This window comes from Pantoea latae (assembly GCF_002077695.1).
Classification (GTDB): domain Bacteria; phylum Pseudomonadota; class Gammaproteobacteria; order Enterobacterales; family Enterobacteriaceae; genus Pantoea; species Pantoea latae.
This window is the reverse complement of the sequence record NZ_MWUE01000008.1, coordinates 226,192-308,139: the sequence shown is the minus strand read 5'-3', so window position 1 is coordinate 308,139 and position 81,948 is coordinate 226,192. Positions and strand designations below refer to the sequence as shown.

The window sequence follows — 81,948 nt, the reverse complement described above, 5'->3', positions numbered from 1 at the left end:
CTCAGGGGCGGGCATTTCGCAGCGCTGAACAGAATGAGTCTGCCAGGAGAGCCCGCAGGGAAGCGGGCGAAAGGTGGGGCTGGAACAGGGATGTTCCATCCCCACCGGTCCGTCAGGCAGACGAATGATGTGAAGGTACCGCGTCAGCGGCGCGAGGACCGTCCGCCCCTGAGCGGCCCCAGACTGCGTTATCACCACATGCCTAACTGGCAAGAATGACAGCCAGTTGGCCGCCCTTATTGCTCATGAACTCAATACGAGGGTGACATGGCTCGAAGAGCAAAGCGGCCCGCGCAAGGGACTGCGCGGGCCGAGCTGTCAGGGATGACGCTTTTTGCGTCTTTGCGCTCGGGCCTTGTCACCCTCGTCAGCACATGTCATCGATATCGGGGCGGCCAACTGGCCGTCCTTACTCTTATTCGTCATCATCCTCTTCGTCGTCGTCCAGCGTAACGGGCGACTTAAAGTCATCAGGCTTAATCGCCAGCAGATCGCAGCGCAGATGATCGATCACCTGTTCCGCCGTATTGCCGAGAAACGCCGCCGACAGGCCGGTGCGGCCAATGGTGCCTAACACCACGATACCGGCGCTCAGCTGGCCGGCGATATCGGGGATCACCTCTTCAGGCAACCCTTTAGCGACGTGGGTGAACTCTTCACGGATAGAGAATTTCTGCCGCAGCGCCTTCATCGCCACCAGATGCTGGCCGCGGATGGCGTCGTTGTAGACGCTGGGATCGAAGTCGGGCAGCTCAATAGCGATATTGATGGGCGTGATCGGATAGGCGCCGACCAGATGCACTTCGGTATGATTCACCATTTCCGCCAGCAGGGTGGTTTCACGGATCAGCTTTTGGTTCAGCTCGTCATGATGCGGCTCCTCGCTGGCGAGGTTAACCGCCACGATGGCTTTACCGCCTTCCGGCCAAGGCTGATCTTTCACCATCCACACCGCGCAGGGGCACTTGCGCAGCAGATGCCAGTCGGTGGGCGTGAAAATCACCGCCTCAAGGCGATCGTGCTGATGCGCCATCTTCAGCACCAGATCGTGTCCTTGCGTCATCACCTCCTGAATAATCGCCTCATAGGGGCGATTGTGCCACACCACTTTGATTTCAATCTCAACGCCCGCTTCGAGGTAGGCGCGCGCCTGCTCGCGGATCCACTCGGTGCGCTGGCTGATCACCCCCTGGCGCATCGACGAACGTTCATCAGGCGACAGCAGCGTGGTCATCTCATAGGAGAAGTCGTAGATCGGCAGAAAGGCTTTAATCTTGCCGCCGATACGCTGATTAAGATAAACCGCGCGCCGCAGCGCAGGTTGATCGTCTTGCTGCGCATCAATGGCGACCAGAATATTTTGGTAGCGGGACATAGCGGAAAACTCCTTAAACCTAGGCGAACTGGTTTAAAGATAGCCTAACTTAACGGCGGGAAGAAGCGGAAAAGTTGCAGTGGGATCAATAAACTAACAAATAGTGAGCCGCAATTAGCGTTGCAGGCGCATGACGCTGATGCCTGCAACGCTAATCATTAGGCAGCCAATTAATTAAGCAGCCTGAACGCTCTGGCCCGCCAGTTCGGCAAGCAGGTCGTGATTTTCAATAGTGATATATTTGCCTTTCACCGCCAGCATGCCCGATTTCTGAAAGCGGCCCAGCAGACGGCTGATGGTTTCGACGGTCAGCCCCAGATAGTTGCCGATATCGCCGCGCGTCATGGTGAGACGGAATTCACGCTGGGAGAAGCCGCGCTGGCCAAAACGACGGGAAAGATTCCAGATAAAAGCGGCCAGCCGCTCTTCGGCGTTTTTCTTCGACAGCAGCAGGATCATATCCTGATCGCCTTTGATTTCGCCGCTCATCAGACGCATCATCTGCTGACGCAGCGCCGGCATTTTGCCCGACAGATCGTCCAGCGTTTCGAAGGGAATTTCGCACACCATCGCCGTTTCCAGCGCCTGAGCGAAGCTGGGATGGTTGCCGCTCATAATGGCGTCGAAGCCTACCAGATCGCCCGCCAGGTGGAAGCCGGTGATCTGCTCATCGCCCTGTTCGGTGATGGTGTAGCTTTTAATGGTGCCGGAGCGGATAGCATAAAGCGACTTGAGATCGTCGCCCGCTTTAAACAGCGTCTGGCCTTTTTGAATCGGTTTTTTGCGCTCGATAATGTTGTCGAGCTGATCCAGCTCATGCTCGTTCAGGGTGAACGGAATACACAGCTGACTAATGCTGCAGTCCTGACAGTGGATGGCACAGCCACCTGACTGAATACGGCGAATGGTGCGTTTTTCAGTGATCATAATGTACGCTCGACGATTATTGACTGGGGTCAATTTTAACATTTTTCGCGCTGAAGGGAACTCGTCCGAGCAGTTTTAGGCCTATAAAGTGTAGGGATGTCAGGCGTGGCGCGGAACCGCGCTGTAGCAAGCCCTGCGCGTCACAGTTTTGCAAACTGGCACGAAAACTTTCCATTTTTTTGATGTGGATGCGGTTTTTTTCACCAGCTTATCGCGACGATTCAACAGTGGCGCACGGTTTTTTCTCTTTGCTACTATTGCTTCTACAGAGACGAAAATGATCTCTGTTCCTTATTTATCTGGCGTGAGAAAAGTCCATGAACCTAGACGATGATGACCTGTTTCGGGATGCCATGGGTGACGTCACACCATTAAAAGATTCGGCCAGCACCTTATGGCTGAAATCGCCCTCAACCAAAGCGCCGCGTCGCGCCGACGCAGACGCCGTCGAAGAGAACTTTCTGACGCGTGGCTATCTCGACATTATTCCCCTGACTACGCCGCTGGAGTATAAAGCTGACGGCATTCAGCAGGGGGTACTGGATAAGCTGCGCAAAGGGGAATATAAGCTCGACGCCAGCCTTAATCTGCTGCGTCAGCCGGTAGAGACCTGCCGTCAGGCGTTGTTCAGCTTTATGCAGCAGGCGCGCAAGGACGGGCTGCGCAACCTGCTTATCATTCACGGCAAAGGGCGTGATGATGAATCCCATGCCAATATCGTGCGAAGCTATCTGGCACGCTGGCTGCGTCAGTTCGATGATGTGCAGACCTTTTGTGCCTCGCAGCCGCAGCACGGCGGAGCCGGCGCGCTCTATGTCGGCCTGCGTAAAACGGACAAGGCGCGGCTGGACAACCGTGAGCGGCATGCAAAGCGCAGCCGTTAAGCGGGCGATTTACGTATGGTCGCCATCAGAATTTCAGCGCTCAGGCTGAGCGGATAGCCGGTGCGGGTAATAATGCCCACCGGCTCGCCAGGGCCTGAAGAGCTAATGGGCAGCGCGCACAGGGCGTTATGGCTCAAATCCTCTTTAATCGCGCCGGAAGGCACAAACCAGACATAGTCATAGCGCAGCGCCAGCTGACGCGCCAGCGAGGTTGATGAGGTTTCGACGCAGGTGCTGGGCAGGGCGCAACCCTGTTCATCCAGCATCTGCTGGGCGATGCGGCGCGGCGCGGTGCCTTCAGGGGAAATCACCACCGGCCACTGCATCGCCCGCGAAAGGGTGACGTTGTCACTTAGCAGTGGATGCTCCGGCCGCACTACCAGCTTTAGCGACTCGAGAAACAGCAGCTCGTAGGTTAAGCCCGTCATCATTTCGCTGTCCGCCATGCGGCCGATGCCGATTTCAAACTCGCCCGCGCGCAGTCCCGCCAGCAGCACGTTGTTATGCAGCGTGGCGACCTGAACGGTGGTGTGCGGCTGCTGCTGATGAAAGCGATCGAGGATGTGCGGCAGCATCCCCATTGCCGCCGTGGTCAGCGCGCCGAGACGGATAATCGCCGGCCGCGTCGACGCCGGTAAGTTGAAGCTCTGACCGGCGTGATTCAGCGCATCCAGCACCTTCACCGCGTGAATGAGAAACTGCTCGCCCATGGTGGTCAGCTGCGCGCCCAGCCGACCGCGCTCGAACAGCCGCACGCCGGTGAGTTCCTCTAGCTCGTTAAGGGTCTTTGACAGCGCAGGCTGGCTCAGGCTAAGGGTTTCCGCGGCGCGGCCCAGCGTACCCTGTTGCGCAACCGCCACAAAGGTATGAAGATGGCGCAAGCGAATGCGCTGATTGAAAAGGATATTTTTGTCCATATCACAAACTTAATGAGTTTTGGGCAGGGTCATCAACTAGTAAAGCTGGGTTTTGTTAACTTTGCTGCAAAATATAATTAACAAACAGGTGCGGGCAAGGGGTGTTATTGATTATCCAGCAAAAAGCGTTTTGCCTGACTTGGTTGCTGTCAGCAAGCGGATGAACCCGCCACGTCAAATCAAAAGGTTACTCAATAGATGTTGAATAATTCTCAATATCATATAAAAATTCCCCCTCTTATTGTTAACGATCGGCTATCATAGCTGCCGTTTTTTTTACCAAAACTGATGTCTCATGCGGTGAGCGCAGTGAGGAGTTCGCAGTGACCAGCGTCGAGGCGGTAGACGTTCGCCAGTTAATCAACCAGTCAGAGCTGAGCCGTTGGCAAAAGCGGCTGATTGCACTCTGCTTTATCGTGGTCGCCCTTGACGGCATGGATATCGCGCTGATGGGCTTTATCGCGCCGACCCTCAAGGCGAGCTGGGGCGTCACCAATCATCAGCTGGGTCTGGTGATCAGCGCCGCGCTGGTCGGGCTGGCGCTGGGTGCTATGCTGGCGGGGCCGCTGGCGGATCGCTACGGGCGCCGCATGATGATTATCCTCAGCGTCTTCTTTTTCGGCCTCTGGACCCTTGCCACCGCGCTGGCGCACAACATCGAACAGATGATGCTGTTTCGCTTTCTGACCGGGCTAGGGCTGGGCGCGGCAATGCCCAATGTTGGCACGCTGGTGGCCGAGTATGCGCCGGAGCGCCGCCGCGCCTTTATTATCACCGTGGTGTTCTGCGGCTTCACCTTCGGCGCCGCCAGCGGCGGTTTCGCCGCCTCCTGGCTGCTGCCGCGCTACGGCTGGCACGCGGTGATGCTGCTGGGCGGCATCCTGCCGCTGGTGATTTTACCGCTGCTGGTGCGCGGACTGCCGGAGTCGGTGCGTTTTCTCATCAGCCGCCGCGCGCCCGCGTCGCGCATCCACGCCATTCTTGAGCGCATGCTGCCCGGTGCCACCCAGCCCGACAGCGCCTTTCACGCTCAGGAATCGCTGCCGCCGACCCAGGGCGCAATCGGTACCGTGGTGTCGCGTCGCTACCTGTTTGGCAGCCTGATGCTGTGGGGCGGCTATTTTATGGGGCTGTTTCTGGTCTATCTGATTGGCAGCTGGCTGCCATCGCTGATCAACACGCTGGGCATGTCGGTGACCGAAGCGGCCATTATTACCGCCATGTACCAGGCGGGCGGCACGCTGGGATCGCTGTTCGCCGGCTGGCTGATGGATCGCTTTAACGCCAATCTGGCGCTGGCGGGGATCTACTTCTGCGGCGGGCTGGCGATCGTCGCGCTCGGCTTCTCGCCAGCGGAAGCAGGAATAATGAGTGGCATCGCCTTCTGCAGCGGCTTCTGCTTCAACGGCGCTAATACCGGGATGAACGCGCTGTCGGCCAGCTACTATCCTACCCACGCGCGCGCGACCGGCTCCAGCTGGATGCACGGCGTCGGCCGGGTTGGCGCGATACTCAGCGCCTTTGTCGGCGCGGAGATGCTGTCGCTCGGCTGGTCGTTTAGCCTGATCTTCGTGCTGCTGGCGATACCGGCGCTGCTCACCACCCTGATGCTGGCGCTGAAAAACCGCTTCGGCTTTAAGCCGATCACAAATCCATAACTTTTTCGCCTGCCGACATCGGGTTGCTCTACAGTAGCAGCAACCCGAACGATGTCAGGAGGCACCATGGATCACTTCCTCAGCGCGGACGCTATTCGTACGCGCTTCTCTCAGGCAATGTCCGCTATGTATCAGCAGGAGGTGCCACAGTACGGTACGCTGATGGAGCTGGTGCAGCAGGTCAATGCGCGCTGCCTGGCGGACAACCCGGCGCTGCACGCCCGACTGGAAGCGGCAGACGAACTCAGCCGCCTCAACCTGGAGCGGCACGGCGCGATACGCGTTGGCACCGCGCAGGAGCTGGCGACGCTGCGGCAGATGTTCGCGGTGATGGGCATGGCGCCGGTGGGTTATTACGACCTCTCGCAGGCGGGCGTGCCGGTGCACTCCACCGCCTTTCGCCCGGTAAGCGACGAGGCGCTGCGCCGTAATCCCTTTCGCATTTTCACCTCGCTGCTGCGGCTGGAGCTGATCGACGATATTCCTCTGCGTGAAAAAGCGGCGGCGATTCTGGCGCAGCGCGACATCTTTACCCCGCGCTGCCGGGCGCTAATGGCGCAGCATCAGCAGCAGGGCGGACTCAGCGAGGCCGATGCCGACGCCTTTGTTCACGAGGCGCTGGAGACCTTTCGCTGGCACGCCCTGAGCACCGTCGACAGCGCCGACTATCAGGCGCTCAGCCAGCAGCATCGCCTGATCGCCGACGTGGTCTGTTTTCCCGGCTGCCATATCAATCACCTGACGCCGCGCACGCTCGATATCGACCGCGTGCAGGCGCTGATGCCTGACTACGGCATCGATCCCAAAGCGGTTATTGAGGGGCCGCCGCGGCGCGAGGTGCCGATCCTGCTGCGCCAGACCAGCTTCAAGGCGCTGGAGGAGCCGGTGATTTTTCAGCAGGGCGAAACCGGCACCCACACCGCGCGCTTCGGCGAAATTGAGCAGCGCGGCGCGGCGCTGACGCCGAAAGGGCGCGCGCTCTACGATCGTTTGCTGGCGGAAGCCGGCACCGGCACCGACAACCAGCAGCATCAGCGGCGGCTGAGCGAGGTGTTCCGCGCCTTTCCCGACGACGAGCGCAGCCTGCGCGAGCAGCAGCTCGCCTGGTTCAGCTATCGCCTGAGCGAACAGGGCGCGGCGCAGCCGCCGCAGTCGGGCGAATCGGCTGGTGCGCTGGTTGAACAGGGACGACTAATCGCCGATCCGATTATTTATGAAGATTTTTTGCCGGTCAGCGCCGCGGGCATTTTCCAGTCGAACCTGGGCGACAAGGCGCAGGCGCGCTCGGCAGGCAACGCCAGTCGGGCCGATTTTGAAGCGGCGCTGGGCGCACCGGTGCAGGATGAAATGGCGCTGTATGAGGCGCGTCAGCGGCAGTCGCTGGCGCGCTGCGGTGTCAGCGAGGCATAGCGGCGACGATTCAGCATATTCTGCAAATGCACCAGACACATGGACAATATCTTAACCGCCTGTAGATAATGCCTTAACGCTTTATCAGGGAACAGGTAATGAAAAACAGACGACCTCTGCGCCTCAGGACTGCGGAAGGTGAGCTAAGAGGAAGTATGGATGAGGATCTCTTTGTGTTTAAGGGGATCCCCTATGCCGCCGCGCCGGTGGGCGCGCTACGCTGGCGCGCGCCGCAGCCGGTAGCGCCGTGGCGGGACGTGCGCGACGCTACGGCGTTTGGCGCCGCCAGCTGGCAGAACCGCGAACTCTGCGTCGTGGCTGGCGGCGGCGATCCCGGCGTGCTCAGCGAAGATTGCCTTTATCTCAACGTCTGGACACCCGACGTCGAGCCGTCACGGCCGCTGCCGGTAATGGTGTGGCTGCACGGCGGCGGCTTCGCCATGGGCTCCGGCGGTCTGCCGCCCTATAGCGGCAAGCCGCTGGCGGCGCGCGGCGCGGTGGTGGTGACGATAAACTATCGGCTCGGCCACCTCGGATTCTTTGCGCATCCCGCGCTGGACGCGGAGTATCGCGCCGGCGGCGTGGTGAATAACTTCGCCTTGCTCGATCAGATTGCCGCACTGCAGTGGGTGCAGCGCAATATTCCCGCCTTTGGCGGCGATCGTGACAACGTCACGCTATTCGGCGAATCCTCCGGCGCGCGCAGCGTGCTGTCGCTCTGCTGCTCGCCGCTGGCGGAGGGTTTGTTTCACAAAGGCATTGTGCAAAGCGCCTACAGCCTGCCGGACAAGCCGCGCAAAGCGGCGCTGCAGCAGGGCGAGCAGGTCGCCGCCCACTTTGGACTGCGCAACGCCACCGCACAGCAGCTGCGCGAGCTGCCTGCCGAGGCGTTCTGGCGGCTGGATCGCTCTCTGTCGCCAGGGCCGGTGCCGATTGCCGGCGACGCCGTGTTGCCGCAGCCGATGCTGACCACCTTTATGGCGGCGCGCCAGCATCGCATTCCGCTGATGGCGGGCAGCAATAGCGACGAGGCCAGCGTGCTCACATACTTTGATGTCGATACGGCCGAGATGATGCGCCAGCTGCGCGTAGGCAAGCCTCTCAGCTATCGGCTGCTGAAGTGGCTCTACGACATTCATGACGATCGTCTGCTGGGTCGGGCGGCGGCGCGCGATATGGCGTTCAGCGTCATGCCGTGGATCCTGATGCGCGCCCAGCACAATGTCGGCATGCCCGGCTGGCGCTACTGGTTTGACTATGTTTCCGAGCAGTCGCGCGATCTCTATCCGCACGGCGCCTGGCACGGCAACGAGGTGCCCTACGCCTTCAACACCCTGGCAACGATGCAGCCCGGCGACGGCGATCGTCCCTACAGCGCAGGCGATCACATCTTTTCGCAGCGCATGGCGGACTACTGGTTTACCTTTGCGCGCGACGCAGGAGAGTTCAGCCATCGGCTGGAGGGCGCGGTAAGCTGGCCCGCCTGGCATCCTGGAGAGGATATGACGCTGGCGTTCGGCGACGGCGGCAAAGCGGCATTGCTGCTGAAGCGCAACTTTATGCGCGCGCGCCTGCGGCTGTTTCGTCTGATGATGAAAAGCATGGTTAAGCTTTGACAGCTAATTATCAAGGCGGCTGAAGGGATTTCACACGCGCGCCAGCGCGTGAAATCCCGTTAAATGAACACCCTGGCCTAAAACAGCCCGTGCGGATTCAGCAATTTTTTTGCTAACTAAAGCGCTGCACCTTCCTGAAATCCTGCCGATAACGCCTGTATGCCCGACTTTTTCGGGCCCCTCTCGGTTTTCACCGTCAAGGATTTGGCTATGGGTATGTTAAAAAATTTTACGATTCGCGCCGTTATGCTGTGGATCCTCGGCCTGTTTTGCCTGCTGTGGTGCGCAGTGGGCTGGTTCAGCGTGCATTCGCTCGGCGCCCTCAGCGCGGGCAATGATGTCGATCGTCACCTGGTCGCGCAGATGACCATTCTGAGCAAAGGCAACGATCAATATTTTCGCGTCATTACGCGGCTGTCGCGCGTTATGGAGAGCAAAGCCAGCGGCGCCCAGCCTGCGGAGCAGGAGTGGAAGCCGGTGCAGCAGGCGCTGGATAATATGACGCAGCAGCTGGCGCAGTTTAAGCAGATGGCGCCAGGCCCGATGGACCCGCAGATCGTCGACCAGACCATCGCCAGCTGGCAAAAGCTGCTGGATGAGGGCGTCGCGCCGCAGGTGCAGAAAGCGCGTCAGGAGACGCTGGAGGCCTATCGCCAGCATGCCAACGGCGTGACGCCAGCGCTGAGCCGCGCCTTTGGCGCCAGCGCCGAAACCTTCAATCAGGCGGCGGCCGTCAAGCTGGATCAAACCCGGGTTAACGTCGATCGTCTGACCGCGCTGACCAAAATCACGCTGGTAGCGGCGGTGGTGATCGGTCTGCTGATCCTGCTGTTCACCGATCGCTATCTGGTGACGATGCTGGTGAAGCCGCTGGATCGCATCCGCGCGCATTTCGCCGTGATCGCCACCGGCGATCTCAGCCAGCCGGTCGAACCTTTCGGGCGCAACTGCGTCGGCAAGCTGGTGCCGCTGCTGAGCGCCATGCAGGAGAGCCTGCGCGAGGCGGTCAGCGCCATTCGCGGCGGCACCGAGAATATTTCGCGCGGAGCGGCGGAAATTTCAGCAGGCAATAACGATCTCTCGTCGCGCACCGAAGAGCAGGCGGCGGCGCTGGAGCAGACCGCCGCCAGTATGGAGCAGCTCACCGCCACGGTGAAGCTGAACGCCGACAACGCGCGTCAGGCGAGTCAGCTGGCGGAGACCGCGTCCTCAACCGCGCAGCAGGGCGGTCAGCTGGTGAGCGACGTCGTCACCACCATGCAGGGCATCTCCGGCAGTTCGAAAAAGATCGCCGAGATCACCAGCGTCATCAACGGCATCGCCTTCCAGACCAATATTCTGGCGCTGAACGCGGCCGTCGAGGCGGCGCGCGCCGGTGAACAGGGGCGTGGATTCGCCGTGGTCGCCAGCGAGGTGCGCAACCTGGCGCAGCGCAGCGCGGCCGCCGCGAAAGAGATTGCCGCGCTGATTGAAGATTCGGTGCAGCGCGTAGATAAAGGCGCGGCGCTGGTCAGCAACACCGGCACCACCATGCACCACATTTTGAAGTCGGTGCAGGACGTCGACGCCATTATGAAGCAGATCGCCTCGGCGTCAGAGGAGCAGAGCAAAGGCATCTCGCAGGTGGGTGTCGCCGTAACAGAAATGGACAGCGTCACCCAGCAAAACGCCTCGCTGGTGGAAGAGGTCTCCGCCGCCGCCGCTGCGCTGGCGCGTCAGACCGAATCGCTGGAGGCGTCGGTGGCCCGCTTCCGTTTGTCGTCGCAGGAGACGCCGCACAGCGCGCCGCGCGCCGCCGCCACGCCAGCCGCAGGCGGCACGCCTCGCCGCACGGCCGACAGCAGCGGCGACTGGGTCACCTTTTAGTCACGCGACAGCCACGCCGCCAGTTCCAGCAGGAAGGGCGGCGCATCCTGCGGCGAACGCTGCAGCAGACTGTAGCTCGCCCCGGTTTTCACCCGGCTGGCGAACGGCGCAATCAGGCGGCCGTTCGCCAGATCGCTCTCTACCAGATTAATATCCGCCACCGTCACGCCAAACCCCTGTATCGCCGCGCTGATTGCCAAATCCATGGTGCTGAAATGCTGATTGCGCGCCATCGTCAGCGTGCTGTTTTGTGCCCCGAGCCACAGCAGCCAGTCGCGGTTGTCGGCGGTGGGATGCAGAAAAGTCATGCCGGCCAGCGCCGCTGGCGCGGCGGGCGGCGTCATCCCGGCGGCCATCACCGGCGTAATCGCCTCGTCGAACAGGTGCACCGCGCCGGCGGGCGGCGTGCCGTAGACGATGGCGGCATCAAACCCCTCGAGCTGCGTGTTATGCTCCAGCGTGGTGGTGAGTGCGACATGCAGTTCCGGCTGGCACTGTTCCAGCGCCACCAGCCGCGGCACCAGCCAGCGCATCGCGCAGGTCGGCGCCTTCAGCCGTATCGCGCCGTTGTGGCGCCACGCCTTATCCGTCGCGCTGATCATCTGCTCAAACCCGAGCCGCAGCTCCGGCAGCAGCGCGGCGCCCTGTGGCGTCAGACGCAGCCCGCGCGCATGCCGTTCAAACAGCGCAAACCCCAGATAGTGTTCAAAGGCGGCGATTTTGCGGCTAACCGCGCCCTGGGTAATACAGAGTTCGCCCGCCGCGCGCGTCAGGTTGAGATGACGCGCGGTCACCAGAAAGGCGTGTATGGCGTTGAGCGGCAAAGTACGCGACATCGTGACTCCAGCTATGCATTTTCGTCATGGCTATTATGACAACATTTCGCTTGTCGGCTCAAGCAGAGGGTCGTTGAATAGAATCCAGCAAAATTTACATTTTTATGCACGCGTGCAGGAGCCAGTCGCCATGAAAAGCAGCGTTAACGTCGCGTCAAAATTGCCTGACGTCGGCACCACGATATTTAGCGTAATCGGACAGCTCTCCGCGCGCCATAACGCCATTAACCTGTCGCAGGGCGCGCCAAACTTCCCATGCGATCCGGCGCTGGTGGAGTCGGTGAGCCGCGCCATGCGCGAGGGGCATAATCAGTACGCGCCGATGACCGGCTTACCCGCGCTCAGAGAGGCGCTGGCGGCCAAGGTCGCGGCGCTCTACGGGCAGCATTACGATCCCGCTAGCGAGGTGCTGATCAGCGGCAGCGCCAGCCAGGGCATCTATATGGCGATTACCGCGCTGGTGAACCGCGGCGATGAGGTGATCTTCTTCGAACCCGCCTTCGACAGCTATGCGCCGGTGGTGCGTCTGCAGGGCGGCACGCCGATCGGCCTGAAGCTGGCGTTCCCGGACTATGCCATTGACTGGACGGCGCTGCGCGCTGCGCTGACGCCGCGCACCCGCATGATCATCATCAACACGCCGCACAACCCGAGCGCGCAGGTACTGACGCCCGATGACCTGACGCAGCTGGCGTCGCTGACGCGCAACACCGACATTGTGGTGCTCTCCGACGAAGTCTATGAGCATATTGTGTTCGACGGTCGCGCCCACTGCGGCATGGCGACGCATCCTGAGCTGGCGCAGCGCAGCATCATCGTCTCGTCGTTCGGCAAAACCTTTCACGTCACCGGCTGGCGCGTCGGCTACTGCCTGGCGCCCGCCGAGCTGATGGCGGAGCTGGTGAAGGTGCATCAGTTTATGATGTATGCCGCCGATACGCCGATGCAGGTCGGGTTTGCGCACTATCTGCAGCAGGCGGAAAACTATCTCTCGCTGTCGGCGTTCTATCAGCAGAAGCGCGATCGTCTGGTAACGCTGCTGCAGGATTCGCCGTTTGAACTTCTGCCGTGCGCCGGTTCGTTTTTTGTTTTAGCCCGCTACAGACATTTCAGTGACGAACCTGACAGCGAGATGGTAAAACGTCTTATCGTTGAACACGGCGTGGCCACCATTCCGCTTTCGGCGTTTTATATGGACGGCACCGATAACAACGTGATTCGTCTCTCTTTTGCAAAAGACGACGCCACCCTGCAGCGCGGCGCAGAAGCGCTCTGTCGGGTTAAGGGTTAATCTCAGGGGAAAACAACATGAAAAAACTGAATGCGCTCTTTCTTGCTCTGGGCATGATGAGTTCGGTACAGGCACTGGCGGCGGAGACGCTGCGCTACGGTCTGGAGTCGCAGTATGCGCCGTTTGAGAGCCGCAACGCGCAGGGCGAGCTGGAAGGATTCGATATCGAGCTGGGCAAGGCGATCTGCGCCACCGGCAATTTTAGCTGTCAGTGGGTGGAGAGCAGCTTCGACGCGCTGATCCCGGCGCTGCAGGCGAAGAAGTTCGACGCCATTAACTCGGCGATGAACATCACCGAGGCGCGGGCGAAAAGCATCGACTTCACGAAGCCGATCTACCGCATTCCCAGCATGCTGATTGTCAAAGAGGGCGAGAAGCTGCAGCCGACCGCCGAGGCGCTGAAAGGCAAGAACATCGGCGTGCTGCAGGGCTCGATTCAGGAGACCTACGCCAAGAAGCACTGGGAAACCCAGGGCGTGACCGTCACCTCCTATCAGGATCAGAACCAGGTCTATAACGATATGGTTGCTGGCCGTCTCGACGGCACGCTGGTGATGTCCGCCGCCGGTCAGTCGGGCTTCCTCGATAAACCGCAGGGCAAAGGCTTCGTCTTCGCCGGCAAAGCGGTTGAGGATGACGCTATCCTCGGCTCCGGCATCGGTTTCGGTCTGCGCAAGGGCGACGCGAAGCTGAAGCAGGAGCTGGATGCGGCGATCACCAAGATTCAGGATGACGGCACGGTGAAAAAGCTGGCGGCGAAATATTTCCCCGGCATTGACGTAAGCGCGACGAAATAAAAGAAAGGCGGCGAAAGCCTGATGCTTGTCAGTTAAGCTCGGGGTGATCACGCAGTCTGGGGCCGCTCAGGGGCGGGCGGTCCTCGCGCCGCTGACGCGGTACCTTCACGCCATTCGCCTGCCTGACGGACCGGTGGGGATGGAAGAACCTCCCTGTTCCAGCCCCACCTTTCGCCCGCTTCCCTGCGGGCTCTCCTGGCAGCCTCATTCTGTTCAGCGCTGCGAAATGCCCGCCCCTGAGCGGCCCCAGCCTGCTGGCCAGCTTCCGTGTGCGCGGCTGGAAAGGGCCGCGGCCCGTCAGCATTCGCAGGTAAACCTGATTAAACGCGGCATGACGACGCCCTCTTTTGGCTGAATGCCGGCTGATTGTGTGAAGCGTCAGAGAGCTGGTACAGTGGCAGCTCCGATAATAACCGGTAGTTTTCCGCCAATGTTGAATCAAGCAGGGTTAGTGGCCGTTCTGGCCTATGAAGGGCTGTGCACCTTTGAGTTTGGTATTGCCGTCGAGATTTTTGGTCTGCCTCGCCCTGAGTTTGATTTTCCCTGGTATCAGCACCGGATCGTTTCTGTCGACGCGTCGCCGATGCAGGTAGCGGAAGGGATCCAGATTGTCTCCTCCTTTGGGCTGGACTCCCTCAGCGAGGCGCAAACCATTATTATCCCCGGCTGGCGTAATCGCGACGAAAGGCCGCCGCAGGCGTTGCTGGACGCGCTGTGCGCGGCCCACCAGCGCGGCGCGCGGCTGGTGTCGATCTGTTCCGGCGTGTTTGTTCTCGCGGCGGCGGGCTTACTCAACGGGCTGCGCGCCACCACCCACTGGCGCTACACCGATGAGCTGGCGAGCCGCTATCCCGCTATCGAGGTGGACCCGAACGTGCTCTATGTCGACAGCGGTCAAATCATCACTTCAGCGGGTAGCGCGGCGGGCATTGATGCCTGTTTGCATCTAGTGAGTCGGGATTACGGCACGCAGATTGCTAATATCGTCGCCCGACGGTTAGTCATCGCTCCCCAGCGCGGCGGCGGGCAAACGCAGTTTATCCCTGCGCCGGTGGCGCAAAAGCCGCGGGATGAGATTGCGCCGGTGCTGGAGTGGGCGCTGCAAAATTTACACCGCAATGTCTCTGTCAGGCAGATGGCGCAGCAGGCGTTGATGTCAGAGCGCACCTTCCTGCGTCGATTCAGCGACGCGTCAGGCACCACGCCCAAAGCCTGGCTGCTGCAGGCGCGAATGAACCTGGCGCGCGAGCTGCTGGAAAATAACCAGCTGCTGAACGAGCAAATCATGACGCGCTGTGGGTTTGGATCGATGGAGAGTTTTCGCGCCGCCTTTCGTAAATCCGCGGGGATTTCACTCTCCACCTATCGCAAAACCTTTGGCGGAATCAACCGCGCTGAGCTGAGTTAGCTCTGCGCCGCCAGCAAACAGAGCCGCTCCGCCACCTGATAGGACTTCACAAACGAAGAGATGGGCAGAAACTCAAAGCGTGAGTGGAAATTATGCGCGCCGGTAAAGAAGTTTGGCGTCAGCAGCCCCTTCGCCGACAGCGCCGCGCCGTCAGTGCCGCCGCGCATCGGGATCACCTTCGGTTCAATATCGAGATCTGCCAGCGCGGTGAAGATCAGATCGATCGCGCGGCGATCCCCGCCCACGGCATTGCTGATATTGCTGTAGATGTCGCTGATGCTGATAGCGACGCCGCCGGTGGGGTAGCGCTGGGCGATGGTCGTCACGGCCTGCTGCAGCTGGGTTTTGCGCGCCGCAAACTGCGCCAGATCGAAATCGCGGATCGAGGCCTTCAGCGTCGCCTGGCTGGCGCCCGCCTGCAGCTCGTTAAACCAGATATAGCCTTCGCGGCCCTCGGTATGCTCCGGCGTCGCCTGACGATCGAACAGGCTGATAAAGTCGTGCGCCATCAGCAGCGGGTTGACCAGCACCCCTTTGGCCGACATCGGGTGCGCCGGCACGCCGGTAAAGGTGATTTCCGCCGACGCGCCGTTGAAGTTTTCATACACCACTTCGCCCAGTTCGCAGCAGTCGATGGTCCAGGCGAAATCGACGTTGAAGCGCGTTTCCAGATCCAGCGCCTTCGCGCCGCGCAGGCCAATCTCTTCGTCGGGCACAAAGGCCACCACGATATCGCCGTGATCCCCTTGTAGATTCTCCATCAGCGTCATCACCACCGTCACCGCCGCTTTGTTATCCGCGCCGAGCACGCTGGTGCCGTCGCTAAAGATAATCTCCTCGCCGAGATAGGGCGCGATCTCGGGATGTTGGTCGCGACGCAGCCAGATATCTTCGCGCGCGTTGAGCAGCAGGTCTTCGCCCTGCCAGGTGAGGATCTGCGGATGGATGTCAGGCGACAGGCCGACGTCTACGGTGTCGATATGGGTGATAAAACCGATGCGCGGCGCATCCTGCCGGCTGCCGCGCTTCACGGCGGTCACCGTGGCGCTGCTGTCGATGATCACCTCATCCAGCCCGAGAGCGGTCAGCTCCTGCGCCAGCAGCTGCGCCATGGCGTGCTGGCTCGGCGTGCTCGGCAAGGTAGCGGATTTAGCGTCGCTCTGGCTGCTGACCGCCAGATAGCGGAAAAAACGTTGAGTTAACTGATTTGCAAGGGCTGTCATCACTGATCCTTATTTGTCTGCCAACAGCAGCATTCGCTATGTTACGAAAACGTGGTATCCATAAAGCGCCTGGATCATTTAGGGAATCTGACCAACGGAAGTCAATAAAAAGTGAGGAAATGATGAAAGTGAAGATAGCGATGCTGGCGTTGCTGACCGCAACCCTGGCGCATAACGCCGGCGCGAAGACGCTGGTTTACTGTGCGGAAGGATCGCCGGAGAACTTCAATCCGCAGCTTTATACCTCGGGAACCAGCGTGGACGCCAGCGCGGTGCCGGTGTTCAACCGGCTGGTGGATTTTAAATATGGCACCACGGAGCTGGTGCCGAGCCTGGCCGAAAGCTGGGAGATCAGCCCGGACGGCAAGGTCTACACCTTCCATCTGCGTAAAAACGTCGCTTTTCAGGAGAATAAAGCCTTCAAACCCAGCCGCAATTTTAACGCCGACGATGTCATTTTCTCTTTTATGCGGCAGATGGATGTGAAAAATCCCTATCACAACGTCTCGGGCGGCACCTACGCCAACTTCGACAGCCTGGAGCTGGCGACGCTGATTAAAAGCATCGATCGCGTTGACGACTACACCGTACGCTTTACCCTGAGCCACGCGGAGTCGCCGTTCCTGGCCGATCTTGCCTGGTACTTCGCCTCGATTCACTCCGCCGAATACGCCGACAAAATGCTGAAAGCGGGCACGCCGGAAAAAGTCGATATGGACCCAATCGGCACCGGCCCGTTCCAGCTGGTGCAGTATCAGAAAGACTCGCGCATTCTCTACAAGGCGTTTCCGCACTACTGGGCGGGCAAGGCGAAGCTGGATCGCATCGTGTTCAGCATCACGCCGGACGCCTCGGTTCGGCTGGCCAAGCTGGAGAAGGGCGAGTGTCAGGTGATGCCGTTCCCCAATCCCGCCGACCTGGAGAAGATGCGCAGCAACCCGGCGATCAACCTGATGCAAAAAGCGGGGCTAAATACCGGCTTCCTGGCGTTCAACACCACCAAAGCGCCGCTGGATAAGGTCGAGGTGCGCCAGGCGCTGGCGATGGCGATTAACAAGCCCGCCATTATCGACGCCATCTTTAAAGGCACCGGCAGCGCGGCGAAGAATATCCTGCCGCCGGGCGTCTGGAGCGCAAACAAAGACCTGAAAGATTACGACTACGATCCCGAGAAAGCCAAAGCGCTGCTGCAGCAGGCGGGCATCAAGCCCGGCACCGAAATTGCGCTCTGGGCGATGCCGGTGTCGCGTCCCTATAACCCCAACGCGCGCCGCATGGCGGAGATGATCCAGGCGGACTGGGCGAAAATCGGCATCAAGGCGACCATCGTCACCTATGAGTGGGGCGAATATCTCAAGCGGGTGCGCAGCGGCGAACATCAGGCGGCGCTGATGGGATGGACCACCGCCACCGGCGATCCGGATAACTTCTTCGGGCCGCTCTACAGCTGTAAATCGACCCAGGGTGGATCAAACTCGTCGAAGTGGTGCTATCAGCCGTTTGAAAAGCTGATCACCGAGGCGCGCGCCGAGCCGGATCAGGGCAAACGCACCGCGCTCTATCTGCAGGCGCAGCAGATCATGCACGATCAGATGCCAGCGGTGATGATCGCGCACTCGACCATCTTCGAGCCGGTACGTAAAGAGGTAGACGGCTACCAGATCGATCCGTTCGGCAAGCACATCTTCTATCCGGTCGATATCAAAGAGTAGCTACGCCAGACCGGCGGCGATGGCGTTCAGGCGCTGCTGAAGAAAGGCGAGAAAGGGCGACAGCGCCGCGTTGCGCTGTCGCCCCGACACGCGCTGCAGCTGCAGCGTGCGCTGGCTGAGCTGATCGACACCCATCTCGCGCAGCACCAGATCCCGGCTCTGGGTTTCGTTAAGCAGGGTGAAGGCGCTGCTGATGGTTATCGCCTCGGGCGTATTAAGCAGAAACTGGTAGAGCGTGGCGAAATAGTCGCAGGTCAGCACCGGCTCAATCACGCAGCCGCGCATCTGACAGGCGAGGTCAAACAGCTGCCGCACCGTGGTGTTCTGCTCCGGTAGCGCCATGGGGTAGTGTGAGAGCGCCTCCAGCGTCACCGGACGTTGCGCCAGCGGATGCTCCCGATGCATCGCCAGCAGCACCGGCGCGGGCCAGGAGCCCATTACCTCCACACCGCGCTCCGGGTGCAGGCTGAACTGTAGCGCCACGTCGCACTCGCCGGCGCGCACCCGCTCCGCCACCATCTGCGCGCTCTCTACCTTCAGCGCGAAGTAGACGCCGGGATTGAGCGCGCGAAATTCCGCCAGCAGACCGGGCAGCAGGCTGAATGCCATTCCGTCGGTGCAGGCGATGCGGATCAGCGTGCGGCGGATCGCCTTCAGTCCTTTGATCTCCGCCAGCGCGTAGTCCATATCCAGCATGCTTTGCCGCACCTGACGGGCAAAGATTTCACCCGCCTCGTTCAGCACCATGCCGCGCGCGTGGCGCTCAAACAGCGGCGCGCCTACCTGCGCCTCCAGCCGCTGGATCTGCCGGCTGATGGCGGAGACCGCCACAAACAGCTGTTCACTGGCGGCGCTTAGCGAGCCGCTGTTGGCCACGGCAAGAAAATAGCGGATTTCACTGCTCTGCATCGTTTCGCCTCTGCACCGCCTCGGGGCGTGCTTCTTTTTTGGGCATTGTAGCCTTGCTTTAAAAGCAAAGGTAGCTCGATAAATTGATAATTGTGGCAATGCCGGCCTTCTGGCAAAGATAGGTGACAGCACAATAAAAAAGACAGGGCAAACATGACGGAACAACAGGCAGTTGATCAGGCGATGCGCTACTTCGACAGCGGGGAATTTCAACAGCTTCTGGCGCGTCGCATCGCGTGCGTGACCGAAAGCCAGCGAGGCGATCGCGACAGCGAGCTGAGGCACTATTTACACGGCGAAATTGGCCCGCAGCTGGCGGCGCTCGGCTTTAGGCTGCACTTTATCGATAATCCCGTGACGGCGCAGCGCCCGTTTCTGGTGGCGACGCGTATCGAAGCGGAAAACCTGCCGACGCTGCTGGTTTACGGCCACGGCGACGTGGTGTTCGGCGATGATGAAAACTGGCGCGACGGGCTGGATCCGTGGCGGCTGACCGAAGAGGGCGATCGCTGGTATGGCCGCGGCAGCGCCGACAACAAGGGCCAGCACTGCGTTAATCTGGCGGCGCTGGAGCAGGTCTACCACGCGCGCGGCGGCCGCCTTGGCTTTAACTGCAAAATTTTGTTCGAGATGGGCGAAGAGATCAGCTCGCCGGGCCTCGCCGAACTCTGCCAGCAGCAGCAGGCGCTGCTGCGCGCCGATCTCTTTATCGCCTCTGACGGCCCGCGCGTCAGCGCGCCGCGACCGACGCTGTTTCTGGGATCGCGCGGCGCGGTTAACTTCCGCCTCACCATTAACGCGCGCGATAACGCCTATCATTCCGGCAACTGGGGCGGGCTGTTGAGCAATCCCGGCACCCGGCTGGCAAGCGCTATCGCCTCGCTGGTCAACGCGCAGGGCGTGCTGCAGGTCGAGGCACTGAAGCCCGACTCGCTGAGCGCGGCGGTGCGCGCCATTCTCAGCGATATTGAGGTGGGCGGCATGCCGGGCGATCCGGCGCTCGACGCTAACTGGGGCGAACCAGGCCTGACGGCGGCGGAACGCCTCTATGGCTGGAACACGCTGGAGGTGCTGGCGTTCGAAACCGGCAACCCAGCGCGTCCAATGAACGCCATCCCCGGCACGGCGACCGCCGTATGCCAGCTGCGCTTCGTGGTCGGCACCGACTGGGAAAACCTGGTGGCGCACGTGCAGGCGCGTTTGCACGCGAGCGGATTCGATGATGTACAGGTCGACTTCCTGCGCGGCTCCCCGGCCACGCGCCTCGACCCGCAAAGCCCGCTGGTCGCCTGGGCGCTGGAGAGCCTGGCCGTCAGCAGCCACAAAAAACCGGCGCTGCTGCCCAACCTCGGCGGCTCGCTGCCCAACGAGGTCTTTTCCGACATCCTGGGCCTGCCGACGCTGTGGGTGCCGCACTCCTATCCCGCCTGCGGTCAGCACGGCGTCAACGAGCATATGCTGAAGTCCGTGGCGCGCGAAGGGTTGCAGATCATGACCCGGCTGCTCTGGCAGCTGGGTGAAGAGGGCGAGGCGCTGCTGGCGCGGCAGCAGGCGTATCAGGAGGCGCGCGCATGAGCAGCCTGACGCAAACGGCGCCGCAGGTTCACCCCAGACCGAGCCTGCATAAAACCCTGTTCGCCACCTGTATCGGCAACGCGCTGGAGTGGTTCGATATTGCGGTCTACGGCTTTTTCGCCAGCTATATCGCGCACGCCTTCTTTCCCACCAGCGACGCCTCGGTTTCGCTGCTGCTGACCTTCGGCAGCTTTGGCGTCTCATTCCTGATCCGTCCGCTCGGTGCGGTGGTGCTGGGCAACTACGCCGATCGCCACGGCCGTAAAAAGGCGCTGCTGCTCTCTATCAACCTGATGATGCTCGGCGGCGCGATGATCACCTTTATGCCGGAGTACGGCACCATTGGGCTGGCCGCGCCGCTGCTGATTATGCTGGCGCGCCTGATCCAGGGCTTTTCGGCGGGCGGCGAGTTCGGCAGCTCCACGGCGTTTCTGGTGGAGCACTTTCCCGAGCGTAAGGCGTTTATCGCCAGCTGGCAGTTTGCCACGCAGGGCGCGAGCACGCTGATGGCTTCCGCCTTTGGGCTGGGGCTGACGCAGATCCTCAGCGAGGCGGAGATTCAGTCGTGGGGCTGGCGCATCCCGTTTGCCTTCGGTCTGCTGATTGGCCCGCTGGGGATCTACATTCGCCGCCACGTGCATGAGCCGGCCAGCTTCACGCAGCAGGAGAAAAGCGCGGCGCCGTTGAAACAGCTGTTTGGCCGCCAGAAAGAGCTGATGCTGCTGGCAGTCGGCCTGATGGTGATTTCGACAGCGGTGAACTACATGCTCAACTACGTGCCGACCTACGCCACGAAAACGCTGCATCTGCCGGGAAGCGTCGCTTTTAGCGCCACGCTGCTGGCGGGAGTGATCCTCACCGTGGTGACGCCGCTGATGGGGCTGTGCGCCGAGCGCGTAGGGCGGGTGCCGCTGATGTGGGGATCGCTGCTGCTGCTGCTGGTGACCATCTATCCCGCGTTCAGCTATATGGTGAATCACACCTCGCCGCTGACGTTGATGCTGCTGGTGGGCTGGATGGCGCTGCTGAAGTCCATCTACTTCTCTACCGTGCCGTCGGTAATGGCGGATCTCTTTCCGCTCGGCACGCGCGCCAGCGGTATGGCGATCAGCTACAACGTCGCGGTGACCATCTTTGGCGGCTTCGCGCCGCTGATCTGCACGCTGTTGATCAACGCCACCGGCACCAGCCTTGCGCCGGGTTACTATCTGATGGCGGTGTCGCTGCTGAGCGCCGCGGCGCTGCTGCGCAGCCGGTCGCGCATCGCGTAAAAAAAAGCCGCCTGTTACAGGCGGCTTATTCATTACAGCGAAAACTGCAGATAGGCAACGTGCGTCTGCAGATACTCCTCCAGGCCATGACGCCCGTCGGCGCCGCCGATGCCCGATTTACGCCAGCCGGCGTGGAAGCCCTGCATCGCTTCAAAGTTCTCGCGGTTAACGTAGGTTTCGCCAAACTTCAGCCTGCGCAGCGCCGCCATGGTGGTGTTTAAATCTTGCGTGTAGAGCGAAGAGGTCAGACCATATTCGCAGTCGTTGGCCAGCTCAATCGCCTCGTCCAGCGTCTTAAAGGTCATCACCGGCAGCACCGGCCCAAAGATCTCCTCGCGCATAATCTCCATATCCTGACGCACGTCGGCGATAATAGTCGGCTCGAAAAAGAAGCCTTTATCGCCGGCGCGTTTGCCGCCCAGCACCACCTTGCCGCCCGCCGCCACGGCGTCCGCCACTTTTTTCTCCACGCGCGCCAGCGCGGCGGCGGTGATCAGCGGTCCCATATCAATGTCGCGCTGCTCCGCCGGATCGCCAAATTTCACCTGCTTAAACGCCTCGGTCAGCGCCGTCATAAAGCGGTCGTAGATGCCTTCCTGCACATAAACGCGCTCTGCGCAGTTGCACACCTGCCCGCTGTTGATCACGCGCGAGCTGACAATCGCCTTTACCGCCACATCGACGTCGGCATCGTTCATCACGATGGCGGGCGCTTTGCCGCCCAGCTCCAGCGACACCTTAGTGACGTTCTTCGCCGCGGCCGCCATCGTGGCGACGCCTGCGCCGACGCTACCGGTCAGGCTCACCAGACCCACTTTCGCATTAGCGGCCAGCTCCTGGCCAATCTCCGGGCCGTAGCCGTAGACAATGTTAATCACGCCCTGCGGCAGGCCAATCTGATGCAGGATCTCAGCGAAGATGCCGGCGTTAAGCGGCGTCAGTTCGCTCGGCTTGATGACGATGGTATTGCCGGTAATCAGCGCGGGCGCGGCTTTACGCGCGATTAGAAAGAAGGGGAAGTTCCACGGCAGGATGCCGGTGGTGACGCCGATTGCCTTTTTAAATACGAAGATATTCTCGTTGGGACGATCGCTGTTGACGATCTCGCCTTCATAGCGGCGCGCCCATTCGGCCATATAGTCCAGGTAGTCGGCTGTAAACAGCACCTCGGTCTGCGCCAGGCCTTGCGTTTTGCCGCCCTCGGCGACGATAGTGGCGGTCAGCTCAGGCTCGCGCTGGCGGATGGCGTTCGCCAGCTTGCGCAGCCAGCCGCCGCGCGCGACGGCGGGCAACGCCTCCCAGGCGGGCTGGGCGGCTTCGGCGGCGTCAATCGCGCGGCTGGCCTCTTGTGCGCAGCCTTCGGGGATACGCGCCAGCAGCGTTTCGGTGGCGGGATTAATCACCTCAATCCACGCGTCACGGCTGTGCGCGACAAATTCACCGTTAATATAATGTTTGAGTTCTGTTGTCATCTGCTGCATCTCCGATGTCGAGTACGTTAATAAAATGTTTTATAAATGCAGCGTGAAACAAAACCCCTGACGCCACCTTAGCCTGATTGCCATTTACAGCGCGGCGCTGGCAAACAAACGCAGAACAGGGCGCTGACGACGACAAAAGCTTGCATTGGGTATGCATGACCCCCATATCTTCTCTACGTTGCGCAAAACGGAATTTGGGCCAACACTTTCAGTAATGAGGAGGATGTTATGGCGAGCGGATGGGCGTCAGATGGCGCCGTGCAGGAACAGATTGAAAGTACCGTTAATGATGAAATCGCCCGCGTGCGCGGCAGCATGAACAAGGGCGAAAGCGCGGAGTATTGCGACGAATGCGGCGAGCCAATCCCGCAGGCGCGCCGTGAGGCGGTGCCCGGCGTGCGTTTCTGCCTGGCCTGCCAGCAGGCGCACGACAAAGAACTCAAAGGCAGCGCCCTCTATAACCGACGCGGCAGCAAAGACAGCCAGCTGCGTTAGCTCAGGAACCTGGCATGGCGAGTCCGCTGCCGATAAACCATGCCAGAAAACCGACGCCCGCCACGATAATGGCGATCGGAAACAGAATACCCACTCTCATAGAAACCTCGTTATCTTCCTGTCAGGCGACCTGCATCACCGCGCGGTGCGTTTTTAGCATGCTGAAAAGCTGAAACTGGCTGGCGTCGCTGACGTCGCGCACCACCTCGCCTTTTTTATACGTAATGCGGTGAACATGGCCCAGCTGGCGCCATACCACCATCGCCGAGGCGATCAGCGCGCAGCTCTCTTCCGCCTGCTGACACTCCAACGTCGCATAGCGCGCCTCTTCCAGTTCGTTGGTAAAAATCTTTACCGCGCTGGCGGGCAGAATGGCGCGCAGGTCATCCAGCATGACGCGGCTTACCGCACGCGATAAAAACAGCGTTAACCATTTTCCCGTCATCTCATTTCCTGCCGTGGATGCGTTTCATCGTTTTATACGGGCTTAATCGCCAATAGGGAAGCATCTTTGTTTTTTTGCCAGGCGCGCTGAAAAAACGGCAGCCAGCGGGAAAATGTGCTGCGCGGCACAGCATTTTATTAAAAAAACCTGAATAATGAGTAGGTTAAGGGATTTCTCCGCTGCAGATCCAACAAAATCGAAACTGTGATCCCGGTAGGGAGTAACCGGCTGATATTGCCATTCCGGCTTTGTGATCGGCAGCCATTCAAAGGCTGGAGGCGTCAGGCGCACCGTAGACTGCCTGCTGACCAGGAACCGGGTTTCCTGTAGGCCTCAACCTTATGCAAGGAATAACAATGAACAGTGCCATTATTGCAGGTATCTTCTGGCATCTCGTCGGTGCTGCCAGTGCCGCGTGTTTCTACGCGCCGTTTAAACAGGTGAAAAAGTGGTCATGGGAAACGATGTGGTCGGTCGGCGGCTTTATGTCCTGGCTGATCCTGCCGTGGGCGGTCAGCGCGGCGCTGCTGCCAAACTTCTGGGCCTACTACAGCAGCTTTAGCTTCTCTCAGCTGCTGCCGGTCTTTCTGTTCGGCGCGATGTGGGGCATCGGCAACATCAACTACGGCCTGACGATGCGCTATCTTGGCATGTCGATGGGCATCGGCATCGCTATCGGCATCACGCTGGTGGTCGGCACCCTGATGACGCCGCTGATCCAGGGACGGTTCGGCGAGCTGTTTGCCTCAACCGGCGGCCGGTTAACCCTGCTCGGCGTCGCCGTGGCGCTGGTGGGCGTTGCGATCGTCTCGCGCGCCGGCCTGCTGAAAGAGCGCGCGCTGGGGATCAACGCGGAAGAGTTCAATCTCAAGAAGGGACTGGTGCTGGCGGTGCTGTGCGGTATCTTCTCGGCGGGCATGTCGTTCGCTATGGACGCGGCGAAACCGATGCATGAAGCGGCGGCGGCACTGGGCATCGATCCGCTCTACGTCGCGCTGCCAAGCTATGTGGTGATTATGGGCGGCGGGGCGCTGGTCAACCTGGCGTTCTGTTTTATCCGCCTGGCGATGAAGCCGGAGCTGTCGCTGCGTCGCGATCTCTCCGTGGCGAAGCCGCTGCTGCTTGCCAATATCGCCTTCGCGGTGCTGGGCGGCACCATGTGGTATCTGCAATTCTTCTTTTACGCCTGGGGTCACGCCAAAATCCCGCCGCAGTATGACTACGTCAGCTGGATGCTGCACATGAGCCTCTACGTGCTGTGCGGTGGCCTGGTCGGGCTACTGATGAAAGAGTGGAAATCGGCTGGACGCCGTCCGGTCAGCGTGCTTTCGCTCGGCTGCGTGGTGATTATTATTGCCGCTAACATTGTGGGCCTTGGGCTGGCGGCGTAAGTACCGATACCAGAGAGTAATCAGCGTGAAATGTAAGATAAAGCGCCCGCGACACGCCTGTCACGGGCGCTTTGCTTTTCGGGCCATCTCACCTGCGCAGGATTGTGGCCACCTTTCTGCCAGCGGCCGCAGGTTTAAGACGGCGCTCTGTCCTGCGCCGCACTTCCCGACCGCTGCGGCACAAACCGTTGCCGCCAGGCGCTGGGCGTCAGGCCGGTTTCGCGCGTAAACACCACTGAGAAATAGTTGCTGTCGTCAAATCCGCAGCGCGCCGCCACTTCGCCTATCAAACAATCCTGCGTGCGCAGCAGATGCTTTGCCTGACAGAGCTGCAGCTGACGCAAATAGTGGCCGACCGTCATCCCGGTCTGCTGGCGGAACAGCTGCTTCAGAGCGCGCTCGTTCAGCGCGTTCTGCTGGCAAAAGGTCGCCAGATCGAAGGGGCGCGCCACCGCGCCCTGCAGCGCCGACATCAGCAGGTCGAGCTGTTCGCCTTCGGGCAGCGCCCAGGGCCGGTCCGCCGCATAGCCGTGGCGGCGCAGGATCAACGCCAGCTGCAAAAACAGCGCTTCTGACAGCTGAATAGAGAGAGGATCGCTCTTATGGCTTTCGCGCTCCAGCTGGCTGATGACGCCGCGCGCCAGCGCCATGCCGCGCGTAGTCAGACGCCAGCAGCCCGGCGCATCTTCGCCCTGCGGCGGCAGCAGCTGCGCCCAGTCGAGCCCCAGGCCGAAACGATCGCGACAGTAGAGGATGTTGTCGAGCACCAGGTCATTAACGCTGTCGTAGCTGTGGCAATCCTGATCGCGAATATAGAAGACGTCGCCGCAGGTAATCAGCCAGGGGCGATCGTTAAGAATATGCAGGCCATTACCGCGCCAGACGATAACAATTTCGCTGAACTCATGCCGATGCGCGGGAAAAGAGGGCTGCGGCATACGTTCAGCCACGGTGACCGGCAGGTTAGGGGCAGGGAAATAGTCCTCCCGACTCAGGATCAGCGACATCGATAGCTCCTTTTACATCATCTGCTGGCGCTCCGCTCGCGGGGCGCAGCCAAATTCACGCCGAAACAGGGTAGAAAAGTGATTGCTGTCGCCGAAGCCGCACTGAAAGGCGATATCGGTAATGCGCAAATCGCTGTGGCGCAGCAGATGGCGCGCCTGCAGCAGCCGCAGCCGGTTGAGATAGCGCTGCGGCGTGCTGCCGGTTTGCTGCTTCATCTGGCGATGCAGCGTGCGCAGCGACAGCGAGAAACGGTCGGCCAGCGCCTCCCACACGATCTCTTCGCTGTAGTGATCGTTGAGCCAGTCCAGCAGGCGATGCAGCCTGGCCTCTTGATCCTGCGCCTGTTCATTGCGGCACGCCTCGCGCAGCAGCACCAGCAGCTGCAAAAAGAGCTGCTCCTGCCGCGCCTGTTTCTCCAGCGACCAGCAGTCATCCTGCCGCATCTTCGCCACCACATCCAGCGCCTGCGTCATGACTTTGTTATTTATGCGCCAGTGCGAGGCGTACTGGCCCTCGCTTTCATTCGGCAGCAGCGCCTGCAGCCCAGAGAGAAAGCGAAAGGCGCTCGGGCTGCGGTAGAGCACGTTGGTGAGGCAGAGATTGTCGGTCTGCTCATAAAGGTGACGGTCGTGATCGCGCACGAAGCAGACGCAGCCGGCGCACAGGGTTTGCGGCTGGCCGTTAAACACATGAATGCCCGACCCCTGTTCCACCAGCACGATTTCGTGGAAATCGTGGTGGTGCTCCGGGAAGGCCGGCTGAGGCACACGCGGTTCGATAGCGATGGCGTAATCGCCCTCAGGAAAGAAGTCGGCGCTGTGTAAAATCGTCATGATGGCCTCGTCTGTTTAACAAAAACGTAACCGAGTCTACCTGGCCGCGCGGCGGCTTACCTTGAATTTTGCACCGCCAGCCGCAGGAATTTTGCTTTTTATTCAAGATATTCCCACCAGTTAAAAGATTTGCGGCGAAGCTCACATACGATGCCCTTACGCCTCTGTGATCTCCCTCACGAACATCTTTGCAAACCTGCCAGCGAGCGAGAGGCGCTGGCAGTACGGGGAAGGTGGCGCGCCTGTAACGTTTTTACTCTGTCAGCATCACATCAGAGGAAGAACGGGCCATGAGTAAGCGAAATATCGTTGCGGTTGATTTGGGCGCATCCAGCGGACGCGTGATGCTCGCCCAGTGGGACGCCGCATCTCAGCACATCGACCTGCGCGAGGTGCGCCGTTTCGCCAGCCTTCGCGAACGTCGGGCGGGCTATGACTGCTGGGATCTCGATCATCTTGAGCGTGAAATCCGCGCCGGGCTGGCGCAGCTGGATGCCGAAAACATCGTGCCGGACAGCATCGGCATCGACACCTGGGGGGTCGATATGGTGCTGCTGGACAAGGCAGGCAACCGGGTCGGTGAAGCGGTGAGCTATCGCGATAAACGCACCCACGGCGTGATGGAGCAGGCGCTGCGCGAGCTGGGCAAAGAGACCATCTACGCCCGCACCGGCATTCAGTTTCTGCCCTTTAATACGCTCTATCAGTTCCGCGCCCTCAGCCAGCAGCAGCCGGAGTGGAAAGCGCAGGTCGCCCATGCGCTGATGATCCCTGACTATCTGCACTATCGCCTGACCGGCAAGCTGAACTGGGAATATACCAACGCCACCACCACGCAGCTGCTGAATATTGAAAGCGGCGAGTGGGACGCGGAACTGCTCGCCTGGGCGGGCGCGTCGCCGTCGTGGTTCGGCAAGCCGACCTCGCCGGGCAATCTGATCGGCCACTGGCGAAACGCCAACGGCGCCGAAATTCCGGTTATCGCGGTTACCACGCACGACACCGCCAGCGCCGTGCTCGCCACGCCGCTGACGCAGGAGAATGCAGCCTATCTCAGCTCCGGCACCTGGTCGCTAATGGGCTTCGAAAGTTTGCTGCCTTACGCCTCCGCCGAGGCGCTGCGCGCCAACATCACCAACGAGGGCGGCGCGGAAGGCTATCGCGTGCTGAAAAACATCATGGGGCTGTGGCTGCTGCAGCGCATCTGCACCGAGCTACGCATCGACGACCTCTGCGCGCTGATCGCGGAAACGGAGAAAGAGCCGGCCTGCCGCGCGCTGATCAACCCCAACGACACGCGCTTTATCAATCCCGACAGCATGGTGAACGAAATTCAGAACGCCTGCGCCGAACAGCATATGCCGGTGCCGCAGTCGGCCGCCGCGCTAGCGCGCTGCATCTTTGACAGTCTGGCGCTGCTCTATCGCGAGGTGATTCAGGATCTTGCGACGCTGCGCGGCAGCGCCTTTCGCCAGCTGCACGTGGTGGGCGGCGGCAGCCAGAATCAATTCCTCAACCAGCTCTGCGCCGACGCCTGTCAGATCCCGGTGCTGGCCGGGCCTGTTGAAGCCTCCACGCTGGGCAACGTCGGCTGTCAGCTGATTGCGCTGGGTGAACTCACCGACGTGGCGGATTTCCGCCGCTGCGTCGCAACCAATTTCCCTCTTAAGACATTTGAACCGCTGAACAACAGCGCCTTTCGTGCCAGTGAGGCACGCTTCGCGGCGTTGAGTCAGCCTGCTAAGGAACTCGCATATGACAAAGCTGATTGAGCAAGCCTTTGAACTGGCTAAACAACGTTATGCCGATATCGGCGTGGATGTCGACCAGGCGATGGCGCGACTGGATAGCGTGCCCATCTCCATGCACTGCTGGCAGGGTGACGACGTGCGCGGTTTTGAAAACCCGCAGGGCGCGCTAACCGGCGGCATCCAGGCGACCGGCAACTACCCGGGCAAAGCGCGCAGCGCAGCGGAGCTGCGCGCCGATCTGGAAAAGGCGATGTCGCTGATCCCCGGACCGAAACGCCTGAACCTGCACGCTATCTATCTGGAAAGCGAGTCGCCGGTGGATCGCGACGCCATTGAGCCAAAGCACTTCGCCAACTGGGTGGAGTGGGCGAAGCAGCAAAAACTGGGCCTGGATTTCAACCCGAGCTGCTTTTCCCATCCGCTGAGCGCCGACGGATTTACCCTGTCGCACGCCGACCCGGCGATCCGCCAGTTCTGGATTGACCACTGCAAAGCGAGCCGCCGCGTCTCGGCCTGGTTTGGCGAACAGCTCGGCACGCCTTCCGTGATGAACATCTGGGTGCCGGACGGCATGAAAGATCTCACCGTCGATCGTCTCGCGCCGCGTCAGCGTCTGCTTAGCGCGCTGGATGAGGTGATCGCCGAGAAGCTCAATCCGCAGCACCATATCGACGCGGTAGAGAGCAAGCTGTTCGGCATCGGCGCAGAAAGTTATACCGTCGGATCCAACGAATTCTTTATGGGTTACGCCACCAGCCGCCAGACCGCGCTGACCCTTGACGCTGGCCATTTCCATCCGACCGAAGTGATCTCTGACAAGATCTCCACCGCCATGCTCTATGTGCCGCGTCTGCTGCTACACGTCAGCCGCCCGGTGCGCTGGGACAGCGACCATGTGGTGCTGCTCGACGATGAAACCCAGGCGATCGCCAGCGAAATTGTGCGCCACCAGCTGTTTGACAAGGTGCACATCGGGCTCGACTTCTTCGACGCCTCTATCAACCGCATCGCAGCCTGGGTGATCGGCACGCGCAACACCAAAAAAGCGCTGCTGCGCGCGCTGCTGGAACCCACCGAGCGCCTGCGTCAAACAGAAGCGGCGGGAGATTACACCGCGCGTCTGGCCCTGCTGGAAGAGCAAAAATCGCTGCCGTGGCAGGCGGTATGGGAAGCCTGGTGCCTGCGCCACGACGTGCCCGCCGACGCCAGCTGGTTAAGCGATGTGCGTCATTACGAACAACAAATTCTGAATCAACGTTAAGGGTTCACTATGCAAAGCATTCTTTCTTCCTGGTTTGTACAGGGAATGGTCAAAGCCACCAGCGACATGTGGCTGAAGGGCTGGGACGAACGTAACGGCGGCAACGTGTCGCTGCGTCTGCTGGAGGAGGAGGTTGAGCCTTTTGCAAGCGATTTTTACGCCGCGCCGCGCTGCGTCGAACTGACTCAGCCCGCGCCGCAGCTGGCGAACTGCTGGTTCCTTGTCACCGGATCCGGCAAGTTTTTCCGCAACGTGCAGCTCGATCCCGCCGACAGCCTGGCGCTGCTGAAGGTCGATGAGCAAGGGCTGTCATACAAAATTTACTGGGGACTGAGTAACGGCGGGCTGCCCACCTCCGAGCTGGCGTCGCATTTCCAGTCGCACAGCGTGCGCAAACAGGTGTCGAACGGCGTCGACCGCGTGATCATGCACTGCCATGCCACCAACTTTATGTCGCTAAGCTACGTGGTGGAGCTGGATTCGGCGCGCTTTACGCGCCTGCTGTGGGAAGGCAGCACCGAGTGTCTGGTGGTGTTCCCCGACGGCGTCGGCATTCTGCCGTGGATGGTGCCGGGCACCGACGAGATCGGCCAGGCGACCGCCGATAAGATGGCGTCCCACAGCCTGGTGATGTGGCCGTTCCACGGCATCTTCGGCGCTGGCCCGACGCTGGACGAAACCTTCGGCCTGATCGACACCGCCGAGAAATCGTCGGAAGTGATCGTTAAGGTGCTGTCGATGGGCGGCATTCGCCAGAGCATTACTACCGAGCAGCTGGTGGCGCTGGGCAAGCGCTTTAACGTCACGCCATGGCAGGCGGCGCTGGACGTGGGGCCAGCCAATGCTTCGTAAAGCCTTTATCATGCAGGTGAATGCGGAGTGCCACGCGGAATATGAGCGTCGCCATTCGCCCATCTGGCCGGAACTGGCGGAAACGTTGAAGGCGCATGGCGCGCATAACTACGCCATCTGGCTCGATGCCGAACGCCATTTACTCTTTGCCAGCGTGGAGATCGAGTCGGAAGAGCGCTGGAACGCCGTGGCGCAAACGGAGGTGTGCCAGCGCTGGTGGGCGTCGATGAAAGATCTGATGCCCAGTAATCAGGACAACAGCCCCATTAGCCAGCCGTTAAAGCCAGTCTTCTTCCTCGAATAAGCGGCCATAACAACCAGGGCGGGATATTTCCCGCCCTGGTTTTACTTCATAGCGCAAAAATATTTATTTCTGCTTCACACAGTGACCCGTCAGTACCGGCCACATCGCCATCAGCGTATCAATAATATTGTCGAGATCCGCCTGCGCCGCACCTTCACGCGCGCGCACCGACATGCCCTGCAGCAGACACGCCAGATAGCGTGCCAGGGAGATGATATCCACCTGTTGCGGGATATCCCCGCGCTGCTGACGCGCGGAGAGAAAGTCGAGCAGCGTCTGCTGCTGCGCCTCATGCTGCTGATGTAGCATCTGGGCGATTTCACCCGATGAGGATGAGAGCGCGGTCGAGGTGCAGATAAAAAAGCAGCCAGACGGCGTATCGCAGTCGGTAAAGCAGGCCGCAGTGGCGCGGAACCAGCCCTCAATCGCGTCGGCAACCGTTTTGCTTTCGTCATGCAAAGCCGCGTTGCGGTAAGCGCTGAAACGCTCGATATAACGCTCCATCGCCGCGCGGAACAGACCTTCCTTATTCACGAACTCAGCATAGAGTGTGGGCGCTTTGGCGCCGGTGGCCGCAACCAGATCGGAAAGGGAAGTGCCTTCATAACCGTGGGTCCAGAACAGCGTCAGCGCTTTATCCAGCGCCGCGTCTCGATCGAACGTTTTTGGTCGACCACGGCATTTTTTAACCGCTTCATCATGTTGCTGGCTCATACAACCTCGCGTCTGAAAAACACCCCATTAAATTACCGATCATTAATAAAATATGCAAGCCGTCCGGCGCTCTGGCGTCGCCGGGTTGTCACTTTGTGCTCTGGCAGCCGCTTTTCACCCTAATGGTTAAGTGAAAAAGGGTGGCAAAGCCCATAATCACGCCACTTCCGCATTAAAATAACGATCGATAAATAAACATTGACGTTCAGGCACGCAATGCACTACCATTAATTTAACGATCGTTAATTAATTTAACGACACCTGTACAAACACCGAATATGAGAGCCGATATCATGAAAACCACCAAACTGACCCTGGCCGCTCTGGCCTTTACCACCCTTTCTTTTGGCGCAATGGCCGCCGATCAGGTTGCCAGCGATCCGCTGCACCAGACTGCAGTCGGTACCATCTCTGCACAGGGTGGTTCAAACCTGGATTCACTCGAAGCGCAGCTCAACGCGAAAGCGGATGCCGCAGGCGCTAAATCGTTCCGCATCACCTCGACCTCAGGCCAGAACAACCTGCACGGCACGGCGGTGATTTACCAGTAAGTCAGCAGCGTCGGAGAAGAGGAGAAGAGAGGATGAAAAGCGTCACATTCGCCGTACTGGCAGCGCTGCTCGGCACGGCTTCATTGGCCAGCGCGGCGGCGCAGCATATTGAGGTCGCGCCTTATGCGCAGACCAGCGCCGCAGCGGTAAACGTCAGCGGCAGCAGCAGCTTTATTTCTCTGGAGCAGCAGCTGGCGGGAAAGCAGGACAACAGTCGCGTCCAGCCTTTCCGCATCACTTCGACCTCTGGCGCGAGCGGGCTGTCTGGCACAGCCGCCAGCCTTAACTAACGAAAAGGGCTTCAGCAACGCAATGCTGAAGCCCTTTTTTTTTATCCGTTGCTGCGCAGCTGCGGATATTTTCGGAAAATCGCAATACACCAGAACAGCGCGACCAGCCCCAGCAGCCCGCCGATATTGCCGACGTCCGCCATGCTCAGATGCTTGCTGACCTGGTTGCCGAGCAGCGCACCTGCGCCAATGCCGATATTATAAATCCCTGACATCAGCGACATCGCCACGTCGGTGGCATCCGGCGCCAGCGACAGCACGCGCACCTGCATCGCCAGCCCGATCATCATCATCGCCATTCCCCACAGCACGCAGAGCGTGGCAATCGCGGCCGGACGCACCGCGGCGAAAATCAGCAGCCCCATACAGAGCGTGATGATGGCGATAGCGGCGATCAGCAGCGCAGACGGGAACTTATTGCCCAGCGAGCTAAACAGTACGCTGCCCAGAATCCCGGCGGAGCCGAACAGCAACAGCAGCAGGGTGGTGAAGTTCTCATCCGCATTCGCCACGAACTGCATAAAGGGCTCGATATAGCTGTAGGCGGTATAGTGCGCCGTCACCACCACCGTCACCAGCAGATACATGCTGACCAGCGCGGGCCGGCGAAACAGCATCGGCACGCTGCTGAGCGAGCCGGTGTGCTCGCTCGGGAGACGCGGCAGAATGCGCGTCAGCAGTACCATCAGCACCAGCGCGGAGAGGCCGATCATGCCGAAGGTGGTGCGCCAGCCCAGATATTGTCCCACCACGCGGCCGATCGGCACGCCCAGCACCATCGCCAGCGCGGTGCCGGTCGCCAGCATGCTTAACGCCTGAGTTTTTTTACCGGCCGGCGCGACGCGTATCGCCAGCGACGCGGTGATCGACCAGAAGACCGCATGCGCCAGCGCAATACCGATGCGCGACATCACCAGCGAGGCAAAACTCCAGGCGAAGGTTGAAAGCAGGTGGCTGGCGATAAAGATCAGAAACAGCACCGCCAGCAGAATGCGCCGCTCGATATTGCGCGTCAGCAGCATCAGCGGCAGCGAAAGCAGCGCCACCACCCAGGCGTAGATGGTGAGCATGATGCCGACATCTGCGCTGGTCATGTCGAAGCTGGCGCCGATATCCGACAGCAGGCCGACGGGCACGAACTCGGTGGTATTGAAGACAAAGGCGGCGATGGCCAGCAGCACCACGCGTAGCCACGCCGTTTTACGAGAAACAGTAGTTGATTGCATGTAGATAAAATCAGTCCGGGCAACAGCAAACGGATGCGACCAGCACACCCACGAAAGTGACTTGCGTCACAAATTATTAGCTATTGTGAGGGAATTGCACGGTAAGGGGAACGCTGAAACGCGGTTTTATTCCTGAAAATTTTTTATCGCCCGACCCGCGGGCGATAAAAGGCGGTTATCAATGGGGCGATTTACCGGGCATCATGCGTCTGAGGGTGTTGTCCTTAAGAAAGTAGTGATGAAACAGCGCGCCTACGGCATGCAGGCCGATCAGCCAGTAGCCCAGCGGCGCCAGGGTTTCATGCCAGTCAATCAGGGTATCAGAGAGATCGAAGTTCGGCTCGCTCGCCACCGGCATGGGAATGCCGAACAGCCACCAGTCACGCCCGCGCAGATAGCGCGAGGTCAGGCCGAGAACGGGCAGCGTAATAAACAGGGCGTAAATCAGCGTGTGCACCAGATGCGCCAGACCCGTCTGCCAGCGCGCGATGGGCGGCACGATGGCTGGTGAGCGATGACGCTGGCGTAAAAACAGGCGCGCCAGCATCAGTATCAGCACGCTAAAGCCGGCGCTAAAGTGCGTCACGATCATGGCGTAGCCTTGCCAGGAGCCGCGCTGGGCAAAGCCGCGCAGCTCGATAGTGGCGTAAGCCAGCGCCACCAACAGAAAGGTCAGCCAGTGTAGGGTAATTTGGGAAGCGGCATATTTTTCACGCATAGTCTGCTCATGCACAGGAGAGGAAACCTCTACCTTACCGCAAAACAGGGCGAAATCTTAACAAACTGGCGCAACGGCGGCGGCCCCATTTTCCTCGCGCCGTCAGGCCAGCATAATCAGAGTGTGGCGATATGCTTTAGTGCCACGCTATTCTGCTGAGTCAGGTTTTTTTTTACCGGTAACGGACAGCAGGCCTCGCATCCGAGTGAGCCAGGATAATATTTGCGCGCCTGCTGGATCGCCGCATTGGCGGTGTAAAAGGTGCCAAGAAACAGTCTGGCATCAAGCGGAGGAAGATACTGGCAGCCTGCGGCATGCACCACGTGGTTATTGTTGTAGCCTGAGTGTTTAGAAACGTAATAGTAATGGCCCATGGGGACATCCTCATTGCTGAAAATAAAAGTACATTTATTGTTGGAGTGAAGGGGATTATAGCGGGGAATGAGGGCTTTGTTTTAGCTGGTACTAATTAGTAAGCAGGCTCAGGATTAGCAGGCTAAAAAGGGCGTCGCGGCGCCCTTCAGGGAGAGTGAGGAACTACAATTTTTTCTGCTGTAAACGCCATCCCACCAGCAGGGCGAGAAGCAGAAGCGCCGAGATAAACGCGGTTATGCCCGTCCAGCCAAAGCGGTGCCAGAAAAGACCGCCCAGCGTGCCGGCCACGCTGGAGCCGACATAATAGCTGAAGAGATAGAGCGACGACGCCTGGCCTTTGGCGCGACGCGCGCGCGGGCCTATCCAGCCGCTGGCGACCGAATGGGCGGCGAAAAAACCGGCGGTGAACAGCATCATGCCGAGGAAGATCCACCACACCGCGCTGAGAGCGGTGATCAGCAGCCCCGTCAGCATCAGGGCAGTGGCACCCAGCAGCACCGGGCCGCGTCCCAGACGCGTCGTCAGCGCGCCGGCTTTCGGCGAACTCCAGGAGCCCGTCAGATAGACCACCGACAGCAGGCCGACAATCGCCTGGCTAAGGTGGTAGGGCGCGCCGAGCAGGCGATAGCCAATATAGTTAAACAGCGTGACAAAGGCGCCCATCAGCAGAAAGCCTTCGGCGAACAGCAGCGGCAGTCCGGCATCGCGCCAGTGCAGGCGAAAGTTAATCATCAGGCTGCGCGGCCTGAGCGACGCCGGGCGGAAATGTCGCGAAGGCGGCAGGATACGCCAGAACATCAGTGCCGAGGCGAGGGCGCAGCAGCCGATGGCGGCGATGGCGACGCGCCACGAAAAGAAATCGGTGAGCACGCCGCTCAGCAAACGGCCGCTCATGCCGCCGATTGAGTTGCCGCTGATATAGAGCCCCATCGAAAAGGCGATAACGCTGGGATGGATCTCCTCGCTCAGATAGGTCATGCCCACGGCCGCGACGCCGCTGAGCGACAGTCCCGTCAGGGCGCGCATCAGTAAAATCCCCTGCCAGCTGTTCATGGTGGCGGAGATCAGGGTGCAGAGCGCCGCCAGCATCAGCGCCGTCACCATAACATTTTTGCGGCCGATAGCGTCGGAGAGCGGCCCCGTCACCAGCAGGCCTAGCGCCATCAGCCCGGTGGCCACCGAAAGCGAAATGCTGCTCTCGGCGGGCGAAACGCCGAACTGCGCCGACAGCACCGGCAGAATCGGCTGCACGCAGTAGAGCAGCGCAAAGGTGGCCAGACCGGCAGAGAACAACGCCAGCGTCACGCGCATAAACTGCGGCGTGCCGCGCTTAATCCAGACGGCAGAGGGCGCCGTCGCCACTGTGGGAGAGTCGGGTAACGCGTTATCGTCGAGCGTAACGGCGTGAGAAGAGCGACGCACGGTAATTCCTCACCTGAAAACAATAGGCTTACTCTAGGAAAGGGGTAATAGGTTGTCTAATATATTAATCCTCTCAACTGATACGTTTAGAATATGAATATTGAACTGCGCCATCTGCGTTACTTTCTGGCGGTGGCGGAAGAGCTGCACTTTGGCCGCGCCGCGCAACGGCTTAACATCTCTCAGCCGCCGCTGAGTCAGCAGATTATGCAGCTGGAGCAGGAGATCGGCGCAAGGCTGCTGACGCGCACCAACCGCAGCGTGCAGCTTACGCCAGCGGGTCATCAGTTTCTGCTCGATGCGCGCGCCATTCTGCTGCAGGTCGAACAGGCCGCCAGCCGCGCGGCGCGGCTTCAGCGCGGCGAAGAGGGCGAGCTGCGCATCGGCTTCACCTCGTCCGCCCCTTTTACCGGGCTGGTGTCAGACGCGCTCTATCAGTTTCGTCAGCGCTGGCCGCAGGTGCATATCCAGATGCAGGAGATCAACACCCGCCAGCAGCTGGCGCCGCTGCACGACGGCCAGCTCGACCTGGGCGTGATGCGCAACACCGTGCTGCCGGCCGATCTGCGCCATCAGCTGCTGCTGCGCGAACCGCTGCGCGCGGTGGTGCACTGGGCCCATCCGTTGGCCGATGCGGAAACCATTTCGGTCAGCGCGCTGGCCAACGAGCCGTTTATCTTCTTCGATCCTCAGGGCGGCACCGCGCTGCACGGCGAAATCCTTGGCCTGCTGCGCCGCTACCATATTCAACCCTACATTATGCAGGAAGTGGGCGAGGCGATGACCATTCTCGGCCTGGTGGCGACCGGCCTCGGGGTGTCGATTTTGCCCGCCTCTTTCGCGCGCGCGCGTCTTGCCGATGTGGTCTGGCTGCCGCTGCGCGAAGAGGATGCGCTGTCGGAGGTATGGCTGGTCTGGTCCGGCGAGCGGGAGCCCTCGATGCAGATGCGCAATATGATGCAGCTGCTGCAGCCTGCCGCGGCGAAATAAGCGCCTGACCCTGGGTAAAGTCCGGTTTTTATGTGCTGTAAATCACATTTCAAATCAAATATTTGACGCCAGCGCAGATTCTGCCTCACCATAGTCGCTGTTTATTTAGAAGCGCGAAAATAACCGGGAGCAGGGCGTGAATCTGGAGAGTCAGCCTGGCCATATTGACCAGATCAAACAGACTAATGCAGGCGTGGTTTATCGCCTGATCGACCTTCACGGCCCGGTGTCGCGTATCGAACTTTCCCGACTGGCGCAGCTGGCACCCGCCAGTATCACCAAAATCGTGCGTGAGATGCTGGATGCCCACCTGGTGCAGGAGACTGAGTTTCAGGAGCCGGGATCGCGCGGCCGCCCGGCCATAGGGCTGATACTCGACACCCTGGCCTGGCACTATCTTGCGGTGCGCCTGCATCACGGCGCGCTAACCCTCACGCTGCGCGATCTCAGCAGCCGCGCGCTGGTGGAGGAGTCGTTGCCGCTGCCTGACGAAGCGCAGCAGCCGCTGCTCACCTCGCTGATTGAAGAGGTCGACGCCTTTTTTATGCGCCATCAGCGCAAACTGGAGCGGCTGACGGCGATCGCTGTCACCTTGCCCGGCCTGATTAACGCCGCCTCCGGCGTGGTGCATCGCCTGCCGGGCTATAACGTGCAGGAGATGCCGCTGGGTGATACTCTGGCGCAGCGCACCGGCGTGCCGGTTTTCGTGCAGCACGATATCTCCGCCTGGACGCTGGCAGAGTCGCTGTTCGGCGCGTCGCGCGGCGTGCAGAACGTGATCCAGATTGTTATCGACGATACCGTCGGCGCGGGCGTGATCAGCGGCGGCCAGCTGCTGCACAAAAGCGGCCGCGCGCTGGTGGAGATCGGCCACACCCAGATCGACCCCTACGGCCAGCAGTGCTACTGCGGCAATCACGGCTGTCTGGAAACGGTCGCCAGCACCGGCAGCCTGCTGGCGCTGGCGGCGCAGCGTCTGCCCGCGCAGCCGGAAAGCGTGCTGCACCAGCAGCCGCTGTCGCTGGAGACGCTCTGTCAGGCGGCGCAGCAGGGCGATCGGCTGGCGCGCGACGCTATCGCCGGCGTTGGGCATCACGTTGGCCGGATGCTGGCGATGATGGTCAACATCTTTAATCCGCAGCATATTCTCATCGGTTCGCCGCTTAACGACGCCGCTGACGTGCTTTTTCCCGCGGTGTTCAGCACCATTCGCCAGCAGGCGCTGCCCGCCTACAGCGAGGCGATCCAGCTGACGCCCACCGAATTTCGCGAGCCCGGCACCCTGGGCGCGGCGGCGCTGATCAAAGACGCCCTCTACAGCGGCTATCTGTTAGTGAAATTGTTGCAAGGTTAAGTGCGACTGAACTTTGCGCTAACGCAAGCCCCGCGCCTCCTGCATTCCTTACAATGCGTTTTGCTTTTTTGTAAAACAAAACCGTAACGTTAAGGAGGAGTGGGGTGAAAAACCTGTTTATTACCGGCACTGACACCGCTGTAGGAAAGACCGTGGTTTCGCGCGCGCTTCTGCAGTATTTCGCTCGTGCTGGCCTGAGCGCCGTCGGTTTCAAACCGGTCGCCAGAAATGCGGTGCAGAGCGCGGAAGGCCTGCGCAGTAAAGATGCGCTGGTGTTACAAAGCAGCTCGACGCTCGCCTTGCCCTACGACGCCATTAATCCGTTAATTTATGAAGAGGACGAGGTCAGCACGCGTCCGCGCGAGCCGGTGGACTATGCCCTGCTAAGCCGCGGCCTGCAGCAGCTGGAGCAGCAGGCGGAGTGCGTTATCGTGGAGGGCACGGGCGGCTGGCGCAGCCTGATGCATGACGCAAAACCGCTCTCCGGCTGGGTGGCGCAGCATCAGATCCCGGTGGTGCTGGTGGTGGGTATCAAGCAGGGCTGTCTGAGCCATGCGCTGCTGACCGCCGAAGCCATTAAGCGCGACGGCCTGCCGCTGGCGGGCTGGGTGGCGAATCGCATCAACCCCGGGCTGGCGCACTACGCGGAGCTGATTGCCGTGCTGAGCGACAGCGTCGACGCGCCGCTGCTTGGCGAGCTGCCCTATTTACCGCGCGCCGAGCAGCGCGAGCTGTCCGGCTACCTCGATCTGTCGCCGCTCGGCGTAGCCGCCGTGCCCAGTTCAGGTGCAAAGATCGCCTGATGGTGAAACATTTCCCCTCAAAGCGCCTGTGGCTGAACCGATAGTTTCAGGGTTCGGCGCAGCGCTTTACCCATTTTATCCTGCGCTAAAACAATGGATTACCCTTTTCTGAACCGGCTGCGCGCGCGCATGGCGTGATTAATGCATTAACAACCTTAATCACAGGTCTGCCGGAGCACGATTATGTCGCATTCAGAAGAGAAAGCATTACTCTACGGGCTGGAGGAGCGCATTCGCCCGGCGCCCGCTTTTTTCGCCGCGCTGCAGCACGTGCTGGCCAGCGTCGTCGGCATTATCACGCCGCCGCTGATTATCGGCTCCGTGCTGGGGCTGCAGGCGTATATCCCCTATCTGATCAGCATGTCGCTGCTGGTTTCCGGCCTGGGCACCTTTCTGCAGGCGCGGCGTGTGGCGGGCATCGGCGCGGGCATGATCTGCCTGCAGGGCACCAGCTTCGCCTTTCTCGGCGTGATCCTTTCCGGCGGCATGATGGTCAAAGGCCGCGGCGGCTCGCCGGAGGATATCCTGGCGATGATTTTCGGCTGCACGCTGGTCGCCGCGCTGATCCCGCTGCTGATCAGCCGCTGCGTCGCTCAGCTGCGTCGTGTGCTGACGCCGGTGGTCACCGGCACCGTTATCACGCTGATTGGCATCAGCCTGATCAAAGTCAGCATCACCGACTGGGCGGGCGGACATAACGCCGCCGACTTCGGCGCGCCCGGCAATCTGGCGCTCGGCGCACTGACCCTGCTGGTGATTATCGCGCTGAACCGCATGCGCAACCGCTGGGCGCGGCTGGTGGCGGTGATCGCCGGTATCGCCGTCGGCTGCGTCGCCGCGGCGCTGAGCGGCATGCTGACGCTAAAACCGCTGCCGGACAGCGGCTGGCTGGCGCTGCCGGGCTTTTTCCGCTTTGGCTTCGCCTTTGACTGGACGATCTTTTTACCCATTGCGCTGGTCTCGGTGATTTCCGTTATCGAAGCGGTAGGCGACCTGACCGCAAACTGCATGTTGTCGCAGCAGCCGATTAGCGGGCCGCAGTTTCAGCGTCGTCTGCAGGGCGGCATCTGCGCCGACGGCGTCAGCTGCGTGCTGGCGGCGATGTTTTCCGCCTTTCCCAATACCACCTTTGCGCAGAATAACGGCGTAATACAGATGACCGGCGTGGCGAGTCGCTATGTGGGCATGGTGATGGGCGTGATGCTGGCGCTGCTCGGGCTGTTTCCCGCCGTGGGCGCGGTGATGCAGCAGATCCCGGCGCCGGTGCTGGGCGGCGCGACGCTGGTAATGTTCGGCAGCGTGGTGGCGGCGGGCATCCGCGTGATGACGCAGACCCCGCTGGGACGTCGGGAAATGCTGATCGTCGCGGTGTCGTTTGGGCTGGGGCTGGGCGTCGAAGCGGTGCCGGAGGTGCTGAAGCAGTTCCCGCCGCTGGTGAGCCAGCTGTTCGGCCATGCGGTGACCACCGGCGGCGTGCTGGCGATCCTGCTCAATCTGGTGCTGCCGAGCGAACCGCGCGCCGTGGCGCTGCCACAGGGCGAGACCGCGGGTGGCCAGTAAGGGTTAGATAGTCGGCACGGGCGCTGCTGGCCCGTGCCGCGCGGGATACCTAAGGATTCAGGCGACGGCGCGTGCGGCCGGAGCTGAGATAGTCGGCGATATAGTCCTGCGAAATCTCGCCGCTGTAGCGACCCTCCTCGTCAACGATCGGCATCCAGACGGTGTTGTGCTCATAGAGCTTAGAGAGCACCACGCGCAGATTCTCTTCCGCCTTACCGGTCACGCGGAAGGTGTGCAGCAAGGCGTCGCAGTTGCCGCTGGCGTGGCGCGCCTCGCGACGCTTCACAAAACCGAGCGGTTTGCCGTCGTTATCCACCACGGTCACCGAGCGCATGTCGTTTTCGTCCATCAGGGCGAACGCCTCCGCCAGCGGCGTGGCGCGCTTAACGGTAATGGTCGGCTGCTGATCGGTGACGTCGCCCGCCTGCACCAGCAGCAGACGCTTCAGGGTGCGGTCCTGGCCGACAAAAGAGCCGACGAAGTCGTTTTTCGGGCTGGCCAGCAGCTCGTCCGGGCTGGCGCACTGCACGATTTTCCCCTGACCGAACACCGCGATGCGGTCGCCGAGCTTTAACGCCTCGTCGATGTCGTGGCTCACCAGCATCACCGTTTTCCTGAGCTGGCGCTGCATATCGAGAAACTCGTTCTGAATCACTTCGCGGTTAATGGGGTCGACGGCGCCGAACGGCTCATCCATCAGCAGCACCGGCGGATCCGCCGCCAGCGCGCGGATCACCCCGATACGCTGCTGCTGGCCGCCCGACATTTCGCGCGGATAGCGGTGCAGGAATTTAGCAGGATCGAGCGCGACCATGCTCATCAGTTCGGTGGCGCGCTCGCGGCAGCGTTTTTTGTCCCAGCCCAGCATACGCGGCACCACGGTAATATTCTCTTCAATGGTCATATTGGGAAACAAACCAATCTGCTGAATAACGTAGCCGATATTGCGGCGCAGCGTCACGGTGTCCTGAGTGCTGGTATCTTCGCCGTTAATCAAAATCTTGCCGCTGGTGCTGGGGATCAGGCGGTTAATCATTTTCAGCGTGGTGGTTTTGCCGCAGCCCGACGGGCCAAGCAGCACGCACATTTCGCCCTGTGGCACATGCAGGCTGACGTTATCGACGGCGGTAACGGTGGTGCCGTTTTTCTGGGTAAAGGTTTTCGTCAGGTTTTCCAGTTTTATCATTATCGAATCCCCTTAGGAGTCAGCGCCGACTGCAGACGATGCAGCAGCCAGTCGAGAAAAATAGCCAGCAGGCAGATCATCAGCGCCCCGGCGATCAGCATGCGAATATCGCTACCGCTGATGCCGTCCAGCAGCAGCAGACCGAGGCCGCCCGCGCCAATCACGGCGGCGATGGCCATCACGCCGACGTTCATCACCACGGCGGTGCGGATGCCGCCAAAAATTACCGGCAGCGCCATGGGGATTTCCACCCAGCGCAGACGCTGCCAGAAGGTCATGCCGATGCCGCGTCCCGCTTCGCGCAGGCCGTCCGGCAGGTTTTCCAGCGCGGTGTGGGTGTTGCGCACAATCGGCAGCAGCGAATAGAGAAACACCGCGGTAATGGCGGGCAGCGCGCCGATACCCTGACCGATCAGCGAAAACAGCGGGATCATCAGGCCGAACAGGGCGATGGTCGGGATGGTCAGCACCACGGTGGCGATGCCGAGCACCGGCGCGGCCAGCCATCTGACGCGCACGATAAGAATGCCGAGCGGCACGCCGGCGACGATGGCGCAGCCGACCGCCACCAGCACCAGCCAGGTGTGCTGCCAGGTGAGCGCCAGCAGGCTGCTCCAGTTATTAATAATGTAGTGAAGGGTATCCATAGGGCCGCCTTACAGCATGTTGTGGGCTGTGAGAAAGTCGCGCGCAACCTGTTCCGGCGACTGATGATCGATATCGACGCGCTTGTTAAGTTCGCTAATCGCGTCGCTGGTGATCAGCGGTGAGAGCTGATTCAGCGCCTCGGCCAGCCCTGGATGGCTGTCGAGTACATCCTTGCGCACCACTGGCGTGACGTTGTAACTGGGGAAGAAGTGCTTGTCATCCTCCAGCACCTTCAGGTCGAAGCCTTTCACCCGACCGTCAGTGGTGTAGATCAGGCCGGCGTCGACAAAGCCGTCGCGCACCGCGTTATAGACCAGCCCCGGATCCATTTGCCGGATCTGCGGCCGATCCAGCGCCAGCTGATAGGTTGCCTGCAGCGGCTTCATGCCGTCTGAGCGGCCGGAAAATTCCAGGTCCAGCCCGAGCCGCCAGTTATGGTCAGGATCGTGCTGGCGCACCTGTTCGATTTTGGCGACCAGCTGCGACATGGTGCTGATGCCTTCCCGCTCGGCGCGTTCACGCTGCATGGCGAAGGCGTAGGTGTTGTTCATCGGCGCCGGGTCGAGCCAGATCAGCCCCAGCTTGCCGTCGAGCGTTTTCACCGTCTGATACGCCTCGTCAGAGGACATCGGCTTGTTGATGTGGTTAAAGATGATCAGCGAGGTGCCGGTATATTCCCAGGTCATATCCACCTGCTTATTCAGCATGGCGTTGCGGCTGATAGTGGTGGCGATATTGCGTTTCGGGGTGACCTGGAAGCCTTTTTTCTGCAGCCACAGCACGCTCATGGCGGAAAGAATATGCTGCTCGGTAAAGCTTTTCGTCGCCATAACGATGGGCGTAGCCGCCTGGGCAGCCTGGCTCAGCGCCAGCGTGGCGGCGAGGGTTAGAGCGGTGCGTGTGATCCAGCGCGTCAGCATTATCATGGCTTCTCCTTGTGATTAAGCCGCGTGCGGGCTGAGGATGCGGCCCAGCGCCGCCAGTAGCATATCCAGCAGCAGGGCGAACAGCGCCGTGGCGGCCGCGCCGAGGATCAGCGTAGGAAAATCGTTGAGATAGATGCCGGGGAAGATCAGTTCGCCGTAGCTGCTGGCGCCGATCAAAAACGCCAGCGGCGCGGTGCCGACATTAATGGCGGTGGCGATGCGAATGCCCGCCAGCATGACCGGATAGGCGTTAGGCAGTTCAACCTGGCGCAGGCGCTGGAATTTCGTCATGCCGATGCCGTTAGCGGCTTCAATAAGTGAGGGCGGTACGGCGCTCAGGCCGGAAAAGGTGTTGCGCACGATGGGCAGCAGCGAGGCGAGAAACAGGGCGAACAGCGCCGGTTTGTCGCCGATGCCGATCACCACCATCGCCAGCGCCAGCACCGCCAGCGGCGGCAGCGTGTTGCCGACGTTGAAAATCTGCATCACATACTCAGCCCAGCGGCGCGCAAAAGGGCGACTCAGCAAGATACCGCTGGGAATGCCCACCAGCAGTGCAAACAGCATCGACCAGAAGACTAAAAAGAGATGCTGTTGCCCCAAATAGATCAGGTCGACCCGGCGCGCGCGCAGCGTGTCCAGACCCAGCCCCCAGACCAGCAGCGCCAGCACCACTACAATGGCCAGCAGCGCGAGTCCGGCGCGCCTGATCAGCGAACCATTTTGCATAGAGGAGTTCTCCCTGTTGTGTGTTGTCAGGGCGGCTTTCGCGTCGCCCGATTTTTCAGGTATGGATAAAAAGCTATACAGCCTATAGCAGCCTGCTGGCCGCGCTGCCACTTTTTATCGGCGAAATCAGACAGATAGAAATGGACGTCAGAGCGGGAAAAGCCGCATGGCCTCTGGTTTCCACCGCTAATTAACGCCTTTAGTCAATTTTTGGCGCTATCCTGTGACGCCGTCACAACAACAGCGCACGTCAGGCACACCGACGCGGCAAATTTAGGCTAGCCTTGCTGGATAACAAAAGGGAGATGTATGACTGAGAGCGCACACCTGCAGGTCAGCCATCGCGGCTGGATCCTCTTCGCCTGTATGCTGGCGATGTTTATGGCTGCCATAGAGGTGACCATCGTCGCCACGGCGATGCCCACCATCATTGCGGAGTTAGGCGGCTTTTCGCAGTTCGGCTGGGTTTTCTCCGTCTATCTGCTCACCCAGGCGGTCAGCGTGCCGCTTTACGGGCGGCTGGCGGATATGTGGGGCCGACGCAAAATGTTTTTTATCGGCACCTCGCTGTTTCTGATTGGCTCGGTGCTGTGCGGCTTCGCCCATAGCATGCTGTGGCTGATTCTGTTTCGCGCCTTTCAGGGGCTCGGCGCCGGCGCGATTATGCCGCTCAGTTCGACCATCGTTGCCGACATCTACTCGCCGCGCGAGCGTGCCAGCGTGCAGGGCTGGCTCTCCAGCGTCTGGGGCGTGGCGGCGATTGTCGGTCCGCTCACCGGCGCCTGGCTGGTGCAGCACTTCAGCTGGTCGCTGATTTTCTGGGTCAACGTGCCGATAGGGCTGATCAGCATGGCGATGCTGGCGCGCTTTCTGCCCGCACACTGCGCCGAAGACAAGCCGCAGCCGCTTAACCTCACCGGCAGCGTCTGGTTGATGCTCTGCGTCAGCGCGCTGCTGATGGCGCTGCTGCAGGCGGAATGGCTCGGCTCCTGGCTGATCCTGTTTCTGCTGCTGGCGCTGTTTGCCGGCTGGCAGCTGAAAAAGCATGAGCTGCGCGCCGACGCGCCGCTGTTTCCGCTGGAGATCTGGCGCAGCCGCCTGATTATCGCCGGCAATGCCGGCAACCTGATTATCGGCGCGGCGATGATGGGCATCAGCGCCTTTCTGCCGACCTGGATCCAGGGGATTAGCGGCGGCACGCCGCTGCAGGCAGGCAGCGCGCTGGCGATGATGTCCATCGGCTGGCCGCTCGCCAGCACGCTCAGCGGCCGCCTGATGCTGCGCACCTCATACCGCTTTACCGCCCAGCTCGGCGCGCTGCTGCTGGTGGCGGGCAGCGCCTTGCTGCTGCTGCTGCGCGCCGAGAGCCCCATCTGGCAGGCGGGGGCCACCGCTTTTGTCATCGGCACGGGGATGGGGATGACCAGCACCACCTTTCTGGTGTCGGTGCAGAACCATGCGCACTACGATATTCGCGGCATCTGCACCGCCTCGATCATGTTCAGCCGTATGATAGGCTCGGCTATCGGCACCGCGCTGATGGGCGCGGTGCTGAACCTGAACCTGGCGCAGCGGCTGCCGCAGGCGCAGGATCCGGTGCAGCAGATCATGTCTGCGCCGTCGCGCGACGCGCTCAGCAGCGACGCGCTGCGCCATATGACGATGGCGATCGCCGCCTCGCTGCACTGGGTGTTTGTAGTGGCGCTGGCCATCGCGCTGCTGGCGCTGGGCGTGGCGTGGATGATGCCGCGACAGCGGCCGGAGACGGAATAGGAAAGGGCGACGACGTCGCCCTCAGAGGTTACTGCGCGGGCGCGTCCTGCGAGCTGCCCGCGCTGTCGGGCACGCTGCCTTCGTCGCCGCGTCCCGTGCGCTTATAGACGATTTTCTGCGAGTCATTTTCGCAGTGGCCCACCACCTGGCCGCCCGCCTGATCGGCCTGATCGTTAGGCACGATATCCAGCGTAAAGCCCGACTCCGGCACGCCGTTCTGAATAATCTTCTGGCTGATATCCGCCTTGACGGATTCACAGGAGGCGTGCGCCAGCACGGGCAGCGCCAGTAAAGTTGCGATTAACATTCCGGTCTGTTTCTTCATCACTTTCTCCTTTTGCGTAGTAAACCTTACTGACTATAGCAGCCTGCAGAAAAAATCAGGGCGTGACCGGTCGGCCGGTGCGGCGATCGAGACAGCGCAGGGTGTTGGACTCCCAGTAGGCGTTGACGTTGTAGCTCTTTTCGCAGGCGTCGCGCGTATCAAAGGCGCGATCCGCTTTGTCGAACTCTTTCTCTACGCGGTTGTTCACCTTATGGCGCAGCTGCTGGGTCTCATTCCACTGCTCTTTGCTCTGGCGCGCCGCTTCATTACTGGCGGCGCTGCTGCCGTCCTCAATAATCAGGCGGCTGGTATTGGCGCTGGCCTGGACGGCGGTCAACAGCGTGCTGCCGGCCAGCAGCGCGGCGAGCAGGGTCGGAAACAATTTTTTCATCATCTTTTCCTTCGGTTGATGCCTGGCGCGGGGATGGTTCCGGCTTGCGGCAGACGGCGATTAGTATATCATCGCGCTTTCTTTGCTCACCAGTCGTGGGCGAGTTGTTTATCTTTGCGAGAGGATTGCATGCTGCTTAAAACCGCGCTGCTCTTTTTTCTTACCGCCATCGCGGAGATTGTCGGCTGTTTTTTGCCCTGGCTGTGGCTGAAAAAGGCGGGTTCCGCCTGGCTGCTGCTGCCGGCCGCGCTGAGCCTGATGGCCTTCGTCTGGCTGCTGACGCTGCATCCGGCGGCGAGCGGACGCGTCTATGCGGCCTACGGCGGCGTCTATGTGGTGACCGCGCTGCTGTGGCTGCGCGTGGTGGATGGCGTGAAGCTGAGCGCGTGGGACTGGAGCGGGGCGCTGGTGGCCTTTTGCGGCATGCTGATTATCGTGGCGGGCTGGGGCCGCGCCTGAGAAAGCCAGCCCGACGGGCTGGCCTGCTGCATCAGGGCTTATGCACTTTCAGACCGGCCTGCGTCTGGCTTACCGGCATCATCTCCAGCGTATTAATATTGACGTGCTTCGGCAGCGTCGCCACCCAGTAGACCGCCTCGGTCACATCTTCCGCCGTCAGCGCGGTCGCGCCTTCATAGACTTTATCTGCTTTATCGTCGTCGCCTTTAAAGCGCACGTTGGAGAACTCGGTGCCGCCAACCAGGCCTGGCTCGATGTCGGTGACGCGCAGCGCGGTGCCGTGCAGGTCGGTGCGCAGGTTCAGGCTGAACTGACGCACAAAGGCTTTCGTCGCGCCGTAGACGTTGCCGCCTGCATAGGGCCAGCTTCCGGCAACGGAGCCGATATTGATAATGTGGCCGACGTTACGCTCCACCATATCCGGCAGCAGGGCGCGCGTCATATAGACCAGACCCTTATTGTTGGTGTCGATCATGTTTTCCCAGTCTTCGACGCTGGCGCGGTGCGCCGGCTCGATACCGAGCGCCAGTCCGGCGTTATTCACCAGCACGTCGATATTGCGCCACTCGGCCGGCAGCGAAGCGATCGTCTCTTCAATAGCCGCGCGGTTGCGCACGTCGAGCTGAACGGTATAGAGGTTGTCGCCCAGCTCCTCTTTCAGCGCCTGCAACCGCTCGGCGCGGCGGCCGCTGGCGATCACTTTGTGACCTGTTTCAATGAATCGGCGGGTGATACTTTGACCAAAACCAGCGGTGGCGCCGGTAACAAAAATAATCATCTCACTGTTCCTTAACTGATTTTCAGGTTAGACCTTGCTCACCATACCACTTCATTCGCGCCGCTGCGCGGCAAAAGCGCGCTCAGGCTGTAAAGGGATTTTGCAGGCGGCCGGTTGCGCGATGGTGGCGCACGCTGCACCAGCAAGGAGCAGCGGCCTGGGCGGCAGCGTTCGGCGCGCTGCAGGCGGAAAGCGGAGCAACCGGTTGCGCATACGATACCGTTTTTTTCATCTACGGCGTAATGCTGTTTTTACATAACATATTGAATAGTGGCGCTGTTATGGCATGGCAGTTGCAAAATCTGTCTGTTCACTCTGATCGTTATCCGCGTCCACGCGCGGCGTTAAGGAAACACCATGTCACAGACCCAAACGGCGATTCGCGCCAGCTTTTTCGATTTTAGCGATATCGCGCATCAGCCTGAGGCCATCATGGCGCAGGCGCGCTATATCGAAGATGGCGTGCTGCTGCTGGAGGCGGGACGCATTGTCGCGCTGCACCCCTGGGCGTCGCTGGCGTCGCCTCCGGCCGAGGTGATCGATCTGCGCGGCAGGCTTATCGTGCCAGGCTTTGTCGACACGCATATCCACTATCCGCAGACGGAGATGATCGGCGCCTACGGCGAGCAGCTGCTGCAGTGGCTGGATCAGTACACCTTTCCGGTTGAAAGCCAGTATCACTGCGCGGATCACGCCGCCGCCATGTCCGCCTTCTTTCTGCAGCAGCTGCTGGCGAACGGCACCACCAGCGCGCTGGTGTTCGGCACCGTGCATCCGCAGTCGGTGGAGGCGCTGTTCAGCGCGGCCGAGGCGCTGGAGATGCGGCTGATCGCCGGCAAGGTGATGATGGATCGCCACGCCCCGGACGCGCTGCTGGAAACGCCGGAGCAGAGCTACGCCGACACCCAGGCGCTGATTGAACGCTGGCACGGACGCGGCCGGCTCAGCTACGCGCTGACGCCGCGCTTTGCGCCGACCTCTTCTCCGGCGCTGCTGGAAAAGGTGCAGCAGCTGCGGCAGCGCTATCCCGACGTCTGGCTGCATACCCACCTGAGCGAAAACCCGGAAGAGGTGGCCTGGGTAAAAGCGCTGTTCCCACAGCATGACGGCTATCTCGACGTTTACCATCGCCACCAGCTGACCGGACGCCGCAGCCTGTTCGCCCATTGCCTTCACCTGGAGGAGAAAGAGTGGCAGTGCCTGCACGATACTGACTCCGCCATCGCCTTTTGCCCGACGTCGAATCTGTTTCTCGGCAGCGGCCTTTTTAACCTGAAGCGCAGCTGGCAGCAGGGCGTGAGGATCGGCATCGGTACTGACGTCGGTGCGGGCACCACTTTCAATATGCTGCAGACGCTGGGAGAGGCCTACAAAGTCGGGCAACTGCAGCAGTATCGGCTCAGCGCGGCGGAGGCGTTTTATCACGCCACGCTGGGCGGCGCGCACGCGCTGGATCTGCATCACCACATCGGCAATTTCGCGCCGGGCAAAGAGGCGGACTTCGTGGTGCTCGATCCCGCCGTCTCGCCGCTGCAGCGGCTGCGCATCGACAACAGTAAAGATATCTGGGAGCGGCTGTTTGTGCTGATGACGCTGGGCGACGATCGCAATATCGCCCAGACCTGGGTCAACGGACGCGCGGTCTGGCAGCGCTGAGTTGTGACGGAGGCGGCAACCTGCCAGGATAATCTTTTGCATGGGCAATCAGGAGCGAGGCATGAACAGCAGAAGCAACCCGTTTTTCCAGGCCAGTACCTTGCCTTATCAGGCGCCGCCGTTTGACCAGATCGCGGAAGAGGATTTTCTGCCGGCGCTTCTGGCGGGCATAGAGGAGAAGCGTCAGGAGGTGCAGGCGATTGCGCAGAACCCGGAGGCGCCCACCTTTGCCAATACCTTTGAGGCGCTGGAGCGCAGCGGAGAGCTGCTGGAGCGCGTCAATCTGGTGTTCGGCGCCATGACCTCCGCCAATACCAGCGACTATCTGCAGCAGATCGACGAAGAGATCGCGCCGCAGCTGACCGCGCTCAACGACGAGATCGTGCTGAACGGCGCGCTCTTCGCGCGGCTGGATGCGGTTTATCAGCAGCGTCAGACGCTGGCGCTCGACCCCGAATCGCTGCGGCTGGTAGAGGTGACCTGGCAGCACTATCAGCTCTCCGGCGCCAGCCTGGCGGAGGAAGCCAAACAGCAACTCAAAACCCTGAACCAGCAGGCGGCGCGGCTCAGCACCCGCTTCACCAATAAGCTGCTCGCCGCCACCAAAGCGGGCGGGCTGGTGGTCGAGGAGGCGGAGGCACTGGCAGGGCTAAGCCCGGCGGATCTCGCCGTGGCCCAGGCGGCAGCGCAGGCGCGCGGGCTGGAGAAGGCCTGGCTGCTGGTGCTGCAGAACACCACCCAGCAACCGGCGCTGCAGGCGCTGCGTACGCGCGCCACGCGCGAGGCGCTGTTCACCGCCTCGATCACGCGCAGCGAGAAGGGCGACGAAAACGATACCCGCGCGCTGGTGCTGGAACTGGCGCAGGTGCGGGCGCAGCAGGCGCGGCTGCTGGGCTTCGCCAGCTTTGCCGAATGGCAGCTACAGGATCAGATGGCGAAAACCCCGCAGGCGGCCTTCGCCTTTATGCGCAATATCGTGCCCGCCGCGCGGGCGCGCGCTGAACGCGAGGCGGCCGCCATTCAGCAGACCATCGATCGGCAGCAGGGCGACTTTACGCTGGCGGCATGGGACTGGAACTTCTACGCCGAGCAGGTGCGCAAAGCGCAGTACGATCTCGACGAAAGTGAGATCCGTCCCTATTTCGAGCTGAACAACGTGCTGGAGAAAGGGGTGTTCTGGGCGGCGAGCCAGCTCTACGGCATCCGCGTCAGCGAGCGTCACGATCTGCCGGTTTACCATCCCGACGTGCGCGTGTATGAGATCTTCGACGTTGACGACGCGCCGCTGGCGCTGTTCTACACCGACTATTTCAAGCGCGACAACAAAGGCGGCGGCGCGTGGATGAGCAACTTCGTTCATCAGTCCCGACTGCTGGCGACGCGTCCGGTGATCTACAACGTCTGCAACTATACCCGACCGCCGGAAGGCGAACCGGCGCTGCTGAGCTGGGACGAAGTGATCACCCTGTTCCATGAGTTCGGCCATACGCTGCACGGGCTGTTCGCCACCCAGCGCTATCCGAGCCTTTCCGGCACCGCCACGCCGCGCGACTTCGTCGAGTTTCCGTCGCAGTTCAACGAGCACTGGGCGAGCGAGCCGCTGGTGTTCCTCAACTACGCGCGCCACTATCAGAGCGGCGAGGCGATGCCAGAGGCGCTGCATCAGAAAATCGTGCGCGCCAGCCGGTTTAACAAAGGCTATGACATGAGCGAGCTACTGGCCGCCGCGCTGCTGGATCTGCACTGGCACAGCATCGGCGCAGACGAGACGCCGCAGTCGGTAGCGGGTTTTGAGCAGCAGGCGCTGCAGAGCGATAATCTGGCGCTGGCCGCCGTTCCGCCGCGCTATCGCTCCAGCTATTTCCAGCATATCTGGGGCGGCGGCTATGCGGCAGGCTACTACGCCTATATCTGGACGCAGATGCTGGCGGACGACGGTTATCAGTGGTTTGTGGAGAACGGCGGCCTGTCACGCGAGAACGGCGACCGCTTCCGGCAGATGATCCTGTCGCGCGGCAACAGCAGCGACCTGAAGCAGCTCTATGAGAACTGGCGCGGCGGCGAACCGCAGCTGGAGCCGATGCTGAAAAACCGCGGCCTGGCCGATTAAACCTCAGCGGGCGTCATGCCCGCTTTTTTTATCCCAGCGGGCCACCCTCGATGGTTTCGCACATACCCGCCAGCACGCGCTCCCCGGTTTCCTGCCGCAGTTCCTGATACCAGGCGGCGGTGGCGGCGGGATCTTTGCCGTGCGTCACGTCGCAGCGCTTACGCGCTTTCAGCACCAGATCGCGGGTGCGTTCGACGCGCCGCGCTTCATAGCGCAGCAGCGCATCTTCAATACCCAGCGAATGGGCAGCGAGCGAGGAGGCCAGCACCAGCGCGTCTTCCATCGCCGCGCAGCCGCCCTGACCAATATCGGGCGTGGTGCTGTGCGCCGCATCTCCCAGCAGCGCAACGCGGCCGCTGACGAAACGGCTAAAGGGATCGATATCGTGGATCTCGACGCGGTTGGTGGTGGCGGGATCGATAGCGTCAATCAGCCGCTGCACCGGCTGCGCCCAGCCCTGAAAGTAGCGGCGCAGGTCAGCTTTCACGCTGCTGCGATCTTCCGCCAGCCCTTTCGGCAAAGGGACATCAAAAAAGAAGTAAAAGCGATTGCCGCTTACCGGCATCAGGGAGACGCGTTTGCCTTCGCCGACAAAGGTGGTCCACTGATCGGCGGGCGCCAGCGATGCATCTGTCTCCACCAGACCGTTCCAGTTCACGTAGCCGGCGTAGCGGCGCTCGACCTTTTCCCCCAGCACGCTGTGACGGATCACCGAGTGCGCGCCGTCTGCGGCGATCAGCAGATCGCCCTGCGCGCGGGTGCCGTCTTCAAAGAGAGCGGTAACGCCACTCTCATGCTGCTCAACCTGCGTCACGCGCTTGCCGAAGCTGACGCGTTCACGGCCATAGGCGTCAATGAGCATCGCCTGCAGCTCAGCGCGCGCCACCGGAGAGGGATATTCTCCCACCTGGCGCACCAGCGGCGCCATGCTGAAGCGCGTCAGGGTGGCGCCGCTGGCAAAATCCTGATAGGCCATAAAGGCCATATTGCCGCTCAGGGCACGCAGCTGCGCCTTCAGCCCCAGCGCATTCAGGCATTTGACGCCGTTCGGCCAGACCGAAATTGCCGCGCCCACCGGCTTCATCTCTTTTACCGCTTCATAGACTTCAGTGGCGATACCCGCCTTTTCCAGCGCGAGTGCCGCGCTCATGCCGCCAATGCCGCCGCCAATTACAATCGCTTTCATACAGGTCTCCTTGTAGACAGGCAAAGCGCTGCAACTTTTGTACCAACCCCGCAGCGCCCGCCTGAAGCGCCTCTCAGAGAAAAAGCGCGGCGAGTGCGCGCCAGCAGCAGGCAATTCAGCCGGGAGAATGCATTGTTTTGGTGCTTTACCCGCGGCCTGAACCTTTCGTTTCAGCCCGGCGGCGGAAGTGTGACCGCCCAACGCTTTTACGCGCGCGGCGAGGACGTTTGCCCGTTCGCCAGCCATACTTAGCCAGTGTCGAACCCAGGGAGAGTAAACATGAAAACGCGTTACATCATAGCGATGCTCACCGCATTGCTGCTGGGGCAGAGCGCTCTCGCTCAGCCAGTTGCATCCCAGGCGCTGTTTAGCGGACGGGCGCCCATCGCCCAGCTGACGCCGGTCGCGGCGAAGTGCGATCTCGCCAGCTGTCAGCAGAACTGCTATGTAGAGCGTTCTCACTGCAACACGCGCGGCAACGGCTCCTGTAGCAGCCAGACGCAAATTTGCGTGCAGAACTGCGCCAGCCAGTGCAGATAAGGCAGAGAACGGCAAACCCTGGCGTTTGCCGTTTAATGATGGAGATCAAATTGACCCGCCGCCGTTTCCCTTTGTTTTTCCGCATCACGTAGAATAGTCATTTTTCCTTCACCAAAACCCGCTTTACTGCCAGGCACGGTGACGCGTTTCTTAAGGGTGTTATGAGTAGCTACCTCTATCTGTTTATCGCCATTGTGGCGGAAGTAATCGCCACCAGCAGCCTCAAGGCGTCTGAATCCTTTACCCGACTCTGGCCAGCGGTGATCACCGTGGTCGGGTACGTTATCGCCTTCTACTTTCTGACGCTGGTGCTGCGCACGATGCCGACCGGCATCGCCTACGCTATCTGGTCAGGCGTGGGGATCGTGCTGATCTCCATCGTGGGCTGGGTGGTGTTCAAGCAGAAGCTCGATCTGCCTGCTATCCTCGGCCTCGGCTTGATCATTGCCGGTGTGCTGGTGGTGAATCTTTTCTCTAAAACGGTAGGACACTAACCCCTTTATCTTTATCAACGGGAGAAGCAGGTGAAAAAAGCGCTTAAAGAAGCAGATATTGATGAGGTGCAGACGCTCTACCGCAATCCCTGGTTCAGCGTGCAGAAGGCAAGCATCGATCTGGGGGAAGCGCAGCGCCGCGACTTCTATGCCGTGCATCATGACCGTCCCGCTGTCGGTATCGTCGCTATGCAGGAAGAGAAGATACTGCTGATCAAACAGTATCGCTATCTGATCGATCGCGTGGTCTGGGCGATCCCGTCGGGCGGTGTGGATCCCGACGAAACGCCGGTTTGCGCCGCGCGCCGCGAGCTGGTGGAGGAGAGCGGCTATCGGGCGAAGCACCTGCGTGAGCTGATCCGCTACCATCCCTCCTACGGCAGCAGCGATCAGCTGTTTATCACCTTTCTGGCCACCGATCTCGAATTCATCGGCATGGAGGAGGATCAGGATGAGGTCATGGACACCGGCTGGTTTTCGCTGGACGCGATACGTCAGATGATCGCCAGCGGCGATATGCCCGACGGGCTCTCGCTGGTGCCGCTGCTGCTGCTGCTGGCGGATCCCGCGCGCTAAGCGCGCCGCGCGTCGTGATACTCCCTGATTAACGTCCTGACCAGCTGCGCCGCGGGCATTTCTCGCGCCAGCATTGCGCCCTGGCCCGCCCACTGCGCGCCAAAACCCGCTTCGCCATGCGCGGCGGCCGCGGCGGCCGCGGCGGCCAGCGCTTTGCCCAGCGAATAAGCGAGAGGATAGGCAGGGATCGCCTCCTGCGGGATAGTGCGCGCGAAATGGCAAAAGGCGTTACTGAGCGCGCGCGCCGGACGTCCGGAAATCGCGGCGGTCAGCTCCGTGTGGGCGGCCGCATCGCTTTTCAGTGCCGCGCGATAAGCGCTGTTCGCGGCGGACTCCGGGCAGAGCAGAAACGCCGTGCCCAGCTGCACGCCCGCCGCGCCCAGCGTCATCATAGCGGCGATGCCGCTGCCGTCCATTATGCCGCCTGCGGCAATCACCGGACAGTCGCACTGCCTGATGATCGCCTGCACCAGCGTCAGAGTACTCATCTGCGCATCCGGCTGTTCAGGGTCGAACATGCCGCGATGACCGCCCGCCTCAATGCCCTGCGCCACCACGAAATCGATGCCTGCGGCGGCGACCTGACGCGCCTCGTCAACCGAGGTCGCGCTCGCCAGCGTCACGATACCCTGGCCTTTCAGCCGGTCGATAACCGCTTTATCTGGCAGGCCGAAATGAAAGCTGACCGCGGCGGGCGCCGCGTCAAGGATCAGCGGCAGCAGCGGAGAGTCGTCGTCAAAGGTGGGGTAGATTTCCGTTAGCGACAGCGGTGGCGCTGCGCCGTAGCGTCTGAACAGCGGCGCAAAGCGCGCCAGCCAGGCGCGCTCGCGTTCGGCATCGCGCGACGGCGGCGCATGGCAGAAAAGATTGATATTCACCGGCGCGGCGGTCAGCTCGCGCAGGCGGCTAAGCAGGGCGCGGGCCTGCGTGGGATCTGACGCGCCGAGGCTAATCGAGCCCAGCGCGCCTGCGTTGCTGACCGCCGCGGCCAGTTCAGGGGTCGAGACGCCCGCCATCGGCGCCTGAATCAAAGGAAAGGCAACAGATAACGCGCGGCAGAGTGGATTGTCCATTTTCTCTCCTGCTGGTGGATAGAACGAGGGCCAGCATCGCCGCGCCGCGCCTGAAACACAACCCCAGCGCTCAACTCTGCGGCACAGGCAGCAAAAATCCATGCTGGCGCAGCAGCCGCTGCGCCGTCGGCGAGCGCAGAAAGCGCGCCAGCGGCTGCGCGGCAGGCTGGCACACCGCGTAGCCGTAGCGAGCCAGCACGTTGTCGGCGGCGGGAATGGTAAATACCTTCAGGGTGGGGATCGCCGTCAGACGCGGCGCATAGCTGGCGTAGCCGATAAACAGATCGGCGTGCCCGTTGCTCAGCAGCCAGTGCGCCGCCAGCGCGCCGTCGGGCAGGGCGAGGCTGTCGGCGCCACCGACCAGCCTCTGCGCGCGCTGACGCAGATCGGCGCCCAGTCCGGGATAGCGTCTCTCCAGCGCGGCAAACAGCTGCCAGGTGTAATCGCCCGAGGGATCGCTGCGCGGCGTCGAGGTCGCCAGCCGCAGCGACGGGCGCTGCAGCAGCGTCAGCCAGCTGTCGTTTTTGCCTGTTATCTCCTCTCTGGCGGTCAGGCAGAGCGTGTTTGCGGCGAAGGCGCCGCTTTCGCTCGCCAGCCCCTGCTGCACCAGCGCGTCGGCGTGCGCCTGACTGGCGGAGGCGAACAGGGCGCACGGCTCGCCCTGTTCAATACGCTGGCGCAGCAGTCCTGCGGGGCCGAAACGCGTTTCCGCGCCTGCGCCGCCTTGCGCGCTAAACGCCGCCATCAGCGCAGGCCAGACCGGCCGCAGGCTACCGGCTGCCAGAACGCGCAGCATCGTCGACATAGTGAGTGCGGTAGAAGCGTTGATACCAGCGTTCAGCCTGCTGCTGCATATCGATATCGCGGAATTTTTCCGGGTAAAGCTTTTTCGCCATCCACAGTTCGCCCAGACCTATCGCCTCAGGCATCGGATAGCCCCAGGCTTTGGCGTAGTCCGGCATCAGCCAGACGCGATGGTTTTTTACCGCGTCGATGGGCTGCCACCGCGCATCCTGTTTGATTTCGTTCACCACCTCGGGATAGCGGTCCTGCACGAATATCACCTGCGGGTTCCAGGCGATAACCTGCTCCATACTGACCTGCCTGAAGCCCTGTACGCTGGCGGCCGCCACGTTGAGCGCGCCAGCGTGGGCCATCATCAGACCGGTATATTTGCCGGATCCATAGGTGGTCAGCGCCGGGTTGGCCATATAGGCGCGCACGCGCTGCTGCTGGGGCAGGGAGCGGAGGCGATCGCTGACCAGCTTGCGTCCGGCGAAGGCGGCGTCAATCAGGGCCTTCGCCTGCTGCGGCCGGTTTACCACCTCGCCAATCAGCGTGATGCCTTCTTTCAGCCCGAGGTTGTAGGCCTGCTCCTCGTCCTGCATGCCCGGATTGATTTTATTCTGCTCGCCCGCGTCGTCATGACGCAGGGAGATGGCAATCACCGGAATGCCCAGCGCGGAGATGCTGTCGATCATCTCCTGCGGCGCATAGTTCGTGACGAACACCACCTGAGGATGAAGCGCCACCAGACGTTCGGTGTCGACGTGGGTGAGGTCGCCGAGCATCGCTTTCTGCGTCAGCTCCGGCACCAGCTGCGCATAGCCGTCGCCAAGCTGCTGTTTCCAGTTGGCGAGGATGCCGGCGATTTTATCGGTAGCGTTGAGCTGCACCAGCAAGTTCAGGGTTTGATGCTGCAGCACCACCACGCGGTCGACCCGGTCGGGAAGGGTGACGTGGCGGCCGAGCTGGTCGATCACCACGCGGCTTGCCTGGCTGCTGAACGCGCTAAGCGTCAGCAAAGCAGCGAGAAAAGAATGACGCAGGAAGCGGGACATAACGGACTCCATAATTCGATATGTCGCGGATTATATAGCGAAGGGTGCAAACAATGACAGCGTTATGCCTATTAGTTACATCATACGTTTAGGGCTTGTTGTAAAAAATCACATCAGCTCCGCGCGAAAACCAAAGGTTTTGCAGATAAACAGGCAACTGGCTTAGCGACTCAGACGCCATGCTCCAGCCACGCGCTAATCTGCGTCACCATCGCCTGCGTGGAGATGCCGTAGCGGTCGTGCAGCGTCGGCAGCGCGCCTGCGGCGAGAAAGGCGTCGGGCAGGGCAATCTGACGGAAGCGGGGCGCCACGCCGTGGCGCAGCAGCGTCGCTGCAATGGCTTCGCCCAGTCCGCCAGTAATCGAGTGGTTTTCCGCCGTGATCACCAGCCGTTGCGCGCTCACCGCTTCACCGGCTTCGCGCAGTATCGTCGCCTCGTCCAGCGGCTTGATCACCGGCGAGTGCACCACGCCGACCTCAATGCCGCGGCTTTCCAGCTGTTCCGCCGCCTCCAGCGCGCGCATCGTCATTATGCCGCTGCTGATAATCACCGCATGCTTGCCCGCGCGCAGGCGCTGCGCTTTGCCGTGCTGGTAGCAGTAGTCATACTTATCCAGCACAAGCGGCACCTTGCCGCGCAGCAGACGCATATAGACCGGTCCCTGATGCTCGGCGATAGCCGGCACCACCTGGCTGATTTCCCGCGAATCGCAGGGATCGATAATCGTCAGGTTGGGCATGCCGCGAAAAATCGCCACATCGTCCGTCGCCTGATGGCTCGGCCCGTAGCCGGTGGTCAGCCCGGGCAGGGCACAGGCGATTTTCACGTTGAGGTTCTCTTCGGCAATCGCCATGCAGATAAAGTCGTAGGCGCGGCGTGAGGCGAACACCGCATAGGTGGTAACGAAGGGGGTAAAGCCCTCGCGCGCCATGCCGGCGGCGGCGCTCATCAGCAGCTGCTCCGCCATGCCCATCTGAAAGAAACGTTCGGGGAAGGCGTCGGCGAAAAGGTGCAGATCAGTGTATTTGCTCAGATCGGCGGTCAGGCCGACGATATCCTGACGCTGGCGCGCCAGCTCGACCAGCGCGTGGCCAAAGGGCGCGGATTCCGTCGGCTGTCCCTCGGCGGCAATCGAGGCGATCATTGCCGAAGTGGTCAACCGTTTTTTTAGCGTTGAGCTGTTCATCTTATGCTCCCTGTTCCAGTGCAGTAAGGGCTTTGCTCCATTCATCCGCGTCGACGCGAATAAAGTGGGTCTTTTCCCGGGTTTCAAGGAAAGGCACGCCTTTGCCCATGCGCGTGTCGCAAATAATCACGCGCGGCTGCGGCTGCGGCCAGTCGCGTGCGGCGTCAAAGGCGGTAACCAGCGCCGCAATATCGTTGCCGTCCACGCGCTGCGCATACCAGCCGAAGGCCTGCCAGCGCTCAACTATTGGCTCGAACGCCAGGATCTCGCTGCTGTGGCCGTCCGCCTGCTGATTATTGACGTCGATAATGGCGATCAGGTTATCCAGCTGCCAGTGCGACGCCGACATCGCGGCTTCCCAGGTAGAGCCTTCGTTCAGCTCGCCGTCAGACAACAGGTTGTAGACCCGCGAGGCTGAACCCTTACGTTTCAGCCCGAGGCAGGCGCCGACCGCGATGCCGAGGCCGTGGCCGAGCGAGCCGCCGGTAATCTCCATGCCGGGCGTGTAGGCCGCCATGCCTGACATCGGCAAACGGCTCTCGTCGCTGCCGTAGGTTTCGCGCTCCGCTTCGGGGATGACACCCGCCTCCAGCAGCGCCGCGTAAAGGGCGATAGCGTAGTGGCCGATAGAGAGATAGAAACGATCGCGGCCTTCCCATTCAGGATCCTCTGCGCGATAGTTCAGCGCATGGAAATAGCTGACCGCGAGCAAATCGGCGGCGCCCAGCGCCTGCCCGATATAGCCCTGGCCCTGCACCTGGCCCATCAGCAGCGCATGGCGGCGAATATGGGTGGCGCGCTGGCGCAGCGTCGGCGGTGAAGTAAGGGTATGCATAGAACCTCCTGATTAACGATTGACGTCCGCCGCCCGGATGCGCAGCACGCAGAGCGCGCCGAGCAGCAGAACCGCAGCGATAAAGTACATGCCCGACGCGGGCGAACCGGTCAGCGTGGTAATAGAGCCGATAAGCCAGGGCGAAAAGAAACCGGCGAGATTGGCGATACAGTTGACCGCCGCGATACCGGCGGCAGCGGAGACGCCGCCCAGCAGATTGGTCGGCAGCATCCAGAACAGCGATGAGGCGGAGAGAATGCCCGCCGCCGCGAGGCAAAGAAAGAACAGCGACAGCGCCACGCTGTGGCCCAGCGAGGTCGCCAGCGTCAGGCCCGCCATGCCGAGCAGCATCGGCACAATCAGGTGCCAGCGTCGCTCGCGGTGACGATCGCCGCTGCGGCCCGCCATCAGCATAAAGACGATGGCGCAGAGGTAGGGCAGACTGGTGAGCAAGCCGATATGCAGCGGCTCGCGAATGCCGGCGTTTCGCACCAGCGTCGGCAGCCAGAAGGTCAGGGCGTACTGGCCCATCACCACGCAGAAGTAGATCGCCGCCAGCGTCCAGAGGCGCTTATCCGCCACAAACTCTTTGATGGTGCCGTGATGGGACTTCTGCTGGTTATCCTCTTCCAGATCGGCGCGCACCATGCGTTTTTCGCCTTCATCAAGCCAGCTCGCCTGTTCGACGCGATCCTTCAGCACCATCAGCACCACCAGCCCCATCACCAGGGTCGGGATCGCCTCCAGCATAAACATCCACTGCCAGCCGGCCCAGCCGTGCCAGCCAGCGAAGGTCTCCATAATCCAGCCCGACAGCGGACCGCCGATCATGCCGGAGAGCGGAATCGCGACGAACCAGAGCACCGTCATGCGCGCCCGGCGATGCGCGGGAAACCAGTAGGTGAGATAGAGCAGCAAGCCCGGCGCCAGCCCGGCTTCGGCGACGCCAAGCAGAAAGCGCAGCAGATAGAACTGCCAGGCGCTCTCGACAAAGGCAAAGGCGCCGGAGATCAGCCCCCAGGTGATCATAATGCGAGCGATCCAGCGGCGCGCGCCGACGCGGTGCAGGATCAGGTTGCTCGGCACCTCGAAAAAGAAGTATCCGAGGAAAAAGATCCCGGCGCCGAGGCCGTAGACGGTTTCGCTTAGCGAAAGATCGTCCATCATCTGCAGCTTGGCGAAGCCAACGTTAACGCGATCCAGATAGGCGCAGAGGTAGCACAGCATTAAAAACGGCATCAGACGCCAGGCGATTTTGCGATAGGCGCCGTCGCGCGCAGCGACAGCCGCACTGATATTCAGCGTGGTCATGATAGTCACCCTTGCAGTTAACCAGCAGCCAGGCTGCTGGAGAAAAGGAGCCGATCAGTGGATCAGCATGCCGCCGTTCACGTCTAAGGTGATGCCGGTGAGGTAGCTGGAGAGATCGCTGGCAAGAAACAGCGCGGCGTGGGCCACGTCGTCAGCCGCGCCGAGGCGTCCAAGGGGAATCGAATCGATAATGGCGTGGCGCCGTTCATCGTGCAGCAGCCCGCCGGTGATATCGGTCTGGATCAGGCCAGGGGTCAGCGCGTTAACGCGGATCTGATCCGGGCCGAACTCGCGCGCCATCGCTTTGGTCAGACCGAGAACGCCCGCCTTGGCGGCGCTATAGTGCGGGCCGCCGAAGATGCCGCCGCCGCGCTGCGCCGACACCGAGGAGAGGCAGACGATGCTGCCGCCGCCCTGACGCTGCATGACAGGGATCACCGCCTGCGACATCAGCAGCGTGCCGCGCAGGTTGACATCGAGGATGCGGTTATAATCTTCGGCGGCGATCTCCAGAGTTTTAACCGGCTGCGTGATGCCCGCGTTATTTACCAGCACGTCGATACGGCCATATTCATTCATGACCTGCGCGACGGCGCGCTGAATCGCCTCGGCGTCGGTGACGTTGGCCGCGAGGCCCAGATGGCCAGATCCCAGCGCCAGCGCGTTGCGCTGTGCCGCTGCCTCATCGAGATCGAGCACCACCACGCGAGCGCCGTGATGGGCGAAGCAGGCAGCCGTGGCGCGTCCGATACCGCGCTCAGAGGCGGCGCCCGTAATAATCGCAACTTTATCGTTCAGCAACATATGTGGCTCCAGATTCTTTTTTTATAGGGTTCGGTATCGCTACCGGCAGGGTTCCCTCTCAGCATCAGAAAAGCCGGCCAGAGTGGCAATGCAAAAAAATTCATTTGATGCTGAATGAAACTGTTGGTTTGATGGAGTTAACATTTCCCGCAGGTTAAAACGGATATAAATCACAAAAACGAGCAATGGAGAGAGTATGGAAAAGCCGGTCAGTCCACTGCCTTCTTTAAAAGCGCTGCGCGTATTTGAAGAGGTGGCGCAAACTGGAAATGTGGCGCGGGCCGCAGAAAAATTAAATATTACGCCGTCAGCGGCGAGCCACCAGCTGGCGAAACTGGAAAAAGCGCTGGGCTGCATTTTGTTTCACCGTTCAGCGAAAGGGGTGCTGCTTACTTTGGCGGGCGAGCGCTATTTAGAAGAGATCCGCCCGCTGATCCTCGGCCTGACGCAGGCGACGTCGCGTATTCGCGATGAGAAAGATCGCAGTGCGCTGCGTATTCACTGCGCGCCCAGCTTTGGACTGCTGTGGCTGCTGCCGCGCATTCATAAATTTCGCGACGCCCATCCGGAAATACAGGTAACGCTCTCCTGCTCCTATGAGAATTTATCCTTTAGCCGCGATAACATCGATATTGCCGTGCGCCATGGATTTCCCGAGTGGAAAGCGTTTGAAATAAAAACCATCCGTCATGAAAAAATGTCGGTGCTGGCGTCGCCAGCTTATCTGGAGAAATATCCGCTGCGTGAACCGGCCGAGCTAAATAATCACGCGCTGATCCTCTCTGAGTCGCCGTTAATTCAGTGGCCGCAGTGGTTCGCCATGCAGCAATTGTCGCAGCCGACCCAAGAGTGGCTGTTTCGCTTTGACCGTTCTTATATGAGCCTGGAAGCGGCGATGCTTGGCCACGGGCTGATTTTCGAAAGCGAACTGCTGGCCGCCGATTATCTGCGCAGCGGCAAACTGGTGAAGGTGTTTGACGCTGAACTGAGTTTGCCGGTCAGCGCCCATCACCTGGTCTATCCGCGTGGCTATGCGCAGTTTCCACGCGTCAGCTACTTTCTGCAGTGGATCCAGGCGCAGCTGGACGCGCAGCCGCATTAGCCACGATATCGAACCGCCTCGACAAAGGCGGCAAAAGCGGAAGAGGTGTTGCGTCGGTTGGGATAGTAGAGGTGGAACCCCTCGAACAGCGGACTCCAGTCGGCCAACACCTCAATCAGGCGGCCCGCCTCGATATGGGGCCGCGCCATATGCTCCGGCACACAGGCCAGGCCGATGCCGTCCAGCGCGCCGTTCATCACGTGAATAATGCTGTTGGATAACAGCGGACCGTTCACCCGAATAGTGAGTTTGCGGCCCGCTTTTTCAAATTCCCACGCGTAGACGCTGCCGCCTGGCGAGTGACGAATATTAATACAGCGGTGCGCCGTGAGATCCTGAGGGATCACGGGAACGGGATGCGACTGAAAATAGGCGGGCGTGCCGACCACTGCCAGCCGCCAGTCTGGCCCCAGCCGCACCGCAATCATATCGCGGCTGATCGATTCACCCAGCCGAATGCCGGCATCAAAACGCTCGGTGATAATATTGGTAAAGCCGTAGTCGATGCAGATTTCCACGCTGATATCGGGGTATTGCGCGAAAAAAGCGGGCAGCGCAGGGCGCAGCAGGCTCTCGGCGGCGTCGTCGGAACAGGTGATGCGGATATTGCCGGCCGGGGTGTCGCGTAATTCGCCGATACGCGCGATTTCGCTGTTGATCTGTTCGAATAACGGCGCGACCGACTGCAACAGGCGTTCGCCCGCCTCCGTCGGGGCGACGTTACGCGTGGTGCGCGCCAGCAGGCGCACGCCGATGCGCTCTTCCAGATTGCGAATGGTATGGCTGAGGGCCGACGGACTCACGCCCAGACCCGCCGCCGCGCGGGTAAAGCTCTGCGCTCTGGCCACCGCAATAAACGCCTGAATGTCATTCATCTTTTCCCGCCTGATTGCTGATTTTAATTCACAGAATTCGGAAAATTAGCCTATTCAGGCCGGGGGATCCAACCTCAATTACGCTATCGCACAGATGATTAAAAGCGCCGACCCGCTGAGAAAAGCCCGGCCGCGGCCCTTGCGAGGATTAATGAATTTTGCTCAGCAGCGTATGCGGCGCGGGCCGGTTACTCATTCCATTATTCTCTGTAAGGATAGGGAGAAATTGCGAGCCATTAAGACCGGAGCCCCATGGAAATTCAGATAAACAATCAAACCCTTGAGGTCGAAGCCGACGGCGACACGCCGTTACTCTGGGTGATACGCGACGACCTCGGCATGACCGGCACCAAATATGGCTGCGGTCTGGCGCAGTGCGGCGCCTGCTCGGTAATGATCGACGGTCAGGTGGTGCGATCCTGCGTGACGCCGCTGGATAGGGTGGCAGGAAAAGAGATCACCACCATCGAAGCGATTGAAAAGGACGAGATGGGCAAACGCGTGGTGGCGGCCTGGGTGAAGCATCAGGTGCCGCAGTGCGGCTACTGTCAGTCGGGCCAGGTGATGGCAGCGACCGCGCTGCTCAGGCAGAACGCACATCCTTCCGACCAGCAGATCGCGGCGGCGATGGTGAATCTCTGCCGCTGCGGCACCTATAACGCCATCAGCGCGGCCATCCACGAGGTGGCGGAACAGGGAGACGCGCAGTGAAAAAATCTCTGCAATCATCTGCATTCACGTCCGGCGACGAGCCCGCCAACCTGTCGCGCCGCCGTTTTCTGCTGGCGACAGGCGGCGTCGCGGGCGCGCTGGTGCTGGGGATCGGCCTGCCTGTGGAGCAGACCCGCGCGCAGGTGGCGCAGCAGGCGCTGCCGCCCGGCACGCGCGTGCCCGCTTTTCTGGCGATCCGCCCGGACGGCAGCGTGCGCTTTCTCTCGCCGTTTATTGAGGGCGGACAGGGTATTTTTACCGCCATGGCGCAGATCGTCGGCGAAGAGCTGGATGCCGATCCCGCCAGCTTCGTGGTAGAGAACGCGCCAGCGGGAGAGCAGTACAAGGTCATGGAGAGCGGGATGCGCATCACCGGCGGCAGCCAGTCGGTGCGCACCAGCTACATGACGATGCGTCGCCTCGGCGCGCTGGCGCGCCATATGCTGCTGCAGGCGGCGGCGACCTCGCTAGACGTGCCGCTCGCCTCGCTGCGCACCGAACCGGGAAAGGTGGTGCACGACGCCTCCGGCCGGACGCTGAGCTACGGCGATCTGGCGAGCCGCGCGCGCGATCTGCCGATCCCGCCAGCGGATGCGGTCGCCTTAAAAGATCCCACGCAGTTCCGCTGGATCGGCAAGCCGGTCAAGCGTCTCGACGCCTGGGCGAAATCGACCGGGCAGGCGATCTACACCATCGACTGCCGCGTCGACAATATGCTGCACGCGGCGGTCCAGCACGCGCCGCGGCTGGGCATGACCGCCGGCGCGCTGCGCAACGAAGCGCAGGTGCAGGCGATGAAGGGCGTGCACTCGGTGCACCGCCTGCCGGGCGCGGTGGCGGTGGTCGCCGAGCGTTGGTGGCAGGCTAAACGCGCCGTCGAGACGCTACAGGTAGAGTGGCTGGCGCCTGCCGACGCAGAACTAATGCCAGCCGATTTTTCCTCGGCTGATTTTGCTCAAGCGCTGGCGAACCAACCGGGCGAGAGCCAAGAGGCAGAGGTAAAAGGCGATTTCGCAGCGGGTTTCGCCGCCGCCAGAAGTACGATAAGCGCAACCTACCATAGCCAGTACCTTAACCACGCCCAGCTGGAACCGCCTTCGGCGCTGGCGCGCTTCAACGGTGACGGCACGCTGGAGCTGTGGATCCCCAATCAGGCGCCGGAGATGTTTCAGGGCGAGGTGGCGAAGCGCACCGGACTGGACGCCGAGAAGATCTTTATTCATTCCCCGCTGCTGGGCGGCTTTTTCGGCCGTCACTTCATCTACGACGGCGCGATGGCCTGGCCGCAGGCGGTTGAACTGGCGAAGGCGGTCGGTCGTCCGGTCAAGTTGATCTGGAGCCGCGAAGAGGAGTTTCTGCGCGACACCCATCGTCCAATGGCGGCGGTGCGCTTCCGCGCCGGTCTGGATAGCGAGGGCTATCCGCTGGCGCTGGAAGCGATCAGCATCTGCGAAGGTCCGACCGAAGGTATCTCCGGCAAGCAGGGTGATAAGCTCGATCCCACCGCGACCGAAGGCCTCACCGGCAAAGCCTACGGCATCCCGCACGTACGCATTGCGCAGATCTATAAAAAAGGGCCGGTAAAGCTCGGCTACTGGCGCTCGGTCGGCAATTCGATGAACGACTTTCTCTATGAATCATTTTTCGACGAGATCGCCGACAGCGGCAAGCTCGATCCCTTAGCGCTGCGCCTGCGTCTGCTGAAGGGAAATGCCCGCCTGACGACGCTGCTGGAAGCGGTGGTCGATCTCTCTGGCGGATGGAAGCCCGGCCCCTATACCGCCGAGGATGGCAGTCGACGCGCACGCGGCGTGGCGATGGCGTCGCCGTTCGGCACCGAGGCGGCCGCGATAGCGGAAGTGTCGATCGAGAACGGGCAGGTCAGGGTGCATCGGGTTTGGGAGGCGATCGATCCCGGCAGCATCGTCAATCCGGCCATCGTCGCGGCGCAGGTCAACGGCGCGGTGGCGCTGGGGCTGTCGCAGGTGCTGCTGGAAGAGGCGCTGTTCGAAAAGGGCCAGCCGGTCGCGCGCAATTTCGACCTCTATCCGATTCTGCCGCCGTCGCGCATGGCGCAGGTTGAGGTGCGCATTATCGAAAGCGGGGCAAAAATGGGCGGCATCGGCGAACCGCCGCTGCCCGCCGTGCCACCAGCGGTGGCGAATGCCGTCTCCAGGCTGACCGGGCAGCGTATCCGCTCTATGCCGCTGTCGCGCTACAACTTTACCTGAGCCGCAGGTTCTTAAGGAAAACATCATGACCAGGAAAAGGCTCTGTTTGCTGCTGATAGCGACGCTTATTATCGTAACCGGCGCACTAGTGTGGATGCTGCGCACGCCAGCGTCGCCTTTCGATAACGCGGCGGCCTCCAGCTCGCCCGATCTTATCCAGCGCGGCGAATATGTCGCGCGTCTCAGCGATTGCGTCGCCTGCCACAGCACGCCGGAGAACGCACCGTTTTCCGGCGGTCTGACGATGGCGACGCCGGTTGGCAATATCTACACCACCAATATCACGCCCGACCGGACGAGCGGTATTGGCCGCTACTCGCTGGCCGACTTCGACCGCGCGGTGCGCCAGGGCGTGGCGCAGGACGGGCATCGGCTCTATCCGGCAATGCCGTTTCCCTCTTACCAGAAGCTGAGCGATGAGGATATCCGCGCCCTCTATGCCTTTATGATGCACGGCGTGCAGCCCGCTTCGCGGCAAAACCAGCCGTCGGACATTCCCTGGCCGCTCAATATGCGTTGGCCGCTGGCGCTGTGGCGCGCCGCTTTTGCCAGCGGTGAGCCCTGGCAGCCAGCGGCGAACCGCGACGAGCGCTGGAACCGGGGCGCTTATCTGGTGGAAGGCCCAGGCCACTGCGGCAGCTGCCATACGCCGCGCGGGCTGGCCTTTAATGAGAAGGCGCTTGATGCGAGCAGCCCGGACTACCTGGCGGGCGCGCTGCTTGATGGCTGGTACGCGCCCAGCCTGCGCGGCGACGCCGGCAGCGGCATAAGCCGCTGGAGCGAGGATGACGTGGTGACGTTTTTGAAAAGCGGGCGCAACGCGCACGCCGTGGTGTTCGGCTCGATGACCGACGCGTTCAATAACTCCACCCAGTTTATGCGCGACGACGATCTGCGCGCCATTGCGCACTACCTTAAGTCGCTGCCGCCGGGCAGCAACGACAGCGGCCACGCCTGGCGTTATGTGCAGCAAAGCAGTCAGGGCGCAAGCCGCCGTCCCGGCGAGCAGACTTTTATCGCGCGCTGCAGCAGCTGCCATGGTGCAGACGGCCGCGGGCAGGCGCCGTGGATCCCGCCACTGGCCGGCGCCACCTCGATGCAGGTCGACGCCTCTTCGGCGATCAATATCGTGCTGAACGGTTCCGCGAGGGTGGTCACCAACGGCGTACTGGACGCCTACCGTATGCCGCCATACCGCAAACAGCTTTCGGATCAGGAGACGGCGGAGGTGCTCAACTATATTCGCTCATCCTGGGGCAACAGCGGCGCGCAGACGGAGGCGAAAGCGGTGGCTGAAATGCGGCAGCACACCGATCCCGCCAGCATCAACCCCATTGTTCTGCAGATGCGGTGAGTCAGAGCGAGAGGTGTCGTCAATTGATGAGTTTGATTCACAATTACATCCGGTTTATCCAGGTTAATTCAAGGCCGCAGTTCAGGTAGCCTCTTACAGCCCTGAAACTTATGGATTAACCTATGACGACTTTCTCAACACACACCGCATCGCGCCACCACGCCGCCTGGGGCGCTATCTTCTCGATGGCCCTGGGCGTCGTGGTGCTGATCGCTTCGGAATTTATGCCCGTCAGCCTGCTGACGCCGGTGGCGCAGGATCTGGGCATCAGCCAGGGACAGGCGGGCCAGGCGATCTCCGTCAGCGGGTTTTTCGCCGTGCTGACCAGCCTGCTGAATACGCCGCTTACTGGCCGCTTCGACCGCAAAAAGGTGCTGATCGCCTTTACGCTTTTGCTGACAATTTCCGGTCTGACTGTCACATTCGCGCCAGACGGACTAATTTTTATTGTCGGACGCGCGCTGCTTGGCGTGGCGATTGGCGGATTCTGGTCGATGTCCACCGCGACCATTATGCGTCTTGCGCCGCCGCATGCGGTGGCGAAAGGGCTGGCGCTGATCAACGGCGGCAACGCGCTGGCGGCCACCATCGCCGCGCCGCTGGGAAGCTTTCTCGGTCAGTATATCGGCTGGCGTGGGGCGTTTTTTATCGTCGTGCCGCTGGCCGTCGCCGCGTTTATCTGGCAGTGGCGCGCGCTTCCTTCGCTGCCGGCGCAGGCCGATAACCAGCGCGCCAGTCCGCTGCGTCTGCTGGGCTTGTCGCACGTCGCGGCGGGAATGGCGGCGATCCTGGCGCTGTTTATGGGGCAGTTCGCGATTTTCACCTATCTGCGGCCCTTTATGGAGTCGGTAACCGGCGCCAGCGTCAGCGAGCTTTCGTTTATTCTGCTGCTGTTGGGCGCCGCCGGGCTGGCTGGAACCTGGTCAATCGGCCTGCTGCTGCAAACCCATCTGTTTCGCTGGCTGATCCTGATCCCGCTGGCGATGGCGGCGATCGGGGCGCTGCTGATCTGGCAGGGGCGCTCGTTGCTTATCACCGGCGCGCTGTTAGCCGCGTGGGGACTGGTGTCGACGCCCGCGCCGGTGGCCTGGGGACTCTGGCTAAGCCGCGCGCTGCCGGAGAGCGCGGAGGCGGGCGGCGGCCTGATGGTCGCGGTGATCCAGCTGGCGATCACCCTGGGCGCCGCGCTGGGTGGCGAGCTGTTCGACGCCGTGGGTTGGTGGAGTCCGTTTGCCTTTGGCCTGGCGCTACTGCTCCTGTCGGCGCTGTTTGCCGTACTGGCAAGCCGACGCTATCTTCACAGCGATGCCGCATCAGCAGAGGCATCGCCAACTTAATTATCGCCAGGGCACGCCCTGGCTTAACCGTTGCCGGAGGCATCAGGTCATGCACAACCTTGATATGCAGGTATTGAACGTGGGATTGCAGTGGGTTGACACGCATGAGGTCTGGCTCTGTACGGTGCTGTCGACCTATGGATCGTCGCCACGTCCGCCAGGGGCGATGATGATCATCAGGCAACAAGGTTACTACTGCGGCTCGCTTTCAGGCGGCTGCGTGGAAGAGAGTTTTATCGAACGCATTGATCAGGACGCGTTTCCCGCCGCCAGCCAGGTGGTGCGCTACGGCGAAGGCGGCTTTGAGCCGGACAGGGCGCTGCCGTGCGGCGGCGTGCTGGAGATCCTGGTGGAGAAGCTGTCGCCCGGCGCAACCAGTCGCGCCTATTTGCAAAAAATGATTGATGCGCTGACCGCCGCCACGGCGGTGAAAAAGAAGCTTATTTTGCCGCATGCCTGTCACGCGCTGGAGCCCGCCGCCTATACCAACAGCACGATCACCTACCGCGATGGCGCCGCCATTACCCTGACGCTCTCGACCGCGCCGCGGCTGGTGATCGGTGGACTCTCCAGCGTGGCGGTGTTTTGCGCCAACTTTGCCGTCGCGCTCGGTTTCGAAACCATCGTTTGCGAGCATCGGGAAGAGGCGCTGGAGAATATGGCCGCCTTGCTGGACGCCAACGTCAGGCTGATAAAGCAGTTTCCCGCCGTTTATCTGGAGCGGGAAGGGTGTCATGCCGGCACGGCGATCCTGTCGCTGACGCACGATCCGCGCATTGATGACCTCACCATGATGGAGGCGGTGAACCTGCCTGCGTTCTATATCGGCGCCATGGGGTCGAGAAAGAACAGCCACAGAAGAAAAGAGCGGCTGGGCCAGTATGGCGACCTCGAGCCTGAACAGGTGAGCCGCATTCACGCGCCGGTCGGGCTGGATATCGGCAGTAAAACCCCGTCCGAGATCGCGCTGTCGGTAATGGCGGACATCGTGCGCTACAAAAACGGCTGCGTAACGGCGGTCGCGCCGCCCCTTGCAGAGGCGTGGGAGCAGGGAAGTCTGATATGAAGATCGCCGTTCTGGTGATGGCCGCCGGATTTAGCCGGCGTTTTAAAGCAGGCGGCGGCGAGCATAAGCTGCTGGCGTTACTGAACGGTAAACCGGTGTTGCAGCACACGCTGGCGCACGTTGCCGCGACCGGACTCGACTTTTTCGTGGTGACGCGCCCTGAAGATGCGCCGATACGGGCGCTTATCCCCGCAGGCCGCGCGGTGATCTGCCGCAGCGAGGGCATCGGCGACTCTATCGCCGCCGGCGTAGGCGCCAGCGCGGCGTATGACGGCTGGCTGATTACGCTGGGCGATATGCCGTTTTTAACCAGCGAAAGTCTGCTGGCCGTCGCCAGTGCGCTGCATTATGCGCCGCTGGCGCGTGCGGAAGTCGCGGGCAAGCAGGGGCATCCGGTAGGATTTCAGCGCGCCTTCTATCCCGCGCTTATCAGCCTGAGCGGCGACACCGGCGCCCGCGCGGTGCTTAACAGCGCGCCCTGTCAAAGGGTGAAACTGGCGGACAAGGGCTGCGTGCTGGATATCGATACGCCGCTTGATCTTCAGCGCGGCACGGGCGCTGAATAACCGTTCAGCCGGCGCGGTTTTCGGCTGAGCGTCAAGGGATTTAAAGCCTGTTCGCCATCGTATTCAACGCTAACGGCTGACGGATCAGCCTGATGCTCAGGCCCGCGCCCAGGGCGAGGCAACAGGCAATCGCCATCGTCGCGATAACAAAAGCGTGGGTGATATCCTTTTCGGCGTCGCTGGTTCCCAATGTATTGTAGAAAAGGGTGCCGATGACCGCGACGCCAAGCGCCGTGCTGATCTGCAAAGTCGACGTCGTCACGCCGGCAATCATGCCTGAAAATTCTGGCGCAACGCGGCCGGTGATCATGCGCACCAGCGTTGGCATCGCCAGACCCTGACCAAACCCAATGATAAACAGCAGCGCGCCTGCTGGCGCCATCGGCGGTATAGCCTCTACGGTGGTTGCATTAATTAACCCGACCAGCCCGATTAATCCTGCGGCTTCGCATGCCATCCCTGTGCTGCACAGATAATTACCGGCAAAGCGCCGCAGATAAGGCGTGGTTAACGGGCCAGTCAGAAAGCCGGCGCCAAAAGGCAGGAAAACCAGGCCTGCGTTGAGCGCGTCAAAATGTAATGCTTTTTGCAGATAGACCGTAAACAAGAGAAAGAAGGCCGCGAGTGAATAGAATAGCAGCGCGATAACCAGTCCCAGCCCAATTCCCGGCGCGCCCAGCACGCCAGGATCGAGCAGCGGCGCGCCGCCTTGCTGGCTCAGCCGTGTTTCATAGCGCCACGTCATAAAGGCCAGCAAGGGAACGGTAAGAAAGAGGAGCCATATCCACCAGGTCCAGCCGGTTTCCCGGCCTTCAATCAGAGGAATAATCAGCGCGCTCAGGGTGGCCGTTACCAGCAGCATCCCGCCTGGATCGAGTTTTCGGGCATTTTTCGCTCGGGTTTCTTTTAATAACCGCACGCCAAACAAAATGACAAACAGCGCGACCGGCAGGTTAATAAGGAAAATGGCGCGCCAGCCCAGATGAAAGAGGTCAAGGGCGATCAGGGTGCCGCCCAGCGCCTGACCGACAACCGCGGCCAGACCAAACACTGCGCCATATAAACTGAGCGCTAAAGGCTTCTCTTTTTCAGGGAAAAGGGCCTGCACCGACGCCAGCGCCTGCGGGGCCATAATGGCGGCAGTTGCGCCTTGCAGAATGCGTCCTGCAATGAGCATCCCGGGAGAAACCGCCAGGCCGCATAACAGAGAGGCGCAGGCGAAACCCATTAACCCCAGAAAAAACATTTTTCCCCGGCCATAGAGATCGCCCAGCCGACCGCCGGTCATCAACATAACCGCATAGACGGCAGCATAGGATGAGATAACCAGTTGTTCGGCTGAGGAGGACGCGCCCAGTCCGGCCTGGATTGAGGGCAAAGCCACGTTCACAATAAAAAAATCGAGCGGCGGAAGAAATGCGCCAACCAGTAAGAGAGAGAACATCAGCCAGCGGCGCGGTTCGGGTTGCGTAACAGTTAATAAAGTCATAGCAGACTCCACGTGGAAGTAGTGAGAGTCATGATGGTTCTTACAGGATTGTCTGAGAACTGCCATTTTTGTTAGTTCAGCGTTCATTTTTGAACGGATGGTTTTACGTGTGAGTGTCAGGATTGATGCCGATGGCCAGACTCAGGTTTTTTTGCGTGGTGAGCTGGATAATGCCAGGGTGTCTGGATGCCGGTTTAACAGGATAATATGAGTGCATATAATGTATATTATGTTAAATATGGTATTTATAACCATCCGCTTGTGTGGTTCAGCCTGCTGCTCTCGTCCCCTTTTATCTGCTTTCATTAAGCCACAGACAAGCGATAACCCTATTCCCTGGTACCGAGCCTGAATGCGGCTTTAATTTAGGCGCTCAGCCTTCAGGGTTTCAGAATGACTTTGGTCCAGCCCTCGTCGCGATCGTCAAAATGCTTATAACCCTCTGCGGCTTCTGACAGCGGTAGCCGGTGTGAGATAATCTGCGCCGGGTTCGCCTTGCCGTGATGGATAAGTCTGGCGAGCTGACGGTTATAAGCCTTTACGTTGCACTGGCCGGTCTTGATCGACTGACCTTTAAACCAGAAGTTGCCAAAATCGAAAGGCATCTTGCCCTGTTTGGCCAGTTCAGTTGCCGCGCCGGGATCCTGCGGAACAAACACGCCTACGGCGCCAATGCCGCCCGTCGCTTTAGTTGACGCCACCAGACTATTCATCGTGGCGGAGTTATTCTCGTGACCATGTTTATTGCAGCACTGGTAGCCTACGCATTCGCAACCGCAATCCGTGCCGCGCCCATCGGTTAACTCGAGAATTTTATTCACCGCATCATCGCCCACGCCATTAATGGCGACTGCGCCGATTTTTTCAGCCAACGCCAGCCGATCGGGATGTGTATCTACCACAAACACCTGTGATGCGCCTTTGATAATGGCGGAATGCGCTGCCATTAAGCCGACCGGACCCGCACCATAAATAGCGACGCTTTCCCCTGGCCGTAATCCTGCCAGTTCGGTGGCATGCCAGCCGGTGGGAAATATATCAGACAGGAGGACGTAGTCTTCTTCCTTTTCAGCCGCATCCGGCGGTAAGACCAGGCAGTTAAAATCGGCATAAGGAACGCGCAGTAGCTCCGCCTGTCCGCCATCCCACTCCCCCATTTCGGCAAAGCCGTAGGCGGCGCCAGCCGCTCCTGGGTTAGCCGTCAGGCAATAGCCAGTTAACCCTTTTTCGCAGTTTTCACAGAAGCCGCAACCAACATTGAATGGCAGGCAGACATAGTCACCCACTTTGATTCGCTCTACGGCGCCACCGATTTCAATGACCTGCCCCATATTTTCATGACCGAATATGCGCCCTTGCTCAAAGCTGGTGCGGCCTTCGTACATATGCAGGTCAGAACCGCAGATGTTGGTGGTGGTAATGCGAACCAGCACATCGGTTGGACGAACAATCTTTGCGTCCGGAACATCTTTTACTGACACATCGAAAGGTCCGTTGTAAACAACCGCTTTCATAATGTTCTCCTCTTGTGAGTGATCGGTTTAATGGCGGCGACCCGCTGCTGTCGCCGCCATTAATGTTGCCGCCTCGTCAATCAAACATTTTGATTGATTAATAAGTGTAGAGCATCTTTATGTTAAAGGGTTGTGCTAATGATTTCGCTTAATCACTAAAGACACCGGCTGCGCTTAGCCAAAAATTTTGAACGAAGCGGGAGTGAGTATTATTCGATGCTAACAATGGTGACCCAGTTTGCATCTTTGCCAACAGGTGCTTCAGCGACCCTGTGTAGCTCGCCGCTTTCGCGGTCAATGGCGTAGCTGCCAATCACCGCGCTTTTCTCGCCGCTGGCGATTAGCCAGCGCCCGTCTGACGTAATCGCGATGCCGCGCGGCTGCTTTTCTACCGGCCAGCTGCCGATCGGCTGCAGTTTTCCATCCTGCTGACTGACGCGGTAGCCCGTAACCGTGCTGCTGGTCCGCTCCGTCACATAGAGAAATCGCCCATCAGGCGTCATTTTGATATCGGCCGCCCAGATGCGCGGCGTGGTGTCGCTGTAGCTGGCGGTGCGCTCAACGCCGTGCTGCAGATGATATTTCTGCGCGACCGCGCTGGGATAGGCAGCGATCTGTGTCAGCGTGCCATCCGGCTGCCGCGCGAACTGCACGATGGCGCCGCTCATTTCGCCAACGTTATAAAGGAAGCGGTTATCCGGTGACAGCACCGAGTGACGCGGCCCGTTTTTCGCCGCCGTCGCAACGAAACCGTCGCCGACCGGCGTAAGCTGGCCATCCTGATGCAGCGCCAGCTGCAGAACGCGATCGGTGCCCAGCACGCCGACATAGGCGGAGTGATTCGTCGCATCGACAATCACCGAGTGCGCGGCGTGCCCGGCCTGTATCTCCTCGACAAACGGCGTCGTTACTTTTCCGTGGGCACCTAAACGATAAACATGCACCAAACCGCTGTCATAGGACGCCGCCAGCAAAAAGCGCCCTTGCCTGTCCAGGCTAATGTAGGGATAGCTTGCGGCGGCCGCGCTCTCCGACGCCGGCGTTAACGCCCCGGTTTTGCCGTTGATGGACCAGCTCACCAGCCGCATCGGCTGGCTGCGCACCGCAGCATAGAGTGTTTTTTTATCGGGGCCGATCGCCATTGGCATCACCTTGCCACCCGCCGGCGTGTCGCCTAGCGGCTTCAACTCGCCGGTCTGGTCGTTTAAGGCGTAGCGCGCGATAGTGCCATCCTCCGCCGCCGAAACGTAGACAAAGGTCTGGGCCAGCAGCGACCCGCTGAAAGCCATGCCGAGCAGGAGAATCGACTGGCGCAGCGCCAGGGAGTTATTCATGTGTTACCTCAGTAAGTTAAGTGTTGTCGCTTCAGGTATACGCGGCCGCACGCGACGAGGTTATGTGTGGCTGCCTGAGGCCTGTTGTGAGGTTGCCCAAAATGCCTGCGCATTCATATTGTTACATAGTTGTTATTTTTTATCATTTGTGCAGAAATGCGTGCTGGCTCACTGCGCAAGACGTCGCTAACGCGCTGACCTGCATCAGATTATCAGCAATGACCAATGCGGTTAAATCTGGCCCTGCCCGAACCTGCTACTCTTAGCCTCCACATCTGGAGGATCCATGAATTCACTAATTGATATTTTTACCAGCCATAAAAGCGAACGCAGCTTTACCGAGCAGCCTGTTGACGACGCGATTCTGGATCGCATTATCAGCACCGCGTATCGCGCCCCGACCTCAGTCAACTCGCAGCAGGTTTCCGTCGTCGTCACGCGCGACGCGGCAAAGCGCAAGGAAATCTCCCAGATTGCCGGTGGTCAGCCATGGATCGCCAAAGCGCCAGTGTTTCTTACCTTCGTGCTGGATATGCATAAATCCCGCGTCGCGATGGAGGCGATCGGCCGCGAGCAGATCGCGCAGCAGAGCATTGAGAGCATCGTATCCGGTTCGACCGATGTGGGCATTGCGCTGGGCTCGGTGATGGCCGCCGCGCGCGCGGAAGGCCTGGGCATCGTGCCGATCGGCGGCATCCGCCGCGATCCTGAGGCGCTGATTAGCCTGCTGGAACTGCCGGAATATACCTTCCCGGTCGCGGGCGTGGTCATCGGCTATGTCGATGAACCGTCGCACCAGAAACCGCGCCTGCCGCTGGAGACCTTCCGTCACGAAGAGGCCTATCGCACAGCAGGCCTGGAGGAGAAGATTGCCGCCTACAATCAGGAGATGGTGCAGCACTGGCAGAACATCGGCCGCTCTGACGGCGAAAGCTGGAGCGAAAGCGTAAGCGGCTATTATCAAAATATCTACTTCCCGCACGTGCTGGGCGCGCTGAAAAAACAGGGCTTCGGCAACGACAAATAACTCCCGCCTCGCTCAGGCAAACGCCTGAGCGTCGCCCTTCTCTTTTTTGCTCTCCGCCTTTCGCCATCATCCACCCGCTGCTACGGCAGACGGATTCTTAACTACGCTTAATGGTTGCTATACCCCTACAAAAATGGAGAGAACCCATGAGCGATGATGAGCGTAAACCGACGACAACCGATGCCGGCATTCCCGTCGCCAGCGATGAACATTCGCTGTCGGTCGGCCCTGATGGCCCGCTGGTACTGCACGACCACTATCTCATTGAGCAGATGGCAAATTTCAACCGTGAACGCATCCCGGAGCGGCAGCCGCACGCCAAAGGCAGCGGCGCGTTCGGCTATTTCCACGTCACCGATGACGTCAGCAAGTACACCAAAGCCGCCGTGTTCCAGCCCGGCGCGCGCACCGACGTGCTGCTGCGCTTCTCTACCGTAGCGGGCGAACGCGGCAGCCCGGACACCTGGCGCGATCCGCGCGGCTTCGCCCTGAAGTTCTATACCACCGAAGGCAACTACGACATGGTGGGCAACAACACGCCGGTGTTCTTCATCCGCGACCCGATGAAGTTTCAGCACTTTATCCGCTCGCAAAAGCGTCGCGCCGACAATAACCTGCGCGATAACGACATGCAGTGGGACTTCTGGACCCTTTCGCCGGAATCGTCGCATCAGGTCACCTGGCTGATGGGCGACCGCGGCATTCCAAAAACCTGGCGCCATATGAACGGCTATTCCAGCCATACCTATATGTGGGTCAACGCCGAAGGCGAAAAATTCTGGGTGAAGTATCACTTCCACACCGACCAGGGCATCGAGTTTCTCACTCAGGAAGAGGCCGACGCGCTGGCCGGAAAAGATATCGATCACCACACCCGCGACCTCTTCTTCTCCATTAAAGAGGGCAAATTCCCCAGCTGGACGCTCTACATGCAGATCATGCCGTTCGCCGAGGCGGAAACCTATCGCTATAACCCGTTCGATCTCACTAAGGTCTGGCCGCACGGCGACTATCCGCTGATCAAGGTGGGCAAGCTGGTGCTGAACCGCAACCCCACCGACAACCATGCGCAGATCGAACAGGCGGCGTTTGAGCCGAATAACCTGGTGCCGGGTATCGGCCTGAGTCCCGATAAAATGCTGCTGGGCCGCGTCTTCTCCTATGCCGACGCGCACCGTCACCGCCTGGGCGTCAACTACAAGCAGATCCCGGTTAACGCGCCGCAGTCGCCGGTTAACAGCTACAGCAAAGATGGCGCAATGCGCATTCATCCGGTTTCCGACCCGGTTTATGCGCCGAACAGCAAAGGCGGGCCGGCGGCGGACGGCGAGCGCTATCCCACCGACTCGACCTGGCCGGCCAGCGGCGAGATGGTGCGCGCGCCCTACACGCTGCGTGAAGATGACGACGATTTTGGTCAGGCCAATACGCTGATCAATAAAGTGATGGATGACGCGGCGCGCGATCGTCTGGTAGAGAACGTCAGCGGACATCTGCTGAACGGCGTAGAGGAGCCGGTGCTGTCGCGCGCCTTTGAATACTGGCGCAATATCGATCAGGCAACGGGCGACAGAATCGCCCTGAAGGTGCTGGAAACGCGGTCGAAACGGCAGACGCAGGCCTGAGCGCCGCGTGAAAAATAAAAAGCGCCCCGAGAGGCGCTTTTTTTTACCCTGATGCGGTTATTTCAGGCGGAACGCCACCACGCTGTCGCCGCTTTTGGTGCCGAGCGAGCCGTGGCCGCCCGCAGCGATCACCACATACTGCTTGCCATCTTTACCCATAAAGGTCGACGGCGTGGCCTGCGCGCCCGCGCTCAGCTCGGTCTGCCAAAGCAGCGCGCCGGTGGTGCTGTCATAGGCGCGGAAGAAGTTATCCGCCGTCGCGCCGTGGAACACCACATCGCCCGCCGTGACCAGCGGACCGCCGTGCGCCACCATGCCCATCGGGAAACCGAGTGGGAAACGGCCAGGCAGGAAGCTGGTGTTGAGGTTTTTCGTGGTGCCGACGCGGCGCAGCCATTCGGTTTTGCCGGTTTTCAGATCGACGCCGACCATACGGCCCCACGGCGGCGCGATGCAGGGTATGCCCAGCTCAGACGCGAACTGCTGAATATGGATAGCGTAGTCGCCGTGGAAGTTTTCATTCCAGTAGGGCGAGCCATCCTTAGTGAACAGGCGTTCGGTCGCGGTGGTCGGGGTACGTTTGATCAGGTTGTACTTGTAGGCCAGACGCACCGGCGCGGCGATCAGCAGCTGACGCTCGGGATCAACCGCAACGGAACCCCAGTTAAAGACGCCGATATTGCCCGGGAAGATCAGCGAGCCCTTCTCCGTCGCCGGCGTCCACGGATTGCCGTCGTAGCGCAGCTCGCGGAAGCCGATACGGCAGCTCATCTGATCGAACGGTGAAATGCCCCACATCGACTTTTCCGTCAGCGGCTGCGGGATAAAGTTCAGGCTGGACACCGGCTGGGTCGCGGCGAATTTCTCGCCCTCAACGCCGCCTTCGGTCGACACCTTCACCTGGTTAACCGGATAGATCGGCTGACCGGTCAGACGGTTAAGCACAAACAGGTTGCCGGTTTTCGTCGGCAGGATCACCGCCGGCTGCGGGTTGCCCTGATAGTCGATATCCACCAGCGACGGCTGAGACGGGTTATCGCGGTCCCACAGATCGTGGTTGGCGCTCTGATAACGCCATTTAAAGGCGCCGGTTTTCAGATCCAGCGCCACCAGCGCATCGCGGAATTTCTCCGTGTTGCTGTTGGGATCGCGCTCGATACCGACTTCATCCGGCGAGGCGTTGCCGAACGGCACGTAGACCAGGCCGTTTTTCAGGTCGGCGCTCAGCGTCGCCCAGGCCACCGGCGTATCCTGCGGATAGGTCGCATCCGCCGCAATCGGCTGGGTGTTGTCAGGCGTAGCGGGATCGAAGTTCCACACCAGACGGCCCGTCACGGCGTCATAGGCGCGGATCACGCCTGACGGGTTGCCACGGTTGAAGCCGTTATCCATCACCGAACCGCCGACAATTACCAGATTGCCCGCCACCAGCGGCGCAGAGGTTTGCATCAGCGCGTGCGGACGGACTTCGCCCATGTTGGCATGCAGATCGACCACGCCGTTCTGGCCGAAATCGGCGCAGGGTTTGCCGCTGTCGGCATCCAGCGCCACCAGCTGCGCATCGGTCGTGGCGTTATAGATACGCTTACGGCACAGCGCGGGCTGCGAGGCGCTGTTGGCCGCCGCTGCGCTGCTGGCGTCATAGAAGCTGACGCCGCGACAGGTCTGATGCTGCTGCATATAGGAGCGATCCTGCGGCGGCGCGTACTTCCACTTCACCGCGCCGGTTTCCGGATCGAGCGCGTGCACCTCGTTATGCGGCGTACAGAAATAGAGCATGCCGTTCGCCTTCAGCGGCGTCGCCTCGAAGGTATACTCGGTGGCGTCGTCGCTCTTGCGCAGATCGCCGGTGTGGTAGGTCCAGGCCACCTCAAGATCTTTCACGTTCTCTTTGGTGATCTGGTTCAGCGAGGAGAAGCGCAGCGCGTTAGTGGAGCCGCCATAGGCCGTCCAGTCGTTGCCGGCGCCGGTTGAGGCGGACGGCGTGCGCGCATTGGTGATGGTGCCCTGCTGCGGCAGCGGATCGTAAAAGCAGAGGCCGATCACCAGGGCGATCATCACCACCACCGTGGAGCCCAGGAAAGGATGAAACTTACGCTGGGTAAGCGGACGCACCACCCAGGGCAGCGCCAGCCATACGCCAATCAGACCAAACAGGTCGCCGCGCGGTATCCACTGCCATTTATCGAAGCCCGCTTCCCAGATTATCCAGAAGAGCGTGATCCACATCAGCAGCGCATAAAGCGTTAAGGCGCTGCGTTTATTCAGAAACAGCAGTATCGCGGTGAGCAATAAGCCTGCGGCCATCAGCGCATAAAACGCGCTGCCCCCCAGCAGCAGAAGCTTCCCGCCCATATACAGCATCGCCACGGCGACAATCGCCATCACGATACTGGTTAGCTTGTTAACCATGATCCTTCTCTTCCTCATTCAAGGGACGAAATAAAATAAATACACATAACTTCAACGTTATTTTAACTTAGGTAAATTTTTCGTAAAAACACATTATCTATCCAGCCTTTAGCCAGGCTAACGAATATCGGTGGTGTCAGCGCGGATAATCCTCTGCGCAGCGCGACATCGAGTAAGATTTCGGCGCGCAATGGTCGGCCGCAGCTAATAGATCACGCTGATTTACCGCACCTTTTGTTCAAGCCGCCGAGAATGACGCCACATTTATGTCACTTTCACCGGCGCCGCTGCACCTTAATGATGCGCAAGCGAACCATTAGCCTGCTTATTTCTGCCACGCGTGGGGCCAATGCCCGGTTAAACGCGCCCTTATTCTCTTCTGGCACCACTCTTGCTTCTCGGTTACTGACCATCATCTTGCAGGAGAAGCCGTATGCAGCCGAGTCGCTATCGTTACGTTATTTTTTCACTGTTATTCCTTGTCGCGCTGATCAACTACATCGATCGCGGCGCGCTGTCGTTTGCCGCTAACGCCATCTCGCAGGAGTACCACTTCAGCAAAGTGCAGCTGGGCGCGGTGCTGGGCTATTTTGGCTTCGGCTATCTCTTTGGTTCGCTGTGCGGCGGGTTCCTGGCGGATCGTCTTGGCACCCGAAAGGTGTGGCTGATGGCGGGCGTGCTCTGGTCTTTACTGGAGATTGCCACCGCCTGGGCGGGCGATTTAGGCGTCGCGCTGTTTGGCGGCTCGGCGATTATGGGCTTCGCTGCTCTGCGCATTCTGTTCGGCGTCTCTGAAGGCCCGGCCTACGCGCTGATGAACAAGGCGATCGCCCACTGGGCGCCGGACCGCGAGCGCGGCTTTGCGCTGAGCATTGGTCTGCTGTCGACGCAGGTCGGCTCGCTGCTGACTGCGCCGATTGCGGTCGGGCTGCTGCTGCTGACCCATGACTGGCGCATGATGTTTATCCTGTTGGGCTG

The 81,948-nt window shown here is 60.8% G+C and carries 77 protein-coding genes (1 of these 77 only partly in view); 40 read left to right on the top strand and 37 right to left on the bottom strand.

The window, feature by feature from the left end:
• Window positions 1-415: 415 nt before the first annotated feature.
• Window positions 416-1,375 carry a universal stress protein UspE gene (gene uspE / locus B2J69_RS06940; RefSeq protein ID WP_081137695.1) on the bottom strand — a complete coding sequence of 320 codons (960 nt, stop codon included), beginning with the start codon at window positions 1,373-1,375 and terminating at the stop codon, window positions 416-418.
• Window positions 1,376-1,549: 174 nt separating this feature from the next.
• Window positions 1,550-2,302 carry an FNR family transcription factor gene (locus B2J69_RS06935; RefSeq protein WP_081137693.1) on the bottom strand — a complete coding sequence of 251 codons (753 nt, stop codon included), beginning with the start codon at window positions 2,300-2,302 and terminating at the stop codon, window positions 1,550-1,552.
• A gap of 317 nt (window positions 2,303-2,619) precedes the next feature.
• On the opposite strand from B2J69_RS06935, the gene smrA reads away from it, so the two are divergent.
• Entirely contained in the window at window positions 2,620-3,186 is a 567-nt protein-coding gene (smrA, locus tag B2J69_RS06930; protein WP_081137691.1) for a DNA endonuclease SmrA, read from the top strand.
• Here the strand turns inward: smrA and B2J69_RS06925 are convergent.
• Entirely contained in the window at window positions 3,183-4,103 is a 921-nt protein-coding gene (locus B2J69_RS06925) for a LysR substrate-binding domain-containing protein (RefSeq protein ID WP_081137689.1), read from the bottom strand. The two genes, smrA and B2J69_RS06925, sit on opposite strands and share 4 nt — an antisense overlap.
• 323 nt (window positions 4,104-4,426) lie before the next feature.
• Here B2J69_RS06925 and B2J69_RS06920 point away from each other — a divergent pair, with 323 nt between their 5' ends.
• From B2J69_RS06920 to B2J69_RS06905, 4 genes are all read left to right on the top strand, one after another.
• Entirely contained in the window at window positions 4,427-5,761 is a 1,335-nt protein-coding gene (locus tag B2J69_RS06920; RefSeq protein ID WP_081137687.1) for an MFS transporter, read from the top strand.
• Between the two features lie 66 nt (window positions 5,762-5,827).
• Entirely contained in the window at window positions 5,828-7,171 is a 1,344-nt protein-coding gene (gene hglS / locus B2J69_RS06915) for a 2-oxoadipate dioxygenase/decarboxylase HglS (protein WP_081137685.1), read from the top strand.
• A 98-nt stretch (window positions 7,172-7,269) separates the two neighbouring features.
• Complete coding sequence (locus B2J69_RS06910; RefSeq protein WP_081137683.1) at window positions 7,270-8,787, top strand: carboxylesterase/lipase family protein; 1,518 nt, start codon at window positions 7,270-7,272, stop codon at window positions 8,785-8,787.
• Between the two features lie 210 nt (window positions 8,788-8,997).
• Complete coding sequence (locus B2J69_RS06905; RefSeq protein ID WP_081137681.1) at window positions 8,998-10,653, top strand: methyl-accepting chemotaxis protein; 1,656 nt, start codon at window positions 8,998-9,000, stop codon at window positions 10,651-10,653.
• Here B2J69_RS06905 and B2J69_RS06900 read toward each other — a convergent pair.
• The gene (locus B2J69_RS06900) at window positions 10,650-11,489 is read right to left on the bottom strand and encodes a LysR family transcriptional regulator (protein WP_081137679.1); all 840 of its coding nucleotides are present in this window, start codon (window positions 11,487-11,489) and stop codon (window positions 10,650-10,652) included. The genes B2J69_RS06905 and B2J69_RS06900 overlap by 4 nt on opposite strands.
• Before the next feature lie 130 nt (window positions 11,490-11,619).
• On the opposite strand from B2J69_RS06900, the gene B2J69_RS06895 reads away from it, so the two are divergent.
• From B2J69_RS06895 to ftrA, 3 genes are all read left to right on the top strand, one after another.
• Window positions 11,620-12,780, top strand: a complete 1,161-nt coding sequence (locus B2J69_RS06895) for a methionine aminotransferase (RefSeq protein ID WP_094078484.1) — start codon at window positions 11,620-11,622, stop codon at window positions 12,778-12,780.
• Window positions 12,781-12,797: 17 nt separating this feature from the next.
• Complete coding sequence (locus B2J69_RS06890) at window positions 12,798-13,577, top strand: transporter substrate-binding domain-containing protein (RefSeq protein ID WP_081137675.1); 780 nt, start codon at window positions 12,798-12,800, stop codon at window positions 13,575-13,577.
• Between the two features lie 430 nt (window positions 13,578-14,007).
• Window positions 14,008-14,985 carry a transcriptional regulator FtrA gene (gene ftrA, locus B2J69_RS06880; protein WP_081137673.1) on the top strand — a complete coding sequence of 326 codons (978 nt, stop codon included), beginning with the start codon at window positions 14,008-14,010 and terminating at the stop codon, window positions 14,983-14,985.
• Here ftrA and pepT read toward each other — a convergent pair.
• On the bottom strand, window positions 14,982-16,208 hold the full coding sequence (gene pepT, locus B2J69_RS06875) for a peptidase T (protein WP_081137671.1): 1,227 nt from the start codon (window positions 16,206-16,208) through the stop codon (window positions 14,982-14,984). The genes ftrA and pepT overlap by 4 nt on opposite strands.
• A 122-nt stretch (window positions 16,209-16,330) precedes the next feature.
• Here pepT and B2J69_RS06870 point away from each other — a divergent pair, with 122 nt between their 5' ends.
• On the top strand, window positions 16,331-17,920 hold the full coding sequence (locus B2J69_RS06870) for an ABC transporter substrate-binding protein (protein WP_081137727.1): 1,590 nt from the start codon (window positions 16,331-16,333) through the stop codon (window positions 17,918-17,920).
• Here the strand turns inward: B2J69_RS06870 and B2J69_RS06865 are convergent, their stop codons facing one another.
• The gene (locus B2J69_RS06865; RefSeq protein WP_081137669.1) at window positions 17,921-18,829 is read right to left on the bottom strand and encodes a LysR family transcriptional regulator; all 909 of its coding nucleotides are present in this window, start codon (window positions 18,827-18,829) and stop codon (window positions 17,921-17,923) included. It lies immediately after the preceding gene.
• Between the two features lie 153 nt (window positions 18,830-18,982).
• Here B2J69_RS06865 and B2J69_RS06860 point away from each other — a divergent pair, with 153 nt between their 5' ends.
• Both B2J69_RS06860 and B2J69_RS06855 read left to right on the top strand, forming a co-directional pair.
• Entirely contained in the window at window positions 18,983-20,404 is a 1,422-nt protein-coding gene (locus B2J69_RS06860) for a M20 family metallopeptidase (protein WP_081137667.1), read from the top strand.
• Window positions 20,401-21,675 carry an MFS transporter gene (locus B2J69_RS06855; RefSeq protein ID WP_081137665.1) on the top strand — a complete coding sequence of 425 codons (1,275 nt, stop codon included), beginning with the start codon at window positions 20,401-20,403 and terminating at the stop codon, window positions 21,673-21,675. Before B2J69_RS06860 ends, B2J69_RS06855 begins: the two co-directional genes overlap by 4 nt.
• 32 nt (window positions 21,676-21,707) lie before the next feature.
• Here B2J69_RS06855 and aldA read toward each other — a convergent pair whose 3' ends face one another.
• Window positions 21,708-23,147, bottom strand: a complete 1,440-nt coding sequence (aldA, locus tag B2J69_RS06850; RefSeq protein WP_081137664.1) for an aldehyde dehydrogenase — start codon at window positions 23,145-23,147, stop codon at window positions 21,708-21,710.
• Between the two features lie 237 nt (window positions 23,148-23,384).
• Here aldA and B2J69_RS06845 point away from each other — a divergent pair, with 237 nt between their 5' ends.
• Window positions 23,385-23,651, top strand: a complete 267-nt coding sequence (locus B2J69_RS06845) for a DksA/TraR family C4-type zinc finger protein (protein WP_081137663.1) — start codon at window positions 23,385-23,387, stop codon at window positions 23,649-23,651.
• Window position 23,652: 1 nt separating this feature from the next.
• Here B2J69_RS06845 and B2J69_RS23740 read toward each other — a convergent pair whose 3' ends face one another.
• From B2J69_RS23740 to B2J69_RS23735, 3 genes are read right to left on the bottom strand one after another with little or no spacing between them, the layout of a single operon-like run.
• The gene (locus B2J69_RS23740) at window positions 23,653-23,751 is read right to left on the bottom strand and encodes a YoaK family small membrane protein (protein WP_143806249.1); all 99 of its coding nucleotides are present in this window, start codon (window positions 23,749-23,751) and stop codon (window positions 23,653-23,655) included.
• A gap of 21 nt (window positions 23,752-23,772) precedes the next feature.
• A complete protein-coding gene (locus B2J69_RS06840; RefSeq protein WP_081137662.1) occupies window positions 23,773-24,096 on the bottom strand; it encodes a hypothetical protein in 324 nt (107 codons plus the stop codon).
• Between the two features lie 42 nt (window positions 24,097-24,138).
• On the bottom strand, window positions 24,139-24,387 hold the full coding sequence (locus B2J69_RS23735) for a hypothetical protein (RefSeq protein WP_143806248.1): 249 nt from the start codon (window positions 24,385-24,387) through the stop codon (window positions 24,139-24,141).
• Window positions 24,388-24,452: 65 nt separating this feature from the next.
• Between B2J69_RS23735 and rhaT the strand changes: the two genes are divergently transcribed.
• Complete coding sequence (rhaT, locus tag B2J69_RS06835; protein WP_081137661.1) at window positions 24,453-25,487, top strand: L-rhamnose/proton symporter RhaT; 1,035 nt, start codon at window positions 24,453-24,455, stop codon at window positions 25,485-25,487.
• A gap of 134 nt (window positions 25,488-25,621) precedes the next feature.
• On the opposite strand, the gene rhaR is transcribed toward rhaT, so the two are convergent.
• Complete coding sequence (gene rhaR / locus B2J69_RS06830; protein WP_081137660.1) at window positions 25,622-26,494, bottom strand: HTH-type transcriptional activator RhaR; 873 nt, start codon at window positions 26,492-26,494, stop codon at window positions 25,622-25,624.
• A 12-nt stretch (window positions 26,495-26,506) separates the two neighbouring features.
• Window positions 26,507-27,328 (bottom strand): HTH-type transcriptional activator RhaS, encoded by an 822-nt coding sequence (gene rhaS / locus B2J69_RS06825; RefSeq protein WP_081137659.1) that lies wholly within the window; start codon window positions 27,326-27,328, stop codon window positions 26,507-26,509.
• Window positions 27,329-27,618: 290 nt separating this feature from the next.
• On the opposite strand from rhaS, the gene rhaB reads away from it, so the two are divergent.
• Genes rhaB through rhaM form a run of 4 tightly spaced genes read left to right on the top strand, consistent with a single transcriptional unit; the run spans window position 27,619 to window position 31,496 of the window.
• Window positions 27,619-29,100: a rhamnulokinase gene (gene rhaB / locus B2J69_RS06820; protein WP_081137658.1), complete on the top strand. Its 1,482-nt coding sequence runs from the start codon at window positions 27,619-27,621 to the stop codon at window positions 29,098-29,100.
• Window positions 29,084-30,340, top strand: a complete 1,257-nt coding sequence (locus B2J69_RS06815; RefSeq protein ID WP_081137657.1) for an L-rhamnose isomerase — start codon at window positions 29,084-29,086, stop codon at window positions 30,338-30,340. Before rhaB ends, B2J69_RS06815 begins: the two co-directional genes overlap by 17 nt.
• Window positions 30,341-30,349: 9 nt before the next feature.
• Entirely contained in the window at window positions 30,350-31,192 is an 843-nt protein-coding gene (gene rhaD / locus B2J69_RS06810; RefSeq protein ID WP_081137656.1) for a rhamnulose-1-phosphate aldolase, read from the top strand.
• Window positions 31,182-31,496, top strand: coding sequence for an L-rhamnose mutarotase (rhaM, locus tag B2J69_RS06805; RefSeq protein ID WP_081137655.1), 315 nt, complete (start codon window positions 31,182-31,184; stop codon window positions 31,494-31,496). Before rhaD ends, rhaM begins: the two co-directional genes overlap by 11 nt.
• Before the next feature lie 63 nt (window positions 31,497-31,559).
• On the opposite strand, the gene B2J69_RS06800 is transcribed toward rhaM, so the two are convergent.
• Entirely contained in the window at window positions 31,560-32,210 is a 651-nt protein-coding gene (locus tag B2J69_RS06800) for a TetR/AcrR family transcriptional regulator (protein WP_081137654.1), read from the bottom strand.
• Between the two features lie 293 nt (window positions 32,211-32,503).
• On the opposite strand from B2J69_RS06800, the gene bhsA reads away from it, so the two are divergent.
• Together bhsA and B2J69_RS06790 are read left to right on the top strand one after the other, a co-directional pair.
• Entirely contained in the window at window positions 32,504-32,761 is a 258-nt protein-coding gene (gene bhsA / locus B2J69_RS06795; protein ID WP_081137653.1) for a multiple stress resistance protein BhsA, read from the top strand.
• A gap of 32 nt (window positions 32,762-32,793) precedes the next feature.
• Entirely contained in the window at window positions 32,794-33,051 is a 258-nt protein-coding gene (locus B2J69_RS06790; protein ID WP_081137651.1) for a hypothetical protein, read from the top strand.
• A gap of 41 nt (window positions 33,052-33,092) precedes the next feature.
• Here B2J69_RS06790 and B2J69_RS06785 read toward each other — a convergent pair whose 3' ends face one another.
• The 4 genes from B2J69_RS06785 to B2J69_RS06770 form a co-directional block, all read right to left on the bottom strand.
• Window positions 33,093-34,277 carry a sugar transporter gene (locus B2J69_RS06785; protein WP_081137649.1) on the bottom strand — a complete coding sequence of 395 codons (1,185 nt, stop codon included), beginning with the start codon at window positions 34,275-34,277 and terminating at the stop codon, window positions 33,093-33,095.
• Window positions 34,278-34,455: 178 nt separating this feature from the next.
• Window positions 34,456-34,995: a cytochrome b561 gene (gene cybB, locus B2J69_RS06780; protein WP_081137647.1), complete on the bottom strand. Its 540-nt coding sequence runs from the start codon at window positions 34,993-34,995 to the stop codon at window positions 34,456-34,458.
• 116 nt (window positions 34,996-35,111) lie between these two features.
• On the bottom strand, window positions 35,112-35,369 hold the full coding sequence (locus B2J69_RS06775; protein ID WP_081137645.1) for a hypothetical protein: 258 nt from the start codon (window positions 35,367-35,369) through the stop codon (window positions 35,112-35,114).
• 163 nt (window positions 35,370-35,532) lie between these two features.
• Window positions 35,533-36,792, bottom strand: a complete 1,260-nt coding sequence (locus B2J69_RS06770; RefSeq protein ID WP_081137643.1) for an MFS transporter — start codon at window positions 36,790-36,792, stop codon at window positions 35,533-35,535.
• A 93-nt stretch (window positions 36,793-36,885) separates the two neighbouring features.
• Between B2J69_RS06770 and B2J69_RS06765 the strand changes: the two genes are divergently transcribed.
• The 4 genes from B2J69_RS06765 to B2J69_RS06750 all read left to right on the top strand — a co-directional run bounded on the left by B2J69_RS06765 (window position 36,886) and on the right by B2J69_RS06750 (window position 41,499).
• Window positions 36,886-37,782: a LysR family transcriptional regulator gene (locus B2J69_RS06765; protein WP_081137641.1), complete on the top strand. Its 897-nt coding sequence runs from the start codon at window positions 36,886-36,888 to the stop codon at window positions 37,780-37,782.
• Window positions 37,783-37,918: 136 nt separating this feature from the next.
• Entirely contained in the window at window positions 37,919-39,136 is a 1,218-nt protein-coding gene (gene mlc / locus B2J69_RS06760; protein ID WP_081137639.1) for a sugar metabolism global transcriptional regulator Mlc, read from the top strand.
• Window positions 39,137-39,240: 104 nt separating this feature from the next.
• Window positions 39,241-39,939 (top strand): dethiobiotin synthase, encoded by a 699-nt coding sequence (bioD, locus tag B2J69_RS06755; protein ID WP_081137637.1) that lies wholly within the window; start codon window positions 39,241-39,243, stop codon window positions 39,937-39,939.
• A 183-nt stretch (window positions 39,940-40,122) separates the two neighbouring features.
• Window positions 40,123-41,499 carry a nucleobase:cation symporter-2 family protein gene (locus B2J69_RS06750; RefSeq protein WP_081137636.1) on the top strand — a complete coding sequence of 459 codons (1,377 nt, stop codon included), beginning with the start codon at window positions 40,123-40,125 and terminating at the stop codon, window positions 41,497-41,499.
• 49 nt (window positions 41,500-41,548) lie between these two features.
• On the opposite strand, the gene osmV is transcribed toward B2J69_RS06750, so the two are convergent.
• Genes osmV through osmY form a run of 4 tightly spaced genes read right to left on the bottom strand, consistent with a single transcriptional unit; the run spans window position 41,549 to window position 44,988 of the window.
• Window positions 41,549-42,685, bottom strand: a complete 1,137-nt coding sequence (osmV, locus tag B2J69_RS06745; protein WP_081137634.1) for an osmoprotectant ABC transporter ATP-binding protein OsmV — start codon at window positions 42,683-42,685, stop codon at window positions 41,549-41,551.
• Entirely contained in the window at window positions 42,685-43,332 is a 648-nt protein-coding gene (osmW, locus tag B2J69_RS06740) for an osmoprotectant ABC transporter permease OsmW (RefSeq protein WP_081137632.1), read from the bottom strand. Before osmW ends, osmV begins: the two co-directional genes overlap by 1 nt.
• Window positions 43,333-43,341: 9 nt before the next feature.
• A complete protein-coding gene (locus B2J69_RS06735) occupies window positions 43,342-44,253 on the bottom strand; it encodes a glycine betaine ABC transporter substrate-binding protein (RefSeq protein ID WP_081137725.1) in 912 nt (303 codons plus the stop codon).
• Between the two features lie 21 nt (window positions 44,254-44,274).
• A complete protein-coding gene (gene osmY, locus B2J69_RS06730; protein ID WP_081137630.1) occupies window positions 44,275-44,988 on the bottom strand; it encodes an osmoprotectant ABC transporter permease OsmY in 714 nt (237 codons plus the stop codon).
• A 309-nt stretch (window positions 44,989-45,297) separates the two neighbouring features.
• On the opposite strand from osmY, the gene B2J69_RS06725 reads away from it, so the two are divergent.
• Window positions 45,298-46,761, top strand: a complete 1,464-nt coding sequence (locus B2J69_RS06725) for an MDR family MFS transporter (protein WP_081137628.1) — start codon at window positions 45,298-45,300, stop codon at window positions 46,759-46,761.
• Window positions 46,762-46,789: 28 nt separating this feature from the next.
• On the opposite strand, the gene B2J69_RS06720 is transcribed toward B2J69_RS06725, so the two are convergent.
• Window positions 46,790-47,086, bottom strand: coding sequence for a DUF1161 domain-containing protein (locus B2J69_RS06720; RefSeq protein ID WP_081137626.1), 297 nt, complete (start codon window positions 47,084-47,086; stop codon window positions 46,790-46,792).
• Window positions 47,087-47,141: 55 nt separating this feature from the next.
• Window positions 47,142-47,477, bottom strand: a complete 336-nt coding sequence (locus B2J69_RS06715; RefSeq protein ID WP_081137624.1) for a DUF1283 family protein — start codon at window positions 47,475-47,477, stop codon at window positions 47,142-47,144.
• Between the two features lie 129 nt (window positions 47,478-47,606).
• Between B2J69_RS06715 and B2J69_RS06710 the strand changes: the two genes are divergently transcribed.
• Complete coding sequence (locus tag B2J69_RS06710; RefSeq protein ID WP_174580890.1) at window positions 47,607-47,936, top strand: YnfA family protein; 330 nt, start codon at window positions 47,607-47,609, stop codon at window positions 47,934-47,936.
• A 31-nt stretch (window positions 47,937-47,967) separates the two neighbouring features.
• On the opposite strand, the gene ydfG is transcribed toward B2J69_RS06710, so the two are convergent.
• The gene (gene ydfG / locus B2J69_RS06705) at window positions 47,968-48,714 is read right to left on the bottom strand and encodes a bifunctional NADP-dependent 3-hydroxy acid dehydrogenase/3-hydroxypropionate dehydrogenase YdfG (RefSeq protein ID WP_081137622.1); all 747 of its coding nucleotides are present in this window, start codon (window positions 48,712-48,714) and stop codon (window positions 47,968-47,970) included.
• Window positions 48,715-49,071: 357 nt separating this feature from the next.
• On the opposite strand from ydfG, the gene guaD reads away from it, so the two are divergent.
• Window positions 49,072-50,370, top strand: a complete 1,299-nt coding sequence (gene guaD, locus B2J69_RS06700; protein ID WP_081137620.1) for a guanine deaminase — start codon at window positions 49,072-49,074, stop codon at window positions 50,368-50,370.
• Window positions 50,371-50,431: 61 nt separating this feature from the next.
• The gene (gene dcp, locus B2J69_RS06695; RefSeq protein WP_081137618.1) at window positions 50,432-52,480 is read left to right on the top strand and encodes a peptidyl-dipeptidase Dcp; all 2,049 of its coding nucleotides are present in this window, start codon (window positions 50,432-50,434) and stop codon (window positions 52,478-52,480) included.
• A 28-nt stretch (window positions 52,481-52,508) separates the two neighbouring features.
• Here dcp and hpxO read toward each other — a convergent pair whose 3' ends face one another.
• The gene (gene hpxO, locus B2J69_RS06690) at window positions 52,509-53,666 is read right to left on the bottom strand and encodes an FAD-dependent urate hydroxylase HpxO (protein ID WP_081137616.1); all 1,158 of its coding nucleotides are present in this window, start codon (window positions 53,664-53,666) and stop codon (window positions 52,509-52,511) included.
• Between the two features lie 279 nt (window positions 53,667-53,945).
• Here hpxO and B2J69_RS06685 point away from each other — a divergent pair, with 279 nt between their 5' ends.
• The 3 genes from B2J69_RS06685 (at window position 53,946) to B2J69_RS06675 (ending at window position 55,276) form a co-directional block, all read left to right on the top strand.
• Window positions 53,946-54,206 (top strand): hypothetical protein, encoded by a 261-nt coding sequence (locus B2J69_RS06685; protein ID WP_081137614.1) that lies wholly within the window; start codon window positions 53,946-53,948, stop codon window positions 54,204-54,206.
• A 161-nt stretch (window positions 54,207-54,367) separates the two neighbouring features.
• Complete coding sequence (locus B2J69_RS06680; RefSeq protein WP_081137612.1) at window positions 54,368-54,700, top strand: SMR family transporter; 333 nt, start codon at window positions 54,368-54,370, stop codon at window positions 54,698-54,700.
• A 30-nt stretch (window positions 54,701-54,730) separates the two neighbouring features.
• Window positions 54,731-55,276 (top strand): NUDIX domain-containing protein, encoded by a 546-nt coding sequence (locus B2J69_RS06675; RefSeq protein ID WP_081137610.1) that lies wholly within the window; start codon window positions 54,731-54,733, stop codon window positions 55,274-55,276.
• On the opposite strand, the gene B2J69_RS06670 is transcribed toward B2J69_RS06675, so the two are convergent.
• From B2J69_RS06670 to B2J69_RS06640, 7 genes are all read right to left on the bottom strand, one after another.
• A complete protein-coding gene (locus B2J69_RS06670; protein ID WP_081137608.1) occupies window positions 55,273-56,349 on the bottom strand; it encodes an NAD(P)H-dependent flavin oxidoreductase in 1,077 nt (358 codons plus the stop codon). The genes B2J69_RS06675 and B2J69_RS06670 overlap by 4 nt on opposite strands.
• A 70-nt stretch (window positions 56,350-56,419) precedes the next feature.
• The gene (locus tag B2J69_RS06665) at window positions 56,420-57,154 is read right to left on the bottom strand and encodes a substrate-binding domain-containing protein (protein ID WP_081137605.1); all 735 of its coding nucleotides are present in this window, start codon (window positions 57,152-57,154) and stop codon (window positions 56,420-56,422) included.
• Window positions 57,120-58,190: an ABC transporter substrate-binding protein gene (locus B2J69_RS06660; protein ID WP_081137603.1), complete on the bottom strand. Its 1,071-nt coding sequence runs from the start codon at window positions 58,188-58,190 to the stop codon at window positions 57,120-57,122. The genes B2J69_RS06665 and B2J69_RS06660 overlap by 35 nt, the downstream gene beginning before the upstream one ends.
• Window positions 58,191-58,360: 170 nt before the next feature.
• Window positions 58,361-59,377, bottom strand: coding sequence for a transketolase family protein (locus B2J69_RS06655; RefSeq protein ID WP_081137600.1), 1,017 nt, complete (start codon window positions 59,375-59,377; stop codon window positions 58,361-58,363).
• Window position 59,378: 1 nt separating this feature from the next.
• Entirely contained in the window at window positions 59,379-60,212 is an 834-nt protein-coding gene (locus B2J69_RS06650; RefSeq protein WP_081137597.1) for a transketolase, read from the bottom strand.
• Window positions 60,213-60,224: 12 nt separating this feature from the next.
• Window positions 60,225-61,523 carry an MFS transporter gene (locus B2J69_RS06645; protein ID WP_081137595.1) on the bottom strand — a complete coding sequence of 433 codons (1,299 nt, stop codon included), beginning with the start codon at window positions 61,521-61,523 and terminating at the stop codon, window positions 60,225-60,227.
• Window positions 61,524-61,577: 54 nt separating this feature from the next.
• Window positions 61,578-62,327 carry an SDR family NAD(P)-dependent oxidoreductase gene (locus B2J69_RS06640; protein ID WP_081137593.1) on the bottom strand — a complete coding sequence of 250 codons (750 nt, stop codon included), beginning with the start codon at window positions 62,325-62,327 and terminating at the stop codon, window positions 61,578-61,580.
• A 196-nt stretch (window positions 62,328-62,523) separates the two neighbouring features.
• Here B2J69_RS06640 and B2J69_RS06635 point away from each other — a divergent pair, with 196 nt between their 5' ends.
• Window positions 62,524-63,429 (top strand): LysR substrate-binding domain-containing protein, encoded by a 906-nt coding sequence (locus B2J69_RS06635; RefSeq protein WP_081137591.1) that lies wholly within the window; start codon window positions 62,524-62,526, stop codon window positions 63,427-63,429.
• Here B2J69_RS06635 and B2J69_RS06630 read toward each other — a convergent pair.
• Entirely contained in the window at window positions 63,426-64,304 is an 879-nt protein-coding gene (locus B2J69_RS06630) for a LysR family transcriptional regulator (RefSeq protein ID WP_081137589.1), read from the bottom strand. The two genes, B2J69_RS06635 and B2J69_RS06630, sit on opposite strands and share 4 nt — an antisense overlap.
• Window positions 64,305-64,556: 252 nt before the next feature.
• On the opposite strand from B2J69_RS06630, the gene B2J69_RS06625 reads away from it, so the two are divergent.
• From B2J69_RS06625 to B2J69_RS06600, 6 genes are all read left to right on the top strand, one after another.
• Window positions 64,557-65,015, top strand: a complete 459-nt coding sequence (locus B2J69_RS06625) for a (2Fe-2S)-binding protein (RefSeq protein ID WP_081137587.1) — start codon at window positions 64,557-64,559, stop codon at window positions 65,013-65,015.
• Entirely contained in the window at window positions 65,012-67,246 is a 2,235-nt protein-coding gene (locus B2J69_RS06620) for a xanthine dehydrogenase family protein molybdopterin-binding subunit (RefSeq protein WP_236722692.1), read from the top strand. Before B2J69_RS06625 ends, B2J69_RS06620 begins: the two co-directional genes overlap by 4 nt.
• A gap of 25 nt (window positions 67,247-67,271) precedes the next feature.
• Window positions 67,272-68,600: a c-type cytochrome gene (locus B2J69_RS06615; protein WP_081137585.1), complete on the top strand. Its 1,329-nt coding sequence runs from the start codon at window positions 67,272-67,274 to the stop codon at window positions 68,598-68,600.
• A 122-nt stretch (window positions 68,601-68,722) separates the two neighbouring features.
• Window positions 68,723-69,937 (top strand): MFS transporter, encoded by a 1,215-nt coding sequence (locus B2J69_RS06610; protein ID WP_081137583.1) that lies wholly within the window; start codon window positions 68,723-68,725, stop codon window positions 69,935-69,937.
• 49 nt (window positions 69,938-69,986) lie between these two features.
• Window positions 69,987-71,003: an XdhC family protein gene (locus B2J69_RS06605; protein ID WP_081137581.1), complete on the top strand. Its 1,017-nt coding sequence runs from the start codon at window positions 69,987-69,989 to the stop codon at window positions 71,001-71,003.
• A complete protein-coding gene (locus B2J69_RS06600; RefSeq protein ID WP_081137579.1) occupies window positions 71,000-71,569 on the top strand; it encodes a nucleotidyltransferase family protein in 570 nt (189 codons plus the stop codon). The genes B2J69_RS06605 and B2J69_RS06600 overlap by 4 nt, the downstream gene beginning before the upstream one ends.
• A 40-nt stretch (window positions 71,570-71,609) precedes the next feature.
• Here B2J69_RS06600 and B2J69_RS06595 read toward each other — a convergent pair whose 3' ends face one another.
• The 3 genes from B2J69_RS06595 to B2J69_RS06585 all read right to left on the bottom strand — a co-directional run bounded on the left by B2J69_RS06595 (window position 71,610) and on the right by B2J69_RS06585 (window position 75,906).
• The gene (locus tag B2J69_RS06595; protein WP_081137577.1) at window positions 71,610-73,058 is read right to left on the bottom strand and encodes an MFS transporter; all 1,449 of its coding nucleotides are present in this window, start codon (window positions 73,056-73,058) and stop codon (window positions 71,610-71,612) included.
• A 380-nt stretch (window positions 73,059-73,438) separates the two neighbouring features.
• Complete coding sequence (locus B2J69_RS06590; RefSeq protein WP_081137575.1) at window positions 73,439-74,572, bottom strand: glutathione-independent formaldehyde dehydrogenase; 1,134 nt, start codon at window positions 74,570-74,572, stop codon at window positions 73,439-73,441.
• Between the two features lie 209 nt (window positions 74,573-74,781).
• Entirely contained in the window at window positions 74,782-75,906 is a 1,125-nt protein-coding gene (locus B2J69_RS06585) for a lactonase family protein (protein ID WP_081137573.1), read from the bottom strand.
• A gap of 286 nt (window positions 75,907-76,192) precedes the next feature.
• Here B2J69_RS06585 and B2J69_RS06580 point away from each other — a divergent pair, with 286 nt between their 5' ends.
• Together B2J69_RS06580 and B2J69_RS06575 are read left to right on the top strand one after the other, a co-directional pair.
• Entirely contained in the window at window positions 76,193-76,933 is a 741-nt protein-coding gene (locus tag B2J69_RS06580) for a nitroreductase family protein (protein ID WP_081137571.1), read from the top strand.
• Window positions 76,934-77,079: 146 nt separating this feature from the next.
• Window positions 77,080-78,558, top strand: coding sequence for a catalase (locus tag B2J69_RS06575; protein WP_081137569.1), 1,479 nt, complete (start codon window positions 77,080-77,082; stop codon window positions 78,556-78,558).
• Window positions 78,559-78,615: 57 nt separating this feature from the next.
• Here B2J69_RS06575 and B2J69_RS06570 read toward each other — a convergent pair whose 3' ends face one another.
• Window positions 78,616-80,970: a membrane-bound PQQ-dependent dehydrogenase, glucose/quinate/shikimate family gene (locus tag B2J69_RS06570; protein ID WP_081137567.1), complete on the bottom strand. Its 2,355-nt coding sequence runs from the start codon at window positions 80,968-80,970 to the stop codon at window positions 78,616-78,618.
• 433 nt (window positions 80,971-81,403) lie between these two features.
• Here B2J69_RS06570 and B2J69_RS06565 point away from each other — a divergent pair, with 433 nt between their 5' ends.
• On the top strand, window positions 81,404-81,948 hold the start of the coding sequence (locus tag B2J69_RS06565; protein ID WP_081137565.1) for an MFS transporter. 775 nt of this gene lie beyond the right edge of the window; 545 of the gene's 1,320 nt are visible here — the first part of the coding sequence; it begins with the start codon at window positions 81,404-81,406; its stop codon lies beyond the right edge, outside the window.

What these genes read in the sequence shown, in the direction of transcription:
- uspE (WP_081137695.1), bottom strand. Translation starts at nt 1,375, where the DNA reads ATGTCCCGCTACCAAAATATTCTGGTCGCCATTGATGCGCAGCAAGAC.
- B2J69_RS06935 (WP_081137693.1), bottom strand. Translation starts at nt 2,302, where the DNA reads ATGATCACTGAAAAACGCACCATTCGCCGTATTCAGTCAGGTGGCTGT.
- smrA (WP_081137691.1), top strand. Translation starts at nt 2,620, where the DNA reads ATGAACCTAGACGATGATGACCTGTTTCGGGATGCCATGGGTGACGTC.
- B2J69_RS06925 (WP_081137689.1), bottom strand. Translation starts at nt 4,103, where the DNA reads ATGGACAAAAATATCCTTTTCAATCAGCGCATTCGCTTGCGCCATCTT.
- hglS (WP_081137685.1), top strand. Translation starts at nt 5,828, where the DNA reads ATGGATCACTTCCTCAGCGCGGACGCTATTCGTACGCGCTTCTCTCAG.
- B2J69_RS06910 (WP_081137683.1), top strand. Translation starts at nt 7,270, where the DNA reads ATGAAAAACAGACGACCTCTGCGCCTCAGGACTGCGGAAGGTGAGCTA.
- B2J69_RS06905 (WP_081137681.1), top strand. Translation starts at nt 8,998, where the DNA reads ATGGGTATGTTAAAAAATTTTACGATTCGCGCCGTTATGCTGTGGATC.
- B2J69_RS06900 (WP_081137679.1), bottom strand. Translation starts at nt 11,489, where the DNA reads ATGTCGCGTACTTTGCCGCTCAACGCCATACACGCCTTTCTGGTGACC.
- B2J69_RS06895 (WP_094078484.1), top strand. Translation starts at nt 11,620, where the DNA reads ATGAAAAGCAGCGTTAACGTCGCGTCAAAATTGCCTGACGTCGGCACC.
- B2J69_RS06890 (WP_081137675.1), top strand. Translation starts at nt 12,798, where the DNA reads ATGAAAAAACTGAATGCGCTCTTTCTTGCTCTGGGCATGATGAGTTCG.
- ftrA (WP_081137673.1), top strand. Translation starts at nt 14,008, where the DNA reads ATGTTGAATCAAGCAGGGTTAGTGGCCGTTCTGGCCTATGAAGGGCTG.
- pepT (WP_081137671.1), bottom strand. Translation starts at nt 16,208, where the DNA reads ATGACAGCCCTTGCAAATCAGTTAACTCAACGTTTTTTCCGCTATCTG.
- B2J69_RS06870 (WP_081137727.1), top strand. Translation starts at nt 16,331, where the DNA reads ATGAAAGTGAAGATAGCGATGCTGGCGTTGCTGACCGCAACCCTGGCG.
- B2J69_RS06865 (WP_081137669.1), bottom strand. Translation starts at nt 18,829, where the DNA reads ATGCAGAGCAGTGAAATCCGCTATTTTCTTGCCGTGGCCAACAGCGGC.
- B2J69_RS06860 (WP_081137667.1), top strand. Translation starts at nt 18,983, where the DNA reads ATGACGGAACAACAGGCAGTTGATCAGGCGATGCGCTACTTCGACAGC.
- B2J69_RS06855 (WP_081137665.1), top strand. Translation starts at nt 20,401, where the DNA reads ATGAGCAGCCTGACGCAAACGGCGCCGCAGGTTCACCCCAGACCGAGC.
- aldA (WP_081137664.1), bottom strand. Translation starts at nt 23,147, where the DNA reads ATGACAACAGAACTCAAACATTATATTAACGGTGAATTTGTCGCGCAC.
- B2J69_RS06845 (WP_081137663.1), top strand. Translation starts at nt 23,385, where the DNA reads ATGGCGAGCGGATGGGCGTCAGATGGCGCCGTGCAGGAACAGATTGAA.
- B2J69_RS23740 (WP_143806249.1), bottom strand. Translation starts at nt 23,751, where the DNA reads ATGAGAGTGGGTATTCTGTTTCCGATCGCCATTATCGTGGCGGGCGTC.
- B2J69_RS06840 (WP_081137662.1), bottom strand. Translation starts at nt 24,096, where the DNA reads ATGACGGGAAAATGGTTAACGCTGTTTTTATCGCGTGCGGTAAGCCGC.
- rhaT (WP_081137661.1), top strand. Translation starts at nt 24,453, where the DNA reads ATGAACAGTGCCATTATTGCAGGTATCTTCTGGCATCTCGTCGGTGCT.
- rhaR (WP_081137660.1), bottom strand. Translation starts at nt 26,494, where the DNA reads ATGTCGCTGATCCTGAGTCGGGAGGACTATTTCCCTGCCCCTAACCTG.
- rhaS (WP_081137659.1), bottom strand. Translation starts at nt 27,328, where the DNA reads ATGACGATTTTACACAGCGCCGACTTCTTTCCTGAGGGCGATTACGCC.
- rhaB (WP_081137658.1), top strand. Translation starts at nt 27,619, where the DNA reads ATGAGTAAGCGAAATATCGTTGCGGTTGATTTGGGCGCATCCAGCGGA.
- B2J69_RS06815 (WP_081137657.1), top strand. Translation starts at nt 29,084, where the DNA reads ATGACAAAGCTGATTGAGCAAGCCTTTGAACTGGCTAAACAACGTTAT.
- rhaD (WP_081137656.1), top strand. Translation starts at nt 30,350, where the DNA reads ATGCAAAGCATTCTTTCTTCCTGGTTTGTACAGGGAATGGTCAAAGCC.
- rhaM (WP_081137655.1), top strand. Translation starts at nt 31,182, where the DNA reads ATGCTTCGTAAAGCCTTTATCATGCAGGTGAATGCGGAGTGCCACGCG.
- B2J69_RS06800 (WP_081137654.1), bottom strand. Translation starts at nt 32,210, where the DNA reads ATGAGCCAGCAACATGATGAAGCGGTTAAAAAATGCCGTGGTCGACCA.
- bhsA (WP_081137653.1), top strand. Translation starts at nt 32,504, where the DNA reads ATGAAAACCACCAAACTGACCCTGGCCGCTCTGGCCTTTACCACCCTT.
- B2J69_RS06790 (WP_081137651.1), top strand. Translation starts at nt 32,794, where the DNA reads ATGAAAAGCGTCACATTCGCCGTACTGGCAGCGCTGCTCGGCACGGCT.
- B2J69_RS06785 (WP_081137649.1), bottom strand. Translation starts at nt 34,277, where the DNA reads ATGCAATCAACTACTGTTTCTCGTAAAACGGCGTGGCTACGCGTGGTG.
- cybB (WP_081137647.1), bottom strand. Translation starts at nt 34,995, where the DNA reads ATGCGTGAAAAATATGCCGCTTCCCAAATTACCCTACACTGGCTGACC.
- B2J69_RS06775 (WP_081137645.1), bottom strand. Translation starts at nt 35,369, where the DNA reads ATGGGCCATTACTATTACGTTTCTAAACACTCAGGCTACAACAATAAC.
- B2J69_RS06765 (WP_081137641.1), top strand. Translation starts at nt 36,886, where the DNA reads ATGAATATTGAACTGCGCCATCTGCGTTACTTTCTGGCGGTGGCGGAA.
- B2J69_RS06750 (WP_081137636.1), top strand. Translation starts at nt 40,123, where the DNA reads ATGTCGCATTCAGAAGAGAAAGCATTACTCTACGGGCTGGAGGAGCGC.
- osmV (WP_081137634.1), bottom strand. Translation starts at nt 42,685, where the DNA reads ATGATAAAACTGGAAAACCTGACGAAAACCTTTACCCAGAAAAACGGC.
- osmW (WP_081137632.1), bottom strand. Translation starts at nt 43,332, where the DNA reads ATGGATACCCTTCACTACATTATTAATAACTGGAGCAGCCTGCTGGCG.
- B2J69_RS06735 (WP_081137725.1), bottom strand. Translation starts at nt 44,253, where the DNA reads ATGCTGACGCGCTGGATCACACGCACCGCTCTAACCCTCGCCGCCACG.
- osmY (WP_081137630.1), bottom strand. Translation starts at nt 44,988, where the DNA reads ATGCAAAATGGTTCGCTGATCAGGCGCGCCGGACTCGCGCTGCTGGCC.
- B2J69_RS06725 (WP_081137628.1), top strand. Translation starts at nt 45,298, where the DNA reads ATGACTGAGAGCGCACACCTGCAGGTCAGCCATCGCGGCTGGATCCTC.
- B2J69_RS06720 (WP_081137626.1), bottom strand. Translation starts at nt 47,086, where the DNA reads ATGAAGAAACAGACCGGAATGTTAATCGCAACTTTACTGGCGCTGCCC.
- B2J69_RS06715 (WP_081137624.1), bottom strand. Translation starts at nt 47,477, where the DNA reads ATGAAAAAATTGTTTCCGACCCTGCTCGCCGCGCTGCTGGCCGGCAGC.
- B2J69_RS06710 (WP_174580890.1), top strand. Translation starts at nt 47,607, where the DNA reads ATGCTGCTTAAAACCGCGCTGCTCTTTTTTCTTACCGCCATCGCGGAG.
- ydfG (WP_081137622.1), bottom strand. Translation starts at nt 48,714, where the DNA reads ATGATTATTTTTGTTACCGGCGCCACCGCTGGTTTTGGTCAAAGTATC.
- guaD (WP_081137620.1), top strand. Translation starts at nt 49,072, where the DNA reads ATGTCACAGACCCAAACGGCGATTCGCGCCAGCTTTTTCGATTTTAGC.
- dcp (WP_081137618.1), top strand. Translation starts at nt 50,432, where the DNA reads ATGAACAGCAGAAGCAACCCGTTTTTCCAGGCCAGTACCTTGCCTTAT.
- hpxO (WP_081137616.1), bottom strand. Translation starts at nt 53,666, where the DNA reads ATGAAAGCGATTGTAATTGGCGGCGGCATTGGCGGCATGAGCGCGGCA.
- B2J69_RS06685 (WP_081137614.1), top strand. Translation starts at nt 53,946, where the DNA reads ATGAAAACGCGTTACATCATAGCGATGCTCACCGCATTGCTGCTGGGG.
- B2J69_RS06680 (WP_081137612.1), top strand. Translation starts at nt 54,368, where the DNA reads ATGAGTAGCTACCTCTATCTGTTTATCGCCATTGTGGCGGAAGTAATC.
- B2J69_RS06670 (WP_081137608.1), bottom strand. Translation starts at nt 56,349, where the DNA reads ATGGACAATCCACTCTGCCGCGCGTTATCTGTTGCCTTTCCTTTGATT.
- B2J69_RS06665 (WP_081137605.1), bottom strand. Translation starts at nt 57,154, where the DNA reads ATGTCGACGATGCTGCGCGTTCTGGCAGCCGGTAGCCTGCGGCCGGTC.
- B2J69_RS06660 (WP_081137603.1), bottom strand. Translation starts at nt 58,190, where the DNA reads ATGTCCCGCTTCCTGCGTCATTCTTTTCTCGCTGCTTTGCTGACGCTT.
- B2J69_RS06655 (WP_081137600.1), bottom strand. Translation starts at nt 59,377, where the DNA reads ATGAACAGCTCAACGCTAAAAAAACGGTTGACCACTTCGGCAATGATC.
- B2J69_RS06650 (WP_081137597.1), bottom strand. Translation starts at nt 60,212, where the DNA reads ATGCATACCCTTACTTCACCGCCGACGCTGCGCCAGCGCGCCACCCAT.
- B2J69_RS06645 (WP_081137595.1), bottom strand. Translation starts at nt 61,523, where the DNA reads ATGACCACGCTGAATATCAGTGCGGCTGTCGCTGCGCGCGACGGCGCC.
- B2J69_RS06640 (WP_081137593.1), bottom strand. Translation starts at nt 62,327, where the DNA reads ATGTTGCTGAACGATAAAGTTGCGATTATTACGGGCGCCGCCTCTGAG.
- B2J69_RS06635 (WP_081137591.1), top strand. Translation starts at nt 62,524, where the DNA reads ATGGAAAAGCCGGTCAGTCCACTGCCTTCTTTAAAAGCGCTGCGCGTA.
- B2J69_RS06630 (WP_081137589.1), bottom strand. Translation starts at nt 64,304, where the DNA reads ATGAATGACATTCAGGCGTTTATTGCGGTGGCCAGAGCGCAGAGCTTT.
- B2J69_RS06625 (WP_081137587.1), top strand. Translation starts at nt 64,557, where the DNA reads ATGGAAATTCAGATAAACAATCAAACCCTTGAGGTCGAAGCCGACGGC.
- B2J69_RS06615 (WP_081137585.1), top strand. Translation starts at nt 67,272, where the DNA reads ATGACCAGGAAAAGGCTCTGTTTGCTGCTGATAGCGACGCTTATTATC.
- B2J69_RS06610 (WP_081137583.1), top strand. Translation starts at nt 68,723, where the DNA reads ATGACGACTTTCTCAACACACACCGCATCGCGCCACCACGCCGCCTGG.
- B2J69_RS06605 (WP_081137581.1), top strand. Translation starts at nt 69,987, where the DNA reads ATGCACAACCTTGATATGCAGGTATTGAACGTGGGATTGCAGTGGGTT.
- B2J69_RS06600 (WP_081137579.1), top strand. Translation starts at nt 71,000, where the DNA reads ATGAAGATCGCCGTTCTGGTGATGGCCGCCGGATTTAGCCGGCGTTTT.
- B2J69_RS06595 (WP_081137577.1), bottom strand. Translation starts at nt 73,058, where the DNA reads ATGACTTTATTAACTGTTACGCAACCCGAACCGCGCCGCTGGCTGATG.
- B2J69_RS06590 (WP_081137575.1), bottom strand. Translation starts at nt 74,572, where the DNA reads ATGAAAGCGGTTGTTTACAACGGACCTTTCGATGTGTCAGTAAAAGAT.
- B2J69_RS06585 (WP_081137573.1), bottom strand. Translation starts at nt 75,906, where the DNA reads ATGAATAACTCCCTGGCGCTGCGCCAGTCGATTCTCCTGCTCGGCATG.
- B2J69_RS06580 (WP_081137571.1), top strand. Translation starts at nt 76,193, where the DNA reads ATGAATTCACTAATTGATATTTTTACCAGCCATAAAAGCGAACGCAGC.
- B2J69_RS06575 (WP_081137569.1), top strand. Translation starts at nt 77,080, where the DNA reads ATGAGCGATGATGAGCGTAAACCGACGACAACCGATGCCGGCATTCCC.
- B2J69_RS06570 (WP_081137567.1), bottom strand. Translation starts at nt 80,970, where the DNA reads ATGGTTAACAAGCTAACCAGTATCGTGATGGCGATTGTCGCCGTGGCG.